The following is a 112,980-nucleotide window of genomic DNA, read 5'->3' as shown; positions in this document are numbered from 1 at the left end:
ATATATGTTATGTAGTATGTGGCAAGACGATGTGTTTCTAATTGACATAATATACTTCGGAATGTCGATGGGGGGGTATTGACACAATTCGATGCTGAAAATATTGTTACGGGTCTATGATTTGGACTTGCTTCGACCCATCATGCCTTTCCAAGTTGCCAATTTGGACAAGCCTTTTACCAAACTGGCATCAGAGATGGTTAATGACAGTCTTACATAACCTTCTCCCTGGACGCCATAACCGTTTCCAGGGGTCACGACCACACCTACCTGTTCCAATAGTTCGGTAGCAAGACCAGCCGAGGTATAGCCTTTTGGTACTTTCGCCCATACGTAAAGGCTGGCTTTAGGTGTATCGACCTCCAGGCCCATATCTAGTAATGTTTCTACGATCAAATCTCGCCGGCGTTGGTAGATGTCGTTATGGCGGGAAATTTCAGACCGGGGGCCGTTCAGCGCTTCGATGGCAGCCAATTGAATGGCCTGGGGTACACCGGAGTCCATATTCGACTTGAACCGCTTCAAAGCATCGATCATCACAGCGTTGCCTACGGCCATGCCGATTCGCCATCCAGTCATGTTATAACTCTTGGAAAGTGAATGAAACTCTATGCCGACCTCTTTGGCACCGTGGGCTTGAAGAAAGCTAGGCGGACGGTATCCTTCATAGGCCGTTTCCGTGTACGGGCCATCATGACAAATAACGATATCGTTTGCCCTGGCAAAAGCGACAGCCTTTTCGAAAAACGCGATGTCGGCTACGGCACCGGTAGGATTGTTAGGATAATTGAGCCACAGCAATTTGGCTCTTTTTATTACATCTCCCGGTATAGCTTCAAAATCCGGCAAAAAACCACTTGTGGCAGTCAACGGTATATAGTACGGTTCGGCGTCTGCTAGCGCTGTGCTGATGGCGTAAACCGGATATGCGGGGTCCGGCACCAGCGCCACGTCACCTGGATTGAGCATACACCACGCCATGTGCCCGATGCCTTCCTTTGAACCGATAAGCGGCAATACTTCAGTCTCCGGGTCCAAAACTACATCAAAACGTTGTTGATACCAACGGGCAATAGCCTGACGCAGTTCCGGCAATCCTTCAGATTCTGGATAACGATGATTGGCAGGTTCCCTGGCTGCCTGGCACAGTGTGTCGATGATACGCGACGGAGTCGGCATATCCGGATCACCAATACCGAAACTGATGACTTCCTCACCACGAGCTCGCTTTTCGGCGATCTTTTTACTTATGGTGACGAATAGATACGGTGGTAAATTCTCAATGCGGTTGGCAATTTTCATGAAACACAATGACCTTTCACTGGTATTACTATTTGAGCCAATTGCCGGTAAAAACCAATTCGGCCTGACCGGTGAGATATACCTCACCACTACCAGGCCATTCAGCTATAAGTGTTCCGCCAGGTAACCTTATGTCAACCGTATCCCCGATACAACCCAGCATCCACCCGGTGACGGCTACAGCGCATGCGCCGCTACCGCAAGCCAGGGTCTCCCCTACCCCACGTTCCCACACACGCATTTCGATCGTCCGGTTATTAAGTACACGGGCGACTTCGAAGTTTGTCTTACGTGGAAAAATATTTGCTGTTTCTACCGCGGGACCGAAGGTGGACAATGGGAAGCCTGCCACCGGTTGATTGGTGAAATATACGGCATGAGGATTGCCCATGGAGACGAAACTCAGTTTAAATGTAGTGTCGGCAGCTGTGAATGGATAGTTCACCGTCATACCGCAAACGAGCCCGCCTTTGCCGAGTTCGACGACAACAGGTATTTCCTTAGGTGTAAAAATGGGTGAACCCATACCGATACGGATTTTCGGTGAACCCTCGGTGGAACTTATTTCAGCCGTCCGGATGCCCCCGGCTGTCTCAACGGTGATGACTTTTGAACGGGATAAACCCTTGGTGTAGATGTAGTTCACCAAACACCGCAACCCGTTACCACAGGCTTCGGCTTCGGTTCCGTCGCTATTATAGATACGCATGCGGAAATCAGCCTTTTTCGACGGTAGCAACAGCAGAAGTCCGTCCGCACCGATGCCAAAATGCCGATGGCACGTCGCGATGGCTAACTCAGACCAATCCGCTTTGAGATTGGCAGCCTCTATCAAGACAAAATCATTACCGGCGCTTTGTACTTTAGTAAATTCCATATTCGGAGCTCTTTTCTTCCAGGAATCCTTTGATCAATTCTTTGGCTCGGGCAACATAGTCGTCCTGAATATCCAACCAGTGTATGCGGGAGTCAATCAAACGGAACCAGTTATACTGGTGCCTTATCAGCCGGTGAGTTTCCGCCTTGATTCTCTCGGCCATCGCCGGAATGTCCAATTCGCCCCGGAGGTGACTCATTGCCTCTTTGTAACCGACGCTTTTCAGCGCTGAGGTGTCGGGTGCGTAACCTTTATCTAAAACGGAACTGACCTCTGCGACCAGACCACTTTCTATCATTTTATCAATACGAAAGTCAACGCGCTCATAAAGAGTTCGGCGCTCGGCGGTCAGGCCGATGATCAAAATACTGTAAGGTGGCGTCTTCTTGCGCGGTGCCTCAGCAGCACGGTTGCCGCCTCCCAGCCTAACTTCCAGAGCCCGGATGACGCGACGGATATTATGGCGGTCGATGCTTTCGGCGGCAGCGGCATCCACAGCTACCAATTGCTGGTAAAGCGCGTCAGCACCTTCGTCCCGCGCCCGTTTTTCCAATGCATTCCGTAGTTCCCAATCCGGGGCTACCTGTGGGATCTGCCAGCCTTCGACCACTGCCCAAACATAAAGCCCGCTGCCACCCACCAGAAACGGCAGCTTTGCGCTGGATTGGATTCCATCTATGACTTGATAGGTTTGTCCCTGGTATTCCGCAAGGTTAAAATCCTGCCCGGGGTCTATTATGTCAAATAAGTGATGTGGTACCCCTCCCCTTTCAGCGAGAGAAGGTTTGGCCGTGCCGATGTCCAGGTAGCGGTATATCTGGCGGCTGTCGGCGCTGATCACTTCACCGGGATAGGTTTTAGCCAGCTCGACGGCCAAATCGGTTTTTCCGCTGCCGGTAGGTCCGACGATGACGATGAGTTTGTTGGATCCGGTATTATCTTGCAAAATCTTCCGGGGTCCTAGAGACTGTAAGGTTGCGCCGCGCGTTTGACGATGCTGACGAATTGCGCGGCTTTAAGGCTGGCGCCGCCCACCAGCGCGCCATCGATATCCGGTTGTGATAGATACTCGATGATGTTCTCAGCGTTGACGCTTCCTCCGTAAAGGAGAGGAAGTGTTTCGGCGGCTTCCGGACTGAACAGGTCTGAAAAAATCGAGCGGATGAAAGACATCACCCGGTTGGCGTGTTCCCCGGTGGCCGCCCGGCCGGTACCGATGGCCCAGATGGGCTCATAGGCGATGAGAAAATTGGGCGATTCTAGATCTGCAAGACCTTTAGTCATTTGATCACGGATGATCGATTCGGTGTTACCGGATTGGTTCTGCTCCAGGTTTTCACCAACGCACAAGATCGGTTTCAAGCCATGACGCATCGCCGATTTCAATTTCCTGTTGACGATGTCATCCGTCTCGTTAAAATACTGCCGGCGTTCCGAATGGCCTATAATAACGTACTGGCATAAGTCAGAGAGCATGAGGGGTGAAATTTCGCCGGTGAAGGCGCCTTTATCCTCATAAAAAACATCCTGTGCGCCCACTTTGACACTTGAACCGCTGAGTAGTTCCTTGAGCTTCGCTAACGAGATGAATGGCGGGCAGACAATTTTTTCCACGCTTTCTATCTCATCGAGTTCATAGCGCATTTCGTTTACCAGTTCGATGGCTTCGTCCAGGGTGGTGTTCATCTTCCAGTTGCCGGCGATTACCCGGGGACGTCGTTCAGTCATCTTCATGCGCCGTACTTCTCCAGTTTCATAGCATTGGCCATGGCGACCGGCATTAAATGGCAAGCCGGTAGCCGTCCCAACCCGCCGCTCAAACAAGCCGATTCATTGAATTCATCCACACGGTCAGGCCTGCAATATCGACCGAATACCATTGCCGGTACCGGGTGCCAACTGTGGCCCTTGATCAATGCCGGAGTTGAATGGTCACCGGTAATCATCAAAACATCCGGTTCTAAAGCGGTGATTCGCGGCAACATTCGGTCGAAATCTTCGAGTGCCGAGACCTTGCGATCGAAGTCCCCGTCTTCTCCTGCCGCGTCCGTGGCCTTGACGTGCAAGAAAAAATAATCGAACTTCCCGTAATTTTCTTTGAGCGTGGCGATCTCGTCGGAAAGCGTGGAACCGGTTTTGACCACTGTCATACCCACGACCTTTGCCAAACCGCGATACATCGGATAACTGGCTATGGCGCAGGCGTCGAGCTTGTATATCTCCTTGAAGCCATGGAAATGCGGTTTATGAGAAAACCCTCGTAGTAAAAGCCCATTAGCCGTGTGATGTTCAGATAGCAGACCTGTCGCTTTTTCCAGAAATTTGTTGGCGATGCCGGCCATACGATTCGCAGATTCAATTCGAGCTTCTACATGTTGCGGTTTAAACCCAATACGCTGCGGATCCGAGTCGGTTACAGAATCGGAGAGACCATCACCCCGAAAAACGGCTACCAGCCGATGATCTTTCACCGGTTCTACGATGACTTTAACGCCATCGATTTCCATACCATTCAGGAGTGCCGCTAGTTCTGTACTTTTTTCGGTCGAGACGCGCCCGGCGCGGCGATCAGTGATGACGCCGTTCTCATCCATTGTACAGAGGTTACCGCGAGCGGCTACGTCCCCGTCGTGCAGGTCAAAGTCGATACCCAGGGCTTCCAGTACACCCCGGCCGATAAGACAGTCGAGCGGATCGTAACCGAACAACCCCAGGTGTCCCGGAGCGCTGCCGGGGGTAATACCGGGCATGACCGGGTCAGATAAACCGCAAATGCTTCTTTGGGCTAAGGCATCCAGATTGGGAGTAACGGCGGTCTCCAATTCCGTTTTCCCGGTGTCCGGATGCGGCAGACCTCCAAGGCCGTCCAGCACCACCATCACGATTTTGCTATCGGTCTTGATCGAAAGTTCCCGCATGAGCGATAACTGATCCGCCATCAGCCAAGATTCCTTTTGCCAATGGCAGCCTTTTTGAGCAGCGCTTCGACACCGGGTAGTTTTTCACCAGAAAGGAATAGCATGGAAGAACCGCCGCCGGTGGAGACGAAGCTCATCTTTTCAGCCATTTTAAGTTCCGCTACGATCTCCGCGGTCGAACCACCGCCGATGATCGTCGAGGCGTGCAAGCGGCCGATAACTTCGGCCATGGCCTTGGTGCCTTCTGAAAACTGCGGCATCTCGTAAATGCCCATGGGACCGTTCCAAAAGACGGTGCGGCAGCGTTCCAATTCCTTGGTGAAAAGGCTGATGGCGAGCAATCCGATGTCCACGATGCGTCCCAATGGCGGTATCTTTTCTATCGGTACGCAGACACCCCTGGCCTCGGGGGTCAGATCGCCGGTTACGATCACGTCACGCGGCAACAGCAGTTTAATGCCGAATTTCTTAGCTTTGGCCATAAGCTTGGCCGCCAGTTCCAGTTTTTCATCGACGATGGATTTGCCCACCTCGTAGTTGTCGGCTTTCAAAAACGTCGCCGCCATACCGCCGCCAACCAGGATGGTGTCCACCTTGTCCATGACATTTTCCAAAAGCTTCACCTTATCGGTAATCTTGGCGCCACCGAACAGCACGCAAAATGGCCGCGCCGGGTTCTCCAATATCTGGCCTAGAGCGATCAGTTCTTTCTCCAGGAGCAAGCCGGCCACGGCCGGGAGGTATTTGGTCACCCCAACGATCGATGCGTGCGCCCGATGCGCCGTTCCGAAAGCGTCGTCGACGTATAATTCCCCCAGTTGCGCCAACTGACGGGCAAATTCCGGGTCGTTGGCTTCTTCTTCCGGATGGAAACGCAGATTCTCCAGAAGGAGAACGTCCCCGCTTTTCAGTTTACCGGCAGCAATTTCGACCCGTTCACCAACACACGCGTCGATAAATTCAACCTTCTGCCGCATCAATTCGGACAATCTGTCAGCGGCCACCTTGAGACTGAGGGATGGTGCGGCTTTGCCATCCGGGCGTCCCATATGGGACATCAGGATAACCTTAGCACCGTTTTCCACCAGGTGCTCAATGGTTGGCATGGCAGCGCGGATCCGGCCGTCGTCGGTGATCTCGCCTTTGTCGTTCAAGGGTACATTGAAATCAACACGTACGAGAACCTTTTTGTCCCTGACATCGACATCGCGCACTGTCATTTCGTCCATATACCAGCTCCTGTTCTGAGTATTAGATGGTGATTGGGCCTGGTACCGTTATCGCTCCGGTCTAATTAATTAATCGGGACCGGGTGAAGACTCCGGGAAAGCGATTTATCGTTGAGTTCGGCGAAGGCCAGCGTTTCCAAGTAGATACCATCGGCATCGAGGCGGTAACTAGATCGTAATTGGGACTGGGTTCCGTGCGTGACAAATTCATCCGGAATGGCAAGACACTTCAGGCGTACATCGGACAAACCGGCACGTTCGAGCAAAAGGGCCACCCGACTGCCCAAACCGCCGCTCAGGACGTTTTCCTCGACGGTGACGAAGAGTCTGTTGTTCCGCGTAAGATCCAAGATGAGCGACTCGTCGAGGGGGCTGATATATCGCATATTCACCACGGAAACCTGCCGTCCGTTCTCTGAGAGTAATTCAGCGGCCGCCAGCGAGGCAGCGACGCTCGCTCCGGTGGCTAGCAGTACGATATCCTCGCCGTAACGCAGGATCTCCGCCTGCCCGACCGGGATCTCTTTGAGTTCGGCGTCCATCTCCACCCCCACACCAGCGCCCCTGGGATACCGTACCGCCATCGGCTTACCGCAACGGGTGGCGGTATACAGCAGATGTTGCAGTTCGTTCTCGTCCTTGGGAGCGGCGACGATAAGGTTGGGGATGAGCGACAAGTAAGACAGGTCGAAAATACCCTGATGGGTTTTGCCGTCCTCACCGACGATACCACCCCTGTCCAGTGCGAAGACCACGGGCAGGCCGGGTAAGGCCACGTCGTGGATGATCTGGTCGAAGGCGCGCTGCAGGAAGGTGGAATAAACGGCGACGACCGGAGTCATGCCTTCTGCCGCCAGTCCCGCGGCAAAGGTCACGGCATGCTGTTCACAAATACCCACATCGAAAATGCGTTCGGGCATGACCTGTTGCATATGCCCCAGGCTGTAACCGTCGGGCATGGCCGCGGTGATGACCGACAATCTCGGGTTTTCCCAGGCCATCTTTTCGACAGTAAGGGCGAAAACCTCGCTGTAGGACGGCACCTTATGGCTGCCGCCGTTCTTCTTGGGACTTCCCTTCGGAGAAATGCCGTGGAAATGCACGGCGTCGCTTTCCGCCGGGGCGTAGCCTTTGCCCTTGGTGGTCACCAGATGGATGAGAGCCGGTTTGTGAGAGTAGCTTTTTGCCTTATCCAGTGCCGAGATAATTTCGGTAATGTTATGTCCGTCGATCGGTCCGCTATAGGCGAAACCGAATTCTTCCCACAGCGTCGTCGGCATGACCATCTTTTTCATCGAGCCCTTGATCTTCTGACCGAAATCCCAGAGCCGGCTGCCGAAATTGCTGCGCTTCAGAATGCGGGCGCTTTTTTCACTTACCTTGTAGTAACGACGATCAAAGCGAACCCGGCTGAAAAGCCGGGATAAGGCACCTACGGTGGGTGAAATGGACATACCGTTGTCGTTCAGGATGACGATGAGCCTCTTGCCGAGATGTCCGGCATGGTTCAGGGCCTCCAGCGCCATACCACCGGTGATTGCTCCGTCGCCGATGACCGCGATAACGTGATTGTCCTTACCTTCGATATCACGGGCGACAGCCATGCCCACCGCCGCGGAAATGGAGGTGCTAGCGTGACCGGTGGTGAAACAGTCATACGGACTCTCATCACGGCAGGTGAAGCCGGACATACCGCCCATCTGCCGCAGGGTGGCGAACTGGTCGCGGCGGCCGGTCAAAAGCTTGTGGGCGTATGATTGATGCCCGACATCCCAGACGATCTTATCGCGCGGGCAATCGAACACCTTATGCAGAGCGATGGTCAGTTCCACCACCCCCAGGCTGGACGCCAGATGCCCGCCATTGGCAGTTACCCGGGTTACCATCTCCTCCCGGAGTTCACTGGCCAGGCGGTCCAGGTCGGCGTCAGAAAGGGGTTTCAGATCAGTAGGTGAACTGATGTTGTCCAGTATCTTAGACAATAAGTCGCCTTTTCTCTGGCCTTGGGCACACCGGTTATACTAACAGCGCTTAATGCCCCTGTCAAGCTAAAACTCGTTCGTGTTGACGATTGGATGAGGCTCTGATAGACTCGGCGGCGCATGGAATTTCAGCAATTCTTCTTAGACCTCGGCTTGCCACCGGCGCTGGTGGTTATCATTATTGCGGCATTACCTGTTGTCGAACTCCGAGGGGCCGTACCCGTGGCGATCAACGTCCTCGACATCCCCTGGTATAATGCCTTCCTTCTGGCTGTCATCGGCAACATGCTCCCGGTACCCTTTATTTTACGATTGCTGAACTGGGCGGTTTGCACGCTGGGGAAGTTCTCCATGTTCAGGCGATTCTTCGACTGGTTGTTCAACAGAACCCGGTCTCGCAGTGGATTTATCGAGCGGTATAAAAAATTTGGTCTGACGCTCTTTGTCGCCATACCGTTACCGATGACTGGCGCCTGGACCGGTTCTATAGCCGCAGTACTGATGGGTATCCCGTTCGGCGACGCCATGCGCCACATTTTTTTGGGTGTGCTCATAGCGGGTATCATCGTCACAGCGTTATCGGTGATGGGCTGGTGGGGCGCCCTGACCGCCGGTGCGGCGCTTGTTGCGATGTTTATCATCGGCACGCTCCGCCGGCACAATCGACGTTCTTGACCCCTTCTTAAAGCCGGTGTTAGTATATTGGTCACAGTATGCTGTGCCCCAACGACGCGACAATGCGTGTCCCAGTAGCTCAGTGGATAGAGCGGCTGCCTTCTAAGCAGCGGGCCGTGGGTTCGAATCCCGCCTGGGACGCCAAACAAGCCGAAATTCCAAATCTCAAGCTCCAAATTACAAACAATACCGAAATAAATAAATTTCAAATCGTCAAACCGGATGTGGTGATAGATGAGCGGTACGTAGATGTATTGCTGCACAAATTTCCGAGTCGTTTTCCAAAGTGCAGAAACGAACCCATTTTACGGCGGTTTGCTGAAATTCCCATTTAGGGTTAATGCTGTAGCCGGACTCGATAAGCATAAGCGCGGGGGAATCCGCCCCGGGCCGGATGACGTGAATATCAGGGGCGTATTATACCATACCAAAAGGCTGAAAAAGGCCTGTTTTTGGCGGGTTGGAAGAAATATTTACGAGTTGTATATTATGTTAAGCTACAATCAGGTATCAATTCTTCCTGCGGCTCTTGAAGACGAAGAACAGTACTATAACGATTACAATGATGATAATTAATTCCGTCGGGCCTAAGCGCATTAATTTTGCCTCACAATAGATTTTGAACCCTTTGCATCATTATACACCAAAAACCCCCTGACGCATATGTGTTCAGGGGGTTGGAAGCCCATATTTGGGGTAGTTTAGCCTTGTGCGGTCTTGACCAGGCCAGCGAAAGCGGCGGGATCAGTGATAGCCATGTCAGCCATCACCTTGCGGTTAAGCTCAACACCGGACTTGGCCAGGCCGGCTATGAACGCGCTGTAGGTCATGCCGTTCAAGCGGGCCGCGGCATTGATGCGGGCGATCCATAAGCGGCGGAAATCACCCTTTCGGTCCCGGCGGTGGGCGTGGGCGTAAGCCAGGGCGTGGGTCAGGCTTTCCTTGGCACGGCGGAAGTTGTGATTCCGCTGGCCGCGATGACCTTTGGTTAATTCAAGTGTTGCTTTATGTCGTTTTTTGGTGGCGACCCCACCTTTAATGCGTGTCATTGTTTTCTATCCTTTATAAATTAGGTACCGTAGGGAACGAGGCGGGTGAGACGTTTGACGTCTGCTTTGGCGACCGGAATCATCTCATCGAATTGACTGCGAACGCGGGGAGCTTTATTACGGCGCAGATGACTCTTGGGGCCTTTAACGCGCATCAGCTTACCGGTTCCGGTGAACTTGAACCGGTTCTGGGCGCCTTTATGAGTTTTAATCTTCGGCATTCTCGGGTTGTCCTTCCTTTGATTTAGGTTTAGCACCAGGTTTGGGAACCAGCATAAGATGGATTCGCGAGCCCAGGAGTGTCGGTTGACCTTCAACGAGAGCGATATCCGACAGGTCCTCAGCAGCACGTTTGAGTATTTTAATTCCTAACTCCGAGTGAGTGATCTCCCGCCCACGGAACATGATGGTCACCTTGACCTTATCGCCTTCTTCAAGCTGCTTCCGGATGTTGCGCACCTTGGATTCATAATCATGAATACCGATCTTGGGGCGAAGCCGGATCTCTTTCAGAAGCGAAAGTTTCTGGCCTTTCTTGGCCTCACGTTCCTTCTTGGTTTGCTCATAACGGTATTTGCCGTAGTCCATAAGCCGGCAGACCGGCGGTACCGAAGTAGGCGCAACTTCCACTAAATCGAGGTTGCCGCGCCGGGCAAGGTCTTTGGCCTGGGCGACGGTCATCACGCCCAATTGCTCACCTTGATCCCCGACCACCCGAACCTCGCGGCCCAGGATTTTATCGTTAACCCGGAGTTCTTTAACTATGTGCTGGATACCTCTCCACGAAAAATAAGACTATCGAAAAATATAGCACATTTACGATGCTAAGTTCAACTCTCAATCAGCAAATCGCCAAGGCGCTGTTCGATGGTCTCAAGAAGCATCGCTTTCAAGGCATCGAAAGAAACGCCGTACTTCTGCTGCCCGGTCCGCAGCCTGATTGCCACGGTGTTGTTGGCGACTTCCTTGTCACCGAGGACCAGCATGCAGGGGGTTTTTTCAAGCTGCGACTGGCGGATCTTCTGATTGACGGTTTCCGCGCGATCATCCAGGTACACCCTCACGCCCGCCGCTTTAAGGCCGGCGGCAATTTTCTCAGCATACTCCAGGTGGCGGTCGGCGATGGGCAACACCGCGACCTGCACCGGGTGCAGCCAGACCGGGAAGGCGCCGGCATAATGTTCTATGAGCAGACCGAAAAAACGCTCCCAGGAACCGAGCAGGGCGCGGTGGACCATGTATGGCCGGTGTTCCTGGCCGTCCTGGCCGATGTACGTCATATCGAAACGTTCCGGCAGATTGAAGTCAAACTGGATGGTGGTCATCTGCCATTCCCGGCCCAGCGCGTCCCGGACCTTGATATCTATCTTGGGACCGTAAAAAGCGCCGCCGCCCTCATCTACCTTGTAATCGAAGCCCTGGGCGTCCATCACCCGGCTCAGCGCGTCCGAGGCCCGCTGCCATTGCTCTTCAGTGCCGATAGCCTTTTCAGGTCTGGTGGCCAGGAAAAACTGCAGGTCCTTGAAACCGAAAGTGTGCCACATGTGCAGCGAGAAACGCAGCACCTCCGCGATTTCCGTCTCTATCTGATCCGGGGCGCAGATGATGTGGGCGTCATCCTGGGTGAAGCCGCGCACGCGCAAAAGCCCGTGAAGCACGCCGCTGCGCTCATAGCGGTAAACGGTGCCCAGTTCAGCCCAGCGGGCCGGCAGATCCCGGTAGGAGCGAACCTGGGACTTGTAAAACATGATGTGGAAGGGGCAGTTCATCGGCTTGACGTAGTAATCCTGCCCGTCGATATCCATGGGGGAGTACATGATGTCCTTGTAGTTCTCCAGGTGGCCCGAGGTCTCCCAGAGAGTGCCCCGCCCGATGTGGGGGGTGTAAAGCAGTTCATAGCCGTTGTTGTAATGCTCCCGGCGCCAGAACTCCTCCACGATGGTGCGGATACGCCCGGCCTTGGGGCCGTAGATGACCAGACCGCCGCCAACTTCTTCCGGGGTGATGAACAGATTGAGCTGCTTGTTGATGCGCCGGTGGTCCCGGGCTTCAGCCTCCGCCAGGCTGGTCAGGTATTCATCCAGTTCACTGCGGGTCTGGAAGGCGGTGCCGTAAACCCGCTGCAGCATGGGGCGTTTTTCATCCCCTCTCCAGTAGGCGCCGGCGATGGACAGCAGTTTGAAGGCCTTGACCCGGGCGGTGTGGGAGACGTGGGGGCCGCGGCACAGGTCGGCGAATTCACCGTTGCGGTAGACGGTGATATCCTGGTCATCCGGAAGTTCGGCGATGAGTTCCAGTTTGTAGGGCTGACCGGCGAATATCTGCTCCGCCTGGGCGCGGCTGACCGTTTCCCGGGTGAAGGCCATGTTCTGCTTGACGATCTCCGTCATGCGGGCTTCTATCAGGGGCAGGTCTTCCGGCAGGAGCGGGCGGGGCAGGTCGAAATCATAATAGAAACCGGTGTCGATGGAGGGGCCGATACCCAGTTTGGCGCCGGGGAAAAGCGAAGTCACCGCCTGGGCCAGGATGTGAGCCGCGGAATGGCGGATGGTATCCAGTTGAGCTTTAGCCGAATCGTCCACGATAAATACCTCTTTGAAAGACGGAGCCTCTCATCCGGAGAGTGAGAGGCTCCATGTTTAACGCATTATAACTTGCCCTCATAAGGGGCGCAAGGCGAATTAGAGCAGGGCGCCCAGAGCCGTGGCGAGCAGCACGGCGCCCATGACGATACCCAGATTGATAACGATCAAGAGCGTTATCCATTGCCCGGAAGTCAGTTTTTTGACCACCGCCCTGAAGAGGGCTTCTTCCGCTTTGCTCAGGGCTTCCTGAGCGGCGCGGGTGGCCGCCTCAGCGACGTCCTGGGCGCGTTGCGCCGCCTGCTCGGCATGGTCGTGAGCTGCTTTGGAAACCTCATCCGCGGCGATGCGGGCAGACCGCCCGGCGCTCTCCGCCCGATTGATCATATCCTGAAGGACGCCGAGAGCCGCGTGCATGGCATCGTCACCGGATTTATCGGCAGAATTGGCGGCGGTGACGGCGGCGGCGGCTGTTTGCTCGCCCCGCGCGGCGGAGGTCATGGCGGCTTTGCCAGCCTCTTCCACTTTAGCGGCGATGTTATCCGGAACCTTTGCGGCGGCTTCAATGGCGTCAGCGCCGAGTCTTTCCGCGGATTCCGCTTTGCGGGCCACTTCCTCGGCCATATGATAGGCCTGGCTGGCAGCCAGCTTGGCCTGACGTCCGGCTTCATCGGACTGGCGGGCCGTTTCACTGCCGGGATTGTGCTGGGCTTTTTCAGCGGCGGCGGCGGCGGCTTTGGCCGCGGCTTCGGCGGCACGCACGGCTTTCATGGCCTGATCTATAGAATCTTCCAGAGATTCTTTGGCGGCCAGGGCCATCTCCTGAAGTCTCAAAGCGTTTTCATCCGCGACGCGCGAAAGGGCGATTGCCGCTTCCCGGGAGGCCAACGCAACTTCTTCAGCTTTGGCGGAGGCTTCTTCAGCGGCGTACCTGGCGGCGCGGGCGACTTCTTCGGCTCTGCGGGCGGCTTCTTCCGCCCGCGCGGAGGCGTCATCGGCGCATTTGCTGGCGGCTTCCGCCTTGCGGGAGGCTTCGGTCGAGGCGGTATCGGCGATCTCAGCTTTGTGAGAGGCTTCCTCAGCGGCTTTTTTGGCCTCGGCGGCGGCGTGCACCGCGGCGCGGGTGGCGGACTCGGCGGCATGCTCACCGGCTTTGCGCGCTTCCTCAGCGCGCATTTCGGCGACTATCGATGCCTGGGTAGCGGCTTCAGCGGAAGTGCCGGCGCTCAGCGCGGCCCGTTCAGCTTTTCTTGCGGCCTCAGCGGCAGCCTGGATATTGGCATCCATTTCATCCAATATCTGCGGCAGCGGTTTGACCAGAATACTGGGTTCGGCGCTCATGTCTATCTCCTCCTGTGGCATATATCCAAGCCGGGATCATTCGTTCCCGGCCCGTTACCCCTCGAAGGAGTGACTCGGCCCCTACCCTGCTATCATCACCGGCTGCCCATTCAGGCGTCCAGTCACTCAGCGTTACGAGGCACCCATCCCGATAACCGGTTAACCTCAGGACAGGTACTTTAGTTTACCGGTATTAGTTTAATGTACCCCGGTATGATAGTCAATAACCGCGACAAAAAATAATAATCTGGTATTTTTGATATTGGATTCAGGTGGCGGCCAGCACCTGGCCGCGGATGCCGATGGTGACTTCAGAGACCGGCATCATGACACCGGCCATCTGCGCCGCCTGACGGACCAACTGGGTGAGACCGCCGCAGCAGGGCACTTCCATGCGCAGCACCGTCACGCTGTCCGGTTGGGCCTGGGCGAAGATCTGGGAAAGTTTGTGGAGATGGGCTTCATAATCATCCAGCTTGGGACAGGCGATCAGCAGCGCTTTGTCCTTGAGAAAGTCCCGGTGGAAATTGGGATAGGCGAACGGCACGCAATCCGCGGTCAGCAGGATATCCGCATTCTTCAGGAAAGGAGCATGCGGCGGCACCAGCGTCAACTGCACCGGCCAGTGGCCCAGGGCTGAGGCTTCCGGCGCCGCGGGGGATTTGTGTTCTTCAGGTGCGGGGCTGACGGGATGGCCGAAGGACATGAGACGCGCCGAGGGGCAGGCGTGGACGGGGGGTTTGGGCTGCGTCCGGGCGACATGCTTCATGGCAGCGATTTCATCGAATTCCGGGGCTTCACGCTCTTCTATGGTGATGGCGTCACGGGGACATTCACCCAGGCAGGCGCCCAGGCCGTCGCAGTAGATATCGCTCACCAGTCTGGCCTTGCCGTCGATGACCTGGATGGCGCCTTCGGCGCAGGACGGCACACAGACGCCGCAACCATCGCATTTATCTTCGTCGATGCAGACTATTTTACGTACCGGCATTATTAGATTCCTCCTTTGTTTCAATCTTAAGCGACTGCCAGCGTTCCTCACCAAGGCATTGCCGCGCCGAAGCGCACCACTCGATGCAGGACGGCGCCTTTTCCCGGTAGACCGGTTCACCGCATTTCTGGCAGCGCACCCGTATCTCATCGGAGAATATCTCCACCGCGGAACGACACTTAGGGCAGCGGTGGAGCTCAACTCTGAGCTTACGGAAGTCCTGGCCCGGGCATTTGCCTGTCATAGCACCTCGTTTTCAGATTTATATGGTGATTATAATCCACGGAAAAGCTTTGGTGTATGATTTACATCAAGGTCGGAGCGATATCTGCGTGTAGTGTAATGTATGCGTGGAGGTGCCCCCTCACCTAGCCTCTCCCCGTTGGGGAGAGGGATTCTCTTCTGACGGCCATTTTATAATTGTTTCGCAGGAGGCTCCCCGACTTCGTTGGGACAAGCACGATGACGGGTTGTTTGGGGCTGCTAGGCCTGCGGGGGGCCTTCGGCCAGCAGGCGGAGCTTCTCTTCATCCTCGATGATGACCAGGCCGCGGCGCGAGGTGATGATCTTGCCTTCTTTAAGGCGGCTGAGAAAGCGGATCGTGGTCTCCAGCGTGGTGCCGGACATGTCTGCCAGATCCTGGCGGGTGAAGGGCAGTTCCCGGCCTAATTTGGATGCCAGACGCTCCAGAGTCCGCGCCAGGCGCTGCTCCACTCTTTCACCGGAAAGGTCATGCAACCGGCTCTGGGCTTCCCGGAGGCGGGCGCTCAGGATGGCGACCATGGCCATGGCGACACCGGGGTGCCGGGCGATGAAATCACGAAATACCTGCTGGCTGACGGCCAGGACCTCGACATCTTCGGCGGCGACGCTGGAGGCGGGGTACGGTTTACCCTCAAGAACCGCCACCTCACCGAAAACCTCGCCCGGACCGAAAAAGCCCACTACCGTCTCCCGGCCCTGGGAACCGTGTTTGACTACCTTCACCCGTCCCCGGGTTAAAAGATAGAAACGTTCCGATGGTTCGGCCTCCCAGAAGATATATTCGCCGGCGGCGAATTGGCGGAACTCCGCCGCGGCGACCAGGTCTGCAAGATCTGTTTCCGATGAAGTGGCGAAAAGGTAGCTTCGCTTCAGTGCGGCGACTATGGCTTCGGTTTTCATGAAAGATCCGCCTGTTCCCTGTCGAGCAGCAGACGTAAGTTGCGCGGCAGAATATTGTAATAAGTGTTCAAGTGAAAGTAGCGCAATTTATCCCTGGTGGCAGGGTCCAGGTCTTCAAAAGGGGTTCCGGCCAGAATGGCGCCGGTTTCCGTCTCTGAAAACTCGGCTCCGGTGCCGGCGGTGTCGAGGAGCTCACGGTTCATCGGACAGACCTGCTGACAGATGCGGCAGCCGATGAGTGAATTATGCCACCGGGAGTGTACCCATTCAGGGAAATCTGAGGCTTCCTTGCTGAGTAATGAAAGGCAGCGGCCGACATCGTATCCGTCCGGTCCGAGACATCCGGTGGGGCAGCTTTCGGAACAGGCGCGGCAGACTTCACAGCTCCGGCTGACCCGGTGTTCCGTCCAGACGGCGGTTCCGGGCGGCATGTCCGAGAAAAATGCCGAAAGGCGGAAAAAGCTGCCCATGCCTTCTATAAAACCCATGTTGTTGTAACCGTTCTCCAGCAGACCGGCGTGACTGGCCAGGAGTTTAGTCGGAACGTTGGCATCTATAAGCCCGTAACCGTGAGGGGTGATGAGACTGGTCACGGCGGCGACGATGCGCTCAAGGTCAACATCATGATCAGCGGACAGCGGCGGCACCTCAAAGGCGTAATGGCGGCCGTGGCGGGTGAAACCAAGTTTCACCGGCGTAACCGGCGCGGCCACGATGAGGACCGACCGGGCTGGAAAATCCGGAGGCGGGGCAAAATCGAAGTGGTGCCGGGAGAGGTGGGGGGAATTCCGCCATACCTCACGGCTGGTTATCGCCCTGTATTCGTTCTCGAGTGCGGTCAATCTTTCCAGGGGGATAACGCAGGCGCGGTAGCCCAGTTTTTCCAGTTCGGCGATAACTCCGGCGGCAATCGGCATCTAGCGTTCATTCTCCAGGGAGGTTTTCAGGTTACGCGGGATCATGGCATAGCACTCTTTGAAATCGTAACGGGGGAGTTGGCCGCACCCTTCAGGCTTTCTTTGGATTTTAATGTCCAGGTTACCAGCTTGGAGAAGCTTCCCTATTTTCGCAGAATCTTTTCCATGGCTTTTCCCCTGGCTAATTCATCGATCAGCTTATCCATGTAGCGAATCTCCCGCATAATCGGTTCTTGTATGTCCTCCACCCGGATGCCGCAGATCAAACCCTTGATCAAAGACCGCGAAGGATTCAGTTGGGGGGCTTGCGCAAAGAAGGTTTCAAAGTCTGTCTGCTTTTCCAATTGCGCTTCCAGTTCTTCCTGATTATATCCCGTCAACCAGCGAATGATTTCATCGACCTCTGCTTTAGTGCGTCCTTTTTTCCCAACCTTGGTGATGTAAAGGGGATACACTCTTGCGAAGCTCATTGTATAGATGGGATGTTTTTTCATGGTAATTATTACTCGGTGTGAATATCGGCCGCTTCACTGAATTAAAATTCTGGTGGGGAAGCGGGGACTCGAACCCCGACGCCTTGCGGCACATGATCCTAAGTCATGCCCGTCTGCCAATTCCGGCACTCCCCCTCCCAAGCCAGAGCATTTTAACACAGCTTTGAGTTTGCCGCTAACCATTCCGGGGTCCGGTATCACCACCTTCATTATATAAAGAATCCCGCCGAACTCCGACCTCGGCGGCGGCCAGCTTTCCCGGGACCGCCGGAGTGCGGATGATTGACAACGAACCGCTCACTTCTGCTATATTCAGTGATATGGTTTTTTTATTCGGCAATAAGCACTACGGCGAACACCTGGGATACATTGTTACCCGGTGCCCGGATTGCCGGGATGACCGGATTTTCAGCGTGGATCAGCGCCGGGAAAAGCTTACCGTCTATTTTGTGCCCACCGTGCAGTATCGCGCCAAACAATACATGACCTGCCAGGGCTGCGGTAAGAGCCTTGAAATAGCCGATAAGCTCAAAGAGGAGATCGCCGGGCGGCTCATGACGGAAACAGAACTTAAAAAAGTGCTGGGTGAGATCGCCGGTGAGCACCGTTCGTTGATGGCGGTCTGCCAGGCCTGCTCGCAACCGGTGGAACGCGGCATGCGGTTTTGCCCCTCCTGCGGCCACCCGTTATCGTAGACGAAATGTACCCGTATATCCATGATAACGTTCGCCGGATACTCAAGGAGATCCCTCCTGAGGTCAGCATCGTGGCCGCGGCCAAGACCAGGACACACGATGAGATCATGGCGGCTGTGGAAGCCGGAATTCAACGCATCGGGGAGAATTATATTCAGGAAGCGGCGACGGCTTATGACGCCATCGGCGGATGCGTAAAATGGCACTTTATTGGCCACCTGCAGCTCAACAAGGTGAAGAAGGCGGTCGAAATATTTGATCTCATCGAGACGGTGGACAGTCTGGAATTGGCCGAGGTCATCGACCGGCAGGCGGCAGTGTCGAATAAAATCATGCCGGTGCTGATCGAGGTCAATATCGGACGTGAAACTCAGAAGAATGGAGTGATGCCGGAAGCTCTTTCTGAACTGGCAGAAGCGATCGATACCCTGCCGAACCTGCAACTCCGAGGGTTGATGACCATGGGGCCCTATGTCCCGGCGGAACAACTGCGGCCGTATTTTGCCGAAACCCGCCGCCTTTTTGATCAAATGCAACAGGCAAAACTCGTACGGACTGATATCCGCTACCTGTCGATGGGCATGAGCGATTCGTATCGTGTCGCTATCGAAGAGGGAGCTAACCTGGTGCGCCTGGGTACCGCGATTTTCGGGCCGAGGCGTTAGTCCAGTTCCTTCAATCCGGCGACGATGTCGTGCAGATCGGTGAACGGTGTATGCGGCAGATTTTCTCGACGGTAGTGTTCCAGTAAGGACTCGGTGGCGAAGGTATGTTGGGCCAGCCTGGAGGCCGGGATATCCGAGGGGCCGTTACCAGCATAGAGCACCCGGAACCCCTGGTCGATGAACTGCTGCGTGTAACAGGCCTTGAATTCATGCAGCAGTTCCCGCCCGTGATGATCGAAGTAGCGGGCATCCATCCCGTCAGAAGTGAACACCGTTCTGGCGGCAATGATATCAAGATGCCCATAACCGTTGTGACCCAGTAACGCCTTGATGTAAAAGTCCAGACCATTGGAAACCACGGTCATGATTATGTCATGTTCCCGGCAGTACTCCACCAGTTCATGCAGACCCGGCCGGAGGCGGCCTTCTTGATGTACCAGCTTCTCCAGCGTTTTCCGGTCCTCTTTGACCAGGGCGAAAGCGCGGCTGTTGAAATCACCGACCGGTATTCTGCCCTCCTGGTAATCACGGAGGATGGCCTGCCAGTCACCCCGGGCGTAATTTTCCAGGATAAGAAAACTGATGTCACCCTCTGTGATGGTGCCATCAAAATCACATTGCAACAGCGTTTTGGTCTTCAAATTGCGGTCAGATCCTTCTCGTTCTCAGTCTTGATCAGATCCCGGGCATCCACTTCCACGGAATTGATGGGTTGCTCCTTCTTGTGGAGTTTGGACGGGGATTCCACCCTATCGATGAACAGCACGCCGTTGAGATGATCTATCTCATGTTCCAGGGCTTGCCCCAGCAGTGCCTTGCCTTTGACGCGCATCGGCTTGCCGTACCTGTCCAGGCCTTTGACGATGACCGACATCGATCGTTTGACATCACCCATGAGATCAGGCACGCTCAGGCAACCTTCTTCGACTTCACGCTCCCCGACCCGTTTGACGATCTCCGGATTGATGATGGCGAATGGTTCTTCATCAGGCATGCCGATGACGATACAGCGTAACGATACTCCCACTTGAGGTGCGGCCAAACCGCAGCCGTTGCAGACGATCATGGTTTCTACCATATCGTCGATAAGCGTCTTTATGCTCTTATCCACGACGGGCACTTTTTTGGCTTTCTGCCGCAGCACCTGATCCGGATGTTTATGAAGCGTCCTTACAGCCATGGTGAAACTACCCTCGAATGAAAATGTTATGTTAATATTATATCGATTTTCAGCCTTACGGACAACCCGGTTCGTTCTGAGCGAGTCAAAAGGCTTGCGGGAATAAGGCGTCTATGCTAACATCTTGAGGCTTAAAACAACGGGGTGTAGCGCAGCCTGGTAGCGCACCTGAATGGGGTTCAGGTGGTCGACGGTTCAAATCCGTCCACCCCGACCAAACTCTTAAAGCTAAATTTCCCCTCCCACGTGGCAAATCCGCCTCACTAAACTGCCCGACGCGACCAATCTATTCTTTTATTCGTAAACTGTTTCAGATAGTTTTTATATCCCAATGTGCTATTATTGGGTTACCAATCCCGTGACGTTCACGGTTTATTTGGAGTCTCCATGACCGGTGACAAGAAAAAAACCTCACTAACATTATTCATCGGCGGTATGACATGCGCGGCGTGCGTTCGCCATGTCGAAGGGGCGCTTAAGACTGTGACCGGGGTCGGCGCGGTTACCGTCAACCTGGCTACGGGCAAGGCGTCGGTCGAGTACGACCCCTCTCTGGCCGGACTCGCCGACCTCAAAAAAGCGGTCGAAGATATGGGTTATTCCGCTGTTTATGACACCGCCAGTCTATCCGTCACCGGTATGACCTGTGCTTCCTGTGTTAAAAACATCGAACGGGCTATTCAGTCCATGCCGGGCGTCCACAGTATAGTGGTCAATCTTTCCGCCGGGAGCGCTCGCATCGAATATGCCCCGGCGGTGACACCGCTCCACGACATCATCGAAACGGTCAGGGAACTGGGTTACGGCGCTGTCGAGAAGATCGAAGGTCAGGCAGCGCTGGACCGGGAGCAGGACGCCCGCGAGGAGGAGATAAAACGCCAGAAACGTAACCTCATTATATCGTGGTCGCTGGGATTGATCGTCATGCTAGGCATGTTCCAGCCATACTGGATACTCTCCTCATTCGTTCCGGAGTGGATGAACAACAAGGTCTTCCTGTTCCTGATGACCACGCCCATCGTTTTCGGTCCGGGACGGCAGTTCTTCATCAATTCTTGGAACGGCCTAAAGCGCGGCCTGACCGATATGAACCTGCTTTATGCCACCGGTATCGGCGCGGCGTACCTCATCGCGGTAATCAACACCTTTTTCCCCGAGGCCGGCTTCGGCGGATCGGAAGCTACTTTTTACGAGGCCGCGGCTCTACTGACCGCTTTCATCATCCTGGGCCGCTACTTGGAGGCGGTCACCCGCGGACGCACCTCCGAGTCCATCCGGCGCTTGATGAAATTACAACCCAAGATGGCCCGTGTCATCCGCGACGGCGTCGAGATTGAGATCCCCGCCGAGGCCGTCGAAGTAAATGAAATAATCGCCGTACGTCCCGGCGAAGCGGTCCCGGTCGATGGAAAGATCATCGACGGCTACTCGGCGGTGGACCAATCGATGATCACCGGAGAGAGCCTACCCGTAGAGAAACAGACAGGTGACGAGGTCATCGGCGGGACGCTTAACAAAACCGGCGCCTTCCGCTTCAAGGCGACGCGGGTGGGCAAGGACACGGCGCTGGCACAGATAATCAAACTCGTCGAAGACGCCCAGACCACTCGCGCCCCCATCCAGAAACTAGCGGACCGGGTGGCCGGCCATTTCATCCTGGGCGTGCACATCATCGCCCTCCTGGTCTTCGTCTTCTGGTTCTTCATCGGCTACGACGCCTGGTTCACCCCGGAGACCCGGCTGATCCTGACCCCGTACACCTTGCACGGGCTGGGCGTTTTCGGTTTCGCCCTGCTGACCTCAGTGACGGTGCTGGTCATCTCCTGTCCCTGCGCCTTGGGATTGGCCACGCCTTCCGCGGTCATGGCGGGCAGCGGCAAGGGGGCAGAATACGGCATCTTGTTCAAGGGAGCGGATGCCATGGAAGCCACTGCTCGCATCCAAGCCATCATCTTTGATAAGACGGGCACCCTGACCCGCGGCCAGCCCTCGGTGACCGATGTCATCGCCGTCGAACCCTTCAGCCGTGATGAAGTGCTGAAACTTGCCGCCGTAGCTGAGAAACACTCGGAGCACTCGCTGGGCGAGGCTATTGTCCGGGCACATCGCGAAAAATCAGGCGAGCCTGCCGACGCTTCGAGTTTCCGTGCCGTACCCGGTCATGGGGTGATCGCAGTATTCGACAATAAGGAGATACAACTGGGCAACCGCAAGCTGATGGCTGAGAGCGCCGTCGGCCTGGAAGCCCTGACTACCGACGCCGAGCGCCTGGAGACTGAAGGCAAGACGGTCATGTTTGTCGCCATCGGCGGCAAACCCGCCGGCATCGTGGCTGTAGCCGATACCCTCAAGGAGACATCGGCCCTTGCCGTCACCGAGCTTAAACGTCTGGGCATCCAAGTACTCATGATCACCGGCGACAACCGCCGCACCGCTGAGGCCATCGCCCGGCAGGTCGGCATCGACCGGGTACTTTCTGAGGTGCTGCCGGAAGACAAGGCAGGAGAGGTCAGAAAGCTCCAGGCTGAAGGCCTCAAAGTGGCGATGGTCGGCGACGGGATCAACGACGCCCCGGCGCTGGCGCAGGCGGATGTCGGAATTGCTATAGGTTCTGGCACCGATGTCGCCAAGGAGACGGGGCACGTCATCCTGGTCAAGGACGACATCCTGGACGTGGTGGCCGCCCTCCAAGTTGGGCGGCAGACGCTCGGTCTCATCAAGCAGAACTTGTTCTGGGCCTTCGGCTATAACACGCTGGCTATACCGGTCGGCATGGGGCTGCTGTATCCCTTTACCGGCCAGATGGTCTCCCCAGAACTGGCGGCGCTCCTGATGGCCACCAGTTCCCTGTCGGTGACCTTGAACACCCTCCGAATGCGTGGCTTCGTGCCCGGCGTCCGCCGCGCCGCAACCATGCAAGGAGGCACATGATGAAAAACACTCCTAAGACCACAGCGATCATATACAGCGGCTTGTCCCTGCTGGGTGCGGCGCTGTTCCTGCTGGTAACTACCGCTGGAGACTACACCACGGTGGAACGTATCGGCGGGGCGGTGTGGGTGTTCATTCTGTTGATGATCATCCTGATCCCGGCGGTATCGGCATTCTTTAAACGGTAGCTGTCAGTTGTCAGCTCCTGATGGTGCGAGCGGGTATTCCATTGACACCGAACCTGCGCCGACATATTATACTCAGGAACGCTCCAACCGGGTTACTTTGGCGTATATGGGTAACCGGTGAGGCGTTCACTCCTGGGGAGGTTGGATGCACGTTTCCGCTCCGGTGATCCAGGCCAGACGTTTCGGGGGAAGGCTCAAGCTTTACCTCAACGTCTATCGGGTACTTGCGCTTGCCCTGGCTGTGAGCCAGTTAAGCGCCTTCGACCTGGCGCCACCGCTTTCCGCTGTCGTCATCGCCGGCGCCGCCATCGGTTATACAGCCTTCAAGTTTTTCACTCCTGCATCTCCCCGCAACGCCACCACCGGTCAACTCTTTTTGGCATTGGACATTATTTTTGCCGGATGGCTGGTATGGATGACTGGCGGAATCAACAGTCCCTTTTTGCTGTACACCCTGGCACCGGTGCTGTCGGCCTCTCTGTTCTATAGTTCTTATGTCGCCATGAGCGTGGCTGTGGTTTCCAATTTGAACATCCTTCTGGCACAATTGGTGAATCCTCTTTTCAATTTGGTGCCCGGACTTCCGGAACTGAGTTATTTCCTGATCTATATCGTAGCGGTCAGCCTTTCCGCCTCCCTACCCTACCTGGTCAATATCAACCTCCGCCAACGGATGCAAGGTGAATTCATTATCGAGGAAAGGCAGAGGTTGTCCCGTGAAATCCATGACGGTACGGTACAGACTCTCTCTGCGCTGTCGTGGCAGGGCCAGATCATCGACCGGGAACTCAAACGCCGGGGTATCGAAATGCCGGAGGTCGATAAACTTTTACACCTGGTCGAGGGGGCGCGTACGGAAGCTTTGGAATCTCTGGAACTGCTACGGCGGTACTCCGGCTGCGGTCAGATGATTGGTCATCTCAAGACTTATCTTCAACGGCTGAAACAGGATACCGGCATCGACTACTCCCTCGATCTGCCTGTAGAGGAACCGCAACTCCCTCCCTATGTCGAATTGCAGCTTTTTCGAATCTGTCAGGAAGCGCTGAACAATATACGTAAGCACGCCGACGCGAATAACATATCACTTGCAATGGTTCGTTTGGATGGGCACTTGTCGGTAACCATCGAAGACGACGGGCACGGTTTCGACGTCACCAAACACAATCGGGGTATGCTCTCCGCCGGTCACGGTCTGAACGTTATGAAAGAGCGAGCAGAGTCAGCGGGTGGCAATTTCAGGGTGGTCAGTTTCGTCGGCCGGGGCACCACTATCAAGATGGATATTCCAATTGACAGGAGATAGAGCAATGTCCAAAAATATCCGTATCCTCATCGTCGACGATCATGCCATCGTGCGGAGCGGCGTGCTTTCCATCCTTTCGGGTGAAGAAGACATCCGAGTCGTCGGTGAAGCCAGCGACGGCCACGAGGCTATAGCCAAAGCAGAAGCCTTACAACCGGACGTGATTCTTCTGGATATTTTGATGCCACGGTGTAGTGGATTGGAAGCGCTGCCTTTCATCAAGGAAAAAGCCCCAGACGCCAGAATGCTGATGCTGACCATCTCTACTGATGAAAAGGATCTTTTCACTGCGCTTAAATACGGCGCCCAGGGCTATCTCCTCAAAGGCTCCGGCATCGGCGAGGTGGTTTCCGCCGTCCGCCGCGTGGCTACCGGCGAGGTCATTCTCTCCCCGCAGATGGCCTGCAGCCTGGTAACCGAGTTCAGGCAGCGACAGACCAACAAAGAAGAACTCGATCTTTCGCCGCGGGAGATGGAAGTCCTGAAACTGGTGGGCGACGGCCTGACTAACGGCGAAATAGCCGAGAAACTATTTCTGGGCGAGAGCACAGTTCGTACCTACCTTTCCCGGCTCCTGGATAAGCTGCACCTCCGCAACCGCGCTGCCGCTGTTGCTTATGCGACGCGGCATGGGTTATGCAGAGAGTAGTTATCAGTTTTTAGTTGGTGTTGGGAAACACTACGTCGCTACCCCTTTTTTCAATCAAAGCAGGGCTCCTGGAATGTCTTCGTCTTTTTATTCTATGGGGGTCAGCCAGAGGACGGTACCGACAGGAATGATCTAACCTATGCTCCAATCTCTAGAACGGCTCTTCAGCACCTTTGTAGCCCTCTTCCTGGAATTCCGCCCGTTCAGCCTTGAGAGCCGCGCCCATGGCGGCATGAGTCGCAGCCTCAGGTATCGTGGCAGGCAGGAAGGTTTTGAGCACACCCATAGCTTTGTCGGTTTTAGCCATGGACTTAACGGCGTCGGTCTCTATGCCGGTCAGGGCTCGGATTGCGTCGATGTTTTCCGGGATGGTGATGGCCTCGTTGTGCACTTGGAAAACTAGGTACAGTTCGCGGTCGTCAGCGGCCAGTGCGTCCTCCCAGATGCCGACTTCCCACATGTCGTTGCGCGGACGGCCGAGGTCACGCATCAGCTCGATAACCGAATTGAGGGCTACAAGGCCGTCACTGGAACGGACGAAAGCCAGGCGCGGTTCCTCCCACAAGGCATGGCGGAGTTCGGTAAGACTCACCTTCCGGGTGGTCTCCACCATGGCGTAGTGGATGTGGCTCAAATTATAAGGCCCGGCGCCGGCCATGGTGGTCAGGTCCAGACCCTTGATGACGGTAGTGGCGTCCGGCCCCTGGTGGCTGGGCACCTTTGTTTCCGGAATGACAGTATTGATCATACCGTCCCGGTGGCTTTCCCAGGGGTCCGTACCACGGCGAAGGATGACGGCGCGGGCACGCTTAATCCATTTCCGCTTGTTGAACGCGTTCATGATACGGCAGAGGGCAGTAGTGTTGCAGGAAACGACACGGGCGAACTGCTTGTTTAACGCCTCAGCGTAGTTGACCTGAGCGACGAACGAAACACCGGTTAGCTCATGCCGTTCGGCCCCCTGGAAGATGGCTTTGATGCCGGCGGTTTCATAGGCTTCTTTGTGCATCGCCCCCACGCCCTTCGGTGTGCAGTCAATCATCACGTCCACTCGTTTTAAGAGGTCGGCCAGAGTACCTTCGACGGGTATGCCGGCTTCACGCATCATCGGGAGTTTTTCCGGTACAGCGGCAAAGATGGGGTATGTCCGCTCCGCGGCAACCCGGATACGGTAATCAGCGTTGACGGCGGTGACGCCGGCTACCTCCATGTCATCCTGAAGGGTTACAGCATCCGCCACCCTTTTGCCAATGACGCCGTAACCGTTGATGCCGACTCGAATCTTGCTCATATGAGGTCTTTGCTCCCTTAGACGAGTACTACAAATACACTACTTGCGAACTTATACCGGATTTTATAATCATAGCATTTTGAAAGACTTAATCCTACCTTGCTCCACCAAATATTAATTTCTAAAAAAGGTAAGCATTTCTATTAAAATGATGTTACACTTCCTGATTTCCTGGCAACGGAACAAACCCGGGAACTACACTGTCGGTATATTTTGGTACAGATGCGGTATGGCGTCAGTATTCCTGATAAGCCGGACATTTTCATGAAGGGCTTAGACACTCCGTTTTCGTGCTCATGGGGTATTCAAGGGTTATGTACAATAACATTCCCGAATACCCCTTCTACTTATTCATTCAACAAAAAACCGAAAAGCACGATTAAGACGACTGTATCAATTTGGGATAAATTCCATATATTTAATAGTAAGTACTAGTACCATCGTTATCAGTATTAATGTGAGCGGCATTTGTGTGAGAATATTATAACCGGCTTACGTAATAGCGGGTTATTATCGGTCATATCAGGCACAAAATGCTATTCATACCCGAACTAATATGATATTCTTTCCCCAGATGTTCATTCTAATACAAACACTGTCCTTTAGATATAGGTCCGGACCTAACCCATCCCCCATTGTTTCTCATCTTTCCCGCTGAACGAAATTCCAAAACCAAAGGAGGGTCTCATGCCGATCGGAATACTGGTGGATACAACCAAGTGCACAGGGTGCCGCGGTTGCCAGGTAGCCTGCAAACAATGGAACCTTTTGCCGGGAGTTCAGACCAAGTACAGCCCCACTCTCACCAACCCCATCGAAACCAACGCTTACACCTTCAACCACGTCGAATTCTTCGAAATCGAAGAGGCCGGCAAACTTCATTTCGTATCGGTGCACAAACGATGTTTCCACTGTTCCAGTCCGGCTTGTGTCTCGGTTTGTCCTGTTGGAGCACTTCAGAAACTGGAAAACGGCGCCGTAGTTTGGGAAGAAGGCCGCTGCATCGGTTGCCGCTATTGCCAGAATGCCTGTCCGTTCGACATTCCAAAGTTCACCTGGTACGACCAGGAAGGTAAATCCGACCCCTGGCCCAAGATTCAGAAATGCACTTTTTGCTGGGACAGGGTCAAGGACGGCATGATTCCGGCTTGTGCCAAGACCTGTCCGCCTGACGCCATCGAGTTCGGCGAAAGAGCCGACCTGATTGCCCTGGCTCACAGCCGCATATCCGCCAACCCCACCCGATACAACAGTCATATCTACGGCGAATTCGAAGCCGGCGGAACATCAGTGGTGTATATCAACGCGGTTGAACCCGAAAAGCTCGGTTTCCCCGAAGTGGAAGAGGAATTCTACCCGGAATTCACCCACGAATTCCTGTCCAAGATTCCCTTCGAAGTGGCGACATTGGCAGCCGTATTGGGCGGTATCTACGCTTTCCGCGTCAGCCGCACCGCCAAAAACGGCACGGCAGCGAAGCATTAATCAGATTGAAAGATCGGAGGCAGGATATCAGATGAATATCAAACTGAACAGACGGCATTTTGTGGAGTTATGCGCCGGTTCCACAGCGGCGCTGGGGCTATCCCTGATAAAACTCCCGGAGTTCGAGACCCTATTCGCCCAGGCGATCAAAGAAATCCCGGTCATCTGGATCCAGGGTTCAGGTGATAACGGCTGCAGCGTCTCAGTGCTGAACGCCATTCCACCCACCATCCAGGATCTTCTCCTGACCGATGTGGTTCCCGGCAGCCATGTCAGTATGCGCTTCCACCCGACCATCATGGCCTCGCAGGGAGAACTTGCCGAGAAAGCGCTGCATGATACCGAAGCCTTAGGCGGCTATGTCATGGTAATGGAGGGTGGTATCCCTACCAAAGACGGCGGTATCTACAGTACCCTGTTCGAAACCAGCAACAATGAACCCATACCTTTGATCGATACAGTTGTCCGCGTCGGTCGCGGAGCTATCGCCGCCGTGGCCATCGGTACCTGCGCCTGCTCCGGCGGTATTTCCCGCACACCACCAAACCCGGGTGGTGTCAAAGGACTATCCGAAGTCTTGAAAGACGCCGGTGTCACCACCCCCGTTATCAATATCCCAGGCTGCCCGCCCCACCCCGACTGGTTCGTCCTCACCGTCGCCGACCTTCTGACTTCCGGTGATCCCGGATCGATCGAGGTTGACAAAGATCTAAGACCTTTGAAATTTTACGGCAAACTGATCCACGACCAATGCCCGCGCCGCGGCAACTTCGCCGCCGGGCAATTCGCCAAGAAATACGGCGATCCAGAATGCATGTATGAATTGGGCTGCAAAGGCCCGGTCACCCACGCCGATTGCAACGACCGGCTGTGGAACAATAAGACCAAGTGGTGTGTCGAGGCAGGCACCATCTGCATCGGCTGCGCCGAATTGGATTTCCCGATCTTCAAAAACGCCGTCGGCGACCTCAACGCATTGCACCTGCCGGTAGATATGACCAAATCATTGGATAAAACGGCGCTTGGCATAGCCGGGGCTGTCGGTGTCGGAACGGTAGCGTTTGCCGCCGCCCGCGCCCTATCCAAAGATAAATCCGGTTCCGGGCATTAAGTCGCGGAAAGTGAAAGGAGAATAACAGAATGGCAAAGATAGTAATCGATCCGATTTCCCGCATCGAAGGCCATCTTAAGATCGAGGTGGTCGTAGAAAACGGCGTCGTCAAGGACGCACATTCCTCCGGTACGCTTTTCCGCGGCTTTGAGATCTTCATGAAGGGGCATCATCCGCTGGATGCCCAACACTATACACAGAGAATCTGCGGCGTCTGCCCGGTCTCTCACGGCGTAACCTCGGTGCTCAACCTTGATAGCGCTTTGGGCGTAGCCGGCCAGATCCCGGACAACGGGCGCATTATCCGTAACCTGATTCAGGGAGCCAATTATGTGCAATCGCATATCCTGCACTTCTACCATCTCGCGGCTCTCGACTACGTCGACGTTACCGCCGCCGCCGACTACACCGGTAACGACCTTGGTCTTCTTAAGGTAAAGAAGTTTATCGAACGCGCGTTGTCCGCTAACGATCTGGCTATGCTCGGCCCGTTCTGGCCCAGGTACGAAGGCGACTACCGGCTATCAAAAGCCGTCAATCAGAAGGCAACCGCTGATTATGTAAAGGCATTGGATATGCGGCGCCTGGCCCACGAGATGGCTACCATTTTCTTCGGCCGCATCCCCCACGGTCCCGGCCTGACCGCCGGCGGCGTCACTCAGGGGCCGACCGACCTGAACATCGAACAGTTTAGGACCAAGCTCAAAATCCTGCGGGACTTTACCGACAATGTGTATATCCCCGACGTGATCGCCGTAGCGGAGGCTTACTCCGATCATTTCGACCAGGGTTTCGGCTGCGGGAAAGTCTTGTCTTACGGCGTCTTCGACCTGGATTCCAATGCCGATCTCACTAAGCGCCGGCGTGTCCTGCCGAACGGCGTTGCCGATGCCAATTTAAACCTGACTGCTTTCAACCCTCAATTCATTACCGAAGATGTCAAGTACGGATGGTTCGATAGTTCCAGCGGTCATCCGTCCGGCACCGATACCATCGATAACCACAACAAGAGCGGCGCGTACTCCTGGCTCAAGGCGCCGCGATACAACGGCGAGGTCCATGAGGTCGGCCCATTGCCGCGCGTTCTGGTAGCCTACTTGGCCGGAGATCCCACCGTGCAGCAGATGGTCAACGACACCTTGGGCCACTTCGGCGCCGGACCTTCGGCTCTCTTCAGCACCCTGGGCCGCCACGCCGCACGTGCCCTCGAATGCAAGATCGTCGCCGACGCCATGGATAAATGGCTCGACGAACTCAAGGTCGGCGATCCCTGGAACGTACCCATCGAGATCCCCGACTCCGCCGAAGGCATGGGCCTCTGGGAAGCGCCCCGCGGCGCCCTGGGTCACTGGATCAGCATCAAGAATGGCGTTATCGACCGCTACCAGTGCGTCGTTCCTTCAACCTGGAACTGCTCGCCGCGGGATGACCGCGACCAACCGGGAGCCATCGAACAATCGCTCATTGGCGCCAAAGTCAGGGACGAAGAGAATCCTTTCGAGGTCGTCCGTATCGTCAGGGCGTTCGATCCCTGCCTGGCCTGCGCCGTGCACCTGGTCCGGCCGAACGGCGATACCATCGGTGAATACCGAATCGCCTAACAGCATGGCTGATCAGACTCAACCGCAACAAAACAACATGGATTGCCCGCCCCCGGTGCTGGTGCTGGGGGTGGGCAATATCCTTTTGAGCGATGAAGCCGCTGGAATCCGGGTCATAGAGGCTCTGCAGAAACTGCCGCTGCCAGAAGGCGTGGAAGTAGTGGACGGCGCCACCCGGGCCATGGAACTGATGGATATCATACGCGGCCGGAAAAAGGTCATCATCGTCGATGCCGTAGCCGCCGAATCCGAACCCGGCGCGGTCTTCCGTTTCGGTCCCGGTCAACTGGCCGAGATTAAACAGATGAGCATTTCGGTGCACGACATCGGCGTCCATGAAGCGATCTTTTTCCTGAGAATGACTGACGAACTGCCCGAAGATATCGTCTTCTACGGCATCCAGCCGGGCAGCCTGGCGTTACATGAAGGTCTTACGCCAGAGGTGAACGCCGCGGTCAAAAAGGTAATCGATTTCGTCTTAGAAGACTTGAAAAACCTGCCAGACTCCTAGAATTCAGACTCGCTTAGTTGCATCATACCTGCGAGTTTTGATAAACTCTTCTTTACATGGGCCGCTAGCTCAGTTGGTAGAGCACCTGACTTTTAATCAGGTTGTGCTGGGTTCGAGCCCCAGGCGGCTCACGTTCAACCCCTTCCCCTTTTGCTAACCGTTTGCTAACGGATGGGCTTATTTCTTGGTTAGCAGACCCTTCATCCAACAGAGCATCGAACTTCAAAGCCGCAGCTTCTTGGAGCCCAGGCAAAACATGACTGTATGTATCGAGGGTTATTCCGATATTTGCGTGTCCGAGACGCTCAGAGACTATCTTAGGGTGAATACCCGCTTGTAGCATGAGTATTGCATGAGCATGGCGAAGGTCATGAAGCCGCATTTTAATACCTACTCTAGCAACTGCGTTATGGAAGGCATCAGAAACAGCGTTTGGATTTACAGGCCTTCCATCAAGTTGGGGGAACACGAAGTCATCCCGTTGAAGTTCAACCCCTAATTCGTCCTTCAGTGCCTTCTGGTTAGCCTTGTACTCCAAGAGGAGGAGCGCAAGAGAAGGCGGAATTGAAACATTCCTTTTGCTATGTGGGGTTTTAGGTTCCTTGACCACGTAGGTACCATCGTCTAGCTTGAAAGCGGTTTCTGTTACCTCCAATTTATGATTGACCAGATCGATGCTACGCCATCTAAGCGCCAATCCTTCACCCCGGCGAAGACCACAATACAGCAAAACACAGTAGAACACATAAAAGCTGGTTTCATGTAACGCATCAAGCAATTTCGGTATTTCGCTTGCCGCCAGTGTGTGAATTGTTGATTTAACCGCGCGCGGGGGTTCGACCAATGCCGCCACATTACGCACGAGTAACCCCATTTTCACAGCTTGGTTCAAGGCTTTATGGATAATCCTGTGATGATAAATCACACTTCGAGGGGATAGACCGCCCTTACCGTCAGCCCTTCCAGATTTAAGAGCCTTTGCATAGTAGGACTGTAAATGTTGCGGTTCGAGTTGGGACAGGCCGATTTTTCCCAGAGCTGGGATGATATGGCGATTGATATTTGAGCGATAACTATCCGCAGTCCTTTGAGTGCTTTGGATAGGCACATAATCAGTACACCACTGAGTCAGCCAATCCGCAAGAGTCACCTTTTGAGGCTTGATATAGAGGCCATCATCAACGGAGGTCAGCAATTCCCGCAGGTAACGCTCCGCATCCTTTTTATTCCCTTTGATAGTATGCCAAGCCTGGCGCCGCTTGCCAGTCGCAGGATCCCGCGCAAGTTCCACCACAACACTCCAACTGCCTTCACTTCGTTTTGTGATGTGACCCTTCATGCGCCGCCTCCTTCAAGAAATTTCTCAAGCCGTATTTTTGGAATGACTATCCGGTTTCCAAGTTTAACCGATGGGAGTTGATTTTGCCGTACTAATTCATAGGCATGATTGCGAGAAATGCCTAGCATCTCCGCTGCCTCCGGAACAGTTAAGCACAATCTCTTGCCTTGTTGAACCTTGGTTAAGCTGGAATGTTTTTGAACCGAAGAATCCTTCATACGAGTTTACGCTTTCCTGTGTCCTTTGTAATGGTAAACCCGCCAGCTTCAAGGGATTGCTCCAGTTCCTCCGGTTTATTTGTGTTGATAATATGCCATCGGTTCCATTCGCTTTCAGGCTTCTCTTCTTTTGGAGAAAAACCTCTTGAAAACCCGTACATTCGATTGCGACCACTCCAAAGCATGGCAAGATGTAAATCAGTCCAGCCATTCATTTTCCGCAGGTACTTTGAAATGTATGCAGCACAATTGGTGGTCAATTTCTTTGGACTGCTAACGTTAGCCCGTCCTTCACTCCAGTTCCCGTTGAGAATTGAGAGAGGAGCCAACCACTTTAAGTTTGGAAAAAAGATGTGCACATGAGGATAGCCAGTATCTTCTTGCACTTCGACAACCCACAGATAATGCAATCGACGCCAACCCCGTCTTTTACGATATTGGTTGACGCTGTTTAAAAACTTCCTGGTGTCCTTACCGAACTTAGCCCAGGCATCCTGCTTGGTTGTCTTTTTGGGGTCATAGGTCAGTGTCATCATCAAGCCCGGAACTTTATTAAACTTTCCGAGTCTCTTGTTTATCTTGCTGGAAATATGCCTCCTGCCATCATCGAAGTAACGACATCGACAAGTGGCAGGCATCAACCGCATTAAAGACGGGTCTTCCTTATGGTTCAGCGCAATAATTGTCGTACCAATGCGTCCTTTGTATTCCAAGAAGTCCCACATTGTAAGAAGAGACTTGGCTTTATAGAATTGAGCGTTGACATTATCCTTGTTCTGGACGAGGAAAGAAGGAGGGAACGACGGGGGAGACGCCTCCCCGTCTGTCGCTGGCGCGGCTGCCGCTGCCTGAACCACGGCATCGAGTGGCGTAATACGCCACTCTTCGCACATCGCGTCGCTCTGTGCTCCCGGTTCGTTCAGGTGGCTGCCGCCCCACTTCACCACACCACCACCGCAACCACCTTCATTCTCCGGTTTCAATGTCAGTATTCTCCCAGTTCTCAACGTCAATCCCATGTTCCCTTAACCATACTTTGAATAATCTTATATTCTTGCGGTTTATATCTGAAGACCATGCTTCCCCGCTATTCAATTTTCTGAAATGGTCGATTAACGCTTCTAGCTTAACGTCTGTAACATAAGCTCTATTCCCTAAAGGCATTTTGGCCTTAGCCTTCACCATGTTCTTATGAAGAAGCAAGATCAACGCTTGCATATCGTTTTTAACACCTAGCTTTTTATACATTGCGTAAAGATGGTTTTTCACTGATTGGTGATTGATATGGAGAATTTGCGCAGCTTCTTTATTGGAAAAGCCTTCAACAATCAACGAGAAGACTTCCAATTCCCGATGAGATACGCCCAGACCTTCCGCACCTTCCCCCCATTCGTAGCTAGGGTTAATGTCGAGTTTATACGTTAAGTCGGCCATTCATATACCTCCATATAAGTACTAGGGTACTCTTATAGATGACCATTGTCAAGCATTAACTAATTCCCTCCCCCCCGGGGCCATCTAACATTGACTTACGGGTGTATAATATAATCCATATTTTCTCTTGGAGAATCTTGAGTGGATAATGTTTCTGCATGGATGGCCGGAATTGTGGTTGGTCTTGGTGGTGCTGCCATCGCTTTCTACTATCAAGGAAAGGCGATGGCAGAGCCAAATAAACAAAAGGAGATCGGCCTACAATTACAAAGAATCGCACAGGTTTGGGGATTTCTCGTCTTTGGAATCTTTGTGGCATTCATACTTTTGCAATTTATTGGTTAATCAACCTCGCTTAAACGTTTTACCGATTCTAAACTTGAACGCCCCTGAATATAGTGATTCCGAGGAGATATCATGAAGTTTCTGAAAATTGCAATCCTCCTGGCCATCATAGTTGTCGTTGCCTTGTCTTTCCAAGGCGTGCAACCTTTTGCCGATGTAAAAAACAATGTCGTTGCTTGGTTTGATGATACTGTCTCTTCAAACTCTCTTGATTCCAATAAACCAAATGGAACATACACTCAAACCTTGTTGGGTTACGAAGTCACCATAACTTTCAGTGGAAACACTTTTACTATTATCGATTCAATTTATGGTAAACGAGTCTATACTTATGAACTGGGTATAGATGCTACGACTGGGGAATACAACTCCATTACGTTGACGGACCCTGCCACCGGTAAAACAGGCCAGCATAGTTTCAAGTATCTCAAAGATGTTAACGGCGTCAGATATAACGGGGCTACCTATTACAAGTAGCGTTGTTGCTAACATTTTGCTAACCAAGTCTCTGGAACGCTATAGTATAGGAGGGCACACAAAGGTACGCTCCAATCGAGAATTTCACCCCAAAGTGACTATTTGGTACGCTGATTCACGCTTGGCTTGTATCTTTTAATCAGGTTGTGCTGGGTTCGAGCCCCAGGCGGCTCACGTTCTCTCTCCAATCCCCGACTCCTTTTCGCCCTACTCCACCATTAGAGTTTCACGTTGACCCAGGGGCGGTTGCCTCTTTTGAAAGCATCGACCGACCAGTATACCTGGCGAACGTATATCTTTCTTTTAACGGATACGGCAAACATTTTCATGTTATAATACCAGTCGAATAACGTCTCAAAAGAGAACCGTATGGCCGATATTCTTCAAAATAAAAACTCCTCCACCCGTTTTCAAATCCTTGTCGAGATTGCATCTAAAGGCCCGGCGATCGAGCAGAAAGCTATCGCCGCACAGATGGATATCACACCCCAGGCGATATCGGAGTATCTAAAGCATATGATCGCCGATAAATTGGTGATTTCGGAGGGACGATCCCGATACCGGGTAACCTCCAGCGGGGTTAACTGGATGCTCAGAGAACTCCGGGATCTGAATAATTACGTCAACATAGCTGAAAAAGCGGTTACCGACATTTCAGTCAACGCGGCACTAGCCGTCGATGATATCTTGGAAGGGCAGGAAGTTGCGCTCTCGATGAAAGACGGCATACTTGTAGCATCGCAAAATCCAGGTAACGGCGCCCGGGGCAAAGCTTCCTGCAGCGCCTCGGCCGGGGAAGATGTCGGTATTACCGGTGTTCGTGGCATCGTCGCCCTGAACAAGGGGACGGCATTCGTGGCTGCGGTACCGGGAATCTGTGACGGCGGCTCTCATAACGCTGATCTGGAGCGTCTGGCGGTTCTGGTGAGAAACCAGAAGCACGTCGCCGCCGCGGGCATTGAATCGATTGCCGCTTTGCGGCGGATCGGCGTCGAGCCCCGGTATTTTTACGCTGTACCTGAAGTTACCATTGAAGCAGTTCGCTACGGATTGGAAGTCGTGGTCGTGACGGTATCGGAAGAACTGCCTGACCTGGTTAAAAAGTTAAGTGAAGCCGGGATAGAACCTCATTTCATCGATCTCCGGCCCGAGTAATCTTTCCTCTTAACGATCGCGCCTGACGCAAGTTTCTCGGAAATGATAATTACAATTACACTGTATCTTAATCAATTATATTTGCTTTGAGAACGATTCGATAGTAGAATAACGCGCATATGAAAATTCCAAGGATCGTGATCGCCGGAACCTCCAGTGGCGTCGGCAAAACTACTATAGCTACCGGTATAACCTACGCGTTACGACGGCGCGGTCTCAAAGTCCAGCCGTTCAAATGCGGTCCGGATTATATCGACCCCGGTTATCTTAGCATGGCTGCCGGTGTGCCGTGCCATAATCTCGATGCCTGGATGCTGCCTGAAACGCATTTAAAAGAGCTTTTCGGTCATTTCAATAAAGGCAAGGATTTCGCGCTGGTGGAAGGCGTGATGGGACTATTTGACGGCCATCGCAAGCCGGGGCACGGGGGATCTACAGCCCAGATCGCCCGGCTGATCGACGCTCCGGTCATTCTCATTCTCAATATCGCCAAGATGGGCGAAAGCGCCGCGGCTATGGCATTGGGTTACTGCACCTATGATCCGGGGGTCAAGGTGGCCGGGATCATACTCAACCAGGTGGGCAGTCCGAGTCATTATAACTCCGCCAAAAGCGCTATCGAAGACCGCTGCAAGGTGCCGGTCATCGGATATTTGTCCAAGAATGCCGACCTGACGATGCCGGAACGACATCTGGGCCTGGTACCTGTTGCCGAGAAAGGTGATGAAACAAGTTTCCTCGATAGACTGGGAGAGCTCATTGAATCCAGCATCGACCTGGATCTGCTGATCAGCCTGACTCAAGAGGCGCCGGAGTTTATTCTGCCTGAGCGGCCGTCACTGTTTCCGGAAACGCCCCAACCGCGACGCTGCCGGATCGCTGTGGCCAGGGATGAGGCTTTCAATTTCTACTACGAGGCTAACATTGAACTGCTCACCGCCTGGGGAGCCGACATCGCATATTTCAGCCCTATCGCAGATAAATCCCTGCCTGAAGAAGTGACCGGTGTTTACATCGGCGGCGGATTTCCGGAAGTCTTCTTACGTGAACTCCAATCGAACGTATCGATGAAACATTCACTTCGCACAGCCGTTGCCGCCGGACTTCCAGTTTATGCCGAATGCGGCGGATTGATGTATCTTTCCGAGGGTATCGTCGACTTCAAAGACCAACAGTTCGATATGGTCGGGTTGTTACCTGGCTGCTGCCGGATGCAGGGTAAACTTCAGCGCCTGGGCTATACCATCGTCGAGTCCATTAAAGCTACGCCGCTAGCCGAAAAAGGGCAGACCCTGAGAGGTCACCTTTTCCACTGGTCACGTCTGGACGCACCGGAGGAAAGCGTGGCGGCTTACCACGTTATCGAACCAAAGGAACAACTAGAAGGTTTCGTCCTGGGACCCGACAATAATCTGTTAGCAAGTTACCTGCACCTGCATTTCGGGAGTGACGCGCGGTTGTCCAGGCGGTTCATCGACTTTTGCGCCGGCGCCAGATAATCTCGACGATCTCTCACACCCGAACACGCGAGTTTTGATTGCCTTCCCGCGCCGGGGCTCTTTGTCACTACCCTATACTTCTGCCATAATGCGACCTGATGGATCGGATGATTACTCCCATGGTACCCTTACTTGGACTGAACACCGAAGAACTGCGTACAGTGGCGGCGACCTCCGGCGTTCAAGCTTTTCGTGGCAATCAACTTGCGGAATGGCTTTACCAGCGGAACGCCCGGGATTTCGATCGGATGTCGAACCTGCCACCGGCATTTCTCGAATCACTTCAAAAACACTTCATCATCGGCCGATCAAAGATCATTATCACCCAACGTAGTACCGACGGAACGGTCAAGTTGTTGCTCGAATTGAGTGACGGAGCACGAATAGAAACCGTTGGATTGCCCTATTCATCGCATTATAGCTGTTGCGTCTCCACCCAGGCTGGTTGTCCCGTGGGTTGTGGTTTTTGCGCCACCGGTCAAAGCGGATTCAAGAGGAATCTTACTGCGGGGGAGATTATCGACCAGGTGTTATCTATCGGCGAAATACTGAAAGAAACCGGAAACCACGGCAGGGGCAGAGTCGATCATGTTACCTTCATGGGCATGGGCGAGCCTCTACTCAATTACGACGCCACCGTTAAGACGCTGAAATTACTCAATAATGAGTTGGGATTAAGCGCTCGCAATCTAACCGTGAGCACCATAGGCCAGGTGCCTGGGATCCGGCGGTTGTCGCAAGAAAAACTGCCCGTTACACTGGCAATCTCCCTCCACGCTCCGACGGATGATCTCAGGCATCAACTGATACCGGGGTTTGTCCGATGGACCGTCGCGGAGATCATCTCAGCCGGCCGGGATTATGTCTCCCAAACCGGACGCCGGCTGACCATAGAATATTGTCTGCTAAATGACGTAAACGATCATGCCGGCGAAGCTCAACAATTGGCGGATCTATTACAGGGGTTGAATTGCCACGTTAATCTGATTCCTTTTAATCCTGCGGAAGGATTGCCTTACACCGCATCGCCGCCCCAACACGTCCAGGCTTTCTCCAACCTTCTGGCGAAACGAGGAATACAGGTTACGGAACGCGCCCGTCGCGGCGCCGATATCGATGCCGCCTGCGGTCAGTTGAAGCAACGCAACTGTTGAACGCTAATCAAGATAATGAGTGAGTCGTTATGCGTTTGCGAAGGCATTCCCGCCTCGGTTACAATTAGCCGCATCTTAAACTGTCACAAATCGAATACAAGGGGTTGTCATGTCGGAAAAAGACGAATTACAGTCTGCTGGTGACAAATCTGTCGCCGCATCCAAAGAAGCTATCAAAGAAGCCAACGAACTAGCGCGCACAGCCCGAAATATTGTCGATAATGCTGAAAAACAGTCCAGGGAAGCGGTCAAGCAGGCTGAAAAAGCGGTAAAGGCCGCTGAAGACACTTCACGCAACTACGCCAAGAATTATGAACGGGCTCTGGCTCAGGCTGAAGAAGCCGCGCAAAAAGCTCAGGAAACGGCCGATAAAAGCGCCCGCGTTTATGAAGATGCTTCGCAACGCGCTGAATCCGCTATCACGACGGCTAAAACCACCATCGATGAATTGAATCGCAATTACCGCGACAACAGCCAGAAAGCTGAAGCAACGGTCAAGGCGATAAAAGAAGATGTGGCAGAAGCGCAACGGGAATCCCGTCAGGCTCTCTCTTCAGCTGAAAACGCCGTAAAGAGCATGGCCGAAGATGCGGCTGCTGCTCTGCGTACTGCACGGGAAGCAGCCGCGACAGCTGAAGAAGTCCGCCGAAATGCTAGATCATCCGCCGAGGAGGGTTCCAAGGCTGCGAACGAAGCCCGGACTGCAGCGGAAGCCGCTATCGCCGAGGCCCGCCGGGCTATCGCCGCGGTTACCGCAGAATCCCGTCAAACCGCCGAGGCAGTTGCCGTTGAAGCACGGAACCTCACCGAATCCACGATAACCGAATTCAAACGCACGATCGAATCAGCCGCCGCCGAAGCCCGCCGTGCGGTGGAATCAGCCGAAATCAGCGCTAAAGAGGCGGTTAAAAGATCGGAAGCCGTAGCCCGCCAAACAGAAGAAACAGCAGCCGTCTATGCCGCAAATTATTCAAAGGCGATCAAGGCGGCCGAGACATCAGCCGCCGCCGCCCGGCAAGCAGCCGAACGTGCCGACAAATTATCTCAGGAAGCCATACACCGGGCAGGAGAGTCCGGTGTAGCCGCTAAGGAAGCCGCTGAACAAGCCATCAGGCTGTCGAACGAAGCCAGGGACGCCGCTGTCAAAATCGCGGAGCAAGCGGCCGATAAATGCGTTCGGGCTTCGGCCGAGGCTATCACCCGGGCAGAATCGTCCGCGGCTGCCGCTAATAAAACCGCGGAAGAGGTCAGCCAAAAAGCCGCAAATGCCGCTGCGATAGCTACTTCAGCCGTCAGTACAGCGGGGGCTGCTGACAAGAAGGCCACAGAAGCTAAGGGCACAGCTGATATCGCCAATCAGAAAGCCGCCGAAGCTCTTGCCCGTTCCCAGGCACTGGCGCAACAAACCGAGCGATCTACTATCGAATTCACCGCCAATTACGAACAGGCCATCAAACAAGCCGATAACGCCGCCGCTGCCGCCAGGGTGGCCGGTGAACGGGCTGTTACCCTGTCTCAACAGGTCGCTCAGCGCGCGGAAACCGCGGGCGCTGTTGCTAAAGACGCCGCCGATAATGCAACACGGCTTTCCAAGGAAGCCTGTGAGGCCGCTGTCAGAGTCGCCGAACAGGCCGGTGAGACCTCAGTCAGTGCTTCCAGAGAGGCGATAGCCAAAGCTGAAGAGATTACCAGTTCGGTGATCAAAGCCGCCCAGGAAGCCAAACAGATCGCTGTCGATGCCACCAACCGGGCTGATGCGGCCGCTCGCGGCATCGCCGGAGCTGAGGCGGCGTCACTCGAGGCTAAACGTGCGGTTGAATCCGTCGATATCAAATCCAAAGATGTTATAAAACGGGCTGAAACCCTAGCACGCCAAACCGAAAGCATCATATCGAGTTTTACCAAAAACTACGAAAAAGCTATTAAAGTCGCAGAGGAAACAGCGCTTTCAGCACAAGCCTCTGGAGAGAGAGCAACCATCCTTTCCCAGGAAGCCATGCGCAAAGCTGAAGCGGCCGGCCGATCAGTCAAAGAAGCGGCGGAGAAGGCCTCAAGCATGGCGGTAGCAGCCAGTGAAAACGCGATCAACGCCGCGGAGCTGGCCGGAGAAACCTGCGTGCGTACATCTGCGGAAGCCATTTCCCGTGCGGAAGAAGCAGCGCGTTCAGCCCGAAAAGCGGCGGAGGAAGCGGGGCGTGACGCCCGGGATGCCGCCGCCAAAGCGGACGAGGCGGGGAAGGCTGCCACTGCCGCCGCCGAAGCCTCGGTTAAGGCTTCACAGGAAGCCTTGGACCGGGTAGCCCGGGTGACGGACGCAGCCAAACAGACCGTCGCCACCTGGATCAAGGAGGCGCAAGTCCATATTCAGACAGTTGAGGAGCAAAGCCGGGCCACGCGCGAGGCCGCTGAGGCTTCAGCCAGATCATCGAAAGAAACCATGGCCCAGATGCAGGCGCTTATCGATTCCGCCCGTCAGGCCAGCGACGAATCAACCAAGGCCGCTCGTGACGCCGTCAAAGCGGCGCGGCGTGCCGCCCAGGAAGCTGCCCGTTCCTGGATCGAAACTTTTCAAGAACTGGTACAGGGGGCGGGCGAGATCGGCGGTTTCACTCGCCAGGTTATCGCGGAGACAGGCCAGGAACTGAAACGTCCGGCATCCGATACGGTGACTCGGGTACGGCGAACCCCACCGCCGTTGGAGGAAACACCGGTTGAGCTGTCTCCGATCGTCGAAGTAACAAAACCTGAACCCCTGGCCTCTCCTCGGGACCTCATGAAGAGCCGCATGGAGATGTTGGAGCAGATGTTCAAAGAGGCCAAGAACCTGCCGCCGGAAGAATAGGATCTTCCGCACTTAAAGGAAATACAAAACGGGCTGGTGAATTTCACCAGCCCGTTTCAATTACCCGTCCCTTTTTAAAGTAACGAGGGAATATCCTTAAACGATTCTTCCACACCGCGGAAGCCGTACTCCAAACCGGATTGACGCCGGCGGGAATTGTTGATGTAACCGATGGTCTTAGAGAAATAATCCATCACGCGGCTGGAATTGACCAGTTCTGAAAGCACCACCGTTACGTCCAGCGTCTTGTCGCCGCGGGGATAATCACCGGTGCGGATAGTGGCTTCAGTGGCCATCCCTTTGAGCGCCCCTGACATCTCATTTATAAGTTCCATGCTCATATCAGCTTGCGAGGCGGTCAGGAGATAAAGTCCGCGTTTAGCATCGGTCGGGTTGCACCTCAGGGAAAGGTCTGCCAACGCAGTGTTGATAGCCTCGGCCCCCTTACGCATCTCAGAACTCTGTTCTCTGAAATCGGCATTCCGGTTGAAGCGCAGATTCGGCATCTTGGTCTGGCCGAAGCCGATAACTGTCCAGCCTGACAAAGTTTGGATGATATCTCCGCCGTCCATGACCTTGGAACCGACGTACTTGGAGTTCTTTTCTTCCCCGGCGCATAACAGGTTGTAAAACGGTTTTACCATGTGGTAATTGATCTTATCAAGGTTGGCTCTCAGTGAATGATTGGTTTTGATGAATCGTTGATTATCCACCAGGAAAATGGCGTCGGCAACAAGATAGCAGGACTTCAGGCAAATGCCGACATTGAAAATGGAACGTTCTTCCGTGGCTTCCTCGTAGGCGAAAGGCAACACGAGCATATTGTAGACAGGTTTATCGGGGAAACGCTCTTTTATCTGTTGTGACAGAACAGAAATCGATCCTGAACCAGTACCGCCAGCCGCCCCAGCAATCAGCAAAAAGGCGTCGGTGTCCGCATAACGCGGGGTGTTCTTAATGGCCTCGATAACCTTGTCTCCGTCATCCCGAGCGATTTCGGCACCCATCTCATTGATCTTGCCGACGCCATGGCCGGATGTCTTCTGAGTTCCGATGAGGATTCGGTGCTGATAATCCGCCCGAATATGTTCCAGACCTGACAAGTCGGTGACATCACTATTGACCGCAATAACATTGGTGGCCACTTCAACGCCACGCTGAACGCGAGCTACCCGGTTCAATTTTGAAAACTGATCGGCAATGCGTCCACCGCACTGTCCGCAGCCGACAACTAACAACTTCATATGTTTATGCCTCCATCAACTTCCCGGCGATTCAAGTCCCAATTAACCGGCCAATTTTAACACATGGCGGCGTCCGGATGGAAACCTGGAATATTGCACGTGCGGGAACGAGTTCATCATGAAATAGATCACAAAAATTGATCCACCGAACGTCCTTTTCGGTGAAGGGCTCATCTCAACATCGGATTACAAAATTCCTTTTCAGATGTTATAATCTGGTTCGAAATGTTGGAAGGAGCCGCTTTTGTTCTCTAACGCCATCGTCCAACAGGCCTGGGTCAGGTCCGCCGGACGTTGTGAATGTGTTCGTGGCAACCATCAACATTCCGGGCGCTGCAACCGCCCGCTTTTTTGGGAACGGCGTTCCGAGAACGGTCCCGGCGGGTGGGTAGCCGGAAGCAAGAGTGCCGAATACCAGAATAGTGTCATCGACTGCGTGATAACCTGTTGGTCTTGTTATACTAACGGTTGATATACCCCGCCTCTGAGCGGATTGGGTTGCTCTTCCAAGGATCGAATAAATCTTGACGGTGTATAGCCGTGCGATTAAGTGGATAAACATAATTGACTCTGTCAAACGAATATTTTTTGCTGGCCTTCTTAGCCGCTATTTCTACAATACAATTTGCCGCCGGTCATGGCGGGTTTCACGGGCTCATGTTCAGCCAGAACCCGGCATTGAATAAGGTACTGGCGATTCTTATAGCGACTCCAGCCATGGCAGCGTTTTTTACTTGGAACGCCCACAATCCGGTTGGAGTCGTCGAAGGCGCACAACAAGCCGGTTTGTTCAGCCTGGCAAGTTTTTCCGCAGTGACAACCGTCCTGTTATTAAGTTCGATATTGAACCGTAACAAGTTGACTATTGTGAAAAACCGGCGTCTGTTGGGATTGGAAGCGCTTAAAACGATGACCTTCTTCCAGGCCGTGAAGGCGAGGTACTTTTGGAAACGCTGATCAATATCGATCAGGCGTTGGCTCAGGCTATCAACGCCCTGGCTGGACGATTCTGGTTGCTGGATGAAATCGTAAAAGGCGTTGCCAACGATTATTTTCTTATCGTCAGCGCCAGCCTGGGATTGCTCTTGCTGTGGTTTGGCACCATCGACCCGGCAAGGCGGGAAACCAACCAGAAAATAGCGCTTCAGGCTATGGCAAGTCTCGGTCTGGGCACCTGGGTGGTAGCCATATTTAACAGTGCCATATTCAGATCTCGTCCTTTCGACGAGATCCCGATCACCGTTCTGCTTTATCAACCGACCGACTCCTCGTTCCCGGCCAACTCCGCAACCATCCTTTTTGCCATCGCCGCTGCTGTATGGCTGGGCAATCGCAAAGCCGGCAGATTGTTTTTCATAGTGGCCGCAGTACATTCCCTCGCCCGTATCTATGCCGGAATGTATTATCCTTTGGATATTCTCGGCGGTGCTGTTATTGGCATTATCACAGCTTTAATCGTATTTGTGCTTTTTCAAACAATTAACCCGATTGTCAACTGGTTATTGCGACAGGCTCGAAAATTGTTCCTCGCCTGACCATAAGGAACCGATCATACACGGCATACCTACTTGCGCGTGCCCAGACCACGTGTTATCATCAATTTACGAATGTGAGATATTTCTGTCACGTTCCGCCGAAACTGATGGAGGCGCTTAATGGGTATAGAATGGTACCGGGACCTGGTAATCATCATCGCCGGTGTTCTTATTATCTTGATAAGTTTCGTCATTCTACTACTGGTTATTTCCATATACCGGAAAACAAACGCGCTCTACGAGAGGTCACAATGTATCCTGCGATCCCTGGAAACCACGACGAGCGTGGTGGAAGGATTCGCCCAGTACGCCACCAGGGAACTTATCAAACCGGTCATCGAAATCGCAGCTCTTTTTCAAGGTGTCAAAGCGGGAATAGATAATCTGTTTCATAGGAGGAAATAATCATGGGTAACGACAACGGGGGTAATTTTGCCCTGGGACTCATCCTCGGCACTGCCATTGGTATCGGCATCGGACTGCTTTACGCTCCGACGACTGGTGATGAAACGCGCGCGCTGCTTAAAGAAAAGGCGGCGGAGTTGAGTGATCGCGCCGATGAATTCGCGGATAAAGTGAAAGAAGGTGCCGCGCTAGCAAAACACAATCTAGAATCCCGATTGCCTTCCGCCGAATAACTTAGAATCTATCAAGGTGATGGTCCGGCGGAGACATTTCCCCGCCGGCCTGCCTTTATAAATAGCTTTTTAGAAAGGCAGAACAGGTCGAAGCGTGCAAGTACAGCACATCATCACTCGCCATTGGCGGATGATCGTTTTTTTAGTATTTCTCACGGCCTTTTTTTGGTTAGTTTATGCCTTGAGAAGCGTGCTGCTGCCGTTTATGCTGGGGCTTTTAATTGCATATATACTGCATCCGCTCATCCTCTGGCTGGAAAAATACACTATTTTCCCCAAGCGGCTGGAGAAGCAAAAACGGCTTGTTATCGTAATACTGGTTCTTCTGACTCTCCTTATACTGGGCACTCTTGTAGCCAGCTATATGATAGCTACCCTCATAAACACCGCCACCGACTTGATGAACAATGCATCGGAAATATTTTCGGCGGTTATCAACTATTTTTCCAATCTATTGGAAACGATACGTTCCCAATTTTCTCCAGACGTCCAAGCGCGCATCGATGAATTCGTCGCTGACGCAACCGGTAAGTTAGGGGGCGCCGTTCAAGGTGTCATCGCGCAGAGTTTTACCATAATACCGACAACCATCGGCTTCATTTTCGGGTTTGCCGCTTTACCTATGTTTTTGTTTTATATCCTGAAAGATTGGGAAAAACTACGAGATGGGTTGTACCACGGTTTACCAGGCATTGCCGCGGTCCACACCCGAAATGTTTTGACCATCATCGGGAACGTCCTCGGTCGATACTTACGAGCCCAACTGCTTCTTGGTAGTATTGTTGGAAGCCTGTCTTTCATAGGACTTCTCTTGCTCAAAGTCAATTTCGGTCTAGCACTACTCCTTGCGCTGGTAGCTGGGTTGTTCGAAATGGTACCAACTATCGGACCATGGATCAGCGGCATCTTTGCTGTGATCATCATCCTTGCCACATACCCTGATATGGTGGTGTGGATCATCGGACTTTTTCTCATGGTACAACTTCTGGAAAATAATTTGCTCGTACCCAGGGTACAGGGTCAATTACTGCACATTCATCCGGCCATCGCATTGCTCCTCCTGGTACTTGGTGCTTACCTGGCCGGCATTTGGGGTATACTGCTGGCGATACCTCTAGCTGCCACCATTGTCCAGATATTCCAATACACAGACGATATGGCGCGGATGGAAGACCATCTGCCTCTCCTTCATCATGACACAAAATCGTTTGAAAAATAGTGCAAACCGGATCAAGGACCGGATTCTGTCAGTCACGCAGATTCGCGTAATCGTCGGAATTGTCGAAGGTCTGGCGAATAATGACGCCTCGCATCTTGCTGCCGGTGTAGCCTATTTTGCCATCCTTTCTCTTTTTCCACTCCTCCTAGGGTTTATTTCACTCGCCGGTCTTTTTCTGCCCTCGGAAGAAGTGCAGCTAGCTATTTTCGAGTTTATGGAAAACAATCTGCCCATCGCCAGCGATATCATCGTAGTGAACATCGAAAGCATCATTGCCTCACGTGGCGTACTGGGCATTATCAGCTTGTTAGCATTATTCTGGACGAGTTCGAACATGTTCACTGCAATCGGTGTGGCTTTGAACCGAAGCTGCGGTGTTTGTGAGCGCCATCCCTTCTATCTACGTAAACCGCGTGATATACTGCTTGCTTTGAGCGCGGGGTTTCTATTTCTGGTCTCCGGTGTATTGCCGACAGCAATCGGATTATTGCCCGAAGTGGAACTGCCACTTATCGGCAGCACTTCTAGCATAATACTATCTCTCATCGCCGCGGCGGTGACGCTATTTGCGTTTATCGTTCTTTACAGCTTCTTACCAACCACCCGCAACTTGTGGCGCTATATCTGGCCGGGATCCATTCTGGCCATGGCATTTTTCGAATCTCTTCGGTATCTGTTTATATATTTCGTCAACAATTTCGCCAATTTCCAACTCGTATATGGCCCAATCGGTTCTGGTATAGCTTTAATGATCTGGGTGTACCTGTCCGCATTTATCTTGCTCATCGGCAGCGAACTTAACGGGCAACTGCGCCGGTTGAATGAAGGGACTCTTACCCTAGTAGCTGATAAACCCTGGTGGATTTAAGCGGGGTTTCCCAGGACGATTTCATATCCCCAGGTAATCGCCCCACGAGCGCAAATATATTCACAGGTTCGGCATTCCCGGCAGTCAAATTCGTCGGTCTGAAAGATACCGCCGTCCTTTAGGACAAGTCCGCCGCGGCTGCAGGCTGCTAAGCATAAGTTACAGCTGTCACATCTTTCAGCATCAACGGTAATTTGAGTCATATAATTAATAATACCCCTGATAAGTGCTGCGAGTATGTAACTAATGTCATCATTTTCAAATGGTCAGCTTTTCCAGGGCAGTCCGGTCCAAAATGACAATACGCTGACGCTCTGTGCGGATGATGCCTTCTTCTTCCAGACTTTTAAGCGCCCTAGCGACTACTTCCCTCGCCGTCCCAGCCATGGCTGCCATGTCTTTTTGTGTCAGTTTAGCGGAGCCAGCATGGGGCAATTGCTCAAGGAGGATTTTGGCCAGACGCCCCACGACCGGGCGGAACGACAAATCGGCGACCAGGTCCCCGAGTTCCCTAACCCGCTTAGCCAAACCGCGCACGATATTGGCCGCCAGCGGTCCGTAGTCACAGGAACGGTCAAGCAATACTTGTCCGCTCAGGCGATACACAACCAAGGGAGTCAACGCCTGGGCCCCGACCGGGTTCGCCCCGCCATCGAAGGCCGCAACGTCATTAAAACTGTCCCCGGGACGGGACAGTTCCAGTATCTGTTCTTTCCCGTCAGCGGAAGTGCCGAATATTTTAGCGGCCCCGCTGGCTACAAGATAGAGGTAGCGGTTGCCATCACCCTCATTGAATATCATATCATCCCGTTCAAAGCACTCTTCCACCATCAATTCTTCAATTCGCTCTAGATATTCGGTGGATAGGTCGGCGAAATACCGACTCTGGAGCAATAACACGCGCTTATCCAGCACTGGTAACGTAACCGTGGCATTGATGTCCGTCATATCTTTGCATTATAGAAGCAAGAACCCCCAAGGGCAAGGCTGACTTGTGTCGCTGTAACCCACTACGGCTTGACGCCGCCGCCCGGCTAAGTTAGCATTAGCCCTCGATGAAGAATACAAATCAACACCTCACAATCGTCATACCCACCTACAACGAATCGGTCAACATCCAACCGCTGATCGAGCGCATCCACCAAAATCTTGTCGGAAATTCTTACGATGTGCTTATTGTCGATGACAACAGTCCTGACGGCACTTCGGACAGAGTCCGCGATCTGGCTGCAACCTACCCCATTAGTGTTGTCGTTCGCAAGGACAAACGCGGCCTGGCATCGGCTGTTGTCGATGGTTTCCAGTTGGCAAAAGGAGACTTCCTGGCTGTGATGGACGCCGACCTGCAGCATCCGCCGGAGATTCTTTCGCAACTGCTGGATGCCGCCAATGGAGGCGCCGACCTGGTCATTGCCAGCCGTTATGTCAAGGGCGGTAGCGTGGGTAATTGGTCGGCGCTCCGGCGTTTCATTTCCGCGGGCGCCGGTTGGCTGGCTCATCTTGTTTTGCCTTCCACCCGAAAGGTAAAAGACCCGATGAGCGGGTGTTTCTTATTCGACCGGGAGATTCTTTCGGGTGTGACCCTCAGTCCGGTGGGTTACAAGATCCTGTTGGAAATCCTGTGTCTTTCCAAAGCCCAGAAAGTGGCCGAGGTCCCGTATCGTTTCGAGAACCGCCGCGCCGGCAAGACCAAGTTGTCGATGATCACCCAGACAGACTATATCCGCCATCTTCTGAGCCTGATGTGGCGTTGCGGAGAAGCAGCACGGATCATCAAATTTATGTCAGTGGGCGCCACTGGAGCGGTGGTCAATCTATCACTTCTGGCATTATTGACCGACAATGAAGCTCCTTTAGTGGAATTATTGGTTTCAGGCGCCCTAGCCTTCGAAGCCGCGGTTATCTGGAACTTTATCCTCAACGATCACTTCACATTTCGTGATCGCCACCGCTCCGTCGGCGGTTTCTTCGGGCGTTTATGGCGTTTCAACGTCATTAGTCTGGGTGGCCTTGGCATCTACCTTGGCACCCTGGCCCTATTGACCGAGACGTTAGGCCTGTTCTATATTGTTTCCGCGGCCATCGGTATCGTGGCGGCTTTTGGCTGGAATTTCCTGGTCAACAACTGGTGGACCTGGCGCGAGTAGTCCCGAACCATAACGAGTCACGGTCGTTTCAGATCTCTTGAAACCGTTACTGGCGCCGGATATGATTGAAATACGCCAACCAACTAACGATATGCGGTCGTATTAATGCCGCCCAGATCCGGAGATCCTGCTTTTTTGACGATGGGCAGATACATCTTCTCGGCGTACTCTTTCATCATCCTGCTGGCGGTGAACTGGGGTAATACGGAACCAATCGACTGCTTGACCACCTGAAGCCATTTCCTGGGGATATCGCCCAGATCCCGGTCATAGTACATCGGCAATATCATTTCCTCAAGAACATAGTAAAGAGCCCCGGCATCCAATGCGTCCTCGTCGGCGACATTGTCGGCCTTGTTGATATCGCCGATAGCCCAACCATTGCGGCCGTTGAAACCCTCATGCCACCAGCCATCCCTCACGGAAAGATTAGGAACTCCATTAACCGCCGCCTTCATGCCGGAGGTACCGGAGGCTTCGAGTAATCGCCTGGGGTTGTTCAGCCAGACATCCACGCCCTGCACCAGATAGTGCGCCATATGCAGGTCATAGTCCTCCACAAAGCACAATCTACCCTCGAATTCCTTGTCGGTAGCCTGATTATAAACCCTATGGATCAACTCCTTTGCCATGAAATCCGCCGGATGGGATTTGCCGGCAAAAATGAACTGGACCGGCCGCTGCCAGTTCCGGATTAGGTTCTTGAGGCGCTCGATGTCACGGAATAGCAACGTTGGCCGTTTATATTCGACAAAACGTCGCACGAAACCGATGGTCAACACCTCCGGGTCGAGCATTCCTCCAAGGGCTACCAGCCGTTGCCCTGACTCTTCCCCGCCATTCCACTCCCGCCTTACCCGTTCACGTATATAATGGATGAGGCGCTGTTTGCGGCCGTGATGAACACGCCACAACTCCTCATCTGGGATATTGCCTACAGATCGCCAGAGTTCCTTCTCGTCCTGCCGGTTATACCAGTCCGGACCGATATGGCGTTCGTAGAGGCGAGCCAGTTCCGGCCCCACCCAGGTGGGTATATGAACGCCGTTAGTTACGTAGTCAATAGGGATATCAGCTTCAGCTTTGTCCGGATAGAGGCGGCGCCACATGCGGCGGCTGACCTCTCCATGAAGTTCGCTTACACCGTTAGTCTTATCCGACAGCTTAAGTCCAAGCACCGTCATGTTAAACGGTTCATCCGGTCCCGCCTGACCTAACGATAGAAATGTCTCCGGCGCTACTTTGAGGCTCTGCCAGAAGCAACAAAAATACCGTTCCATGAGCGCCCGGTCGAAGGTGTCATGTCCCGCCGGAACGGGGGTGTGGGTAGTAAATACGGACGTCGCCTTTACCTTGGTCACTGCAACCACCATCTCATCCCCGGCAGCCATGAATTCCCTCACCCTTTCCAGAAGCAGAAAAGAAGTATGCCCCTCGTTACAATGCCAAACGGCGGGTTCTATTCCCAGCGCCCGCAGCACCCTGACGCCCCCGACACCCAGAAGGTATTCCTGCTGCAGGCGGATCTCCCTGCCGGCACTATAGAGCCTTGCTGAGAGACCCTGATCTTCCGGGGTGTTTTCAGGTACGTTGGTATCCAAGAGAATCAGTATGCTGCGACCGACCAGCACCCGCCAAGCTGTGAGAAATACCGTTTTTTCACCTAGTGGCAGATTTAAAAGAAACCGGTCACCATCAGGTGTGGTCACCCGGGAAATAGGCGCCCGTTCGAAATCCAATTGTCGGTAATGCTCCACCTGCCAACCGTCGGAGCTGATTCTTTGATGAAAATATCCTTCCGGGTACATGAACCCGATGCCGACGAAAGGAATACCAAGATCAGATGATTCTTTGCAGATATCCCCCGCCAAAACACCCAACCCTCCGGCATACATCGGCAACGAATTGTGAACAGCAAACTCCATCGAAAAGTAAGCGACCGGAGAAGTCATCGCTTCCGGATACGTTCGTGACAGCCAGTGCCGACCATCGGTCAATTCCGTGTCGTAAGCGGCCATGACCGTATCATAGACCGCCAGGAAATCCTGATTCGTAGCCAGACGCTCCAACCGGTCGCTGTTCAGTTCGTACAGCATCCTGACCGGATTATGACCTGTTGAGCGCCAAAGACGGCGATCAATGGTATCGAACATTTCCCTGGCTGGCAGATGCCAGCTCCACCACAGATTCGCCGAGAGTTCGGCCAGGCGCTTTATACGCTCAGGTAATCGGGATAAAAGATCATTTACATTCAATAGGTTAAGCCTTTCGGAAGGCGATGTTGCCTGTATTAATCCTTTCATTATATCCGCTGACTTTGGCAAGTCAAGTTAATCTAAGTATAATGATTTTAAAGATATGATCATCGACGTCTATGTGTCGGAAAAGGTCGTCTGAGAATTGCCATTTAATATCGCCCACCGGCCGGACATGATCGCCCCGCCATTGAGGGGAATACTCGTGGCTCTGCTCGCTATCAACGTCAGGCCGGTTACCGGTTGATGGCGGCGAGGAAAGACCGCATTGCCCTGGCGGCGCTGGCAAAAGCCTGCGGTATTCAAACAGCGTACAGGGATATGAACGGTCGTACCCATCGCGCCACCTCGGAAATCGTGATATCGACAATTCGGGCGATGGGCATTGAGTTAAAGGATACGTCTGATGCAATCAAAGCACTGGAACGATTGAAAAATGAACGCCTGAAAAGAATAGTGGAACCGGTTATTATCGCCTGGAACGGACGGCGAGCCGGAATATCGCTTTCATTATCCAGGGTGCCGCTAGAAGATATCAAAGCTGAACTAAGGCTTGAATCCGGAGAGACGCGCCGATTGGAATGGAAAGATATCGCGCGCTTTGCCGCAATAAACTCAAAGGATGATGGTGTTATTCTAAATCTCAGGCTTCCGCTTAAGGAACCGTTGCCCTGGGGTTACCACCGACTTGATCTTTCCATCGCTGGTGACAGCGCCTCCACTCTAATCATCTCAGCTCCGCCGCATGTATTCACGCCGGCTGGGGGACCCAAGCGCTGGGGCTTGTTTTGTCCGCTTTACGCCCTGCATTCCGGGACAAGCTGGGGCGCTGGCGATGTCGGCGATCTGGAAAAACTGGCGGAGTTCAACGCTTCTCTTGGCGGCAGTGTGATCGCAACCCTGCCACTCTTACCGGTATTCCTCAAAGAGCATTTCAACCCCAGCCCATACTCTCCGGTTAGCCGCTTGTATTGGAACGAGTTGTATATCAACGTAGAGACGATCCCTGAACTGGCCGATTGTCCGGAAGCTGCGGCACGATTACGCTCTACGGAATTTAAAGATGAACTTGAAGCTCTGCGCGCGCTGGAAATGGTGGACTATGCCCGGGCGTCCCATCTGAAACGGGGCATCCTGGAATTGCTGGCCGAAGCATTTTTCCAACGACAACCGTCCGAACGCTGGAAATCATTTACCGACTACCTGGTTAGCAAGCCCGACCTTGAGCGCTATTGCCGTTTTCGCGCCGTTTCAGAAGAGCGTAAGGCACCGTGGCGGGACTGGCCGGAAAAGCTGCGTAATGGATATATCGTGGACTCCGACTGCTGCCCCGAACTGCTACGCTACTATCTCTACACTCAGTTTATCGCTCACGAACAGATGGCGGATACCACGGCACGCGCGCGTGAACGAGGTCAGGCTTTTTACCTTGATTTGTCGCTGGGCACCCACCCTGATGGTTATGATGTCTGGCGGGAACAGTCTGTTTTTGCCCTTGGGGCTAGTGTCGGCGCGCCGCCGGACCCGGCGTTTTCGGGCGGCCAGAACTGGGGTTTCCCCCCGCTTCATCCACAGCGACAGCGTGAAAGCGGTTACAAATATACCATCGAGGTTTTACGACACCATCTTCGTTTTGCGGGTATACTGCGGCTCGATCATATTATGGGATTGCACAGATTGTTCTGGATCCCGCCGGGACTGAAAGCCACCGAAGGCATCTATGTCCGTTATGAGGCGAAGGAACTGTATGCTATTCTCTGTTTGGAGGCGCATCGCCAGCGGGCTGTGATAGTCGGCGAGGACCTGGGTCTTGTGCCCAGGGAAGTGAGGAGGGCGATGCGCCGCCGCCATATCTACCGCAGCTATGTCGCTCAGTACGAGATGGTCACTGGGGACGGCGGCTGCCCGGAAGCCGCTCCGGCTGACTCTGTGGCAACTCTAAATACACATGACATGCATCCCTTTGCCGCATTTTGGGACGAGGAGGATATCACCGAACGACAGGCAGTCGGTGTACTCATGCCGGAACAGGCTGTCGCTGAAAAAGAGCAGCGCCAAGCTGGGAAAACATCACTTTTAAGATGCCTGGTCACTGAAGGCCGTTTCGAAGAGATAAACCCCACCGCAGAAGAGGTTCTCCGCGTGATTGCAGAAATATTAGCGGAAAGCACGTCTGAGGTAATGTTAGTGAATCTTGCCGACCTTACTGGTGAACGCCGGGCGCAGAATATCCCCGGTACCTATCAGGAACACGCCAACTGGCGCCGAAAGATAAAGTTATCGTTGGAGGAGTTGGAGACAACTCCTGAAATACAACATTTTCTCAAGAAAATCGATCAAATCAGGAAAAAGGTATCGAATGTCTCGCCCAAAGACTAAAGTGTATTATGACGTCAGCCTGCTGAGCGACGACGATCTCTACCTGTTCAACGAAGGTTCACATTACACCCTCTACAACAAACTGGGCTCCCACGCCACGAAACGCAAGGGAGTAAAAGGTTATTATTTTGCCGTCTGGGCCCCCAATGCCGCTGAGCTTACCGTCGTTGGAGATTTCAATGAATGGAATACCACGAGTCATCCGCTTCGACCCAAAGGCAGTTCCGGAATTTGGGAGGGTTTCCTGCCCGGCATAAGCTCTGGCAGCCTCTATAAATACCACATCGTGTCGCGTCGCGACCATTATACGGTGGACAAGGCTGATCCCCTGGCTTTTGCCGCCGAAACTGCACCGCATACCGCCTCCCTTACTTCCCATATCGACTATGTCTGGTCCGACGGCGAATGGATGGCAGGACGCTGGCGGAAAAACCACGTCGGCTCGCCGATAAGTGTGTACGAGGTACACCTCGGTTCCTGGAGGCGCGGCAATGACGGGCGTTATCTTACCTACCGGGAAATGGCGTTTTTACTGGCTGATTATGTCAAGGAAGCCGGATTCAGCCACGTGGAGCTTCTGCCGGTAATGGAGCATCCCTTTTTTGGTTCCTGGGGCTACCAGGTAACCGGTTATTTTGCTCCTACCGCCCGCTACGGCAAACCGCAGGATTTGATGTTCCTTATCGACCATCTCCACCAGGCCGGGATCGGCGTCATCATGGATTGGGTTCCGGCACACTTTCCCGGAGATGAACACGGTCTGGCGTATTTTGATGGTACCCACCTCTATGAACACGCCGACCCCAAGCGAGGATTCCATCCTGATTGGCAAAGCTGGATATTTAACTATGGATGCAATGAGGTCAGAAGTTTTCTTATTTCCAGCGCCCTTTATTGGCTGGATAAGTATCATGCCGACGGCTTGCGGGTCGATGGTGTAGCTTCCATGTTATACCTGGATTACTCGCGTAAGGCCGGCCAATGGTCTCCCAACAAAAACGGGGGAAGGGAGAACCTTGAGGCCATTGACCTCCTCAAACGACTCAATACTGAGATCTATCGCCGCTTTCCGGATGTCCAAACGATAGCCGAGGAATCGACCGCCTGGCCGATGGTGTCCCATCCCGTCCATACGGGCGGGTTGGGCTTCGGTTACAAGTGGGACATGGGCTGGATGCATGATACACTCAGGTATTTCCAACTCGACCCGATACACCGACGTTACCATCATAACGTTCTGACGTTTCGCATGATCTACGCCTTCTCCGAAAATTACGTTCTGCCGCTGTCGCATGATGAGGTGGTATACGGTAAAGCCTCGCTCCTTGGGAAAATGCCCGGTGACGAATGGCATAAATTCGCTAACCTGCGATTACTGTACACTTATATGTTCACGCAACCTGGAAAGAAGCTGCTTTTCATGGGTGGGGAGTTCGGCCAGTGGCATGAGTGGCGGCATGACGAAACCCTCGATTGGCAACTTCTTAAGTACGACCGTCACCGGCAGATACTGGATCTGGTGAGCGATTTGAACCGTCTCTATTTTTCAAGTCCTGCCCTGCACGAACTGGATGCCGAAATCGGCGGTTTTGAATGGCTGGCCGCCGACGATGCCGCCGCCAGTGTCCTCGCCTACTTGCGGAGGGGAAGGGCTCCCGGCGCCATAGTGCTGGTTGTGCTTAATCTTACTCCGGTACTGAGATCTGGTTACCGCATCGGCATACCAGAAACGGGAAGCTGGCGGGTTGCGTTTTCCAGCGATGACCCGATTTACGGTGGTTCCGGCAGTTTGATTTGCAAGGGTATCATTCAGTCAGAAAACGCAGTGGTGAACGGACGGCCATATTCGATCAGTCTCGATCTGCCGCCCCTCGGTGGAATAATTCTGACACTAGTGAAGGGAAGCTGATATGGGTGAACGGTTTCTTTGCATCCACGGCCATTTTTACCAGCCACCGAGGGAAAACCCATGGCTTGAAGCTGTGGAAATTGAAAAAACGGCGGCTCCGTATCACGACTGGAACGAGCGCATCACCGATGAGTGTTACGCCGCCAATATGGCTGCCCGGATACTTAACGGCAACAATGAGATAACCAGCATCATCAACAATTTCGGGCACCTTAGTTTCAACTTCGGCCCGACACTGCTCAACTGGCTCGAATCCAGCCAGCCAGAGGTTCACGCTGCTATTATCCAGTCTGACGCGGATAATGTGGCGGCATTCCGAGGTCATGGTCCGGCGATAGCCCAGGGGTATAACCACATCATCATGCCATTGGCTAACCGACGTGACAAAGAAACTCAGGTAGTTTGGGGCATCGGCGATTTCCACCGCCGCTTCGGCCGGGACCCGGAGGGCATGTGGCTGCCGGAAACGGCGGTGGATCCAGAAACCCTGGATATAATGTCGGATCGAGGCATCAAGTACGTTATTTTGGCACCGCAGCAGGCCGGACGGATAAAGGCACCCGGTGGCCAGTGGCATAAACCAGAAGCCGGCATCGATACCACTCAGGCATATCGTTGTCCGCTACCGTCCGGGAACCACATCTCTATCATTTTCTATCACCAAGCTCTCTCCCACGACATTGCCTTCAGCGACTTGCTCAAGAGTGGGGACACCCTGGTCGAACGAATCTCAAGCGCGTTCACCCACCACGAACAACCGCAGTTGGTCACTATCGCCACTGATGGTGAAACTTACGGGCACCATCACCGTTTCGGGGAAATGGCTCTAGCCTACGCCTTCAACAAGTTGGAAGAAGTTGGTATTCGCATTACAAATATCGGCGAATATCTGGAACTGCACCCTCCTGCCACGGATGTCGAGATCATTGAAAACACTGCCTGGAGTTGTGCCCACGGTATCGAGCGCTGGCGTAGCGGTTGCTGCTGTTCGACCGGTTCGCATCCAGGCTGGAACCAGGATTGGCGGGTTCCCCTGCGAGAGGCAATGGATCACCTCAGGGACAGCCTTGCACCGGTGTTCGAAAGTGAAGCTAAGACTCTGCTGACTGATCCCTGGGCGGCCAGGAACGACTATCACAGTGTCATTGCTGATCGTACCTCTGCCAATATCGAGACCTTTCTCAGCCATTGGGCATCCCGGACTTTGTCGGATGCGGAAAAATCGCGGGCATTAAAACACCTGGAGATTCAGCGATTTATGATGGCCGCATACACCAGCTGCGGCTGGTTTTTCGACGATATTGGCAACTTGGAATCGATATTGGTGCTCAAACAGGCCGGTCGGGCGCTGCAACTGGCGGGGGATTTACATATCAAAACTCCAGAGGAAACCTTTTTAAACATCCTGGAAAAGGCTCGGAGCAACGTCCCCTCAATTGGTACCGGGAGAGACGTATTTGAGCGTCAGGTGCGACCTTTGGTCACCGACCCGGCCAGGGTTGTCGCACACTTCGCTTTGAGTTCGTTTTTCGAGGAATACGGCACCGAAACCAGCATTTACACCTTCAATGTGATCTCCAATGACATACGACACTTTGGTGCCGGCAGGTTGCGTATGTCAGCTGGAGACGTTACTGTCACTTCCGCGATTCTCGGGGAAATGACACGTTATATATTTGCCGCCATCTACTGGGGCGACCACAATCTTAACGCGGGTCTGGCTGTTGTTGATAATGATACCGCATACCAGAGTCTGGTTGATGAAGTTAGGAAGCTATCCGACCGTGCCGACTGCGCCGATTGCCTTAAATTTCTGGAAAGCCGTTTTCCCGGCGCTGTTTATAGCCTGGTGAATCTTTTCGTAGATGAACAACGCAAGGTTCTTCACCACATCATGGCACCGGCACTGGTGGAAGCCGAGCAGGCTCATCGTGACATCTATCACCGTCACCATGCCACCATGCGCTTCATGGTCAGACTGGGGCAGAGCGCTCCGCCCCAGTTTATCGCCGCCGCCGCCTTCGTTCTCAATACCGATCTCGCGCGGTCACTGTCGTCCGAACAGCCAGATCTCAGAGCCATCGAGAACCTCCTGGAGGAAGTAAAATTGTGGAGCGTCACCATGGACGCTGATCAAATTGTCTATCATCTTTCGGGAAGGCTGGAAGCGATACTTCAGCGAGATGAAAATCAGCCACCGGATTCTGGGGAATTAGACACCGCCTCCAATCTATTGGTGCTCTTCCTGAATTCCGGACTCTCCCCGAACTTGTGGCGGGTCCAGAACATCTTCTATACCATGCTTCGAGAGTTTTATCCGGGAAAAGTGACTCAACCTGAACACGCCGTATGGGCGGAATCCTTCCGCCGATTGGCCCGGTTGTTACTCATCAGGATCGAATAATCCGGTAACACCATGTCTAGCGTCTCAGGAAACACGCTACCCATGACTATCGTACCATGCCAATTATATTGCTCTTATGTCATGTATATGTTAACCTTTATACAAAATAATGTTGATCCATAATTATCAAGAGATAAATCGGTCGTGACTCCCACTCCTGGAAAGAACGTGCGCGTTCTGGTGGTTGAGGATGAACCTGTAATCAGTCAGGTATGTCACCGTACGCTTGATCGTCAGGGATTCAACGTTACACTGTGCCCTGACGGTCGCGCTGCTCAGGAATGCCTCCAAACATCGTCTTTCGACCTCTGCCTCATTGACATCCGGACGCCCCGGATGAGCGGTGAGGAGCTATTCAACTGGATCAAGGGTCAGCGTCCCGAGATGGTTCCCGGCGTTGTGTTCACAACCGGGGATGTCATCTCCAACCGCACCGAAATCTTTCTTACTGAAGCGAATCGCCCCTATCTTCCCAAGCCGTTTTCCCCTTCGGAATTACTAAAAATTATTAATGAAGTGATGGCATCATCAGCATGATGAATCGAATTAAACGCAACGAAACTATCATGGTCGTCGATGACGAACAGATCGTGCGCCGGTTGTTGCATCAGAAACTGGCTAACGAAGGGTATGAGTGTATCGAAGCCGCCTCGGCCGATGAGGCGTTGGCCATGCTCCAGCAGAATCCCGATATCGCCCTCGTTGTTTCCGATATGAAAATGCCGGGCAAAAGCGGAATGGAACTCCTCTCCGAGATCAAATCCCGCTACCCTGACACCGCCGTCATCATGGCTACCGCCGTTACAGAGACGGCTATCGCTATTGAATGCATGAAACAGGGGGCTTACGATTACCTGACCAAACCTTTCAAATTGGATGAAGTGGTATTTTCGGTCTGGCGGGCTCTGGAAAAACGCCGTCTTCAACTGGAAAACCGGGAATACCGGCAGAGCCTGGAAGCCAAGGTGGAAATCCAGGCGGAGAAGATCAGGTTTTCCTTCTTCAATTCCATCACCTCCCTCGCATATGCATTGGACGCCAAGGACGGCTACACAGCCGGTCATTCACAACGTGTTTCCGAGATGGCCGTTGGCATCGGCATAGAGATGGGCTTACCGCAGACGCTTATTGAACAGATCCGTCTGGCCGGTTTGGTCCATGACATCGGCAAGATCGGCATCGACGGTAGCATCCTTCACAAACCAGGTATTCTGAGTCAGGCCGAACGTGAAGAGATCGAACGTCATTCCGCCATCGGCGAAAAGATACTGGCGCCGGTAGTCGAAGATACCGAGATCCTGGCCATGGTTCGTAACCACCACGAGCGTTGGGACGGCGCTGGTTATCCGGATGGCTTAGCCGGAGAGGGCATCCCCCTCGGCGCCCGCGTACTGATGCTGGCTGATACATTCGATGCCATGACTTCAGAACGGCCTTATCGCACTGCAAAGAGTGTCTCTTATGCCATGGATGAGATCCTCCGTTGCAGCGGCCTGCAATTCGACCTGGCGGTAGCTGATGCCTTTTTCAAGGCGCACAACGTAATCGTGCAGGCAATGCACATCGGTACCTGACCGCATCTCCCACGTCACAATCATAGGTTCCGGCTTGTTTTTCGAAGCGGTGAGATGTTTTGCCGGCTGATTTGGGCATAATGTTTCCCTCAACCTTTGACTATCATACTGATTTCCCTGGTGTGAAAAAATTCCATTAGTGTTCAATTCTTGACCAAAAAGCGGATGAGCGAATCTGAAATCATTGCAAATTTTCAATTGCCAACGGTCGCTCAAACCGGCATTAGCTTATAGCAACTGAATTTTTGTACAATATCGTTGATATATTGTAGGAGCGCCATGGAAACCTCGGATTGCGCCGCGACACTCGATACCCATAAATATCCCTTCCCTGTCATGACAGTCGGCATCATGGGAGCGGCGGGTGGTATCATCACCGAAGAAACCAAAGGAAAGATGCGCGAGCTTGGTCATTGTATCGCCCGCCGAGGGTACGTTCTTATCACCGGTGCTTCACCCGGTATCCCGCATGAAACAGTGCTGGGTTCTTTTGAAAAGGGTGGTATCGTGGTCGGTGTTTCTCCTGCTCTGAACCTGGAAGAGCATGTCGTCAAGTACAATTCACCCACCCGGGGCTATCGTTCCATTATCTATACCGGCAGCGGTCTTATGGGGCGGGAGATCGAGAATATCCGCTCCTGTGATGTCGTTATTTTTGCCGGCGGCCGATCGGGTACGCTGGGAGAATTTGCCATCGCTTTCGGCGAGGGCAAGATCATAGGCATCCTCCTGGGCACCGGCGGCATATCGGAACCTCTCTCTGACATCATACGTATGATCGATAAAAACACCGGCGCCATCATGAGCTATGACTCGGACCCGGAGAAACTTCTCACCAAACTTGAAGACCTCTACCGGGAAACGCTGTTGCAGCAGTACGTACGGCTCATGGAAACCCATAACCCCGACAGCACTCCAAGCCCTGACTGAATCTTTTTTTGGTCGATATTCCCTTGGTCGTTGAATCTTCCGGCGTTATAATTGGGCGACGGAGAATAAATTTTGAAACGCATGCGAAAGGTTAAAAATGAACAGTAACTCGCTGGACCAGCTTTCCATCAACACCATCCGTTTTCTCTCCGCCGATATGGTGCAAAAAGCGGTTTCCGGACACCCTGGCGCACCCATGGGCGCCGCTGTCATGGCCTATGTCCTGTGGCAACGCTATTTGAAGCACAATCCCTCTGACCCTGCCTGGTTCGATCGGGACCGGTTCGTTCTCTCAGCCGGTCACGCCTCCGCGCTGCTGTATTCCATGCTGCATCTGACCGGTTATGATTTGCCGATGGATGAGATCAAGCAATTTCGGCAATGGGATTCTAAAACTCCAGGGCATCCCGAACACGGTTTGACCCCGGGGGTGGAGGCCACCACCGGTCCGTTAGGACAGGGCTTCGGTAACGGCGTCGGGATGGCCATCGCCGAGAAATGGCTGGCGGCGCGCTTTAACAGACCGGGCTATGAGATCGTCGATCATTGCACCTACGCCATCGTCTCCGATGGTGATTTAATGGAAGGCGTGACCAGCGAAGCGGCATCGCTGGCCGGTACCCTGAAGTTGGGCAAGCTGATCTACCTCTACGATGACAACCAGGTCACCATCGAGGGCGATACCGCCAACTATTTCAATGAAGACGTGGCAGCGCGTTTCCGCGCTTACGGCTGGCATGTCATCGGCCCCATCGCCGGCATGGACATAGACGCAGTCAAGTCCGCCATGGAGGAAGCTCACCGGGAAACCGGCAAACCCAAACTGATCGTTTGCCGCACCGTCATCGGTTACGGTGCGCCCAACAAGGCAGGCACCGGTTCAGCCCATGGCGAAGCTCTCGGAGAAGCGGAACTGGCCGCGGCAAAGGAACGGCTCGGCTGGTCCTACGCGGAACCGTTCTTTATTCCCTCCGAGGTAAAGGAGAATATGTCTGCATTGGCAGCCGGGAAAGTGCGCCAGGAAGAATGGCAGGCACATTTCGACGCCTACGCCGCGAACTTCCCTGCCCAGGCCGCCCAGTTCCGATCTTTCCTCGAAGGCAACCTGCCTGCAAGCTGGAACGATGGGCTGGAAACCTTTTTCAAAGCGGGAGACAAGCCGCTGGCCACGCGTGAAGCATCGGGTAAGGTTCTTAATCTGATCGGTAAAAAGGTTGAGAACATAATCGGCGGATCGGGTGATCTGACTCCGTCCACCAAGACCTTTCTGGAATTCGATAGTATCTTCAGCCCGGAAAACCATGCCGGCCGCAATCTGCAATTTGGCGTCCGGGAACATGCCATGGGTGCCATCTGCAACGGTCTGGCGCTGCACGGCGGCATCATCCCTTACGCCGCTACCTTCCTTGCCTTTTATGACTATATGCGCCCCTCGGTCCGCCTGGCGGCCATCATGGGACTCAACGTCAACTATGTTTACACTCATGATTCCATCGGCTTGGGCGAGGACGGTCCGACACACCAACCGGTGGAACAACTGCTGGGTTTACGCTCAGTCCCACACCTGGTAACTTTACGCCCCGCCGATGCCACCGAGACCGCCATGGCCTGGGAAATGGCTATCGGGCGTACCGGCGGCCCGACCGTACTGGTCCTCACCCGTCAGAAACTACCGGTTTTCAACCGGACAGAACTGGCTCCCGCCGCTCTCACTCACCGCGGCGGTTACATTCTTTGGCAAGCGGACCTCAAACCGGCCGTAATCATCATCGCCACCGGTTCGGAGGTTCACCTCGTCCTTGAAGCTGCGCAGGCACTCAAGGTAAAAGGAATCTCCGCCCGTGTCGTGTCGTTACCTTCATGGGAGGTCTTCGACGCTCAGCCGGAAGAATATCGCCAGCAGGTGCTGCCGCGTCAGATCTGGAAACGTATCACTGTTGAAGCTGGCCGCACATTGGGTTGGGAGAGGTACGCCGGTGACAGGGGCATCAAGATCGGCATCGACCACTACGGGGCTTCCGCCCCCGGTGATGTGCTGTTCGAAAAATTCGGCTTCACCGTAGAACACATCGTCGATACAGCGGAGAAACTGGCGGCCGAAAGTGAATAGCATCGCTGTGGCCTCTGATCACGGCGGTTTCGCTCTAAAACAGGCGCTGGTGCCTCTGTTGCAAAAAGAAGGCATCAAGATCATCGATCTCGGAGCTCATGAATTTCTACAGGACGATGACTACCCGGATTACGCCGAGCGCGTTGCCCGGGAAGTGAACGGGGGCAAGGTCAAGAGAGGCATACTGATCTGCGGTTCGGGCGCTGGCGCCTGTATGGCCGCCAACAAAGTGCCCGGGATACGCGCCTCGGTTTGTCATGACACCTATTCCGCCCATCAGGCGGTGGAACACGATGACATGAACGTCCTGTGCCTGGGAGCACGGGTTTTGGGGCTATCTCTCGCCCAGGAACTCTGTAAAGCGTTTCTCAACGCTTCTTTCAGAGAAGAACCCCGTTACCGCCGCCGCCTGGATATGTTGAATGAAATCGAACGCAGGGCACTTCTCAACCGATAAAGGTTAACCGCTTTTAATCGCTGGCCTGAATCGAGTGACTAACAGGTTGCTGCATCGACCATGGACTGTAACCTACGGTAGCTTTCCGCCGGGTCCGGTGTACAGAAAACGGCGCTGCCCACACAGATATCGTCCACTCCGCTGGAGACTACTTCCAGCAGATTCGCCTCTTTTATACCACCATCAATACTGATCGATATGTTTGGCAACAGTGCGCGGATTTGGCTGATCTTTTGCAATACTTCCGGTATGAATTTCGCGCCATAGAAACCGGGATTCACCGACATCAAGAGAACGTTGTCGAGCAGAGGCAGAAACTCTGCAACCGTCGCTACTGAGGTTTCGGGGTTAATCGCCATCCCGACGTCCAGCCCCAGCTTTCTGGCGGACTCGATGACGCATCGGGGTTCGGGCGCAGCCTCAAAATGGAAGATGACACGGCTAGCGCCTGCGAACTTGAAGTCGCTGAACCAGGTTTCAGGATCCTTCACCATCAGATGAACTTCCCAGGCGAACGGCAGCTCAGCCGCCTTGGCCGCCTGCCACCCGATGCTCTTCGACGGCACGAATCCCCCGTCCATGATATCCACCTGCGCCCAGGTGACCGCTTCCCTGATCTGATCGGCCATCTTTTTCAACGCCGTGACGTCATCGGTCAGGATTGCCGGTACCACGCGTACTTTTCTCAATATCTCATCCTTGAATATTAAATAATCGGAAATCGGAAAACCCGAGCGCTGATCGGTTAACGGTTTTCGCTACCGCGGACCAAAAGCATCGGTAACTCAGTGGCCGCACTCACTGTAGCGGCAACGCTGCCGTAAACCCAGCGGTCCAGTCCGGAACGCCGGTGAGTGGCCATGGCGATCACATCTACGTGTTCTTCTTCCGATACCTTGAGGATGCTTTCGGCGACGCTTCCAAATACCACCTGGGTCTTTACCTTCAATCCGGCCTGCCGGAAATCTTGAGCTTGCCGATCGAGGTAGCCTGAAGCTTGTTCCCTTACCTCTTTCATCAACACCAAAGCGTATTCTTCCCAACTGGGCTTGGCAGCAGGCGGGCGATCCGAGGGTATCTCAGGGAAACCGTTAACCGATAAGAGCAATACTTCCAATCCGGCCGCTTTGGCTAGCTTAATAACATGGGGCACCGCACCTTCCGAAATTATTGACCCGTCCAATGGCAGGAGTATCCTGGACAGCCTGGGTTTTGCAGCATCTGGTTTGACCAGTAGCAGAGAACTATTATCGGTAACTAGATTCTGAAGTACCTTTTCTTCCCGGGATAGGTCGGAGTAGCCCTGCCGGCAGACGATTACCAGTTCCACACCTTCCCTCGCCGTATAGTTTTTAATTCGGTCGGCGAGATCACCGGGTTCGGTATGACAGATAACGGATTGCAGGCCCTCAGCAGTTAATGCTTTAGCCTGGACATCGAGATATGCGCTGTTCAACCGGCAAAGCCTTAGTTCATCTTCAGGACATACGCTGAAAAGAACAATATTGGTATTTTTGCCTGCCAGCGCCTTCGCTAGCGGCAAAGCCTGCTCTGCCGATTCTGAACCATCCAGCGGGACCAGGATTTTTCGGTATTCCATTATCAGACCTTCAACTTTATACTATCCCAGATTATACCTGAATTGGATTCAACGACCAAGACTTAATTGACAGTCACCGGAGTGCTCTTTAGAATGGTTAAGGAGTCTATCAACAATCTTATCAAGGAGCCTCATGAACGACGAAATTGCCGAGTTGCTGGAAGCAGCCATGTTCAAAGAGGTTGCTTCCGCTGCTTTATATCGTAAATCTGCCGGTATGACCGATGATCCGGCTGCGGCCACTCTCTTACGGGAACTGGCCGGCACCGAGGAAAAGCACCTTGATTCGCTAAAGAACCTGCCACTGGAAGCCTTCATAGATTCACTCGAAACCAAATCACGCCTGGCGGATCTCCTGGTCTCCGCCCATTTGAAAGCCCCTGACGAACTTGCCGGCGCCGACCTGACCGATACCGTGCTTTTCGCTATAAAACGCGAGGCCGAGTCCGTCTCTTTTTATTCGGACCTGATGGGAGTGTTCAGCACAGAGACCGCCAAATCGCTCTGCCGGTTTCTGGCGCACCAGGAAATGGGACACAAGCTACGGCTCGAACTTCTCTATGATAACATCGTTCATATCGATGACTAGCCTGAGGCATCATCAACGAATTATTAACTCATTTAATAGGAGACGAAATGGCTGAAGAACTGGGAAAAGTGGAACGACCGGAAGCGGCAACATTCACAGGCAAACGCAAATTATATGTCGTACCCCTCTTATACCGCTGGCCTGAAGCGCCCAAAGAATATAATGTCTTATTTGAACGTTACTGGCAAGAAATCAAAGGCCAGCTTCGACATCTGGAAGAGCGAATCGGTGCGGTGAACCATGTTTATCACGAGGGCATCGATGCTACCGGTGAGGCCGCTCTGAAAAGCCTGGAACAATTCAACACACCCAGTTTTGATATCACCCAGGACAGACTGCAGTCCGGCGCTTCTTTAACATATATCGAGGACCGTGAATTGATGGCTGAGAGCCTTGATTGGGAGCGCTTCTCTATGCTTGGATTCACTTCTCCCAAAGTGGCCAGGATAGCCACCGAAAGTCTGATGGACGTCATGAAACGCCGCTACGATTTCATCATCAACAGGATCGCCGAAACGCTCCAACCGGACCAGGCCGGCGTCCTTTTTATTCGGGAAGGTCACCCGATCCAGTTCCCCAAAGAAATCGAAGTCTTCAGTGTTTTTCCGCCGTCTCTTAACGAGATACACCGTTACCTTCGCGATATGACCCATCCTACCGGCCGGCCGGAGGAAGAGGAACCGGTTGAGACAGCACCGGAAGAGACCGAAAGCGCAAGCGAAGAAGCTTCACCTCCCGCTCACTAGGCCGGGAAGTGAAGCTCACAACCGGATCGCTTTACGCCAGGATTGCCTTCGGCATCAAGGGTTCGCCTTGCTTACCCCGAGATTGATCGGATGACCTTCAAGCTTGAAGATTTCAGCCGTCACTGTTTCATCAACGGGGACGCCTTTTACCAGTTCCCGCGATAAAGTTTCTCGCTTGATGTAGTCCGACCACTCGCCCATGACTCTTTCGGCCTGTTCATCGCCGTCGAAGTAGGTGACGATATTGTCGGCGATCTCGTAGTTGGCGTTTCTGCGCAAACCCTGTATACGGTGAGTTATCTCCCTGACCAGGCCTTCGTCGGCCAGTTCAGGAGTGATATTTTTATCAACGGCTACGGTCAAAGCGCCTTCGGTCACTTGGGCCGAATCATCCGGCAACGCCTCAGCATCGGCGACGAAGTTGAGCCGTTTGACGTTTAGTTCTTCGATCACTGAATCGGCGATTATTTCGAGCCTGGCTTGTTCCCCGGCGTTAAGTCCGGCAACAATCGCCCTCGCCAGGGGCTGACGGACCTTGATACTCGCCTGTGCCCGGGCGGCCCGGCCGATGCTGGACACCTTCATCGCCAACCGCATTGCCGTCGATAGGTCGGCATCGATACGGGTAATGTCAGCCAACGGGAAATCAGAAAGATGTACACTATCCGGCGCCTGGGCATTGATCGATACGACCAGGTTCTGGTATATCTCCTCGGCCAGGAAAGGCATGAACGGAGCCAGTAATTTAGACATCGTAACCAGGCATTCATAAAGAGCGTTATAAGCCGACAGTTTATCCGCGTCGCTCTCGGATTTCCAGAAACGCCTCCGCGATCGCCTGACATACCAGTTGGACAGGTAATCCACAAAAGCCTCTATGGCGCGCGCCGCGGCCACCGGATCATATGCGTCCAGATCGGTGGTGACCTCCTCGACGAGTTGATTCAACTCGGACAAAATCCAGCGGTCGAGTTCCGAGGCCACCTCGCAGGTTTCAGTTTTTGGCTGATAGTTGTCGATATTAGCGTAGAGAATGAAAAAGGAATAAGTGTTCCACAGAGTGGACATGAAGGAGCGTGTTACCTCGCTCACCAGTTTCTCCGAGAAGCGTCTGGCGTTGCCCGCTGGTGAAGCGGTGAACAAGTACCAGCGTACCGCGTCAGCCCCATATTTCCCGATGACAGTTTCGGGCAACACCACATTGCCCTTGGACTTGCTCATCTTCTCGCCTTTTTCATCGAGAATATGCCCCAGGCAGATGACATTATCGTAGCTCGGCCGGTCAAAGAGGAGTGTCGAAAGAGCGTGCAAGCTATAGAACCAGCCTCTCGTCTGATCCACCGCCTCGCAAATATAGTCCGCGGGGAAACGCCCATCCTTGAAGATATCCAGGCTGTCCGGCTCAAATGGATAGTGGTGCTGGGCAACCGGCATAGCGCCGGAATCGAACCAGCAGTCTATAACATCACTGACGCGCTTCATCTCTCCGTGGCACTGCGGGCATTCATACGTCATGTCATCGACATAAGGCCGATGCAGGTCGAGTGGTTCGTTAAGCCCGGAAAACCCCGTCTTTGCCTGGAGTTCGGTTAACCCTCCGATACATTCGGTTGTCTGGCATCTCTGGCATCGCCATACCGGCACCGGCGTTCCCCAGTAACGCTCGCGTGAGAACGCCCAATCGACATTATTTTGCAACCAGTCGCCGAAACGGCCTTTTTTTATATGTTCCGGGTACCAGTTGATACGTTCGTTGCCTTCGATCAATGCATCTCGGCAGGCGGTGGTGCGGATATACCAGCTCTGTTTGGCAAAATACAGCAGCGGCGTACTGCAACGCCAGCAAAACGGGTATGTGTGATGTATCTTTTCACTTTTGAAAAGCATATTACGTTGTTTTAAGTCCTGGGTGATGAGGGGATCGGCAGTTTTGACAAACTTTCCCGCGCCGGGATAGGTGCCGGTTATCTTCCCCTGGAGATCGACATGGTGAATAAAATACAGCCCGTGCTTCTTTCCGGATTCATAGTCCACCTCGCCATAGGCCGGCGCCGTGTGAACGATACCGGTACCGTCATCCATGGAGACATAATCGGCGGCGATGACCGGGTAAGTGAGCTCGGTCGCTTCGACGGCAACGAGTTCGCCTTTGTCGAGGCGACTCACTGCCATGCTGTTCGCGAACGGATCGAACAGCGGCCGGTATTTCAAACCCACCAGGCGGCTGCCGGCAACTCTGCCGGCTTCATGAGCAGTATGTAAGGCGTTCGCCTCCAGCAAGGCCGCGGCAAGGACCAGGTATTCGTCTCCCAGGTCCAGGACCGCGTATTCGGCGCTGTCACAGACCGCAAGGGCCGTATTGGCGGGCAATGTCCACGGCGTGGTCGTCCAGGCGAGTAAGGACAACGGCTTGTCCATAAAAGCCTTCAGGGGCCCGGTAAAGGATTCCGGCAGAATCTGAAATTTCACATAGACCGAGGGGTCTTCGGTATGTTCCTCATAACCTAATGCCACTTCATGCGATGAAAGTGAAGTTCCGCAACGCGGGCAGTGCGGGGTGACTTTATGACCCTGGTAGATTAATCCCTTGTCCCAGAGTTGTTTGACCACCCACCAGCCGCTTTCGATATAGCTGTTATTCATGGTGATGTAGGCGTTATCCAGATCCACCCAGTACCCGATGCGTTCGGTTAGGGCGTTCCAGTCCCGGACATATTTGAACACGGACTCGCGGCATTTTTGATTGAACTCGGCGATGCCGTATCTCTCGATATCGGTCTTGCTCTTGAAACCGAGTTCCTTTTCTACCTCAAGTTCTACCGGGAGGCCATGGGTGTCCCATCCGCCGATGCGGGGCGCGTAAAAACCCTTCATCACTTTATAGCGAGGAATGACATCCTTGAAGACCCGCGACAGAACATGGTGGATACCCGGTTTGCCGTTAGCCGTCGGCGGCCCTTCGTACAAGGTAAAGCGTTTGCCGTCTTTGCGGTTTTCAATGCTGCGTTTGAAAACGTTCTTCTGCGACCAAAGCTTCAACGTCTTTTCTTCGAGTTCCCCGAAGTTAACACGGCTGTTGACTGGTTGAAACATATAAAACCTCTTTAAAATAATAAATCCCGCCCCACTAGGGACGGGATAAAGACCCGCGGTACCACCCTGTTTCCTCTATCATGATTTGATAGAAGCTCTTTTTCAGGCACTGACATGCCCTGCCGCGATAACGGTCGGCAACCGTCGGTGATTACTCTCTTCATCCCGAAGATTTCATCCGGAAGCTCGGGAGTGATTTTCAGAAGGCTGTTTTCCGTCCGCTCTCACTGTACCGGACTCGCTGGGGACCTTCGCCTGCCTACTCTTCTCCGTCGTTGCTGTTAACTAAAAGAATAACATAGGTGTTGAGCACAGAGCAAGGCCTGTAAACGTACCAACGTATAATAAACAGAGCCGCCCTTTTTGGGGAACGGCTCTGCCAAACAGCCATAAATGACGCTACTCTTGCGCCAGCATCTCCGCGAGGTTGACCAGGGTCGCCACCGGCACACCGCTTCCGCCCTTGGTCAGGTGTCCTTTATCCTTATCACCCCAGGCGGTGCCCGCGATATCCAGGTGAACCCATGGCGTGTCGCCGATAAATTCGGAAAGGAAAAGCCCCGCGGTTATGGTGCCGGCCGGGCGGCCACCGACGTTTTTGATATCGGCATAGTCGCTCTTGTACTGATCTCTGTATTCATCATAGGCCGGCAACTGCCAGATCCTTTCCCCTGCCGAAGTGCCCGCTTTGATGACTTTATCCATCAGAGGTTGATTATTGGTTATGGCAGCAGTGGTGATATTACCCAGGGCGATGACACAGGCCCCGGTCAGTGTCGCCATGTCGACGATCACCTTTGGTTTTTCCTTATTGATGTAGCCTAAAGCATCCGCCAGAATAAGTCGGCCTTCTGCGTCGGTGGAAATTACTTCGACCGTCTTACCGGTAAACATCTTCAGTACGTCCCCCGGTTTGAAAGCGGCGCCGTCGGGCATATTTTCCGTTGCCGGCACGGCGGCGATCACATTGATATCCAGTTTCAGTTTACCGATTGCTCCCATCGCGGCGATGGTCGCCGCGCCACCGCTCATATCGAATTTCATTTCTTCCATCTTCTCGGAAGGCTTAATGGAAACGCCGCCGCTGTCGAAGGTCAGACCTTTGCCGACGAGCGCCAGATCCCAGCCCTCGCCCTCCCGGCCTTTATACCTCATCATGATCAATTTCGGCGGATTGATATCTTTCGAAGCTTGAGAAACCCCCAGCAACCCGCCCATACCCAGCTTTTCCATGTCCCGGCGTTCGAGTATCTCAATCTTGAGGCCGGATTCCCGAGCCACCTGGTGAGCGGCATCGGCCAGGTCTTCTGGAGTCATATGGTTAGAAGGTTCATTAGCCAGGTCTCTGGCCAGTATGGTAGCCTGGGCGACTATCTCCCCCCTCTTGGCGCCCATTTCGAAACTGCTCTTTTCTATCTTTTCTTTAAAAATGACGGTCATGCATTTCAGGTCGCCATAATCCGCTGCTTTTGTCAGATGTTTCCGGAAGCTATATCCGCCCAGATAGGCTGCTTCGGCGACGACCCGAGCGACCTCGTAAGTCGTTAAACCCGTATCAGGGAGCGTCAGGGCCAGTTTGAGATTATTCTTCCGCTGTAAACAACGGCAGGCATCGGCCATCGCGGAGCGCAATTTTGTCGCATCGAAGTCTTTTTTCTTACCCAATCCCAGGACTGCCGCCTTGGCGGATTTGATTTTGCCAAGTGTATGAATAACAGTTAGTTCACTGGATTTGCCTTTGATCTCCTTTGATTTGCGTAGAGCCGCGATCGTTCCACCCAGGGCCTTGTCCAGGTCCTTCTCGATGTCGTTAGTTTCATCATCTTCAAAAACACCCAGGATTATGGCATCAGCCTCAGTCTTGTTGATGTCGCCCGTGATCTGTTTTATTTCCATGTTGCTCCTCTATCCCTGGATTTTTATCTCTGACACTATTTTATCAATTACAGGCAAAATGTCCATAGGGGTTCTGACATAGAAATGAGGGCGTTTTATCGGTTCAAACGTTTCCTCGAGCTTTTGGTAAACCGCCCAATCGGCATCGGAGTATCCACCTTGCTGGGTTAATCTTTCCACCAACCGTTTTTCAGCGACATCACGGGGAGTGTCTATATGAACGATAATCGATTTTGCCTTTGTGTCTATAGCGATAGCTTCAAGCGGATGCCGGTAATTCTCGGTCAGATTGGTGGCGTCCAGGACAACGTTGTATTTAGCCGTGAGTAATTCTTTTACCAGTGCGTGGATAGCTCTGAATAATCGGATATGTTCCCATTGGCTGTAAACTGGGCGGCGAACCAGGGTCTTCCTGAGGTAATCGCTTTCGAGTACGGCCGCCGGTATGCGTTCGAGCAATTTGGCGGCGAAGTAACTCTTACCGCTGCCCGGCAACCCGACAAGGATAATCACGGCGGGGCGGTCGGTCTTCCGTGGCAGTTTAGGTGCGATAGCCCGCCTCAATGTATCCACGTCCCGGGCGCGCAAGACTTCAGATTTCACACTGGCAATTATACGCCGGTGTTCATCAAGATGATAAGAGAGATATACCGATTATTCCAATAGGCTGAAAGTCGCAAGTTGTCCGTTGGGCGATCTCGGTATATCCGACACGAATAAAACCTTCTTGGGACACTTGTAGTTAGCCAGGCGTTCCAAACAGAATTTTTTTACTTCCTGTTCGGTCAAGTTTGCGCCATCTATAAGTGTAACGACCGCCAGTACAACCTCACCACGCATGCCGTCCGGATCCGGGATGCCCCCTGCCGCGGCATCGGCGATCAACGGATGGGTGATCAGAATATCGGCAATGTCGGAAAAGTAGATATTCTGACCCTTGGTGATCAGCATTGGTTTCTTGACGCCGGTGATGAATAGTTCCCCATTTTCATCGACGATGCCAATGTCATCGGTGTAAAGCCAACCATCCCTGATGAATCTCTCGGTGTCTTCAACACGATTATGATAAGCTCGCATGATCGGCCCACGAATCACCACTTCTCCCGGTTCACCGGCAGCTACTGTTCTTCCCTCTTCATTGACCACCCGTACTTCGAAACCGGGTATAGATGTGCCGACGCCGCCGCTGTCTCCGGATTTGTTCAACTCCTGGCAGGTAACATGACTTGTCGATTCCGTTAACCCGTAATATTGATTGAGATATTTTCCGGTAAGTTCTTCGAAACCCGTGATGACGCTTACCGGGATGGGCGCACCGGCGCTGCCGCAAAACCGGAGTGAACTTATATCGTATTTAAGCCCGTTGGCTTTCAGGTGATTGACCATCATGGCGTGGATGAACGGTACCCCATGAAACATGGTTACCCGTTCTTTTTCTATGGAGCATAAGAGTGCGTCCATAGAAATACCATTGACAATTACCACTCTGCTGCCTGCAAACAGAGATGTCATCATGATGACGGCGATACCGATAGTGTGATGCAGCGGCAAAGCGAACAACGCCACCGTGTCCTGGTCTGTTTGCCCGAAACCCGCCGCCGAGCCAGCCGCCGCTTCGATAAGATTTCTTTGTTTTATCTCAGCTCCGTGGGGCCGCAACGTCGGCCCTGAGGTATAGGCGATATGCGCCAGTTCCGGATATTCACTTATAAGCGGGGCCGTTTCCGCACTTTTTACCTGTGAATCATATATGACACACCCGGGTATATCGATGTTACCCAGGCAGATCTTGTATTTGAAGGATCCGATGAGCGACGGAACCGCTGAAAGTGCTTTCAGTGCAGCTGTCTCGGCGATAAGTGCCACGGGACGGCAATCATCAAATACGGCCGTGAGTTCCAGCAGTTTGTACTTGGTATCCAACGGCATGGCGATTGCGCCTGCTTTCACCACGCCAAAATAACTGATCACAAAATCAGGACTGTTCTCCAGCAACAATGCCACATGTTCTCCGGGTTTAATCCCCATTTTGACAAGGCTCTCAGCCAACCCGTTTGACAGCCTGTCCAGTTCCTTGAACGATAGTTGTCGTTCACCCATTTGAAAGGCGATTCTATCCTGGTGCCGTCGCCCCGCTTCGGCTAAAAATCTGGTTAAAGTCATAACTGATCCTTGATTCGAAACATCGCCATGAAGTCTATCAAATCCCCGCCTCCCATGCCAAATTAAGACTAAAGTATTAATACTTCCCCATCTTGACAAGAGCGGTCAATTGGTCTATATTGCGCTTAATCGAATAGCTAAAGGCTATGAACGGGATTAGTAGGTCCCAAAGCTGGGCACAGAGAGCCGGGTCAGGTGGAAGCCGGCGCCTTGAGCGGGGAACTGAATGGACCCGGGAGCCGCCGCCCCAACGTCATACCACTGACCAGTAGGTCCGGCCGCAAGGGAAGCGTTAGCATCCCAGGGTATAAACCTTCAAATGAAGGTCGTATCCGTAATGAGATGTTCCTGCATTAGAAGGAACAACAAGGGTGGCACCGCAGAACCCTCTGCCCCTGAATAAGGCAGAGGGTTTTTTATTACCCTGAAGGAGTGGTGCCGTGACCTGAAAGTTTAAAGGCATTCCCGATCGAACGACCAAGATAATAATAATAAACAGGGAGGCAATCCATGAACCGCACCAAGTATCAATTGAATGAAACTGAAATGCCCGCGGCCTGGTACAACATCCAGGCTGACCTGCCGCAACCCCTGGCCCCATATCTGCATCCAGGAACCAAACAACCGTTGGGTCCCGCCGATCTGGCGCCACTGTTCCCGATGGCTCTTATCATGCAGGAAGTTTCTCAGGAACGATACATCGATATTCCCGGAGAAGTCATCGACATCTATCGCAGCTGGAGACCGACTACTCTCTATCGGGCTCACGCACTGGAAAAAGCATTGCAGACTCCGGCCAAGATCTTCTACAAATACGAAGGTTCCAGCCCCGCCGGCAGCCATAAACCCAATACCGCCGTGCCTCAGGCATACTACAACAAAAAAGAAGGGATCAACCGTCTCACCACCGAGACCGGTGCCGGACAATGGGGCAGTTCCATGGCTTTTGCCTGCAGTCAGTTCGGCATCGAACTCAAAGTTTACATGGTCAAGGTAAGCTACCAGCAGAAACCATATCGCAAGATGATGATGGAAACCTGGGGCGCCCAGTGTGTACCCAGTCCCAGCATGGATACCAATTCCGGCCGCGCCGCCCTGGCAGAAGATCCCAACAACCCGGGCAGCCTGGGTCTGGCCATCTCGGAAGCCGTTGAGGACGCTGCACCCCGTGCGGACTCGCATTATGCCTTGGGCAGCGTCTTGAACCACGTTCTTATGCATCAGACGGTCATCGGTCTGGAAGCCCTGAAACAGATGGAAATGGCCGGGGAATATCCGGACGTGGTCATCGGTTGTGTCGGCGGCGGGTCCAATTTCGGCGGTATGGCCTTGCCCTTCGTTCATCAGAACTTGACCGGCGGCAAGAACACCCGCATCGTCGCTGTAGAGCCTGCCAGCTGCCCAACCCTGACCAAAGGCACCTTCGCTTTCGATTACGGCGATGTAGCCGGCATGGCTCCTATCGCCAAGATGTTCACCCTGGGTCGCAAATTCATGCCCCCTCCGGTGCACGCCGGCGGTCTGCGCTATCATGGCATGGCGCCCATCGTCAGCCACCTGCACAAGCTCGGTCTGATCGAAGCCAAGTCAGTCATGCAGCTTCCCACCTTCGAGGCCGGGATTCAGTTCGCCCGTACGGAAGGCTTCATCAGTGCGCCGGAAACGAATCACGCTATCCGCGCCACCATTGACGAAGCCATCAAGTGCCGTGAGTCCGGTGAGAAAAAAGTCATCCTGTTCAATCACTCCGGTCACGGCCACTTCGATATGGCGGCCTACGACGCCTACCTGTCCGGCAAGCTCACCGATTATGAGTACCCGGAATCTCTGGTTACAGAGGCTTTAAAAGACCTTCCGCAATGTATCATCGGTTAGACTAACCGCCAGTTTTTTGAGTAGAGGAAGCTGCGATTGCAGCTTCCTCTATTTTTCATTGAAGCTATAATCCGATGAAACCGATCATTGTCCGTTTGTTGCTTATTGCACTCAGCTTGATTTTATTATACAGTCTGGCTCTGTCTTTCGGTTGTGATTTTGGTGGCAGTCCAATCACCACTCCCAAGCTCGACCATAACACCGACGACAACTCCACCGGTAACCACCATTCCTCCGCGTGAAAGACGGCTTAACAATTACACGGATCAGCCATTGTCATTGCAGTCTGACACGGTCAGTCCATATGAAACGTTCGCCGCACTTCCGCCGCCAGTTGCCCGGCTTCATATTCAGTGAGGCTGAGATTGCTTTCCAGCATTGAAAGATATTTATCGCAATCCTTTGAACCGGAACGCAAGTCGCCCAGCTTTCCCCGTAACCGTCCCTCAGACTCGATGGCTATTTCCAGATCCAGCGTCGGTATGAATTTCTCTTTCAGAAAAGCCAGCAGGCGGCGCGCCCCGATCTCATCGGTCAGGGCGGAAAGGTAAAACGGGACCGGCAGCCATAATGAAACGGACATTATATCCCGTGACCGGGCTTCCCATATCAGGTAAGTGCTGATGGGGGGCTTCTGACCCGGTGGTGACTCGTAGTTTATTCCCGTGTTGATCCCATCGCCGTTCAACCACTCTTTTAGCTGAATGAAATTCATATTAGCCAGTATCTCGCTGGGGGTATTGTGTGAAGCCATTGACGGTAATCCGTTGACTAGGACCAAATATCCGGCGTTGTAGTGCACTGCAAGGTCAAGGACCAGCCTCAGGAATTCGTGTGTCTCAAACACCGGCACATCTGACTTAAAAACAATGAGATTGGCTTCTTCAGAATAATAAAAAAGGCTGCTGGGAAAACCGACAAGGTCAGCGGATATGTCCACGCTGGAAAGTGGGAAATATCCAACCGGATCTATGGCGGCCAGCGGTTTCAGGCCTAGAGTCTCCGTCAGATACCCGGATACTCTCCCGCCCAGATTGCCTGCGTCACTCTCCCAACCAACTACCATCACCGGAATTTCCAACCTAGGCGATGCCAGGTAACTAAGCCGCCCGGTCATCGCCACCTGTCCCCGGCCGGAATAAATCCTCGATATGTTCCTCCATCCATTGCTTATCCTCGTCGGTAATAGCTTCGCCGCCTTCCGCTTCAACTACCTGTCGTCGTTGAGAAAGCTTTTCCTTTATGTGATCAGGAAACTGGTTGAAGAATTGATCGATCATCTCACTCATCTGCCGTCGCATCGTTTCAATTTCAGCGTAGTCGATTTTTAAATCTAAAAATCCGCTGATAACTTCCAGTACCGATTTAACCGCCGCCGGATAAGGCATCGGCGATCTAGCCAGGTAATCAGGCACTTCCCCCATCAGGCAGGCGGCCGGCAAGCCGCGTCGCGATGCTACACCAACGAGTAGGCCGTTCAATCCACTCACGTTAGCCTGTGCACCCCTTCCCTGGAGTTCACTTGACAAGCGGTTGCCTCTACTGGCGTTGATTTCTGCCAAGAGAGAGGCGTTGGTCGCCACCGTCCAGACGCCAGGTGTACCGTCGTGGTGTATAGCGCTGACCGCCGCGCCGGATGTGAAGATGCGCCGGCAGCCAAAATGTTCCGCCACGTCCAGCACATGGTTAGCCATTTCATAAGCCTTGGCCCCAGCCGCGTACGTTGAACCCGTCTCGGAAGGTTGTTCTTCCCCAGTGAAGAAAATGAGATCCCGGTGAGGTAGTTGCTTGTAATAAAACCTTGACGCTGGGAAACTCAGGTTTTCCAGTATACCATCCTTAATCACCAAGCCGCTGGGGTAGAAGAACGGTTCAGGCTCGATATCTCCCAAATGTTCGGCTTCAAGTTGTCGCCATAAGGTTTCCACAGCCAGAAGGCCAACGTTACCGATGCCAGGCCAACCGACGATAAGGTCAGGATTGTGGAGTTCCGGTTCTTTTTCTAGTCTGTATCCCATATTCTCTATTCTAACTGGTTGCCCTCCCCTGAACAAATTCAGTGGTCATAACACCCCTTGGGAAAACGTTGCTCTACTTGGTGAACCGCGTACCACACCTCCGGATCATTGTTGTCTTAACTACTCATCGGTTCTATACTGGAATAAGATTGTAATCTTTCATCGTTTATGGAGACAAATACATGTGGCAGTTTGAAACCGAATTTTCAGAGATAATCCCCCGCGTCCCAGGTGTGAAATCATTCCGTTTCCCGATTTCCCCGGAAAAGGCACCTTTTGAGCCGGGACAGTATTTTTTCCTGACCATCAAGGTCAATGGATCTGAGGTGTTGCATCATTTCACAATATCCAGTTGCCCCACCGACACTGAGTATCTTGAATTCACCAAGCGCATCACTGAACATGACTATTCACAGGCGTTAGACGCGATGAAACCGGGTGACTGGGCCAGGATCCAGGGACCATCCGGCAGTTTTACCATGCCTGAAGGCAAGCAGCCGCTGGCTTTCCTCACCGGTGGTATAGGCATCACCCCCGCCAGGAGTATTCTTCGTTACGCCTGCACCAAGAAGCTGGACCGGGATATCGTGCTGCTTTACAGCAACGATCGTAATGATAATATCATCTTTCGTGACGAACTCGATGAGATATCCGCCGCCATACCCGGGATACGAATCGAACATATTCTGTCGGAACCGCCACAGAGTTGGAAAGGCCGGACTGGGCTCATAAATAAAAACCTGATTATCGATGCCATCCCGGATTATAAGGAGCGTGCTTTCTTTATATCTGGACCGCCGCGCATGGTCATGTCGCTTCAGGAACAATTATCGGCGCTCAGAATACCCCAGGACCGCGTGATCCGCGACTCTTTCACCGGATATGATTAAATCATGACGCTTTTCGTCTCTCAAACCTTGTGGGATGTACTTTCTCGATGACTGAGATTCTTAGCGGTCGTTCTGCTTTCGGACATCCAGGCTTGCCGCCTAACTGGACCGAAGGAGCTAAGGACGGCGTCGGCACTGCTTACAATTCTGTTAGTCGGATCTGGTTCACCATCGCCGCCGGTATCATCACCGAGATATATTATCCGACAGTTGACCGGCCGCAGGTACGCGACCTGCAACTGCTCCTGACCGACGGAGAAACGTTTTTCCATGGTGAGCGGTCTCAGCTGTTCACCGAGATTAAAACACTCTCGCCTCATAGCCTGGGCTATCGCGTTACCAACTCTGATTTCGACGGCCGTTACTCGATTGACAAAGAGATAATCGCAGACCCCTCTACCGCCTGCATCCTGCAGAAAACCAGGCTTTCGGGAGCGCCCGAACTGTTGGGCCGATTGAATATTTATGTCCAGTGCGCCCCACACCTCGGCGTCAGCGGCTGGGGCAACAACGGGCATGTCGTGGAATCAGCGGGAAGAACCCTCCTGGCGGCAGAGAAAGATGGGCTATGGCTAATCCTGGGCGCCACCGTACCATTCAGGAAACTGTCTTGCGGTTACTCCGGAGTGAGCGACGGCTGGACCGATATTAAAGAAAACCTCGAAATGGATTGGGAATTCACTGAAGCTCCGGACGGCAATATCGCTCTTACCGGGGAGTTGGACTGGACCGAGGCTCAGGAATTCACCATCGGGTTGGCACTGGGAGACAGCCTGCAGAATGCCATTACCAATCTTTTTCATGCATTGGCGGTACCCTTCGAATCCCGGTGCCAACAGTATGAGGCTGAATGGGAAAACCGCGGCCGGACGGTTATGCCGCTGGAAAGTCATTCCTCTGACGGCGGAGACCTCTATCGGGCTAGCGCCAGCCTTCTGGCTGCTCATGAAGACAAAACCTACCCCGGCGCGTTCATTGCGTCGCTCTATATCCCGTGGGGCGAAACACGCGGGGACAGCGAACTGGGCGGCTACCACCTCGTGTGGACGCGGGACATGGTTAACAGCGTAAGCGGTCTACTGGCCGCCGGGGATACCGAGGCAGCACGCCGTGCTCTGATTTACCTGGCCGCGGCGCAACAACCGGACGGCGGTTTCCCTCAGAATTTCTGGTTGGATGGGCGGCCTTACTGGCAGGGCATCCAACTCGATCAGGTTGCCTTCCCGGTAATCCTGGCCTGGAAATTGCAACGTCTGGGCGTCGATTCTAATTTTGACGACTATGAGATGGTCATGAGGGCTGCGGCTTACCTCGTGCGCCACGGCCCGGCTACCGGCCAGGACAGGTGGGAAGAAGTTTCCGGCTACTCTCCTTCGACCCTGGCGGTCAATATCGCTGCACTTATCTGCGCCACTTCTTATGCCCGGCGGCGAGGTGACGAGGCGACTGCGGCTTTTCTCGAAGACTATGCCGACTTCCTTGAATGTCATCTGGAGATATGGACGGTAACCGATCAGGGAACGCTGCTTGAAGACCTTCCCCGGCACTATGTCCGCATCAACCCGGTTTCTACGAGCGATTCCACCCCAGAAGAAGACCTTGACGGCGGTATTGTTACCCTTCACAACTGTCCTCCCGGCAGCCCAACTGATTTTCCCGCGCGGGATATTGTGGATGCAGGATTCCTCGAATTGGTGCGTTACGGTATCCGTCGCCCCGCCGACCCTCTAATCGAAAGCTCGCTTAAAGTGGTCGACAGCGTTCTCAGAGTAGAAACGCCCTTCGGCCCTGTCTGGCGCCGCTATAACCACGATGGATATGGCCAGCGTGCCGCCGGTGAAGCCTACCAGGGCTGGGGCATAGGCCGTGCCTGGCCGCTCCTGACTGGGGAGCGCGCCCATTACGAGTTAGCGGCGGGGCGGGACATCACACCGTATATCAAGGCTCTAGAAGGGTTTTCATCTTACACCGGCTTGCTGCCGGAACAGGTTTGGGATGAGGCTGACAACCCCGAAGCCGGTATGTTTCTCGGCCGGCCTACCGGCGCCGCCATGCCGCTGATGTGGGCCCACGCCGAGTATATCAAGCTTTTACGGTCCGTAGCCGACGATAGCATTTTCGATCTTATCCCGGAGGTGGCCGAACGCTACATCGGCCCAGCCGCGGTGAAGCGGCAACTCGAGATATGGAAACCCAACCGGCAGGCCCGGCGTATAGCCGCCGGTAATCGGTTGCGTGTTCAGGCATCGGCGTCTTTCAAGTTAACCTGGACTAGCGACGAATGGCAGACGGTTCAGACTGCCGAAGCCGCGGGGACTCGCTTGGGCATATTTTATGTCGATCTGATCGCCTTAGAAGGGCAGAAAGTGCCCTTCCGGTTCACTTTCTATTGGACCTCCGATGACCGTTGGGAGGGTATCGACTACGAGGTCGCGGTAGTTTGATACCTGCAGGCAGCGATACTCTTTAAAACGAATCGAGAATTGTATCTAATAAATTCGATGAACGTGAGGTATGACATGGACATAGGTATGATTGGTCTTGGCAAGATGGGCAGCAATATCTCACGGCGGTTACTAGGCGCTGGCCATCGGGTGGTAGTTTACGACACCTCTCCGGAAACAGTGTCCGCTCTCGCTGGAGAAGGGGCTGCCGGCGCATTATCGCTTTTTGACCTGTGCTCCCAACTGCCTCAGCCCCGCGCCATCTGGGTCATGGTACCCGCCGGGGCGCCGACCGAAAGCACCATCAATACCCTTTCCGGTATTCTTTCGGCGGGCGATGTTGTTATCGACGGCGGAAATTCCAACTATAACGACACCGTTCGCCGTTCCAAGGTCCTGGCATCGCGCGGCATCGCACTTCTCGACGCCGGGACCAGCGGCGGCATCTGGGGCCTTAAAGAAGGCTACTGCCTCATGGTCGGCGGCGAGAAAGCGGCCTTCGAGGCCGTCGAACCGTTATTCAAATCCCTGGCACCGTCCCCTGAGCACGGCTATGCCCACGTGGGGCCCAGCGGGTCCGGCCATTTCGTCAAGATGGTGCATAATGGAATCGAATACGGTCTGATGCAGGCATATGCCGAAGGCTTCGAATTATTAAAGGTAAAAAAAGATTTCGCGCTGGATATCGCCCAGATCTCCGAGCTCTGGCGTTATGGCAGCGTGGTACGTTCCTGGTTGCTGGACCTAGCAGCTTCGGCGCTTGCTGAGAATCCTGATTTAACTGGCATCGAATCCTGGGTCGCAGATTCCGGCGAAGGCAGGTGGACGGCTGCCGAGGGCATTGACCTCGGTGTTCCTTTGCCGGTGATCACCGCTGCCCTGCAAGCCCGTTATCGTTCCCGGCAGGAACACCCATTTTCCGGCAAATTGCTGGCAGCTTTGCGCGGGCAATTCGGCGGTCATGAAGTGAGAACTACCGAAGAATAGTTCATTTGGAAATACCTTGAACTGAACGTGGTGTCTTCTCCGAGCTTTTCCCGATCTGGAAATCCAATCGTGATCGCCGCTGCGGCAACCCTGTCTCGAATTATGCTAAAATCAGCCGCAGAGGTCTTTCGGCATGATTCCAGTTCGCCTTAAACTTAAGAATTTTCTGCCTTACCGAGGCGACATACCCGCCTTTTCTTTCGAGGGCATCCATCTCGCCTGTATATCCGGTGACAATGGCTCCGGTAAGACTTCGCTCATCGACGCCATCACCTGGGCGCTCTGGGGTAAGTCCCGTCTCAGGAGCAAGTCAACTTCGGATGATGACTTGATCACCCAGGGCGAGTATGAAACTTCGGTCGCTTTCGATTTCCGGGCCGGAGACGGACAGATTTACCGTGTGGAACGGAAACGTACAAAACCCAAGCGAGCAGGAGGCGCCGGGCAGAGCGTTCTCAACCTATTCTTGGAGTCCGAAGAAGGTTTCAAGAGCCTTTCAGGCAACACCATCGGCGAGACCGGGGATAAGATCAAGAAGATCCTACATCTGGATTATGAGACTTTCATCAACAGCGCCTACCTTAAACAGGGTCAGGCCGACCATTTCACCGAACTCCGGCCCGGAGATCGTAAAGAAGTACTGGCTAATATCCTCGGGTTGGACATATATGACGAGCTTTCTGAAAAAGCTAAGAATCTGGCCAACGAAGCTGCCGCTGCCAAAAACATGCACGCTGCCAGCATCGAGTTGGAAAGGCGGCAACTGGAAGAACACCCGCAGTTAACGGTGGCTTTAAAAACCGCGCAACACGACCTTTCCGCCGCTGAAACAGCCCTGTTGGAAAAACGGACGGCGCTGGACAAACTGCGTCAAGTCCGGCAACTAATCGAATCCCGGGAGCAGGCATTGCGTCAACTGGAGGCGTCATTCCGGGAGATCGAACGAGACCTCGAAACCAGGAAGTTAGATCGAATCGAGACCGAAAAACGTATCGCATTGCATCGGGCTGTTCTGGATGGCCGAGTGGCCGTCGAGGAAGGCTATAGCCGTTACCTGGCCGCCCGGCAGCGGAACGACGAGTATAACCGGAGATCGACCGAATTACGCCGGTTGGAAACACGTCGCCAGGCACTGGAAAAGATCATAACCGACTCTCTTCATAAGCTGGAGAGCACGCGAGACAGATATCAAAGCGTTTACGACGAGTTATCCACCAAAGCATCCGGTTTGGGTAAACTGAAACTTGCCCTCGATGAGATGAGGTTGGAGATCGAAAAACTGGCCGTCAGGGAGCGACAGGCCGAAACCGAGATCAAAACCCTCCACAATCTTAAAGTTCAAATCGCTTCTCTCGATGCCGAGAAAGTTGGCCAGGTGCGGCGCCTTACGGAAATCGCCGAAAGATCCGGTTTACTGGCCTCGGCCGGCGAGGCAGTTTGCCCGGTGTGTGAGGCTGAACTTCGGGAAGACCGGCTGAAAATAGTACAGGCCAAATATGAGGCTGACCGGGTAGCCGCTCAGGCACGCCTCAACGATTTGGCGGCGGCCAGGTCCGACAAACTTAACGAACTGACCGCCTTGGAGCGTCATCTGGCGCAGGAAAATGCCATCAAGGCCGACCGCGCCCGGCTCACCGCGCAGGAAGCTCGCGTTTTAAAAGACACCGAGGAAGCCGAAGCCGCCGCCAGACGGCTGCCTGAAGGCGCGAAACAGATCGGCGCTATCACCGGACAGATCGAACGCGCTGGGTTTTGTCCGGAAGAACATGCCGCTCTTAAAACTCTTGATGAAGAGATAAGACTGCTGGACTACGACGCTTCGGCGCACGAACTGACGGCGGCCGAGGTTAAAGAACTGGAGATTTTCGACCGGCGCCAGGGGGAACTCGCGGAAGCGGATAAACTGCTGGCTGGCGAAGTTGCCTCCCTCAAAAAAGTATTCACAGCGATCACTGATCTGGAACAGCGACTCGAAAAACGTGCCGCAGACGTTGCAGAGCAGCAGCAGGCGTTAGCCCGGATGCCGCGTGTCGATGCCGGTGAACTGGTCTCCTTGGAAGCCGGGATAAACACCCTGGCCTCTGCCGCCGGCGCCGCGTCCGAACAAGTCGGCCGCTTGAAACAGCGTCTGCAGGACCTCGACGATCTGGAAAAGGCTATCTCTGAAAAAGCGCTAGAATTGAAACGGTATGCCGCCGACGAAAGCATCTACAAGGAATTGCAGCTTGCTTTCGGCAGGAATGGCATCCAGGCGATCCTCATCGAGAACGCCATCCCGGAGATGGAGGAAGAGGCCAACCGGTTGCTGGCCCGGATGACCGACAACCGCATGAGTCTTAAAATTGAGCCGATGCGGACTTCCAAAAAAGGCGATATGATCGAGACCTTCGACATCATGATCGCCGATGAGCTTGGCACCCGTGACTACGATCTCTTCAGCGGCGGCGAAGCCTTCCGCATTAACTTCGCGCTTAGATTGGCGCTGTCCCGCCTCCTGGCCCGGCGCGCCGGCGCTCCCTTACGGACGCTCATCATCGACGAGGGTTTCGGCACCCAGGATGTAGCCGGGATCGATAAGCTGAAAGATGCCATCGGCAGCATACAGGATCAGTTCGACTGCATCCTGGTGATCACCCACATCGAGGAGTTCAAAGACGCCTTCCCCGCCCGCATCGAGGTGTTCAAGACTCCGGACGGCAGCAATATCAGGGTAAGTTATAACTAGATATTCGCGGTTTAAAGACCAAGGTCTTCGGAGATCCCCTGCATCGCTCTAAGTGACAAACCGACAAATTCCTCCAACGTCAATCCGATGTCGGCGCATTTGGCTATCTGTTCGCGGTTCGCCCCGGCGGCAAAGCTTTTTTCCTTGAACCGCTTGAGAATGGATTTTGCCTCGACAAACGACAGTCTCTTTTCCGGTCTGATCAGAGCTCCGGCGGTAATGAGGCCGGTTAACGGATCAGCGCAATACAGGGCTTTGTCTAAGAGTGTTTCACAGGGTTCGCCCAGCATGCCATGACACAGGATGGCATGACAGACACCCTTGGAAGCACCCAAATCACCGGCCATCTCCGCCGACATCCGGCCGTGGACGGTCATATCCCCCTGGCACTCATCGAGGTCGATATCATGTAAAAGACCGGCCAATCCCCAATCTTCCAGGTCTTCCCCGAATTTTTCGGCCAACCCGCGCATGACCGCTTCTGTGGCCAGCATATGCTTGATCAGGTTCTGATTGCTGATTTTGGTATTGACAGCCGCTAGGGCATCTGCTCTGTTCATGGTGTTCTCCCTGGCTTTAATCTTAGTGAGACGGTCGTGTCATTGTCAAAATGTCCGGTTGTTGCTATATTGAAGACCATGTCTCACATTGAGGGCACCTTTACCATCGGGCGCAAAGCTGAACTATTTTATCAGGCCTGGTTGCCCGATAATCCGCCCAAAGCGGTTATCGTCCTGGTGCACGGTCTGGCCGACCATTCCAGCCGCTACGGGAACGTGGTCGATCATTTGCTCCCGAAGGGTTTTGCTGTCTGGTCTTATGATCAGCGCGGTCATGGGCGTTCACCCGGCACGCGCTGCTACATCAACCGTTTCACCGACCTGACCGGCGATCTCGATAAATTCATCGGTCTGGTCCGGCAGCAGAATCCGGGCCTGCCCCTATTCCTCATCGGCCATAGTATGGGAGCGCTGGAAAGCGCGGCCGTCGTGGCTGGTCACTCTCACGGCGTCGCTGGGCTGGTGCTGTCCGGCCTGGTTTTAAAGACCGGTAAGAGCATTTCCAAGATGATGGTCTCAATGGCCGGAGTGCTTTCCACCCTTGTTCCCCGCCTCGGCATACAGCGTTTGAACTGTGAAGCCGTGAGTCGCGATACGTCCGTCGTCGACGGTTATGTCAAAGACCCGCTGGTATTCAGAGGTAAGATACCGGCGCGTATGGGAGCCGAGGTCATCGCCGCCATGTCCTTGGTAGAGGCGAAACTGCCGTCGATCAAACTGCCGGTGCTGCTGCTGCACGGCGCGTTGGACAGACTGGCTGAACCATCGAGCAGCCAAACCATGTATGACGGCATTGCTTCGACCGATAAAAAACTGCACATCTTCCCGGGCTGCTACCACGAGATATTCAATGAGCCCTGTCGGGATTATGTGCTGGGCATCACATCCGATTGGTTGAATAAGCACACCCCGGCTTAATCAGGGAGTACCATTTTGAGGTATTCGCCTGTCGCCGACGCGGAGACACGGGCAACCTCTTCCGGCGTTCCAACCGCCACGATCTCCCCGCCACGGTGCCCCGCTCCCGGTCCCAGGTCGATGACCCAGTCGGCGTTCTTGATGATATCGAGCTGGTGTTCGATGACCACCACCGAGTTTCCGGAGTTCACCAGCCGCTGCATCACGGTCAGCAGCGCCGCCACGTCGTCAAACGACAGACCGGTGGTTGGTTCGTCCAGGATGTAGAGGGTGTGCCCGACGGCCCGGCGCGCCAGTTCCGATGCCAGCTTGATGCGTTGCGCCTCACCGCCGGACAGAGTCGGCGCGGGTTGCCCCAGCCGGATGTAGCCCAGCCCCACATCGTGCATGCTCTTAAGCTTCCCCTTGATGGAAGGGATGTTCTCGAAGAAATCGAGGGCGTGGTCCACCGTCATATTCAGGACTTCGGCGATGTTCTTATCTTTGAACCGGATGTCCAGCACCTCGCGGGAGTATCGCTGCCCGTGGCAGACCTCGCAGGGCACGGTCACGTCCGGAAGGAACTGCATCTCGATCTCGATATAACCTTCGCCGTGGCAGGCCTCGCAGCGCCCGCCCTTAATATTGAATGAGAAGCGCCCGGCGTTATAACCCCGCACCCGCGCCTCCGGCACCGAGGCGAATATCTCGCGGATAGGCGTAAAGGCGCCGGTATAGGTCGCCGGGTTGCTTCGAGGCGTCCGGCCAATGGGAGACTGGTCTATGGCGATGACCTTGTCGATAAAATGGAGTCCATCGATGCCGTCATGGTCGCCCGGCTTTTCCCGGGCGCCGTCGAATACCTGGGCCAGTTTCTTGAACAGTATCTCGTTAACCAGCGTACTCTTGCCGGAGCCGGAAACGCCGGCGATGCACACCAGCTTGCCCAGCGGCACATGAACGTCGATGTTTTTCAGGTTGTTCTGCCGTGCCCCGCGGATGACCATCTCCCGCCCGATACCCGGCCGCCGGTGTTCCGGCAGCGTTATGAACTTACGGCCTGAAAGGTACTGGCCGGTGACCGAGTGGCGGCATTCCAGCACTTCCTCAAGCGGGCCGGAGACGATGACATGCCCGCCGTGTTCCCCGGCGCCGGGCCCCAGGTCGATGATCCAGTCCGCCGCCCGCATCATGGCCTCGTCGTGCTCGACGACGATGATGGAGTTGCCCAGGTCGCGCAGGCGCAAGAGCGTTTGAATGAGCCGTGAATCGTCGGCCGGGTGCAAGCCTACCGTCGGTTCGTCGCAGATATAGAGCACGCCCATGAGTCCGGAGCCGATCTGGGTCGCTAAACGTATACGCTGGGATTCGCCGCCGGACAGCGTCGCCGAGGCGCGGTCGATCGACAGGTAGTCCAGGCCGACGTCCTCTAAAAATCCCAGGCGCGACTGGAGTTCTTTGAGTATCTGTTTGGCGATGAGCTGTTCCCTTTCCGACAGCGGCGTCACGGTATCGGCGAGGCGTTCCACCCAGTCCAGGCTGTCCACCACCGACATGGCGTTTACCTCTGCGATATTGCTACCGTCGATGAATACCGCCAGGGCTTCCGGTTTCAACCTTTTACCGCCGCAGGTGGGACACTGGGTGGCCACCATGTAGCGGGCGATACCGCTCCTGACCTGCTCGGATTCGGAGTCTTTGTAAAGCCGCTCCAGCCGGGGAATAACGCCCTCGAACCCGGCGGTGTATTCCCGCGTCCGCCCGAAGCGGTTCTTCATCTTGAACTTGTCGCCGCCCTCGCCGTAGAGGATGACCTCCATCTGTTCTGGCGTCAGTTTCTCCACCGGCGTGTTGAGGCTGAAATTATAACGGCGGGACACGTCCTCCAATTGGGAAAAATACCAGGTTTGCCACTGGTAGGGATTGATGGCGCCCTCGGCCAGGGTCAATTTCTTGTTGGGAATGACCAGGTCCGGGTCGAACTCCATCTTGACGCCCAGGCCGGTGCAATCCGGGCAGGCGCCGTGCGGTGAATTGAAGCTGAAGCTGCGCGGTTCAATCTCCCCCATGGAAATGCCGCAATCGGCGCAGGCGAATTTCTCGGAGAACATGAACTCTTTACCGTCGATTATGGCCACCATGACCGTCCCCTCGCCCAGTTTGAGCGCGGTTTCGATGGAATCCGCCAGCCGGCTCTGCGTATCGGACTGCCCGATAACCAGGCGATCGACGACCACTTCGATCCGGTGCTTTTTTTTCTTGTCCAGTTCGATTTCATCGGCCAAATCGCACACCGACCCATCGATGCGGATGCGCGCATAGCCCGTCTTCCGAAGTTCCTTGAACATGGCCTGGTGTTCACCCTTGCGGTCCTTGACCAGCGGCGCCAGCACCATGATGCGGGAGTTTTCCGGCAAGGCCTTTACCGTATCGACGATCTGTTCCACCGTCTGCATGGCGATCTCCCGACCGCAACTCGGGCAATGCGGGTGGCCGATACGGGCGAAGAGCAATCTCAGATAATCGTATATCTCCGTCGTAGTGCCGACGGTCGAGCGCGGATTCCGCGATGCGCCCTTCTGGTCGATGGAAATAGCCGGCGACAGTCCTTCGATGTAATCGACATCGGGTTTCTCCATGCGCCCCAGGAATTGCCGCGCGTAAGCGGAGAGAGACTCCATGTACCGCCGCTGTCCTTCGGCGTAGATGGTGTCGAAAGCCAGGGAACTCTTACCGGAACCGGATGCCCCGGTGATGACCACCAGCTTGTCCCGCGGTATGGTGACGTCGATATTCTTGAGATTATGCTCCCTGGCACCCTTGACGACGATCTTATCTAGCGGCATCTGAACTCCTTAAACACAGTCTTCCATTATACCGCCGCCGCGCCATTCCGGGCAATCGTGCGGTGAGTAACCGGAGATGCTGGAAGACGTATTTTCCCTCGTGCCGCAGGGGCCGGGTCAATGATGAGTGTCTAGTAGTTGTTGCGGGGACATCATCGTCACGCAAAAAATAAAAATTCATAAAACAATTCCGGCTCTCAGCTTTGGGCTAATCGTGGGATTCGATATTTGAGTCGAATCCCGGTTCCGGGGAAAGCCACGCCGCGCGGAAACAACGGGCGTATTTCGAATAAAAGCCATGGGTGCGGACGTTCTGATTGCCGGGTTGGCAACCCCGGCGACGGGGCGCGTTTGATTCCATGTCTTGACTCAACAAGATACTCCTGTTCTATCTTTACTAATCGCAGGATATAGAATAAGGCCGGGAAGGTCTGATTGTCAATAGGATTTTGACGGGTTTTGAAAATATTTGTATTTGATAGAGAAAGAGTCCCACGCCGATCATAAAGAGAACGAGGGCGTAGTTCACTGAGATCAGCAACGGCAACGGCTTAAAGACGCGCCAAACCGGGTAAATGGAATTCTGATGCGTCATGAACAGCGCCGTGATACTTACTTAATCGAGTTGGGAGCCTAAAGAAGAGGGAGAGGCACCGGCCTCTCCCTCTTTATCGTTGTATGGTACGCTGTCTATTCCGTTGGCAACTCTATTGCCGTCTGTGCCGCGGCAGGCAAGGTTATGTTAACCGGCTGATTGACGTCTTCGTAGGTAGCGGACATCAGCATGGTAACCACGACTCCCTGGGTATCGATGGCCATAGTCATATCCATTTTAGCCGGAAGATATGTTGCGGTGTTGACCCAGAAGGTTACATCAAGCTGTTTGAACGCCTGGGTGGCGTCAGTGATACCCATGTCGGCCAGATCGTCCCCCGATACTGCCAGGTATTCCATGAATTTCTGGGTATTGGGTACTATCTTAACCTTATAACACAGGTTACCGTCTATGGTCTCGGTACCGAGGAGTTCCAAAGCAGCCAGATCCATGAGGATCTGTAACTGGTCGCCGACATCTTGTGAAGTCCACATTTCCTGCTGCTCAGATTCAGGCATGACGAACTTATACCAGGTGTTGGGATCAAGTCCAGATTCCGGATCGGCAACCAGCATATACATCGTGTCATTTACCAGATACATCTGTTGTGAGTATGATCCGGCATCCAGACCTATTGCTTCGCCTTTGATATCCATAAACAATTTTTTACCCGAAACATCGACAGCCATGGAGGTGGTCATATCCATCTGGAATTGCGTCCCCAGGAACGACATGGTCATACCCATCTTCATTTCGGATTTATAAGAGTTCATCGCCCCAGCCGCGGTGTCCATCGACGCCAGGAGAACCGCGGGAACCGGCGGAGCCTGAGTGGTTACGGGAGGCGTTGTATTGCCCGGGTTATTGGTCGGGTTCGTCACGGCTGGTTCCCCACACCCTGCCGCCATCAGTATTAGGGCCAGAATGGGGATCGAGGCTTTCATCATGGTCTGTTGTTTCATCTCTTTCTCCTTCGCCGAGACCCTGACTGGGCATCTTATCCTACACCTAAGGGGTGATTTATGAAAATAACCCGATAGTACTGCTATCACGATTCAACTGTTCCCGCCATCTCCCCGCCTTTACGCCCCCGATGCACCGTGTTATATTAAAGCCCTGTATCACTCGTTGTAGCTTGAGGATTTTATGTCCAAGACCATAGAAGAGATCAACCGGAAGATCCGTGAAGGCAAGGCCGTGGTCTTTACCGCTGAAGAGATCATCGGCGTCGTCAGGGAAAAAGGGCTGGAACGCGCCGCCGCGGAGGTGGACGTGGTCACCACCGGCACCTTCGGCCCCATGTGCTCCTCTGGCGCTTATTTCAATATCGGCCATTCCAAACCCCGCATCAAGCTCGGCGGCGGCCGTGTTTATCTGAACGACGTTCCGGCCTACGGCGGTTTCGCCGCAGCGGACGTCATGATCGGCGCCAACGCTTTGCCGGACGACGATCCCCGCAACCGCGTTCACCCCGGGGAGTTCAACTACGGCGGCGGTCACGTCATCGAAGAACTGGTGGCCGGCCGGGACGTCAAGCTGGTAGCCCAGGCCTACGGTACCGACTGCTATCCCCGCAAGAAACTGGAGACCTGGATCAATATCAAGGATTTGAACGAAGCGGTCCTCTTCAATATGAGGAACTCTTACCAGAACTACAACGTGGCGGTCAATCTATCCGACAAAGCCATCTACACCTACATGGGGACGCTCAAACCAAATATGGGCAATATCACCTATTGCAGCGCCGGGCAGCTGTCCCCGCTCTTGAACGATCCTCTTTATAAAACTATCGGCATCGGCACCCGCATCTTCCTGGGCGGCGGTACCGGTTACGTCGCCTGGCCAGGCACCCAGTTCAACCCCGGCGTGCCACGCACGGAATCCGGGGTTCCCAAACGCGGCGCCGGAACGCTGGCGGTCATCGGCGACCTCAAGCAGATGAACCCGCGCTATCTCATGGGCGCCTCCATGCTGGGCTACGGTGTTACCCTCTCCGTCGGCATCGGCGTGCCCATTCCGATTCTCAATGAGGAGATACTCAAGTTCACCACCGTCACCGACGACGATATCTTCGCCGCGGTCATCGATTATTCCAGCGTCTATCCCGAGGTCAAGCCGGACATCGTAGCCGAGGTCAGCTACGGCCAGTTGCGATCAGGCAAGGTAGTCATCAACGGCCGGGAGATCCCGACAGGTTCATTATCGAGCTACCCCCGGGCGCGAGAGATTGCAAGCACCCTTAAAGAATGGATAACCGCGGGGAAATTCGAATTATCGCAGGCGGTCGAAGCCCTGCCCGATCCGGATAGCGGCGTGAAATTCAAACTGCTTAACGAGCGCCCCATCAACGGCGACCGATTATGATCACTCTAATCGAAAGCTCAGGTATGTAACCATGACCATTACAACTAAAAAGATCGCTCTACGCTTTCCCCGCCACTTGGTCGACCGCCCGGTGGTCTATCACCTGATCAAGGAATACAACCTGGAACTGAACATCTTGAAGGCCTCTATCAGCAGTGAGGAAGGACACATGGTGCTAGAGCTCCGTGGCGAACGCGCTGACTTCGATAAGGGAATCGATTACCTGACCCGCACCGGTCTTATCATCGACACCCTCTGCCGCGAGGTCACCCGTAACGAAGACCGTTGCACCGACTGCGGCGCCTGCGTCACCGTCTGCCCGGCCTCGTCCTTCACCGTGGATCCCCATACCCGGGAAGTGGTCTTCGACGAGGAAAAATGCATCGTCTGCGGACTATGTATATTGTCCTGTCCTTCACGGTCGATGGAACTGCACTTCTAGCGAAATATCTTAGGATTTTCTCGTTGTACCAACCCCGCACATATCGACGGCAGCACCTAAGCCCAGATCTGATCTCCTTCACCGTCAGCGTAGAGGAGACCAACCTCTTCATCAGCGCCCGAACCGACCTCGAACGCAAGGCTTACCGGCTGGTGCTCAAATACCGTGGGATCATCGAGCGTTACATCGCCGGCCATCCGGAATTCCTGACTTCACTCAAACCTATCGATATCGAGCGTGAGGCACCGCGTATTGTAAAAGCGATGACCGATGCGGCGCGCCTGGCGGGAGTCGGACCGATGGCGGCGGTGGCCGGGGCAATCGCTCAATTCGTTGGGGAGGAATTGGCGGAGTACTCACCTAACATCATTATCGAAAACGGCGGCGACGTATATGTGCGCAGTACAAGGGATCGGACCATCGGTATCTTTGCTGGCGATTCACCTTTGAGCGGCAAGATCGCGATCGAGATTAAATCCGAAGAAACACCCTGCGGCGTCTGCACCTCATCCGGCACAGTGGGTCATTCACTTTCATTCGGAAAAGCGGATGCTGTGGCCGTTATCGCCCCATCCGCCACCCTGGCCGACGCCGCGGCCACCGCCTGCGCCAACCTCGTCCAAACCGCCGATGACATCGGATATGCTCTGGCGCTTGCGGAGAAAATCGAGGGAGTCACCGGCGCCTTGATAATCAAGGGCGACTGCATGGGAGCCTGGGGCAAGGTACGACTTAGGCGGCTTTGACCGACAAAACTGTTATTCGTCGCACCCCTTACTAAAGTACGGGTAGGATCCGTTGGTTTGAAAACATGGCCATCCACAATTCTCAATTCATCAATGTTTTCATTAATGACCAGTACTAAAGATTGAGGCTTACCCATACCTTTGGCCCATTTACCGGACGCCGGTAATGCGGTAAAGTATATCCGGATATAGCCACATAAGGTTTACGCTGATGTCGTTATTACTAAAAGGTGTGAAATACTACCGTACCGCTGAGGTCTGCGAGTTAGCTGGCATCAGCCGCACCACGTTATTTCGCTGGTTGAAAAGCGATCTGCTGGGCGCCGGGGTAGCCCGCGATCGGCGCGGATGGCGTCTTTTTACTGAGGCAGAGGTCGAAACACTCAAAGTTGAAGCGAACCGCGTCGATGGATCGACCCTCAACGAGTAATTTTATTCTGATGAAAAGAGGCGAACCCGGATGTCTTTGATCGATGAATGGCTGCGTCTTCTGGTAGAACAGGGTGGTTCGGACCTTCACCTGCGTGTGCCCAGTCCGCCGGTTATCCGAGTCGATGGTGAACTGGTCATCCAGGAGCAATACCCCAATCTCAAAACTGCGGACCTCGAACACGTCCTCGATGAGATCGCCAAGCCGGAGCAGAAAGAGTCTTTCCTCCGAGAGAAAGAACTGGATTTTGCCTACGGCATCCCAGGACTGGCCCGCTTTCGCGTCAGCGTGATGCGCCAGCGCGGCACGCTTTCCATGGCGTTCCGCCAGGTACCCTTTCAGATTCTCTCAATGGAGAAACTGGGCGTGCCGGCTATTTGCAAAGAATTGATCATGAAACCCCGGGGAATGATCCTGGTTTGCGGCCCCACCGGGTCCGGCAAATCCACCACTATGGCGGCCATGGTTGACCATCTCAACCAGAACGCCGCCCGGAACGTGATCACCATCGAAGATCCCATTGAATATCTGCATGCCAATAAAAAATGCCTGATCGCCCAGCGTGATCTCGGCGATGACACCAAGGCCTTCGCCGTAGCGCTAAAACATGCCCTGCGTCATGACCCGGATGTTATAGTCGTCGGCGAAATGCGAGATCTGGAAACCATTTCCACCGCCATTTCCGCGGCTGAAACCGGACATCTGGTGGTTGGTACTTTGCACACCACCGACGCCGCCCAGACGGTTGATCGCGTTATCGACATCTTCCCCCCCTCCCAGCAACAGCAGATCCGCCTCCAATTCAGTCAGGTGCTGGAAGCGGTGCTGGTACAGACGCTCGTCCCGCGCCTGAACGCCAAAGGCCGGGTCCCAGCGTTTGAGGTGATGACCGCCACTCCCGCCGTCAGGAACCTGATCCGGGAGCAAAAAACCCATGAATTGACCAATGTTATCCAGCTCTCCGGCAAAGACGGGATGATGACGCTCGATCAGTCTCTGGCCGATCTGATGCGTAAAAACATGGTCTCCAAGGAAGAAGCGCTATTGAAGAGCAGCCATCCGGAGAAACTGCAAAAACTGCTGCAGTACCAGGCGACGGCTGGATTCCGATAAGCAGCCAAGATACAAGAAGCAATAGGCAAGATACAAGAGACAAGAAACAATAACCAAACAAATTCCAATAACCAATTCCAAATGACCAAACGAGGTTTGAATATTGGCATTTGGAGCTTCCCTGCATTAAAGGATTGCCTTAACACCGCACTGGCTTTATAATGCAGGGCTATGGGACACATAGATCACAAAGCACACGCCCCCGCTATCGTCAATTGCGCGGTAATTACCGTATCGGATTCCCGGACGGAGGACACCGATGAGTCCGGACGATACCTCACCTCCGCGCTCAAGGATCACGGTCATATCCTGAGCCATTACCGCCTGCTGAAGAATGACTCATCGGCCATCGAGAACACCCTCGATGATCTTTTCATTGACGCTGATTTACAGGTTATCGTCTTCACCGGCGGCACCGGCTTGTCTCGGCGGGACATTACGGTTGAGACGGTGACACCCCTGCTGGAGAAGCAGATGCCGGGCTTCGGCGAACTGTTCCGGCTGTTGACCTGGGAGTCCATCGGAACACCGTCGGTCATGAGCCGGGCCCTTGGCGGTGTCAGGAGCGGCAAAGTTATATTGTGCCTCCCCGGCTCCCTCAACGCGGTAAAGCTGGCGGCTGAGAAGATCATCCTGCCGGAGATCGGCCATATGGTGCGGGAGGCCGGAAGATGATGAAACCTTTCGGTCAACTGCTTGACTTCGATACCGCCCTGACGACCGTGCTGGCTAATATTCACCCGGTGATCGCGGCGGAAAAGGTGGGCCTCATGGGGCTGTCCGGCCGCGTTTTAGCTGAGGATATCCGGTCCACTCTGTCGATCCCCCCCTTCGCCCGCGCCGCCATGGACGGTTACGCCGTTATTGCCGAGGACACCTTCGGCGCCGGACGCCGCAACCCCCGGCAACTACCTTTAGCCGGCCGGATATTCGCCGGCGACGCGCCTGTCCAAACACTCCAAAAGGGTCAGGTCGTCCAGATAGCCACCGGCGCTCCCATGCCTGACGGCGCCGATGCCGTGGTCATGGTGGAAGAGACCGAAAAATGCGGTGAAGAGGTCGCCATCTTCAAGGCTGTTTACCCCGGCGCCAACATCGGGCAGATCGGTGAAGATATTAAAAAAGGCGAACTGATACTCAAAGCGGGAACGGTTCTCGACGCTGGAAAGATCGGTGTGCTGGCCTCCCAGGGACTGACCGAAGCGAGCGTTTACGTTAAACCCCGCGTTGCCGTGATGCCCACCGGTGAAGAGATCGCCGCCGCCGGTAACGATTTGGCTCCGGGACAGATCTACGACATCAACTCCCACACGGTGGCCGCCGTGGTGCAGCAAAATGGCGGTGAACCGGTTAAAATGCCTATCGCCGAGGATAAGCGTGATAAACTTCGTTCAGCCATCGAAGCCGCGTTAGAGGCTGATATGGTGGTCATCTCCGGGGGATCGTCGGTCGGCGAACGGGACCTGATGTTCGGCATCCTGGAAGAACTCGGCAAGGTTCTTTTCCACGGCATCCAGGTCAAACCGGGTAAACCGACCATGTTCGCCGTGGTGCGTGGCAAACCGGTGCTGGGGATGCCGGGATATCCCACCTCCTGCCTCATCAACGCTCATTTATTATTGGCGCCTGCCGTCAAAAAGATGGCAGGGTTAGCCTTCGATCGTAAAAATGCCGTCGATGCTGTGTTATCACAAAGCGTACCCGGAAGCGTCGGACGGCGGCAATTCCTGCCCGTCAGACTGATCGACGGTCAGGCGGCGCCTCTGTTCAAAGAGTCCGGCGCCATCACCGCCACCGCCGAAGCCGACGGCTACCTGGACATTGCGCCGAACGTGGATATTTTAGAAAAGGGCGAAGCGGTCAAGGTATTTCTGTTCAACGGTTGAGCTAGTCCATGTTTTATTGGACTGGTTCCGTCTGTTGCATTTTTTCCGTAGTAGGGCACTCACACAATCGATTCCTCGTTGAGGTGCCCCCTCACATTCGCTTCGCTCAATACAGGCTCTAACCTCTCCCCGTTGGGTATGAAGGGTTCAGATATTAGATATTAGGATTTCAATATCTCCAGAGTATCTCCCGCCGCCACATCTCCACCCTCGATGATACGGGCGAAAACCCCCTCCAGCGGCATGACGCACATGCCCACCTGCCGGTAGATCTGGCAGTGCTGGTGGCATTCCTTGCCGATCTGGGTGATCTCCAATTCCACGCCCCGTCCGGTCTTGAGACGGGTACCGATGGGCAGGGTCATCAGTTCTATGCCCTCGGTGGTCAGGTTCTCGGCGAAATCTCCGGGCGATAGTTCCAGCCCTTTGGCTCTCATTTTATCAATGCTGGAATTGTCCAGCAGGCTGATCTGCCGGTGCCAGCCCCGCGTGGCATGAGCGTCTCCCTGGAGACCGTAATCCGTCTCCAGTACACCACAGCCAATATCTTTCTTTTTGGTTCCTTTTTTAACGCTGGTGCAAACCGCGATGATCTTAGCCATTAGTTGTTCTCCTGTAGGCGCCGCTTTTGCCGCCTTCTTTGGATTCGAGGTAAATACTTGCGATGGTCATTCCTTTGTCCACCGCCTTGCACATATCATAAACGGTCAGCGCCGCTACGGAAGCGGCGGTCAGGGCTTCCATTTCCACACCAGTCTGGCCGGAGCATTTGACTTCAGCGGTTATCTTCAATCGGTCTGTATCGGCGAATTCGAAATCGACGGTAACACCTGTAATCATCAGCGGATGGCAAAGCGGTATTAGATCTGGTGTCTTTTTAGCCGCCATTATCCCGGCGATGCGCGCTGTGGCCAGCACATCCCCTTTTTTGATCTCCATCGCCTTTATCAGTTCGGCCGTCTCTGGTTTCATCGTGATTTCAGCTACTGCAACAGCGCACCGGTCGGACACGGCCTTGGCGGTGACATCGACCATTCGAGCCTGGCCGTGTTGATCCACGTGAGATAGTTCCATTGTCATCAGCCCCCTATCTGGCGCATCTGGCGGCCACCCACTGCGGCTTCTTCAAGGTAATGCCGTTCCGGCTTGGCCATGATCGCCTGTCGTAACAGAGCTTTCAATTCCGCTTCACCGCCGCCGTTTCTGATCGATGACCGGATGTCGATTTCCAGGTCGTTGAGTAAACAAGGTCGCAATTTGCCATCAGCGGTCAGGCGCAGCCGGTTGCATTGGCCGCAGAAACGATGGCTCACCGGCCGGATAAAGCCGATGGTGCCCTCGCCGGAGCCGAACGAATAGTAATTGGCCGGTCCGGCGCCGTTCAGGCAACAGGCCCATAATGCCCCTGCCGATGTTTCGATCCGGTCTTTTATCTCCGAAACGGTCAACACCGGTTCCGCGCCGGCGCCGTCGAAAGGCATATATTCGATGAACCTCACGTGCCAGGCTTCGTCCCGGGCCTTTTTGGCGAAATCGACGATCTCGTCGTCGTTGATGCCGGGCATGACCACCATATTGATCTTGACCGGCGACAAGCCCACCCGGTGCGCCTCAGCCATGCCTTTGAAGACATCGTGAAGGTTCTTCCCGCCGGTAATGCGGGTGAAGCGATCCGGTTGCAGGGAATCCAGGCTGACGTTGATCCGCTTCAAACCGGCTGCTTTTAGTTCGGCCGCCTGCGCTTCCAGAAGTGTTCCGTTGGTGGTCAGGGATATATCCTCAATACCCGGTATCGCGGTCAACAGGCTGACCAGATTAGCGACATACGGACGTACCAGAGGTTCGCCGCCGGTAAGCCGCACATGGGTTACCCCCATCTCCGCCGCCACCCGTGTGATACGGGCTATCTCTTCATACGACAGGATGTCGTTATGTCCGAGATGGGAAATTTCGCCGTCGGAACAATAGATGCATCGCAGATTGCAGCGGTCGGTGACCGATATCCTCAGGTAATTGACGCGGCGGTTGAAGGCATCGTAGGTGCCGGTGATGCAGTTGCCTTCAGTCATATTATTAAACAGCCTCCAATAAAGAGGCGGCAATATGCCATATCCGCCCTCCTTTCCAAATACGGGAGGCGCCGCCGTTTCCAGCGACACCCTGACCGGCCGCCTGCCATGTCGATTGATTTAGGCGAGGACAGCTCGAAGGGTAATCTGTCGACATTTTAGCACCAAGTACTAGTACCGGGCAAGCATGGTCGATAAATGACTCATTATAGATTCGACTGTGGCAAGCTTTTATAAAATCCTATTGACAAACCCGTCCCGCCCCTTTAGACTCAAGCCGAAATGCACTCAGGAGGAACCCTGAAATGAAGCTGATCATTGTCGGTCTGGGACAGGCCGGAGGCAGGCTCGCCGATGAATTCGCCCGGATGGCCATCAAAGCGCGTCAGGAGAGAAACTTACGCATTGCCACCGACATATTAGCGATCAACACCGATACCGCCGACCTTTCCTCATTGACCAAAGTTAAAAAAGACTCCCTTCACCGTATCCTTATCGGCGCCGGTCACACCGGCGGCCACGGGGTAGCCAAGATCTCAGAGACGGGCGCCGAGATCGCCAAAGAGGAGCGGGATAACCTCATTGGCATCATGAAGAAGAACGAACGCTTTTATGATGCCGACGCGCTGCTGCTCATGGCCTCCGGCGGCGGCGGAACAGGCTCGGGCGCACTTCCGATATTCGCCCGGGCGTTCAAGGAGAATTTTCGGGATAAGCCGGTGTACGCCATGGTGGCCTTGCCCTTCGAGCACGAGCGGCTGAATGAGGAGCGGGCTGTTTTCAATACCGCGATGTGCCTCAAGTCCGCCAATCAGGCCGCCGATGCGGTGATCCTCGTGGACAACCAGCGTTTCATCCGGAAAAGCCAGTCACTGGCCAGCAACTTCCAGAAGATCAACGAGATGATTGTCACACCTTTCTATAACCTGCTGTGCTCGGGTGAGGAACGCAAAGCCAAGTCAATAGGCACCTCGATTCTGGACACCGGAGATCTCAAGGAGACGCTGCGCGGCTGGACGGGCATCGGCTATGGCACGGTGCCGCTGGACTTGATCGTTTTACCGTTCGAGAAAACTCGTAACTACCTCAAGAAGAACTTTGAGAACCAGCGCGGTCTATATGCCATGGATGAGGCGCTGGCGGAGATGTCGGTCGCCTGCAACCCCGTTGACGCCGGCCGGGCTGGTCTGCTGGTTTCCGGGCCCGCCCGTGAGATCAGCGTCGAACTGGTCAAAGACCTCTCCGAACGCCTCAGGGAGGTAGCACCGGCGGCGCAGCAGCGCCTTGGTGACTATCCGCGGGAACGCGGAATCCTGGATGTAACGTTGATGCTGTCCGACCTCTCCGAGGTACCCATCCTACGTCAGTTCTACCAGGAATCAACGGAACTGGCGGCGGAGTTCAAGGAGCGGCAGAAGTCCCGCGCCCTGAAAACCGACATGACGATGGAGGCGGCGGAGGGCATACCGACGCTGCTGGATTAGATTCGGTCTAGCGGTAGTCTATCGAGAACGGCATCGCTGGCAATGTTAGAGATTCACGATTCCGGATAAGTTGGTGTATCATATACTGGTAAGTGATGTCTGCTTGTCATCTTGGGTCAAAAAGTATATACTACCCTATAACTTTTGGCCTAGTACTACCCCGGAGGCTGACGCATCATGTTAACCCAGTTCGGCTATGTCGGGCTTTTTTTAATTATTGCCATCGGGTTTATCCTGGTGACGCTGTTCATTCCGATTATTCTCGGCCGGCTCACCAAGATCGTGCCCAGGAACCCGTCCCAGGTTAAACAGGAGACTTACGAATGCGGTATGGAAACCACAGGGCGTTCCTGGGTGCAATTCAATTTCCGCTATTACATTTACGCGCTGATGCTCATCGTCATGGATGTGCTGGCTGTTTTTCTTTACCCCTGGGCGGCCAGCCTGGGTGATCTGGGTGTCCCCGCCTTTTTCATCGCGATGTTTTTCCTCTTCATCGTGACGGTGGGCTATTTTTACGCCTGGAAGAAAGGGGCGCTGGAATGGCAATAGAACCGCCGCGCAATTTCGCCTATTCCGACATCGAACTCGATGCACGGGAGGGCGAGATCGTCGAGAGTTTTCTGAAGAGCCATCAGACCGCTATCCCTGACCCGATAGACTGGCTGAACGCGCCGCCGTTGGCCTCCAACGTTCTTTTAACCAGCGTCGACAAAGTAGTCAATTGGTCCCGCCACTATTCGATGTGGCCGGTGACCTTCGGCCTGGCCTGCTGCGCCATCGAGATGATGTGCACCGCTGCCTCCCGCTTCGACCTGGCGCGCTTCGGTATGGAAATTTTCCGCGCCTCTCCCCGGCAGGCCGACCTCATGATCGTGGCCGGTACACTGACCTGGAAGATGGCCCCCTGGCTCAAGCGTATCTATGACCAGATGCCGGATCCCAAGTGGGTGCTGGCCATGGGCTCCTGCGGCACCTCCGGCGGCATCTTCAAAGGTTCTTATTCCGTGGTGCCCGGATTCAATAAGATCGTACCGATCGATGTCTACGTCCCGGGCTGCCCGCCGCGCCCGGAAGCGCTGTTGCAGGCTATCCTGGACATTCACGCTAAAGTCGATAAGATGAGCCCCACCAGAAGGGCGGTGGAAGGCTGATGCTGGACCTGGACTGCATCGCCGTCCACGAGCGGCTGAAGGATAAGTTTGGCGAAGGTGCATCCGCCGCGGATAACGGGCGCCTTTCGGTCAAGCCGGACCGCTTGACCGAAGTCGCCGCCTTCCTCCGCGATGACCCGGAATTCAACTTCGATTATTTGAACTCCGTCACCGGCGTCGACCATAAAACTCATTTCAGCCTGATCTACCGCCTGACTTCCCTATCACGCAAACAGCGTCTGGATTTCAGGGTCGATTTGACCGATCATGATAAACCCACCGCTCCGTCGGTGACGCCCGTATGGCGCGGCGCCGACCTTCAGGAACGGGAAATCTATGATCTCATGGGCATCGAATTCACCGGGCATCCGAATTTGAAGCGCATCCTTCTATGGGATGGCTTTCCCGGTTATCCGCTCCGAAAGGACTGGGTAGACCGTGACGCTTAAAACCGAACATTATGTCATTAACGTCGGTCCCCAGCACCCCAGTACCCATGGGGTGTTCCGGCTGCGGCTGACGCTTGACGGCGAGGTCATCATCGATGTGGAGCCGATCTTCGGTTACCTTCACCGGGGCATGGAAAAGATCGCCGAAGGCCGTAATTACACTAAGAATATCCCGCTCACCGACCGTTTGGACTACCTGACATCGATGATCAACAACCAAGCTTACTGCATGGCGGTAGAAGACCTGCTTAAAATCGAAGTTCCGGAGCGTGCCCAATATATCCGGGTTATCATGGCAGAACTCCAGCGCATCGGCTCCCACCTGGCCGGCATCGGCTTTTTCATCAACGATATCGGCGCTTTCATGACGCCCCTGCTTTACATGTTCCGCGAGCGAGAGAAGATCGTGGAACTCTTCGACATGGTGTGCGGGCAGCGCCTCAACTACAACTACATGCGCTTCGGCGGCGTTTCCATGGATCTGCCGGATGAATTCCTGCCGGCTCTTAAAAAGTTCCTGGACGAGATGCCCGGTTTTATCGACGAGTACGACAAGCTCGTTTCCACCAACGAGATCATGCTGGTGCGCTCCAAAGGCGTCGGTATATTGCCACGAGAGTTGGCGATCAACGCCTCCGCCGCCGGGCCGGTGCTCCGGGGCAGCGGGGTCAAGTGGGACCTGCGAAAAGACCAGCCGTATTCGATATACGATCGGTTCGACTTCGACATTCCCGTCGGTACCGTCGGCGATACCTATGACCGTTACATGGTGCGTATGGAAGAGATGCGGCAGAGCGTCCGCATCGTGAAACAGGCGGTGGATCAGTTGCCTCAAGGTGAGATCATTGCTAAAGTTTCCAAAATAATCCGTCCCCCCGCCGGCGAAACCTACAACGCCGTTGAAGGAGCCAAAGGGGAACTGGGCTTTTATGTCGTAGCCGACGGTACGGAGAATCCCTACCGCTGGCACGTACGCGCCCCCAGTTACATCAACCTGACTGCCCTCCGCGAGATGTTGTTGGGTTGGAAAGTCGCCGATTTGATGGCTATATTCGGCAGCATCGATATCGTCATGGGTGAGGTCGACCGCTGATGGATTGGCTACACTTCCTCATTTTCACTGTCATCCTGTTCGGTTTCGTCATCTCCGGCGTGCTCTTTTTTATCTGGTATGAACGGCGCGGCCTGGGACGTTTCCAGATCAGGCCGGGTCCCAACCGCGCCGGACCTTTTGGCTTGCTGCAACCCATCGCCGACGCCGTCAAAGTGCTGCTTAAGGAAGATCTGGTCCCGGCGCTGGCCGACAAACCGGTGCATTTTCTGGCGCCCCTGGTGGCCTTCGTCCCCGCCATGGCGGTGTTCGCCGTCATTCCCTTCGGCGACGATGCGCTCCTGGCCGACCTCAATATCGGTATCCTCTATATCATGGCGGTGAGTTCGGTGGTGGTTATCGGCATTTTCATGGCCGGCTGGGCTTCATCCAACAAGTATTCGCTCCTGGGAGCCATGCGCACCATCGCCCAGGAAGTCAGTTACGAGATACCCCTCGTCCTGTCCATCCTGGGCGCCGTGATGCTGGCCGGCTCTCTTTCATTGAATGAAATCGTCAAAGCGCAAAACGTGCCTTTCATTTTCCTGCAGCCATTGGGCTTTCTCATCTACATCACAGCGGCCATGGCCGAGATCAACCGGACGCCGTTCGATCTTTTAGAGGCCGATTCCGAGATCATCGCCGGTTTCCAGACCGAGTATTCCGGCATGAAATTCGGTCTGTTTTACCTCACCGAGTACGCCGAGACTTTGTCCGTTTCCGCCATCGCCAGCACTCTTTTCCTCGGCGGCTGGGCCGGTCCCTTCCTGCCCGGCTTTATGTGGCTAATTATCAAGATTTTAGCGGTGTTTACGCTTATCATGTGGGTGCGGGCCACCTTCCCCCGTCTCAGGATAGATCAGGTCATGGCTTTCGGCTGGAAATTCCTCCTGCCGTTGGCGCTCCTGAACCTGCTCCTGACCGCCATACTGGTGCTCACCGGCCTCTCCGACCAATTGTGGTTGGCCATACCGCTGAACTTTGGACTGGCGGCAGCGCTCATCTTCCTGATGAGCCGGCAGTTCCGCACCGGAGGCGGCCATGCCTTCAGTTAAGAATTTCGGCGAGGGGTTGGTCCGCGGCCTCCAGACCACGGTCAAGCATCTGGGCCGCAAGTGGATCACGGTGCAGTATCCGGAGCAGCGGCTGACCATGTCGCGGCGGTTGCGCGGCACCGATATCATCTGGGACAAGGAAAGCTGTATCTCCTGCCGCGCCTGCGAACGTGCCTGTCCGGTCGGCGCCATCAAGATGGAAGTGTCCCGGGGTGAAGATAAGAAGCTTAAAACCGACGATTTCGTGGTGGACCTGGGGTTGTGCATCTATTGCGGCCTGTGCATCGAATCCTGCCCTACTGGCATATCCATCTACCTGGGTTACAATTACACCGGCACCACCTACCGCTGCACCAGTTTCGAAGGGGCCAAGACCGGGACCACCCCGTCCGACGGCCGCTGTCTTGAACTGACTAAAAGCAACGATGAACTCCTGGTCGATGACGCCAAACGGCCGCGCTCCGGCTATTACCGCCCCGACACCGCCGCCAAGCTGCCGATGCAGACACTCCTCATCAACCAGACCACCTATGCCGAAGACCGGCGGAAGAAGAAGGCTAAGTAATGGAGATCGGCTTTTTCATCTTCGCGGCCGGCATCATCATTTCCGCATTGGCGGTGGTGCTTTTGAAGAACGTCTTCCGCGCCTCTCTGATGCTGGTGCTGTGTTTCTTCCTGGTAGCCGGATTGTTCGTTACTCTCTCCGCGGATTTCCTGGCGGCCATCCAGGTTTTGATCTACGTCGGCGCCATTTCGGTGCTGATCATCCTGGCTATCATGTTGACCCGGGAGATCCAGTTGGGCAGCCTCACCAACCGGCTGCGGCTGCCGGCGCTCTTTGCCAGCGGCGGAATATCCCTGGCGCTTATTGTCACCACCCTGGCGACTGATTGGAACATCTCCGAGGCGCCGCCGGTCGATAACACCACTCCGGAGCTGGCGGCTCTGCTGTTCTCTACCGACGGTTTCATGCTGCCGTTGGAGATGGCCGGGGTGCTGCTGCTCACCGCCATCATCGGCGCTATCATCTTAGTGAGGGATAAATAATGGAAGTCGGCCTGAACCATTATTTAATCCTCTCGGCGGTGCTTTTCGGCATCGGGCTCTGGGGCGCCCTGTCCAAGCGCAGCGCCGTGATCATATTGATGTGCATTGAGTTGATGCTTAACGCCGCGGCCATCGCCATGGTCGCCTTCTCCCGTTTTGTGGTTCCGGAGTTGCTGACCGGCCAGATCTTCACCATCTTCATCATCGTGGTCGCCGCGGCGGAGGCCACTGTTGCCCTGGCGATTATTATGTCAATCTACCGCAGCCGCGATACTATCGATGCCACCAAGATAGATTTAATGAAATGGTAAAGCGAGTGAACAAGAGTTGATAACGGCGCCGTTCGTCTGGGCGATCCTGCTGCTGCCTCTGGCGGCCTTCGCCCTCATCGCCCTGGTGATCAAGCCTCTGCTGAAGCTGCGGCCTGAGATAAGCGGTTATGTAGGCGTCGCCGCTATGTCCGGTGCGCTGCTGCTTTCTCTCTGGGCGCTTACCGGCGTTATAGGCGCTGAACACCACGAGATCGTCATCGCGCCGATCGATTGGGTTAATGTTGCCGGCCTCAATATCCACTTCGGCTTCATCCTGGACGGCCTGACCGCCGTCATGCTGGTGGTCATCACCTTCGTCGCCCTCATGGTCAACATCTATTCCCAGGGCTACATGCACGGCGACCCGGGCTACGAGCGTTACTACGCCTTTCTGTCTCTCTTCGGCGTCGCGATGATCGGCCTGGTGCTGTCCGACAACCTGTTCCTCACCTTCGCTTTCTGGGAACTGGTCGGCCTGTGTTCTTATCTGTTGATCGGCTTCTGGTTCCAGCGTCCCGCCGCCGCCGCTGCTGCCAAGAAGGCCTTTATCGTCACCCGCATCGGGGATTTCGGCTTCCTGGCAGCCATCGTGCTGCTGTTTGCCAATACGGGCACACTGGACATCTGCGAGCTTAACGAACTGGCTGTTGCCGGCGTCCTGGCCGGCGGCGTGCTGACATTAGCTGCGTTGGGTGTTTTCCTGGGCGCGGTGGGCAAGAGCGCCCAATTCCCGCTGCACGTCTGGTTGCCGGACGCCATGGAAGGCCCCACCCCCGTTTCCGCCCTGATCCACGCCGCCACCATGGTCGCCGCCGGTGTTTTCCTCGTCGCCCGGACTTATCCCCTGTTCGAGCATTCCACAACGGCGTTGACCACCGTCGCTGTCATCGGCGGCATTACCGCCATCTTTGCCGCCACCATGGGACTGGTCATGCATGACATGAAGCGGGTTCTGGCTTATTCTACCGTGTCGCAACTGGGCTACATGATGCTCGGCCTTGGTACCGGCGGCGTAGCCATCGCCATGTTCCACCTGATGAACCACGCTTTTTTCAAGAGTCTGCTCTTCTTGGGTTCCGGTTCGGTCAATCACGCTACCGGCACCTTCGACATGCGCCATATGGGCGGCTTGAAGAAGTTCATGCCTAAAACCTATTACACCATGCTGATCGCCTCGGTTTCCATGGCCGGGATCTGGCCGCTGTCCGGCTTCTTCTCCAAGGATGAGATCATCGCCGGATCATCCGGCCAGCCGATACTTTTCACTCTGGCTCTGATCACCGTATTCCTGACTGCGTTCTACATGTTCCGGTTGATGTTCCTGAGTTTCCACGGCGAGTATCGGGGTCACAATCACCCCCATGAATCTCCCCGTGTGATGACCGCGCCGCTGTTGATCCTGGCTGTGCCCGCTGCCTTCTCCGGTTTCCTGAACCTCACCGGCGGTTTCGGCGGTTTGTTCGGCCATGGTGAACCGATGAGCGTGATCGAGGGTCTTTTCGGCGCCTTCACCCATCCGGTAACCTGGCTATCTCTCGGTCTGGCCGCCGCGGGCATCTTCCTGGCTTACGCCATGTACATCAAGCGCTGGGTCTCCGCCGAAATTATCGCCCGCCGCTTCGGCGCCCTTTACGAACTGGTCCGGCGCAAGTACTTCTTCGATGAGTTATACGAGAAGATCATCGGCGAACTGGTGCTGCTCCGCGGTTTATTCGCCGGTTTCCAGTTCTTCGACAGCCGGCTGCTGGACAACGGGTTGAACACTGTCATCGTGCAGAACGTGATCACCCGCAAGCTTTTCGGTCATTTCAGGTATTTCGATGAAAAGGCGGTGGACGGCACCGTCAACGCCGTGGCCGACGGCACAGTATCAGCGGGATCCATATTGCGGCGCGCCCAATCCGGTCAACTCCAGACTTATGGTATGTTTATCGCTTTCGGTATTTTGACCATCGTTGTCGTCGTGTTTCTCGCCGGCTAGAGGAGGTGTTTGTTAATTGGATATGCCCTATTTAACGCTAACCATTTTCATCCCCATCATCGGGGCTCTTTTGATCGCGCTCTGGCCAAAGCTGTCGCCGAAGGCGATCACATATCTCTCTCTCATAGCCACGGTGCTGCCGCTTATCTTTTCCATTATCGTCTTTGCCGGCTTCGACCGCTCGGCGGAGATGAGCGGTGTCATTCAGTTCGGGGAGAAGGTCTCCTGGATTCCGTTGATCAACGCCAATTACTCCCTGGGCGTGGACGGCCTGTCGCTGCCGTTCCTGCTGTTGACCACACTCCTCGGCGTCCTGGTAATCCTGATCTCCTGGAAGATCGATCTCCGGGTCCGTGAATACTTCGCCTGGATACTTTTGCTCCAGGCATCGATCACCGGCGTGTTCATCTCGCTGGACTTCCTGCTCTTCTTCATTTTTTGGGAACTGGAACTCATCCCCATGTATTTCCTCATCGCCATCTGGGGGGCCGGGCGCAAGGAATACTCCGCCCTTAAATACGTTCTTTACACCCTGCTGGGAGGCGCCTTCATCCTGGCCGGTATCCTGGTGCTGTACTTCGCCACCGGTTCGCTCGATATGGTCACCATGCTCAACACAGACCTGACCGAGGTTATGAAGGCTGGTGCGCTGGCGCTGACCTTCGTCTTTTTCTTCCTTGGTTTCGCCATCAAACTGCCGGTCTTCCCCTTCCACACCTGGCTGCCGGACGCCCATACCGACGCCCCCACCGCCGTCTCGGTTATCCTGGCCGGCACGCTCCTTAAAATGGGCGGCTACGCCATGCTGCGCATCAACGCCGCCATGTTCCCGGATGAGGCGCTCAAGTTCGCCCCGATTATCCTGGTACTGGCGGTCATCAACATCGTCTATGGAGGCGCCGTAACCCTCAAGCAGACGGATATCAAGCGCCTTATCGCGTACTCGTCGGTTAGTCACATGGGCTTCGTGCTCCTGGGCATTTTCGCCCTGGGACAGCTGTCGATGATCGGCGCCTCGCTCCAGATGGTATCTCACGGCATCATCACCGGCCTGCTCTTCGCCATCACCGGCGTGGTGATGCACAATACGCATGAGCGCGCCATTCCCCGCCTGGGCGGCCTGGCCAACCAGATGCCCCGCGCCACTATCATCTTCGTCCTGGGCGGCCTGGGCGCCATGGCCGTCCCCGCCACCAGCGGCTTCATCGCGGAGGTCTGGACCTTCCTGGGCTCATTCAGCAGCGGTGTCGTTCCCGGTATCCAGGTCTTCACCATAATCGGTTTGCTTGGTATCCTCCTGGCCGCGGCTTACATCCTCTGGACCATCCAGAGGGTATTCTTCGGCCAGCCACTGCCCAGGTTCGCCGGCGTCCATGACACCGACCGCGTGGAGAACATCTTCGCCATCGTTTTCGTCATTGCCATGTTCGTTATCGGCCTCTACCCCCGTATCCTGACCGACGTCTTCGAAGGCGGCATCAAACCCATCGCCGCCCTTTTCGGAGGCTCCTGATCATGATGTCACGTTTCAAATTTGGATTTTCGAATTTGGGATTTGTTTGTAATTTGGGATTTGTGATTTGGAATTTCCGCCAAAGAATGAGGGCGGCCTAGTGGACTTCACCTACCTCATACCGGAACTGATCGTCCTCGGCACCGCCATCGCCGTGATCCTGACCGACCTCTTCGTCTCTCAGAAGAAGGTCCTCGTCGGCTCGGCCCTGGCCGGCCTCTCTGCCGCCGTTATCGCCGCCGTCATCCAATGGCCGGACGCTTCCCAAAGCCTTTTCGGCGGCATGGTCTCCCATGACGCCTTCGCCGCTTTCTTCAAGATATTCTTCCCGGTGATGGCTGGCCTGGTTATCATGGCGTCCATCGACTGGACGGATAATTTCCGCCGCTTCCGGGGTGAGTACCACGCCCTCGTCCTTATTGCCTCCCTCGGAATGATGCTCATGGCCGCCGCCACTAACCTCATAACTCTCTACCTGGCGCTGGAGATCACCGCCGTGGCTTTCTACGTTTTGGTGGGTATCCAGAAAGATAAGAAGTCCACCGAATCCGCGTTGAAATATGTTCTCCTGTCCGGCGTCGCCTCAGCGGTGCTGCTTTACGGTATGGCGCTCGTTTTCGGTTTCACCGGCACCACCGGCCTGGCGGAGATCGCCGCCTCGCTGCAATCGATGTCACCGGCCTCCATTCTCGACTCCCCCGGCCTCCTGATGGGCCTGGTGCTCATCATCGCCGGCGTGGGTTTCAAGATAGCCGCTGTCCCCTTCCAGTTCTGGGTACCGGACGTTTACGAAGGCGCCCCGACGCCCATCACCATGTACCTGTCGATCGCCTCCAAGGCGGCCGGATTTGCCCTCATCCTGCGTATCCTGGGTACGGCGTTCATCGAACCCGGCGTCCTGGCGCAACAGTGGGCGCCGGTCATCGCCGCTATCGCCGCTATCGGTATGACCATGGGTAATCTCATGGCCATTCCCCAGAAGAACATCAAACGCCTGCTGGGTTTCTCCACCGTAGCTCACGCCGGTTACATCCTGGTCGGACTGGCGGCTTTAGGTAACGCGCCGTCGCTTTCGACGCTGGCCGTCGGCGGCATCATCTTCTATCTGATCGCCTTTGCCGTGAGCGATCTGGCCGCCTTCATCAGCGTTATCGCCATCTCTCGGAAGTTCAACAGCGACAATTTCGCAAACTATGCCGGTCTGGCGCGAACATCACCTTTCATGGCTGGAGCACTTACGCTGTCGCTTTTGTCCCTGATCGGTTTCCCGCCGACTGCCGGTTTCCTCGCCAAGTTCTACATCTTCAATGCAGGTGTCCAGGCGGATCTTCTGTGGCTGGTGGTCCTGGCCGCGGTCAATACTGTCATATCCGCCTACTACTACTTTGGCGTCATCAAGGTTTTGTGGCTCCGTGAACCGGAACAACAAGGCCCGGTACCTTCTTCGGGTTCTTTGAAAACGGCGCTGGCTATCTCATCCTTCGGCATCCTGCTCTTCGGCATCCTGCCCGCCGTAGCCCTGAAACTGGCCGAAACCGCCGCCTCGGCGCTCGTTCCGTAAGGTACCTGCCTTGAACCTCATCGACTCCCACGCACACCTCGACCTGCCGGACTTCGCCCCGGACTTCGACGCTGTTTTGAAGCGTGCGACCGATGCTGGGGTCGAAACGATCATCACCATCGGCATCGATCTTCAATCCAGTAAAAAAGCCATCGAACTGGCCACCGCCCATGACAACATCTACGCCACCGTCGGCATTCACCCTTGCGATTCGGCGACGGCGACAGATGAAGCGCTCGCCGGAATCGAAAAACTGGCTGCCATGCCAAAGGTCGTCGCTGTCGGCGAGACCGGCATGGATTTCTATCACAAACCGTTTTCGGAGACTGACCAACTCAAGACCCTGCGTTTCCATCTGGACCTGGCCGTCAGGATCAACCTGCCGGTGGTCATCCACAACCGCCAGGCTGACCAAGCCATCGTGCCGGTGCTTATCGACTGGGCGGCAGCCAATCCCTCTCATCCCAAAGGCGTCATTCACTGCTTCGGTGATAGTCTCGAACTGGCAAAGCGTTATCTCGATGCCGGATTCCACATCTCGATCGGCGGTTATATCACCTACCCGTCATCGAAGGTGATCTATAACGCCCTGCGCTACATCCCCATCGACAAACTGTTGCTGGAGACCGACTGCCCCTTCCTCCCCCCGCAAAGCCGCCGCGGCAAACGCAACGAGCCATCATACATCGTTCAGACGGCGGAAGCGCTGGCTGGGATCAGGGGTATACCGTTTGAGGAATTGGCGAGGGCGACCATGGAAAATACGAAGAGGCTGTTCAGGCTTCCGTTCTAAACTTTGGCGGGCGTTGCGGAGCGCCTTAAGCATCACAACGGGCATATACAATCGAGGTGTTTACATACCGAGGGGTTTATATTCTCTCATCCAGGACATCGCTCGATCTTCCAGTTCCCTCATGAACTCACCTTTACCGTCCATATATGCCTCGATATCTTCAGGGAAACGTTCGGCCAATTCTGTCTTGAGTAAACCATATCTTGCTGCTTCCTCCGGGTGGGTTCGGAGATAACCGCGTACTGCTAGGTGACGGTGTAGTCCAATATCGCCCGTGGCGAAAATGTGTAAATGATGCGTGTGCTGCCCGGATCCTTCTCTAAAATAATAGCGACGGCCGTTTATCCCGAATTCTCCCCGTGCCTGTTAACCGATTGCCTCTAACGCCGGGGTATAATCGTCGATGATCAAGATATCTCTCACTTCACCCAGCAGATCTATGATCGGCTTGGCTGGGAGATTTGGTACGGACGTACTGCCGATATGTTCCACCGAAATGATATCTTTACCGCAAGCGGCGATAATCCGGTCTATCTCGACCTTGGCCTGCCGCGGCCAATCAGGGTCATACTCTTGCACAATGACTTTTCGCATGAGAACAATATAGCACTTTTTAACAAATATCGACGTATCATCCACCGACATACATCAATACTGCACTGTCGCAAAATTACCGGGATTGCGCTTATAATCTAAGTTAGACAATCCGTGGTTTTGGACTATTATTCGGCCAGGAGGGTACTTATGGCATCGTTTCCGGAATCCGTCATCGAATACAAAAAGCAACTAGAAAAGGGCTACATCCAGGTGGCGTACCGGGGCTTGATGGGATTTATCCTTGATCTAAAATCTCACCTTAAAAATACTCATCCCGAATTTGATATCTCTGGAAGCGTTTATCCCGGATACATGGATATGACCTATTTTCCAATTGTTACGAGGTCATTGAAAAGCCGTAAATTGAAGATCGCGATAGTTTTCATCCACGAAACCCTTAGTTTTGAAGCCTGGCTGGCGGGAGTAAATAAGCAGGTCCAGAAGGACTACAGGAAACTGTTCGAACAAAAGGATCAGATTGAATACCGGGTGTCAGCGCCGGGGAAAGGTGTCGATTCCATTGTTGAGTACGATCTGGTTACCTATCCTGATTTCAGTGATCCGGACACTTTGATAACGCATTTAGAAAATGGCATCATGCGATTTGTAAATGATATAGAGAGTTTTATAGGTGGACACTGAAACGAGGCTCATCTCCCCCTTGTCAATATACTATAAAACAGCATTGGGAATGTTTGGCTGTGGTGTTTGCGACCTCTGTTATTATGGTTGGGGACTTTAGTAGAAGTGTTTAAGCGGTTATTAGGTCAGACCGACCTCACTTGCATTAGCCCCCGGATCAAGTCGGAATCATATCTTCCCACATTTCTAAAACCCCTCCCCCTTGTTAATCTTGATTGTGACCCCACTCCCCTTATTCTGAATTATGATTATCTTCAAGACTGCATCTTTAAGGTTCTCTGGAACTCGCTGTAACTCCCACTCCCATTCCTTTGAGACATTTTTGATTATATTTTCAGGGTCCGCCACTACGATGGCTTTCAAGGCGTAGTACGCCGCCCCGAAAGCATGTTGTGCCACATGGGCCGTTCCTACCGCCTGGCCCGCAGCGCGGGCAGCAAAACAGGCGGCGCTGTCCTTTTCCGTTTCACGGGCGGCGCCATGGGCATCCAGGGATGCCTTCCGGATGGTCGCCATCTTGAACTCGCCTGTATCGGCCCATTTCCGGCATTCTTCGATGGCTCTACGAGGTCTGTCATCATTTGGGCGCGCTTTTTCGAACAATGGCAACACCCGTTCGGCGCAATCCGCCGCCCAGGAAGCCATGGTTCTTTGATCCTGCTTTTCGTATTTTTTATACGCAGTCATCGAATTTCGCTACACCTTGTAATGCCGGTGTGTACAATACCAAATTCGTATTTAACGCTGGTAATTTGAACTTCGGTAAAATTCACATTTCATGCAACTTGCCAGTTTTCCAGCAAAAGTCCCCTGGACGATTCCCCCGCACAACGTACCAGCAACCCGGGCACATCTCTTCCCATTATCAGGATAAGCAGGACAGACTCCCAACTCTTTAGATTTGGATCCTCCCCGTTGTCGCCAGTAGAATCCCCGTACGTGGTGTAAATTCCTGGAGTTGAAAAAGCAGGCCATTGTGTGGTTTCTTGAAAGCAAATAACAACAAAGACTTTCAGGAGGTAACCACGACAATGGCCAAAGACAGGATGACACTTTTGGAATT

104 protein-coding genes, 4 tRNA genes, 1 pseudogene, 1 riboswitch and 2 other annotated features are annotated in these 112,980 nt (G+C 54.2%); of the genes and pseudogenes, 64 read left to right on the top strand and 45 right to left on the bottom strand.

The window, feature by feature from the left end; translation table 11 throughout:
• Positions 1 to 114 precede the first annotated feature (114 nt).
• The 7 genes from ABFB09_RS05375 to dxs form a co-directional block, all read right to left on the bottom strand.
• Complete coding sequence (locus ABFB09_RS05375) at positions 115 to 1,302, bottom strand: LL-diaminopimelate aminotransferase (RefSeq protein WP_347000472.1); 1,188 nt, start codon at positions 1,300 to 1,302, stop codon at positions 115 to 117.
• Between the two features lie 28 nt (positions 1,303 to 1,330).
• A complete protein-coding gene (gene dapF, locus ABFB09_RS05370; RefSeq protein ID WP_347000471.1) occupies positions 1,331 to 2,179 on the bottom strand; it encodes a diaminopimelate epimerase in 849 nt (282 codons plus the stop codon).
• Entirely contained in the window at positions 2,166 to 3,125 is a 960-nt protein-coding gene (gene miaA / locus ABFB09_RS05365; protein ID WP_347000470.1) for a tRNA (adenosine(37)-N6)-dimethylallyltransferase MiaA, read from the bottom strand. Before miaA ends, dapF begins: the two co-directional genes overlap by 14 nt.
• Before the next feature lie 14 nt (positions 3,126 to 3,139).
• Positions 3,140 to 3,907: a triose-phosphate isomerase gene (tpiA, locus tag ABFB09_RS05360; protein WP_347000478.1), complete on the bottom strand. Its 768-nt coding sequence runs from the start codon at positions 3,905 to 3,907 to the stop codon at positions 3,140 to 3,142.
• 2 nt (positions 3,908 to 3,909) lie between these two features.
• Positions 3,910 to 5,118, bottom strand: a complete 1,209-nt coding sequence (locus ABFB09_RS05355; protein WP_347000469.1) for a 2,3-bisphosphoglycerate-independent phosphoglycerate mutase — start codon at positions 5,116 to 5,118, stop codon at positions 3,910 to 3,912.
• On the bottom strand, positions 5,118 to 6,326 hold the full coding sequence (locus ABFB09_RS05350; protein ID WP_347000468.1) for a phosphoglycerate kinase: 1,209 nt from the start codon (positions 6,324 to 6,326) through the stop codon (positions 5,118 to 5,120). Before ABFB09_RS05350 ends, ABFB09_RS05355 begins: the two co-directional genes overlap by 1 nt.
• A 65-nt stretch (positions 6,327 to 6,391) precedes the next feature.
• On the bottom strand, positions 6,392 to 8,308 hold the full coding sequence (gene dxs, locus ABFB09_RS05345) for a 1-deoxy-D-xylulose-5-phosphate synthase (protein ID WP_347000467.1): 1,917 nt from the start codon (positions 8,306 to 8,308) through the stop codon (positions 6,392 to 6,394).
• 120 nt (positions 8,309 to 8,428) lie between these two features.
• Between dxs and ABFB09_RS05340 the strand changes: the two genes are divergently transcribed.
• Complete coding sequence (locus ABFB09_RS05340) at positions 8,429 to 8,983, top strand: small multi-drug export protein (RefSeq protein WP_347000466.1); 555 nt, start codon at positions 8,429 to 8,431, stop codon at positions 8,981 to 8,983.
• 68 nt (positions 8,984 to 9,051) lie between these two features.
• Positions 9,052 to 9,127, top strand: a tRNA-Arg gene (locus tag ABFB09_RS05335).
• A gap of 557 nt (positions 9,128 to 9,684) precedes the next feature.
• On the opposite strand, the gene rplT is transcribed toward ABFB09_RS05335, so the two are convergent.
• From rplT to ABFB09_RS05280, 11 genes are all read right to left on the bottom strand, one after another.
• Entirely contained in the window at positions 9,685 to 10,032 is a 348-nt protein-coding gene (rplT, locus tag ABFB09_RS05330) for a 50S ribosomal protein L20 (protein WP_347000465.1), read from the bottom strand.
• Positions 10,033 to 10,052: 20 nt separating this feature from the next.
• Complete coding sequence (gene rpmI / locus ABFB09_RS05325; RefSeq protein WP_347000464.1) at positions 10,053 to 10,253, bottom strand: 50S ribosomal protein L35; 201 nt, start codon at positions 10,251 to 10,253, stop codon at positions 10,053 to 10,055.
• A complete protein-coding gene (gene infC, locus ABFB09_RS05320; protein ID WP_347000477.1) occupies positions 10,240 to 10,797 on the bottom strand; it encodes a translation initiation factor IF-3 in 558 nt (185 codons plus the stop codon). Before infC ends, rpmI begins: the two co-directional genes overlap by 14 nt.
• Positions 10,798 to 10,862: 65 nt before the next feature.
• Entirely contained in the window at positions 10,863 to 12,617 is a 1,755-nt protein-coding gene (gene thrS, locus ABFB09_RS05315) for a threonine--tRNA ligase (protein WP_347000476.1), read from the bottom strand.
• A 96-nt stretch (positions 12,618 to 12,713) separates the two neighbouring features.
• Positions 12,714 to 13,955 (bottom strand): hypothetical protein, encoded by a 1,242-nt coding sequence (locus ABFB09_RS05310; RefSeq protein WP_347000463.1) that lies wholly within the window; start codon positions 13,953 to 13,955, stop codon positions 12,714 to 12,716.
• Positions 13,956 to 14,223: 268 nt separating this feature from the next.
• Complete coding sequence (locus ABFB09_RS05305) at positions 14,224 to 14,946, bottom strand: 4Fe-4S ferredoxin (RefSeq protein ID WP_347000462.1); 723 nt, start codon at positions 14,944 to 14,946, stop codon at positions 14,224 to 14,226.
• Positions 14,933 to 15,190, bottom strand: a complete 258-nt coding sequence (locus ABFB09_RS05300; protein ID WP_347000461.1) for a phosphohydrolase — start codon at positions 15,188 to 15,190, stop codon at positions 14,933 to 14,935. Before ABFB09_RS05300 ends, ABFB09_RS05305 begins: the two co-directional genes overlap by 14 nt.
• A gap of 239 nt (positions 15,191 to 15,429) precedes the next feature.
• Complete coding sequence (locus ABFB09_RS05295; RefSeq protein WP_347000460.1) at positions 15,430 to 16,110, bottom strand: Crp/Fnr family transcriptional regulator; 681 nt, start codon at positions 16,108 to 16,110, stop codon at positions 15,430 to 15,432.
• Positions 16,107 to 17,027 carry a 4Fe-4S double cluster binding domain-containing protein gene (locus ABFB09_RS05290; RefSeq protein ID WP_347000458.1) on the bottom strand — a complete coding sequence of 307 codons (921 nt, stop codon included), beginning with the start codon at positions 17,025 to 17,027 and terminating at the stop codon, positions 16,107 to 16,109. Before ABFB09_RS05290 ends, ABFB09_RS05295 begins: the two co-directional genes overlap by 4 nt.
• A 143-nt stretch (positions 17,028 to 17,170) precedes the next feature.
• The gene (locus ABFB09_RS05285) at positions 17,171 to 17,521 is read right to left on the bottom strand and encodes a DUF2200 domain-containing protein (protein WP_347000456.1); all 351 of its coding nucleotides are present in this window, start codon (positions 17,519 to 17,521) and stop codon (positions 17,171 to 17,173) included.
• A 50-nt stretch (positions 17,522 to 17,571) separates the two neighbouring features.
• Positions 17,572 to 17,656: transfer RNA gene (locus ABFB09_RS05280), tRNA-Leu, on the bottom strand.
• A gap of 143 nt (positions 17,657 to 17,799) precedes the next feature.
• Here ABFB09_RS05280 and ABFB09_RS05275 point away from each other — a divergent pair.
• Both ABFB09_RS05275 and ABFB09_RS05270 read left to right on the top strand, forming a co-directional pair.
• Positions 17,800 to 18,216: a zinc-ribbon domain-containing protein gene (locus tag ABFB09_RS05275; RefSeq protein ID WP_347000454.1), complete on the top strand. Its 417-nt coding sequence runs from the start codon at positions 17,800 to 17,802 to the stop codon at positions 18,214 to 18,216.
• A 5-nt stretch (positions 18,217 to 18,221) separates the two neighbouring features.
• Positions 18,222 to 18,881 (top strand): YggS family pyridoxal phosphate-dependent enzyme, encoded by a 660-nt coding sequence (locus tag ABFB09_RS05270; protein WP_347000452.1) that lies wholly within the window; start codon positions 18,222 to 18,224, stop codon positions 18,879 to 18,881.
• Here the strand turns inward: ABFB09_RS05270 and ABFB09_RS05265 are convergent.
• Both ABFB09_RS05265 and def read right to left on the bottom strand, forming a co-directional pair.
• Complete coding sequence (locus ABFB09_RS05265; RefSeq protein WP_347000450.1) at positions 18,878 to 19,522, bottom strand: HAD-IB family phosphatase; 645 nt, start codon at positions 19,520 to 19,522, stop codon at positions 18,878 to 18,880. The two genes, ABFB09_RS05270 and ABFB09_RS05265, sit on opposite strands and share 4 nt — an antisense overlap.
• On the bottom strand, positions 19,519 to 20,061 hold the full coding sequence (gene def / locus ABFB09_RS05260) for a peptide deformylase (protein WP_347000448.1): 543 nt from the start codon (positions 20,059 to 20,061) through the stop codon (positions 19,519 to 19,521). The genes ABFB09_RS05265 and def overlap by 4 nt, the downstream gene beginning before the upstream one ends.
• Before the next feature lie 140 nt (positions 20,062 to 20,201).
• On the opposite strand from def, the gene ABFB09_RS05255 reads away from it, so the two are divergent.
• The 5 genes from ABFB09_RS05255 to ABFB09_RS05235 all read left to right on the top strand — a co-directional run bounded on the left by ABFB09_RS05255 (position 20,202) and on the right by ABFB09_RS05235 (position 25,135).
• A tRNA-Pro gene (locus ABFB09_RS05255) sits at positions 20,202 to 20,278 on the top strand.
• 170 nt (positions 20,279 to 20,448) lie between these two features.
• Positions 20,449 to 22,992 carry a heavy metal translocating P-type ATPase gene (locus ABFB09_RS05250; RefSeq protein WP_347000447.1) on the top strand — a complete coding sequence of 848 codons (2,544 nt, stop codon included), beginning with the start codon at positions 20,449 to 20,451 and terminating at the stop codon, positions 22,990 to 22,992.
• A complete protein-coding gene (locus ABFB09_RS05245) occupies positions 22,989 to 23,180 on the top strand; it encodes a hypothetical protein (protein ID WP_347000445.1) in 192 nt (63 codons plus the stop codon). The genes ABFB09_RS05250 and ABFB09_RS05245 overlap by 4 nt, the downstream gene beginning before the upstream one ends.
• A gap of 145 nt (positions 23,181 to 23,325) precedes the next feature.
• A complete protein-coding gene (locus ABFB09_RS05240; protein ID WP_347000444.1) occupies positions 23,326 to 24,486 on the top strand; it encodes a sensor histidine kinase in 1,161 nt (386 codons plus the stop codon).
• Positions 24,487 to 24,490: 4 nt separating this feature from the next.
• On the top strand, positions 24,491 to 25,135 hold the full coding sequence (locus ABFB09_RS05235; RefSeq protein WP_347000442.1) for a response regulator transcription factor: 645 nt from the start codon (positions 24,491 to 24,493) through the stop codon (positions 25,133 to 25,135).
• A 151-nt stretch (positions 25,136 to 25,286) separates the two neighbouring features.
• On the opposite strand, the gene ABFB09_RS05230 is transcribed toward ABFB09_RS05235, so the two are convergent.
• Positions 25,287 to 26,426 carry a type II glyceraldehyde-3-phosphate dehydrogenase gene (locus ABFB09_RS05230; RefSeq protein WP_347000441.1) on the bottom strand — a complete coding sequence of 380 codons (1,140 nt, stop codon included), beginning with the start codon at positions 26,424 to 26,426 and terminating at the stop codon, positions 25,287 to 25,289.
• A gap of 687 nt (positions 26,427 to 27,113) precedes the next feature.
• Between ABFB09_RS05230 and ABFB09_RS05225 the strand changes: the two genes are divergently transcribed.
• From ABFB09_RS05225 to ABFB09_RS05205, 5 genes are all read left to right on the top strand, one after another.
• On the top strand, positions 27,114 to 27,911 hold the full coding sequence (locus tag ABFB09_RS05225; protein WP_347000440.1) for a 4Fe-4S dicluster domain-containing protein: 798 nt from the start codon (positions 27,114 to 27,116) through the stop codon (positions 27,909 to 27,911).
• 31 nt (positions 27,912 to 27,942) lie between these two features.
• A complete protein-coding gene (locus ABFB09_RS05220; protein WP_347000439.1) occupies positions 27,943 to 29,022 on the top strand; it encodes a hydrogenase small subunit in 1,080 nt (359 codons plus the stop codon).
• A 29-nt stretch (positions 29,023 to 29,051) separates the two neighbouring features.
• Positions 29,052 to 30,623, top strand: coding sequence for a nickel-dependent hydrogenase large subunit (locus ABFB09_RS05215; RefSeq protein ID WP_347000438.1), 1,572 nt, complete (start codon positions 29,052 to 29,054; stop codon positions 30,621 to 30,623).
• Positions 30,604 to 31,134 carry a hydrogenase maturation protease gene (locus tag ABFB09_RS05210; protein WP_347000437.1) on the top strand — a complete coding sequence of 177 codons (531 nt, stop codon included), beginning with the start codon at positions 30,604 to 30,606 and terminating at the stop codon, positions 31,132 to 31,134. Before ABFB09_RS05215 ends, ABFB09_RS05210 begins: the two co-directional genes overlap by 20 nt.
• 58 nt (positions 31,135 to 31,192) lie before the next feature.
• Positions 31,193 to 31,265: transfer RNA gene (locus ABFB09_RS05205), tRNA-Lys, on the top strand.
• Positions 31,266 to 32,469: 1,204 nt separating this feature from the next.
• On the opposite strand, the gene ABFB09_RS05200 is transcribed toward ABFB09_RS05205, so the two are convergent.
• Genes ABFB09_RS05200 through ABFB09_RS05190 form a run of 3 tightly spaced genes read right to left on the bottom strand, consistent with a single transcriptional unit; the run spans position 32,470 to position 34,125 of the window.
• Entirely contained in the window at positions 32,470 to 32,691 is a 222-nt protein-coding gene (locus ABFB09_RS05200; RefSeq protein WP_347000436.1) for a helix-turn-helix domain-containing protein, read from the bottom strand.
• Entirely contained in the window at positions 32,688 to 33,674 is a 987-nt protein-coding gene (locus ABFB09_RS05195; RefSeq protein WP_347000435.1) for a hypothetical protein, read from the bottom strand. The genes ABFB09_RS05200 and ABFB09_RS05195 overlap by 4 nt, the downstream gene beginning before the upstream one ends.
• Positions 33,658 to 34,125, bottom strand: coding sequence for a helix-turn-helix transcriptional regulator (locus ABFB09_RS05190; protein WP_347000434.1), 468 nt, complete (start codon positions 34,123 to 34,125; stop codon positions 33,658 to 33,660). Before ABFB09_RS05190 ends, ABFB09_RS05195 begins: the two co-directional genes overlap by 17 nt.
• 141 nt (positions 34,126 to 34,266) lie before the next feature.
• On the opposite strand from ABFB09_RS05190, the gene ABFB09_RS05185 reads away from it, so the two are divergent.
• From ABFB09_RS05185 to ABFB09_RS05160, 6 genes are all read left to right on the top strand, one after another.
• Positions 34,267 to 34,470: a hypothetical protein gene (locus tag ABFB09_RS05185; protein ID WP_347000433.1), complete on the top strand. Its 204-nt coding sequence runs from the start codon at positions 34,267 to 34,269 to the stop codon at positions 34,468 to 34,470.
• Positions 34,471 to 34,542: 72 nt separating this feature from the next.
• A complete protein-coding gene (locus tag ABFB09_RS05180; protein WP_347000432.1) occupies positions 34,543 to 34,947 on the top strand; it encodes a hypothetical protein in 405 nt (134 codons plus the stop codon).
• Between the two features lie 369 nt (positions 34,948 to 35,316).
• Positions 35,317 to 36,102 carry a Crp/Fnr family transcriptional regulator gene (locus ABFB09_RS05175; RefSeq protein WP_347000431.1) on the top strand — a complete coding sequence of 262 codons (786 nt, stop codon included), beginning with the start codon at positions 35,317 to 35,319 and terminating at the stop codon, positions 36,100 to 36,102.
• 119 nt (positions 36,103 to 36,221) lie between these two features.
• Positions 36,222 to 37,601, top strand: coding sequence for a cobyrinate a,c-diamide synthase (locus tag ABFB09_RS05170; RefSeq protein WP_347000430.1), 1,380 nt, complete (start codon positions 36,222 to 36,224; stop codon positions 37,599 to 37,601).
• 119 nt (positions 37,602 to 37,720) lie between these two features.
• Positions 37,721 to 38,755, top strand: a complete 1,035-nt coding sequence (gene rlmN, locus ABFB09_RS05165; protein WP_347000429.1) for a 23S rRNA (adenine(2503)-C(2))-methyltransferase RlmN — start codon at positions 37,721 to 37,723, stop codon at positions 38,753 to 38,755.
• A gap of 109 nt (positions 38,756 to 38,864) precedes the next feature.
• Positions 38,865 to 41,597 carry a hypothetical protein gene (locus tag ABFB09_RS05160; protein ID WP_347000427.1) on the top strand — a complete coding sequence of 911 codons (2,733 nt, stop codon included), beginning with the start codon at positions 38,865 to 38,867 and terminating at the stop codon, positions 41,595 to 41,597.
• Positions 41,598 to 41,671: 74 nt separating this feature from the next.
• Here ABFB09_RS05160 and ABFB09_RS05155 read toward each other — a convergent pair whose 3' ends face one another.
• The gene (locus ABFB09_RS05155) at positions 41,672 to 42,841 is read right to left on the bottom strand and encodes a tubulin/FtsZ family protein (protein ID WP_347000424.1); all 1,170 of its coding nucleotides are present in this window, start codon (positions 42,839 to 42,841) and stop codon (positions 41,672 to 41,674) included.
• Positions 42,842 to 43,405: 564 nt separating this feature from the next.
• Between ABFB09_RS05155 and ABFB09_RS05150 the strand changes: the two genes are divergently transcribed.
• From ABFB09_RS05150 to ABFB09_RS05125, 6 genes are all read left to right on the top strand, one after another.
• Positions 43,406 to 43,798 (top strand): hypothetical protein, encoded by a 393-nt coding sequence (locus ABFB09_RS05150; RefSeq protein ID WP_347000422.1) that lies wholly within the window; start codon positions 43,406 to 43,408, stop codon positions 43,796 to 43,798.
• Positions 43,786 to 44,376 (top strand): phosphatase PAP2 family protein, encoded by a 591-nt coding sequence (locus tag ABFB09_RS05145; RefSeq protein WP_347000421.1) that lies wholly within the window; start codon positions 43,786 to 43,788, stop codon positions 44,374 to 44,376. Before ABFB09_RS05150 ends, ABFB09_RS05145 begins: the two co-directional genes overlap by 13 nt.
• 120 nt (positions 44,377 to 44,496) lie before the next feature.
• Positions 44,497 to 44,781, top strand: a complete 285-nt coding sequence (locus tag ABFB09_RS05140) for a hypothetical protein (RefSeq protein WP_347000419.1) — start codon at positions 44,497 to 44,499, stop codon at positions 44,779 to 44,781.
• A 2-nt stretch (positions 44,782 to 44,783) separates the two neighbouring features.
• On the top strand, positions 44,784 to 45,014 hold the full coding sequence (locus ABFB09_RS05135; protein ID WP_347000417.1) for a YtxH domain-containing protein: 231 nt from the start codon (positions 44,784 to 44,786) through the stop codon (positions 45,012 to 45,014).
• A 130-nt stretch (positions 45,015 to 45,144) separates the two neighbouring features.
• A complete protein-coding gene (locus ABFB09_RS05130; protein WP_347000475.1) occupies positions 45,145 to 46,233 on the top strand; it encodes an AI-2E family transporter in 1,089 nt (362 codons plus the stop codon).
• Positions 46,223 to 47,101: a YihY/virulence factor BrkB family protein gene (locus tag ABFB09_RS05125; protein WP_347000416.1), complete on the top strand. Its 879-nt coding sequence runs from the start codon at positions 46,223 to 46,225 to the stop codon at positions 47,099 to 47,101. Before ABFB09_RS05130 ends, ABFB09_RS05125 begins: the two co-directional genes overlap by 11 nt.
• A gap of 258 nt (positions 47,102 to 47,359) precedes the next feature.
• On the opposite strand, the gene ABFB09_RS05120 is transcribed toward ABFB09_RS05125, so the two are convergent.
• Complete coding sequence (locus ABFB09_RS05120; RefSeq protein ID WP_347000414.1) at positions 47,360 to 48,049, bottom strand: Crp/Fnr family transcriptional regulator; 690 nt, start codon at positions 48,047 to 48,049, stop codon at positions 47,360 to 47,362.
• Positions 48,050 to 48,156: 107 nt separating this feature from the next.
• On the opposite strand from ABFB09_RS05120, the gene ABFB09_RS05115 reads away from it, so the two are divergent.
• Positions 48,157 to 49,248 carry a glycosyltransferase family 2 protein gene (locus ABFB09_RS05115; RefSeq protein ID WP_347000413.1) on the top strand — a complete coding sequence of 364 codons (1,092 nt, stop codon included), beginning with the start codon at positions 48,157 to 48,159 and terminating at the stop codon, positions 49,246 to 49,248.
• A gap of 83 nt (positions 49,249 to 49,331) precedes the next feature.
• Here the strand turns inward: ABFB09_RS05115 and glgP are convergent, their stop codons facing one another.
• Positions 49,332 to 51,503 carry an alpha-glucan family phosphorylase gene (gene glgP / locus ABFB09_RS05110; RefSeq protein WP_347000411.1) on the bottom strand — a complete coding sequence of 724 codons (2,172 nt, stop codon included), beginning with the start codon at positions 51,501 to 51,503 and terminating at the stop codon, positions 49,332 to 49,334.
• A 246-nt stretch (positions 51,504 to 51,749) separates the two neighbouring features.
• Here glgP and malQ point away from each other — a divergent pair, with 246 nt between their 5' ends.
• The 8 genes from malQ (at position 51,750) to rpiB (ending at position 63,266) form a co-directional block, all read left to right on the top strand.
• Entirely contained in the window at positions 51,750 to 53,882 is a 2,133-nt protein-coding gene (malQ, locus tag ABFB09_RS05105; protein ID WP_347000409.1) for a 4-alpha-glucanotransferase, read from the top strand.
• Positions 53,863 to 55,791: a 1,4-alpha-glucan branching protein GlgB gene (gene glgB, locus ABFB09_RS05100; protein WP_347000408.1), complete on the top strand. Its 1,929-nt coding sequence runs from the start codon at positions 53,863 to 53,865 to the stop codon at positions 55,789 to 55,791. The genes malQ and glgB overlap by 20 nt, the downstream gene beginning before the upstream one ends.
• 1 nt (position 55,792) lies before the next feature.
• Positions 55,793 to 58,195: a DUF3536 domain-containing protein gene (locus ABFB09_RS05095; RefSeq protein ID WP_347000407.1), complete on the top strand. Its 2,403-nt coding sequence runs from the start codon at positions 55,793 to 55,795 to the stop codon at positions 58,193 to 58,195.
• A gap of 168 nt (positions 58,196 to 58,363) precedes the next feature.
• Positions 58,364 to 58,732: a response regulator gene (locus ABFB09_RS05090; RefSeq protein ID WP_347000406.1), complete on the top strand. Its 369-nt coding sequence runs from the start codon at positions 58,364 to 58,366 to the stop codon at positions 58,730 to 58,732.
• Positions 58,729 to 59,769 (top strand): HD domain-containing phosphohydrolase, encoded by a 1,041-nt coding sequence (locus ABFB09_RS05085; protein ID WP_347000405.1) that lies wholly within the window; start codon positions 58,729 to 58,731, stop codon positions 59,767 to 59,769. Before ABFB09_RS05090 ends, ABFB09_RS05085 begins: the two co-directional genes overlap by 4 nt.
• A 279-nt stretch (positions 59,770 to 60,048) precedes the next feature.
• The gene (locus tag ABFB09_RS05080) at positions 60,049 to 60,699 is read left to right on the top strand and encodes a hypothetical protein (RefSeq protein ID WP_347000404.1); all 651 of its coding nucleotides are present in this window, start codon (positions 60,049 to 60,051) and stop codon (positions 60,697 to 60,699) included.
• 97 nt (positions 60,700 to 60,796) lie between these two features.
• A complete protein-coding gene (gene tkt, locus ABFB09_RS05075; protein WP_347000402.1) occupies positions 60,797 to 62,809 on the top strand; it encodes a transketolase in 2,013 nt (670 codons plus the stop codon).
• A complete protein-coding gene (rpiB, locus tag ABFB09_RS05070; RefSeq protein ID WP_347000401.1) occupies positions 62,802 to 63,266 on the top strand; it encodes a ribose 5-phosphate isomerase B in 465 nt (154 codons plus the stop codon). The genes tkt and rpiB overlap by 8 nt, the downstream gene beginning before the upstream one ends.
• 38 nt (positions 63,267 to 63,304) lie before the next feature.
• On the opposite strand, the gene ABFB09_RS05065 is transcribed toward rpiB, so the two are convergent.
• A complete protein-coding gene (locus tag ABFB09_RS05065; RefSeq protein ID WP_347000399.1) occupies positions 63,305 to 63,955 on the bottom strand; it encodes a ribulose-phosphate 3-epimerase in 651 nt (216 codons plus the stop codon).
• Between the two features lie 56 nt (positions 63,956 to 64,011).
• Positions 64,012 to 64,866: a universal stress protein gene (locus ABFB09_RS05060; protein ID WP_347000397.1), complete on the bottom strand. Its 855-nt coding sequence runs from the start codon at positions 64,864 to 64,866 to the stop codon at positions 64,012 to 64,014.
• A 133-nt stretch (positions 64,867 to 64,999) separates the two neighbouring features.
• Between ABFB09_RS05060 and ABFB09_RS05055 the strand changes: the two genes are divergently transcribed.
• Both ABFB09_RS05055 and ABFB09_RS05050 read left to right on the top strand, forming a co-directional pair.
• Positions 65,000 to 65,455, top strand: a complete 456-nt coding sequence (locus tag ABFB09_RS05055) for a ferritin family protein (RefSeq protein ID WP_347000395.1) — start codon at positions 65,000 to 65,002, stop codon at positions 65,453 to 65,455.
• Between the two features lie 47 nt (positions 65,456 to 65,502).
• Complete coding sequence (locus ABFB09_RS05050) at positions 65,503 to 66,201, top strand: hypothetical protein (protein WP_347000394.1); 699 nt, start codon at positions 65,503 to 65,505, stop codon at positions 66,199 to 66,201.
• Between the two features lie 54 nt (positions 66,202 to 66,255).
• Here the strand turns inward: ABFB09_RS05050 and ileS are convergent, their stop codons facing one another.
• The 4 genes from ileS to ABFB09_RS05030 all read right to left on the bottom strand — a co-directional run bounded on the left by ileS (position 66,256) and on the right by ABFB09_RS05030 (position 73,353).
• Positions 66,256 to 69,294 (bottom strand): isoleucine--tRNA ligase, encoded by a 3,039-nt coding sequence (gene ileS, locus ABFB09_RS05045; RefSeq protein ID WP_347000392.1) that lies wholly within the window; start codon positions 69,292 to 69,294, stop codon positions 66,256 to 66,258.
• Between the two features lie 33 nt (positions 69,295 to 69,327).
• Positions 69,328 to 69,579: a binding site (T-box leader), on the bottom strand.
• A gap of 114 nt (positions 69,580 to 69,693) precedes the next feature.
• Entirely contained in the window at positions 69,694 to 71,190 is a 1,497-nt protein-coding gene (locus tag ABFB09_RS05040; RefSeq protein WP_347000390.1) for a leucyl aminopeptidase, read from the bottom strand.
• A gap of 9 nt (positions 71,191 to 71,199) precedes the next feature.
• Complete coding sequence (locus ABFB09_RS05035; protein WP_347000388.1) at positions 71,200 to 71,793, bottom strand: ATP-binding protein; 594 nt, start codon at positions 71,791 to 71,793, stop codon at positions 71,200 to 71,202.
• 51 nt (positions 71,794 to 71,844) lie between these two features.
• Positions 71,845 to 73,353, bottom strand: coding sequence for an AMP-binding protein (locus ABFB09_RS05030; RefSeq protein ID WP_347000387.1), 1,509 nt, complete (start codon positions 73,351 to 73,353; stop codon positions 71,845 to 71,847).
• 137 nt (positions 73,354 to 73,490) lie between these two features.
• Positions 73,491 to 73,753: a binding site (T-box leader), on the top strand.
• A gap of 110 nt (positions 73,754 to 73,863) precedes the next feature.
• On the opposite strand from ABFB09_RS05030, the gene ABFB09_RS05025 reads away from it, so the two are divergent.
• Entirely contained in the window at positions 73,864 to 75,228 is a 1,365-nt protein-coding gene (locus tag ABFB09_RS05025) for a TrpB-like pyridoxal phosphate-dependent enzyme (RefSeq protein WP_347000382.1), read from the top strand.
• A gap of 295 nt (positions 75,229 to 75,523) precedes the next feature.
• On the opposite strand, the gene ABFB09_RS05020 is transcribed toward ABFB09_RS05025, so the two are convergent.
• Both ABFB09_RS05020 and ABFB09_RS05015 read right to left on the bottom strand, forming a co-directional pair.
• Positions 75,524 to 76,345: a PAC2 family protein gene (locus ABFB09_RS05020; protein WP_347000380.1), complete on the bottom strand. Its 822-nt coding sequence runs from the start codon at positions 76,343 to 76,345 to the stop codon at positions 75,524 to 75,526.
• On the bottom strand, positions 76,329 to 77,246 hold the full coding sequence (locus tag ABFB09_RS05015) for a PAC2 family protein (RefSeq protein ID WP_347000378.1): 918 nt from the start codon (positions 77,244 to 77,246) through the stop codon (positions 76,329 to 76,331). Before ABFB09_RS05015 ends, ABFB09_RS05020 begins: the two co-directional genes overlap by 17 nt.
• 182 nt (positions 77,247 to 77,428) lie before the next feature.
• Here ABFB09_RS05015 and ABFB09_RS05010 point away from each other — a divergent pair, with 182 nt between their 5' ends.
• From ABFB09_RS05010 to ABFB09_RS04995, 4 genes are all read left to right on the top strand, one after another.
• Entirely contained in the window at positions 77,429 to 78,136 is a 708-nt protein-coding gene (locus ABFB09_RS05010; protein ID WP_347000376.1) for an FAD-binding oxidoreductase, read from the top strand.
• A gap of 47 nt (positions 78,137 to 78,183) precedes the next feature.
• Positions 78,184 to 80,580 carry a glycoside hydrolase family 15 protein gene (locus ABFB09_RS05005; RefSeq protein WP_347000374.1) on the top strand — a complete coding sequence of 799 codons (2,397 nt, stop codon included), beginning with the start codon at positions 78,184 to 78,186 and terminating at the stop codon, positions 80,578 to 80,580.
• Between the two features lie 75 nt (positions 80,581 to 80,655).
• On the top strand, positions 80,656 to 81,567 hold the full coding sequence (gnd, locus tag ABFB09_RS05000; RefSeq protein WP_347000373.1) for a phosphogluconate dehydrogenase (NAD(+)-dependent, decarboxylating): 912 nt from the start codon (positions 80,656 to 80,658) through the stop codon (positions 81,565 to 81,567).
• Between the two features lie 133 nt (positions 81,568 to 81,700).
• Complete coding sequence (locus ABFB09_RS04995; RefSeq protein ID WP_347000371.1) at positions 81,701 to 84,292, top strand: SMC family ATPase; 2,592 nt, start codon at positions 81,701 to 81,703, stop codon at positions 84,290 to 84,292.
• An 11-nt stretch (positions 84,293 to 84,303) separates the two neighbouring features.
• Here the strand turns inward: ABFB09_RS04995 and ABFB09_RS04990 are convergent, their stop codons facing one another.
• Positions 84,304 to 84,852: an HD domain-containing protein gene (locus tag ABFB09_RS04990; RefSeq protein WP_347000369.1), complete on the bottom strand. Its 549-nt coding sequence runs from the start codon at positions 84,850 to 84,852 to the stop codon at positions 84,304 to 84,306.
• Between the two features lie 78 nt (positions 84,853 to 84,930).
• Here ABFB09_RS04990 and ABFB09_RS04985 point away from each other — a divergent pair, with 78 nt between their 5' ends.
• Positions 84,931 to 85,770, top strand: coding sequence for a lysophospholipase (locus tag ABFB09_RS04985; RefSeq protein WP_347000368.1), 840 nt, complete (start codon positions 84,931 to 84,933; stop codon positions 85,768 to 85,770).
• Here ABFB09_RS04985 and uvrA read toward each other — a convergent pair.
• From uvrA to ABFB09_RS04970, 3 genes are all read right to left on the bottom strand, one after another.
• Complete coding sequence (gene uvrA, locus ABFB09_RS04980; protein ID WP_347000366.1) at positions 85,767 to 88,595, bottom strand: excinuclease ABC subunit UvrA; 2,829 nt, start codon at positions 88,593 to 88,595, stop codon at positions 85,767 to 85,769. The genes ABFB09_RS04985 and uvrA overlap by 4 nt on opposite strands.
• A 208-nt stretch (positions 88,596 to 88,803) precedes the next feature.
• Positions 88,804 to 88,968, bottom strand: a complete 165-nt coding sequence (locus ABFB09_RS04975; protein WP_347000364.1) for a hypothetical protein — start codon at positions 88,966 to 88,968, stop codon at positions 88,804 to 88,806.
• 317 nt (positions 88,969 to 89,285) lie between these two features.
• Entirely contained in the window at positions 89,286 to 90,152 is an 867-nt protein-coding gene (locus ABFB09_RS04970) for a DUF6612 family protein (protein ID WP_347000362.1), read from the bottom strand.
• Between the two features lie 184 nt (positions 90,153 to 90,336).
• Between ABFB09_RS04970 and ABFB09_RS04965 the strand changes: the two genes are divergently transcribed.
• The 7 genes from ABFB09_RS04965 (at position 90,337) to glp (ending at position 96,171) form a co-directional block, all read left to right on the top strand.
• Entirely contained in the window at positions 90,337 to 91,554 is a 1,218-nt protein-coding gene (locus ABFB09_RS04965) for a homocysteine biosynthesis protein (RefSeq protein WP_347000360.1), read from the top strand.
• A 31-nt stretch (positions 91,555 to 91,585) separates the two neighbouring features.
• A complete protein-coding gene (locus tag ABFB09_RS04960) occupies positions 91,586 to 91,996 on the top strand; it encodes an NIL domain-containing protein (protein WP_347000359.1) in 411 nt (136 codons plus the stop codon).
• A gap of 23 nt (positions 91,997 to 92,019) precedes the next feature.
• Positions 92,020 to 92,742, top strand: a complete 723-nt coding sequence (locus tag ABFB09_RS04955) for a UPF0280 family protein (protein WP_347000358.1) — start codon at positions 92,020 to 92,022, stop codon at positions 92,740 to 92,742.
• Between the two features lie 211 nt (positions 92,743 to 92,953).
• Positions 92,954 to 93,172, top strand: coding sequence for a MerR family transcriptional regulator (locus tag ABFB09_RS04950; protein ID WP_347000357.1), 219 nt, complete (start codon positions 92,954 to 92,956; stop codon positions 93,170 to 93,172).
• Between the two features lie 30 nt (positions 93,173 to 93,202).
• A complete protein-coding gene (locus tag ABFB09_RS04945; RefSeq protein ID WP_347000356.1) occupies positions 93,203 to 94,285 on the top strand; it encodes a type IV pilus twitching motility protein PilT in 1,083 nt (360 codons plus the stop codon).
• Between the two features lie 171 nt (positions 94,286 to 94,456).
• Positions 94,457 to 94,960 (top strand): molybdenum cofactor biosynthesis protein B, encoded by a 504-nt coding sequence (locus tag ABFB09_RS04940; protein WP_347000354.1) that lies wholly within the window; start codon positions 94,457 to 94,459, stop codon positions 94,958 to 94,960.
• A complete protein-coding gene (glp, locus tag ABFB09_RS04935) occupies positions 94,957 to 96,171 on the top strand; it encodes a gephyrin-like molybdotransferase Glp (protein WP_347000352.1) in 1,215 nt (404 codons plus the stop codon). Before ABFB09_RS04940 ends, glp begins: the two co-directional genes overlap by 4 nt.
• Positions 96,172 to 96,332: 161 nt before the next feature.
• Here the strand turns inward: glp and ABFB09_RS04930 are convergent, their stop codons facing one another.
• From ABFB09_RS04930 to moaA, 3 genes are read right to left on the bottom strand one after another with little or no spacing between them, the layout of a single operon-like run.
• Complete coding sequence (locus ABFB09_RS04930; RefSeq protein ID WP_347000351.1) at positions 96,333 to 96,773, bottom strand: MOSC domain-containing protein; 441 nt, start codon at positions 96,771 to 96,773, stop codon at positions 96,333 to 96,335.
• Positions 96,766 to 97,245 (bottom strand): cyclic pyranopterin monophosphate synthase MoaC, encoded by a 480-nt coding sequence (gene moaC / locus ABFB09_RS04925; RefSeq protein ID WP_347000349.1) that lies wholly within the window; start codon positions 97,243 to 97,245, stop codon positions 96,766 to 96,768. The genes ABFB09_RS04930 and moaC overlap by 8 nt, the downstream gene beginning before the upstream one ends.
• A 5-nt stretch (positions 97,246 to 97,250) precedes the next feature.
• On the bottom strand, positions 97,251 to 98,240 hold the full coding sequence (gene moaA / locus ABFB09_RS04920; RefSeq protein ID WP_347000347.1) for a GTP 3',8-cyclase MoaA: 990 nt from the start codon (positions 98,238 to 98,240) through the stop codon (positions 97,251 to 97,253).
• 32 nt (positions 98,241 to 98,272) lie between these two features.
• A riboswitch (molybdenum cofactor riboswitch) is annotated at positions 98,273 to 98,392 on the bottom strand.
• A gap of 153 nt (positions 98,393 to 98,545) precedes the next feature.
• On the opposite strand from moaA, the gene ABFB09_RS04915 reads away from it, so the two are divergent.
• The 13 genes from ABFB09_RS04915 to ABFB09_RS04855 all read left to right on the top strand — a co-directional run bounded on the left by ABFB09_RS04915 (position 98,546) and on the right by ABFB09_RS04855 (position 110,678).
• Positions 98,546 to 99,724 carry a tubulin/FtsZ family protein gene (locus tag ABFB09_RS04915; protein ID WP_347000345.1) on the top strand — a complete coding sequence of 393 codons (1,179 nt, stop codon included), beginning with the start codon at positions 98,546 to 98,548 and terminating at the stop codon, positions 99,722 to 99,724.
• A 177-nt stretch (positions 99,725 to 99,901) separates the two neighbouring features.
• On the top strand, positions 99,902 to 100,276 hold the full coding sequence (ndhC, locus tag ABFB09_RS04910) for an NADH-quinone oxidoreductase subunit A (RefSeq protein WP_347000343.1): 375 nt from the start codon (positions 99,902 to 99,904) through the stop codon (positions 100,274 to 100,276).
• Positions 100,267 to 100,878, top strand: a complete 612-nt coding sequence (locus ABFB09_RS04905) for an NADH-quinone oxidoreductase subunit B family protein (protein ID WP_347000342.1) — start codon at positions 100,267 to 100,269, stop codon at positions 100,876 to 100,878. The genes ndhC and ABFB09_RS04905 overlap by 10 nt, the downstream gene beginning before the upstream one ends.
• Positions 100,878 to 101,327 (top strand): NADH-quinone oxidoreductase subunit C, encoded by a 450-nt coding sequence (locus ABFB09_RS04900; RefSeq protein WP_347000340.1) that lies wholly within the window; start codon positions 100,878 to 100,880, stop codon positions 101,325 to 101,327. The genes ABFB09_RS04905 and ABFB09_RS04900 overlap by 1 nt, the downstream gene beginning before the upstream one ends.
• The gene (locus ABFB09_RS04895) at positions 101,317 to 102,420 is read left to right on the top strand and encodes an NADH-quinone oxidoreductase subunit D (RefSeq protein WP_347000338.1); all 1,104 of its coding nucleotides are present in this window, start codon (positions 101,317 to 101,319) and stop codon (positions 102,418 to 102,420) included. Before ABFB09_RS04900 ends, ABFB09_RS04895 begins: the two co-directional genes overlap by 11 nt.
• The gene (gene nuoH, locus ABFB09_RS04890) at positions 102,417 to 103,472 is read left to right on the top strand and encodes an NADH-quinone oxidoreductase subunit NuoH (protein ID WP_347000474.1); all 1,056 of its coding nucleotides are present in this window, start codon (positions 102,417 to 102,419) and stop codon (positions 103,470 to 103,472) included. The genes ABFB09_RS04895 and nuoH overlap by 4 nt, the downstream gene beginning before the upstream one ends.
• On the top strand, positions 103,459 to 104,037 hold the full coding sequence (locus tag ABFB09_RS04885; protein WP_347000336.1) for an NADH-quinone oxidoreductase subunit I: 579 nt from the start codon (positions 103,459 to 103,461) through the stop codon (positions 104,035 to 104,037). The genes nuoH and ABFB09_RS04885 overlap by 14 nt, the downstream gene beginning before the upstream one ends.
• A complete protein-coding gene (locus ABFB09_RS04880) occupies positions 104,037 to 104,519 on the top strand; it encodes an NADH-quinone oxidoreductase subunit J (protein ID WP_347000334.1) in 483 nt (160 codons plus the stop codon). The genes ABFB09_RS04885 and ABFB09_RS04880 overlap by 1 nt, the downstream gene beginning before the upstream one ends.
• On the top strand, positions 104,519 to 104,830 hold the full coding sequence (gene nuoK / locus ABFB09_RS04875; protein WP_347000333.1) for an NADH-quinone oxidoreductase subunit NuoK: 312 nt from the start codon (positions 104,519 to 104,521) through the stop codon (positions 104,828 to 104,830). The genes ABFB09_RS04880 and nuoK overlap by 1 nt, the downstream gene beginning before the upstream one ends.
• A gap of 16 nt (positions 104,831 to 104,846) precedes the next feature.
• On the top strand, positions 104,847 to 106,811 hold the full coding sequence (gene nuoL, locus ABFB09_RS04870; protein ID WP_347000331.1) for an NADH-quinone oxidoreductase subunit L: 1,965 nt from the start codon (positions 104,847 to 104,849) through the stop codon (positions 106,809 to 106,811).
• A 22-nt stretch (positions 106,812 to 106,833) separates the two neighbouring features.
• Complete coding sequence (locus ABFB09_RS04865; RefSeq protein ID WP_347000473.1) at positions 106,834 to 108,324, top strand: NADH-quinone oxidoreductase subunit M; 1,491 nt, start codon at positions 106,834 to 106,836, stop codon at positions 108,322 to 108,324.
• A gap of 100 nt (positions 108,325 to 108,424) precedes the next feature.
• The gene (locus tag ABFB09_RS04860; RefSeq protein WP_347000329.1) at positions 108,425 to 109,885 is read left to right on the top strand and encodes an NADH-quinone oxidoreductase subunit N; all 1,461 of its coding nucleotides are present in this window, start codon (positions 108,425 to 108,427) and stop codon (positions 109,883 to 109,885) included.
• Positions 109,886 to 109,895: 10 nt separating this feature from the next.
• Complete coding sequence (locus tag ABFB09_RS04855) at positions 109,896 to 110,678, top strand: TatD family hydrolase (protein ID WP_347000328.1); 783 nt, start codon at positions 109,896 to 109,898, stop codon at positions 110,676 to 110,678.
• 60 nt (positions 110,679 to 110,738) lie between these two features.
• On the opposite strand, the pseudogene ABFB09_RS04850 reads toward ABFB09_RS04855, so the two are convergent.
• Positions 110,739 to 111,272 (bottom strand): annotated as a pseudogene (locus ABFB09_RS04850) (GrpB family protein).
• 150 nt (positions 111,273 to 111,422) lie between these two features.
• On the opposite strand from ABFB09_RS04850, the gene ABFB09_RS04845 reads away from it, so the two are divergent.
• On the top strand, positions 111,423 to 111,917 hold the full coding sequence (locus tag ABFB09_RS04845; RefSeq protein WP_347000327.1) for a hypothetical protein: 495 nt from the start codon (positions 111,423 to 111,425) through the stop codon (positions 111,915 to 111,917).
• Positions 111,918 to 112,103: 186 nt separating this feature from the next.
• On the opposite strand, the gene ABFB09_RS04840 is transcribed toward ABFB09_RS04845, so the two are convergent.
• Positions 112,104 to 112,604, bottom strand: coding sequence for a putative immunity protein (locus ABFB09_RS04840; RefSeq protein WP_347000326.1), 501 nt, complete (start codon positions 112,602 to 112,604; stop codon positions 112,104 to 112,106).
• Between the two features lie 89 nt (positions 112,605 to 112,693).
• A partial coding sequence (locus ABFB09_RS04835) for a hypothetical protein (RefSeq protein ID WP_347000324.1) occupies positions 112,694 to 112,980 on the bottom strand: 287 nt, incomplete at its 5' end.

Source organism: Dehalogenimonas sp. THU2, assembly GCF_039749495.1.
Classification (GTDB): Bacteria; Chloroflexota; Dehalococcoidia; order Dehalococcoidales; family Dehalococcoidaceae; genus Dehalogenimonas.
The sequence above is the reverse complement of the archived record's forward strand: the minus strand, read 5'-3'. Positions and strand labels throughout refer to the sequence as shown.

Coding starts and splice junctions, on each gene's coding strand:
- ABFB09_RS04960 (WP_347000359.1), top strand. CDS start 91,586: ATGACCATTACAACTAAAAAGATCGCTCTACGCTTTCCCCGCCACTTG.
- ABFB09_RS05140 (WP_347000419.1), top strand. CDS start 44,497: ATGGGTATAGAATGGTACCGGGACCTGGTAATCATCATCGCCGGTGTT.
- ABFB09_RS04885 (WP_347000336.1), top strand. CDS start 103,459: ATGCCTTCAGTTAAGAATTTCGGCGAGGGGTTGGTCCGCGGCCTCCAG.
- uvrA (WP_347000366.1), bottom strand. CDS start 88,595: ATGCCGCTAGATAAGATCGTCGTCAAGGGTGCCAGGGAGCATAATCTC.
- ABFB09_RS05245 (WP_347000445.1), top strand. CDS start 22,989: ATGATGAAAAACACTCCTAAGACCACAGCGATCATATACAGCGGCTTG.
- ABFB09_RS05285 (WP_347000456.1), bottom strand. CDS start 17,521: ATGAAAAAACATCCCATCTATACAATGAGCTTCGCAAGAGTGTATCCC.
- tkt (WP_347000402.1), top strand. CDS start 60,797: ATGAACAGTAACTCGCTGGACCAGCTTTCCATCAACACCATCCGTTTT.
- ndhC (WP_347000343.1), top strand. CDS start 99,902: ATGTTAACCCAGTTCGGCTATGTCGGGCTTTTTTTAATTATTGCCATC.
- ABFB09_RS04970 (WP_347000362.1), bottom strand. CDS start 90,152: ATGAAACAACAGACCATGATGAAAGCCTCGATCCCCATTCTGGCCCTA.
- ABFB09_RS05290 (WP_347000458.1), bottom strand. CDS start 17,027: ATGCCGATTGCCGCCGGAGTTATCGCCGAACTGGAAAAACTGGGCTAC.
- nuoK (WP_347000333.1), top strand. CDS start 104,519: ATGGAAGTCGGCCTGAACCATTATTTAATCCTCTCGGCGGTGCTTTTC.
- ABFB09_RS05270 (WP_347000452.1), top strand. CDS start 18,222: ATGTACCCGTATATCCATGATAACGTTCGCCGGATACTCAAGGAGATC.
- ABFB09_RS05030 (WP_347000387.1), bottom strand. CDS start 73,353: ATGACTTTAACCAGATTTTTAGCCGAAGCGGGGCGACGGCACCAGGAT.
- ABFB09_RS04995 (WP_347000371.1), top strand. CDS start 81,701: ATGATTCCAGTTCGCCTTAAACTTAAGAATTTTCTGCCTTACCGAGGC.
- ABFB09_RS05040 (WP_347000390.1), bottom strand. CDS start 71,190: ATGGAAATAAAACAGATCACGGGCGACATCAACAAGACTGAGGCTGAT.
- tpiA (WP_347000478.1), bottom strand. CDS start 3,907: ATGACTGAACGACGTCCCCGGGTAATCGCCGGCAACTGGAAGATGAAC.
- ABFB09_RS05060 (WP_347000397.1), bottom strand. CDS start 64,866: ATGGAATACCGAAAAATCCTGGTCCCGCTGGATGGTTCAGAATCGGCA.
- rlmN (WP_347000429.1), top strand. CDS start 37,721: ATGGTACCCTTACTTGGACTGAACACCGAAGAACTGCGTACAGTGGCG.
- gnd (WP_347000373.1), top strand. CDS start 80,656: ATGGACATAGGTATGATTGGTCTTGGCAAGATGGGCAGCAATATCTCA.
- ABFB09_RS05340 (WP_347000466.1), top strand. CDS start 8,429: ATGGAATTTCAGCAATTCTTCTTAGACCTCGGCTTGCCACCGGCGCTG.
- ABFB09_RS05275 (WP_347000454.1), top strand. CDS start 17,800: ATGATTGACAACGAACCGCTCACTTCTGCTATATTCAGTGATATGGTT.
- ABFB09_RS04950 (WP_347000357.1), top strand. CDS start 92,954: ATGTCGTTATTACTAAAAGGTGTGAAATACTACCGTACCGCTGAGGTC.
- ABFB09_RS05015 (WP_347000378.1), bottom strand. CDS start 77,246: ATGGGATACAGACTAGAAAAAGAACCGGAACTCCACAATCCTGACCTT.
- ABFB09_RS05220 (WP_347000439.1), top strand. CDS start 27,943: ATGAATATCAAACTGAACAGACGGCATTTTGTGGAGTTATGCGCCGGT.
- ABFB09_RS05055 (WP_347000395.1), top strand. CDS start 65,000: ATGAACGACGAAATTGCCGAGTTGCTGGAAGCAGCCATGTTCAAAGAG.
- ABFB09_RS05005 (WP_347000374.1), top strand. CDS start 78,184: ATGACTGAGATTCTTAGCGGTCGTTCTGCTTTCGGACATCCAGGCTTG.
- moaC (WP_347000349.1), bottom strand. CDS start 97,245: ATGGAACTATCTCACGTGGATCAACACGGCCAGGCTCGAATGGTCGAT.
- malQ (WP_347000409.1), top strand. CDS start 51,750: ATGGCGGCGAGGAAAGACCGCATTGCCCTGGCGGCGCTGGCAAAAGCC.
- ABFB09_RS05050 (WP_347000394.1), top strand. CDS start 65,503: ATGGCTGAAGAACTGGGAAAAGTGGAACGACCGGAAGCGGCAACATTC.
- ABFB09_RS04880 (WP_347000334.1), top strand. CDS start 104,037: ATGGAGATCGGCTTTTTCATCTTCGCGGCCGGCATCATCATTTCCGCA.
- ileS (WP_347000392.1), bottom strand. CDS start 69,294: ATGTTTCAACCAGTCAACAGCCGTGTTAACTTCGGGGAACTCGAAGAA.
- ABFB09_RS05175 (WP_347000431.1), top strand. CDS start 35,317: ATGGCCGATATTCTTCAAAATAAAAACTCCTCCACCCGTTTTCAAATC.
- rplT (WP_347000465.1), bottom strand. CDS start 10,032: ATGACACGCATTAAAGGTGGGGTCGCCACCAAAAAACGACATAAAGCA.
- ABFB09_RS04945 (WP_347000356.1), top strand. CDS start 93,203: ATGTCTTTGATCGATGAATGGCTGCGTCTTCTGGTAGAACAGGGTGGT.
- ABFB09_RS05120 (WP_347000414.1), bottom strand. CDS start 48,049: ATGACGGACATCAATGCCACGGTTACGTTACCAGTGCTGGATAAGCGC.
- ABFB09_RS04915 (WP_347000345.1), top strand. CDS start 98,546: ATGAAGCTGATCATTGTCGGTCTGGGACAGGCCGGAGGCAGGCTCGCC.
- ABFB09_RS05190 (WP_347000434.1), bottom strand. CDS start 34,125: ATGGCCGACTTAACGTATAAACTCGACATTAACCCTAGCTACGAATGG.
- ABFB09_RS05250 (WP_347000447.1), top strand. CDS start 20,449: ATGACCGGTGACAAGAAAAAAACCTCACTAACATTATTCATCGGCGGT.
- ABFB09_RS05115 (WP_347000413.1), top strand. CDS start 48,157: ATGAAGAATACAAATCAACACCTCACAATCGTCATACCCACCTACAAC.
- moaA (WP_347000347.1), bottom strand. CDS start 98,240: ATGACTGAAGGCAACTGCATCACCGGCACCTACGATGCCTTCAACCGC.
- ABFB09_RS05235 (WP_347000442.1), top strand. CDS start 24,491: ATGTCCAAAAATATCCGTATCCTCATCGTCGACGATCATGCCATCGTG.
- ABFB09_RS05080 (WP_347000404.1), top strand. CDS start 60,049: ATGGAAACCTCGGATTGCGCCGCGACACTCGATACCCATAAATATCCC.
- rpmI (WP_347000464.1), bottom strand. CDS start 10,253: ATGCCGAAGATTAAAACTCATAAAGGCGCCCAGAACCGGTTCAAGTTC.
- ABFB09_RS05225 (WP_347000440.1), top strand. CDS start 27,114: ATGCCGATCGGAATACTGGTGGATACAACCAAGTGCACAGGGTGCCGC.
- ABFB09_RS05310 (WP_347000463.1), bottom strand. CDS start 13,955: ATGAGCGCCGAACCCAGTATTCTGGTCAAACCGCTGCCGCAGATATTG.
- ABFB09_RS05170 (WP_347000430.1), top strand. CDS start 36,222: ATGAAAATTCCAAGGATCGTGATCGCCGGAACCTCCAGTGGCGTCGGC.
- ABFB09_RS05300 (WP_347000461.1), bottom strand. CDS start 15,190: ATGACAGGCAAATGCCCGGGCCAGGACTTCCGTAAGCTCAGAGTTGAG.
- ABFB09_RS05135 (WP_347000417.1), top strand. CDS start 44,784: ATGGGTAACGACAACGGGGGTAATTTTGCCCTGGGACTCATCCTCGGC.
- ABFB09_RS05350 (WP_347000468.1), bottom strand. CDS start 6,326: ATGGACGAAATGACAGTGCGCGATGTCGATGTCAGGGACAAAAAGGTT.
- ABFB09_RS05200 (WP_347000436.1), bottom strand. CDS start 32,691: ATGAAGGATTCTTCGGTTCAAAAACATTCCAGCTTAACCAAGGTTCAA.
- ABFB09_RS04840 (WP_347000326.1), bottom strand. CDS start 112,604: ATGACTGCGTATAAAAAATACGAAAAGCAGGATCAAAGAACCATGGCT.
- ABFB09_RS04905 (WP_347000342.1), top strand. CDS start 100,267: ATGGCAATAGAACCGCCGCGCAATTTCGCCTATTCCGACATCGAACTC.
- ABFB09_RS05095 (WP_347000407.1), top strand. CDS start 55,793: ATGGGTGAACGGTTTCTTTGCATCCACGGCCATTTTTACCAGCCACCG.
- ABFB09_RS04845 (WP_347000327.1), top strand. CDS start 111,423: ATGGCATCGTTTCCGGAATCCGTCATCGAATACAAAAAGCAACTAGAA.
- dapF (WP_347000471.1), bottom strand. CDS start 2,179: ATGGAATTTACTAAAGTACAAAGCGCCGGTAATGATTTTGTCTTGATA.
- ABFB09_RS05215 (WP_347000438.1), top strand. CDS start 29,052: ATGGCAAAGATAGTAATCGATCCGATTTCCCGCATCGAAGGCCATCTT.
- ABFB09_RS05355 (WP_347000469.1), bottom strand. CDS start 5,118: ATGGCGGATCAGTTATCGCTCATGCGGGAACTTTCGATCAAGACCGAT.
- ABFB09_RS05025 (WP_347000382.1), top strand. CDS start 73,864: ATGAACCGCACCAAGTATCAATTGAATGAAACTGAAATGCCCGCGGCC.
- ABFB09_RS05130 (WP_347000475.1), top strand. CDS start 45,145: ATGATCGTTTTTTTAGTATTTCTCACGGCCTTTTTTTGGTTAGTTTAT.
- ABFB09_RS05085 (WP_347000405.1), top strand. CDS start 58,729: ATGATGAATCGAATTAAACGCAACGAAACTATCATGGTCGTCGATGAC.
- ABFB09_RS05180 (WP_347000432.1), top strand. CDS start 34,543: ATGAAGTTTCTGAAAATTGCAATCCTCCTGGCCATCATAGTTGTCGTT.
- ABFB09_RS05375 (WP_347000472.1), bottom strand. CDS start 1,302: ATGAAAATTGCCAACCGCATTGAGAATTTACCACCGTATCTATTCGTC.
- ABFB09_RS05230 (WP_347000441.1), bottom strand. CDS start 26,426: ATGAGCAAGATTCGAGTCGGCATCAACGGTTACGGCGTCATTGGCAAA.
- ABFB09_RS04940 (WP_347000354.1), top strand. CDS start 94,457: ATGGGACACATAGATCACAAAGCACACGCCCCCGCTATCGTCAATTGC.
- def (WP_347000448.1), bottom strand. CDS start 20,061: ATGGCTGTAAGGACGCTTCATAAACATCCGGATCAGGTGCTGCGGCAG.
- ABFB09_RS05155 (WP_347000424.1), bottom strand. CDS start 42,841: ATGAAGTTGTTAGTTGTCGGCTGCGGACAGTGCGGTGGACGCATTGCC.
- glp (WP_347000352.1), top strand. CDS start 94,957: ATGATGAAACCTTTCGGTCAACTGCTTGACTTCGATACCGCCCTGACG.
- ABFB09_RS04985 (WP_347000368.1), top strand. CDS start 84,931: ATGTCTCACATTGAGGGCACCTTTACCATCGGGCGCAAAGCTGAACTA.
- ABFB09_RS05020 (WP_347000380.1), bottom strand. CDS start 76,345: ATGACCGGGCGGCTTAGTTACCTGGCATCGCCTAGGTTGGAAATTCCG.
- glgB (WP_347000408.1), top strand. CDS start 53,863: ATGTCTCGCCCAAAGACTAAAGTGTATTATGACGTCAGCCTGCTGAGC.
- ABFB09_RS04990 (WP_347000369.1), bottom strand. CDS start 84,852: ATGAACAGAGCAGATGCCCTAGCGGCTGTCAATACCAAAATCAGCAAT.
- ABFB09_RS05240 (WP_347000444.1), top strand. CDS start 23,326: ATGCACGTTTCCGCTCCGGTGATCCAGGCCAGACGTTTCGGGGGAAGG.
- ABFB09_RS05305 (WP_347000462.1), bottom strand. CDS start 14,946: ATGCCGGTACGTAAAATAGTCTGCATCGACGAAGATAAATGCGATGGT.
- ABFB09_RS05295 (WP_347000460.1), bottom strand. CDS start 16,110: ATGAAAACCGAAGCCATAGTCGCCGCACTGAAGCGAAGCTACCTTTTC.
- ABFB09_RS05160 (WP_347000427.1), top strand. CDS start 38,865: ATGTCGGAAAAAGACGAATTACAGTCTGCTGGTGACAAATCTGTCGCC.
- ABFB09_RS05010 (WP_347000376.1), top strand. CDS start 77,429: ATGTGGCAGTTTGAAACCGAATTTTCAGAGATAATCCCCCGCGTCCCA.
- ABFB09_RS04900 (WP_347000340.1), top strand. CDS start 100,878: ATGCTGGACCTGGACTGCATCGCCGTCCACGAGCGGCTGAAGGATAAG.
- ABFB09_RS04865 (WP_347000473.1), top strand. CDS start 106,834: ATGCCCTATTTAACGCTAACCATTTTCATCCCCATCATCGGGGCTCTT.
- ABFB09_RS04930 (WP_347000351.1), bottom strand. CDS start 96,773: ATGGCTAAGATCATCGCGGTTTGCACCAGCGTTAAAAAAGGAACCAAA.
- ABFB09_RS04965 (WP_347000360.1), top strand. CDS start 90,337: ATGTCCAAGACCATAGAAGAGATCAACCGGAAGATCCGTGAAGGCAAG.